Origin of the sequence: Escherichia sp. E2748 (genome assembly GCF_005781125.1) — a bacterium.
Lineage (GTDB): Bacteria > Pseudomonadota > Gammaproteobacteria > Enterobacterales > Enterobacteriaceae > Escherichia.
Genome location: NZ_VATP01000021.1, coordinates 57,672 through 173,014, shown reverse-complemented (window position 1 = coordinate 173,014; position 115,343 = coordinate 57,672). Strand labels below are relative to the sequence as shown.

108 protein-coding genes, 8 tRNA genes and 3 pseudogenes (1 of these 119 only partly in view) are annotated in these 115,343 nt (G+C 50.6%); 80 read left to right on the top strand and 39 right to left on the bottom strand.

The genetic code is table 11. From position 1 onward, the window contains the following. Positions 1-350, bottom strand: partial view of a hypothetical protein gene (locus FEK42_RS17330; RefSeq protein ID WP_135490950.1) — the 5' portion only. Its footprint begins 88 nt before the window's first position; the window shows 350 of its 438 coding nt (coding positions 1-350); the start codon lies at positions 348-350; its stop codon lies beyond the left edge, outside the window. A 330-nt stretch (positions 351-680) separates the two neighbouring features. Between FEK42_RS17330 and FEK42_RS17325 the strand changes: the two genes are divergently transcribed. From FEK42_RS17325 to FEK42_RS17295, 7 genes are all read left to right on the top strand, one after another. Then, positions 681-757 (top strand) — tRNA-Met (locus FEK42_RS17325). Between the two features lie 9 nt (positions 758-766). Then, positions 767-851, top strand: a tRNA-Leu gene (locus FEK42_RS17320). Between the two features lie 23 nt (positions 852-874). Further along, a tRNA-Gln gene (locus FEK42_RS17315) sits at positions 875-949 on the top strand. Between the two features lie 34 nt (positions 950-983). Next, positions 984-1,058, top strand: a tRNA-Gln gene (locus tag FEK42_RS17310). Between the two features lie 15 nt (positions 1,059-1,073). After that, positions 1,074-1,150 (top strand) — tRNA-Met (locus FEK42_RS17305). 48 nt (positions 1,151-1,198) lie between these two features. Further along, a tRNA-Gln gene (locus FEK42_RS17300) sits at positions 1,199-1,273 on the top strand. 37 nt (positions 1,274-1,310) lie between these two features. After that, a tRNA-Gln gene (locus FEK42_RS17295) sits at positions 1,311-1,385 on the top strand. Between the two features lie 153 nt (positions 1,386-1,538). Here FEK42_RS17295 and ubiF read toward each other — a convergent pair. Further along, entirely contained in the window at positions 1,539-2,714 is a 1,176-nt protein-coding gene (gene ubiF, locus FEK42_RS17290; RefSeq protein WP_135492617.1) for a 3-demethoxyubiquinol 3-hydroxylase, read from the bottom strand. 145 nt (positions 2,715-2,859) lie between these two features. Between ubiF and miaB the strand changes: the two genes are divergently transcribed. The 11 genes from miaB to hscC all read left to right on the top strand — a co-directional run bounded on the left by miaB (position 2,860) and on the right by hscC (position 15,067). Then, positions 2,860-4,284: a tRNA (N6-isopentenyl adenosine(37)-C2)-methylthiotransferase MiaB gene (gene miaB / locus FEK42_RS17285; RefSeq protein WP_000162740.1), complete on the top strand. Its 1,425-nt coding sequence runs from the start codon at positions 2,860-2,862 to the stop codon at positions 4,282-4,284. Positions 4,285-4,611: 327 nt separating this feature from the next. Further along, on the top strand, positions 4,612-5,652 hold the full coding sequence (locus FEK42_RS17280) for a PhoH family protein (RefSeq protein ID WP_001018040.1): 1,041 nt from the start codon (positions 4,612-4,614) through the stop codon (positions 5,650-5,652). Further along, a complete protein-coding gene (gene ybeY / locus FEK42_RS17275) occupies positions 5,649-6,116 on the top strand; it encodes an rRNA maturation RNase YbeY (RefSeq protein ID WP_130206518.1) in 468 nt (155 codons plus the stop codon). The genes FEK42_RS17280 and ybeY overlap by 4 nt, the downstream gene beginning before the upstream one ends. Before the next feature lie 89 nt (positions 6,117-6,205). Further along, positions 6,206-7,084 carry a CNNM family magnesium/cobalt transport protein CorC gene (gene corC, locus FEK42_RS17270; RefSeq protein ID WP_001278605.1) on the top strand — a complete coding sequence of 293 codons (879 nt, stop codon included), beginning with the start codon at positions 6,206-6,208 and terminating at the stop codon, positions 7,082-7,084. A 24-nt stretch (positions 7,085-7,108) separates the two neighbouring features. Then, the gene (gene lnt, locus FEK42_RS17265; RefSeq protein WP_135492616.1) at positions 7,109-8,647 is read left to right on the top strand and encodes an apolipoprotein N-acyltransferase; all 1,539 of its coding nucleotides are present in this window, start codon (positions 7,109-7,111) and stop codon (positions 8,645-8,647) included. A 395-nt stretch (positions 8,648-9,042) separates the two neighbouring features. Beyond that, on the top strand, positions 9,043-9,951 hold the full coding sequence (gene gltI, locus FEK42_RS17260) for a glutamate/aspartate ABC transporter substrate-binding protein GltI (RefSeq protein ID WP_001309342.1): 909 nt from the start codon (positions 9,043-9,045) through the stop codon (positions 9,949-9,951). Positions 9,952-10,120: 169 nt separating this feature from the next. Next, a complete protein-coding gene (gene gltJ, locus FEK42_RS17255) occupies positions 10,121-10,861 on the top strand; it encodes a glutamate/aspartate ABC transporter permease GltJ (RefSeq protein ID WP_000020950.1) in 741 nt (246 codons plus the stop codon). Further along, positions 10,861-11,535 (top strand): glutamate/aspartate ABC transporter permease GltK, encoded by a 675-nt coding sequence (gene gltK, locus FEK42_RS17250; protein ID WP_000272824.1) that lies wholly within the window; start codon positions 10,861-10,863, stop codon positions 11,533-11,535. Before gltJ ends, gltK begins: the two co-directional genes overlap by 1 nt. Further along, on the top strand, positions 11,535-12,260 hold the full coding sequence (gltL, locus tag FEK42_RS17245; RefSeq protein WP_000631384.1) for a glutamate/aspartate ABC transporter ATP-binding protein GltL: 726 nt from the start codon (positions 11,535-11,537) through the stop codon (positions 12,258-12,260). Before gltK ends, gltL begins: the two co-directional genes overlap by 1 nt. 117 nt (positions 12,261-12,377) lie before the next feature. Continuing rightward, positions 12,378-13,313 carry a pyrimidine-specific ribonucleoside hydrolase RihA gene (rihA, locus tag FEK42_RS17240; RefSeq protein WP_135492615.1) on the top strand — a complete coding sequence of 312 codons (936 nt, stop codon included), beginning with the start codon at positions 12,378-12,380 and terminating at the stop codon, positions 13,311-13,313. An 83-nt stretch (positions 13,314-13,396) separates the two neighbouring features. Then, a complete protein-coding gene (hscC, locus tag FEK42_RS17235; protein ID WP_130260231.1) occupies positions 13,397-15,067 on the top strand; it encodes a molecular chaperone HscC in 1,671 nt (556 codons plus the stop codon). A gap of 110 nt (positions 15,068-15,177) precedes the next feature. On the opposite strand, the gene FEK42_RS17230 is transcribed toward hscC, so the two are convergent. Both FEK42_RS17230 and FEK42_RS17225 read right to left on the bottom strand, forming a co-directional pair. After that, positions 15,178-16,629 carry a J domain-containing protein gene (locus tag FEK42_RS17230; RefSeq protein WP_135492614.1) on the bottom strand — a complete coding sequence of 484 codons (1,452 nt, stop codon included), beginning with the start codon at positions 16,627-16,629 and terminating at the stop codon, positions 15,178-15,180. Continuing rightward, positions 16,626-17,333: a DUF1266 domain-containing protein gene (locus FEK42_RS17225; RefSeq protein WP_135492613.1), complete on the bottom strand. Its 708-nt coding sequence runs from the start codon at positions 17,331-17,333 to the stop codon at positions 16,626-16,628. Before FEK42_RS17225 ends, FEK42_RS17230 begins: the two co-directional genes overlap by 4 nt. Positions 17,334-17,434: 101 nt before the next feature. Between FEK42_RS17225 and FEK42_RS17220 the strand changes: the two genes are divergently transcribed. Further along, positions 17,435-17,989: a tetratricopeptide repeat protein gene (locus FEK42_RS17220; RefSeq protein ID WP_135492612.1), complete on the top strand. Its 555-nt coding sequence runs from the start codon at positions 17,435-17,437 to the stop codon at positions 17,987-17,989. 9 nt (positions 17,990-17,998) lie between these two features. Here FEK42_RS17220 and FEK42_RS17215 read toward each other — a convergent pair whose 3' ends face one another. Next, positions 17,999-19,426, bottom strand: a complete 1,428-nt coding sequence (locus FEK42_RS17215) for a J domain-containing protein (RefSeq protein ID WP_135492611.1) — start codon at positions 19,424-19,426, stop codon at positions 17,999-18,001. Then, positions 19,423-20,130 (bottom strand): DUF1266 domain-containing protein, encoded by a 708-nt coding sequence (locus FEK42_RS17210; RefSeq protein WP_130206497.1) that lies wholly within the window; start codon positions 20,128-20,130, stop codon positions 19,423-19,425. Before FEK42_RS17210 ends, FEK42_RS17215 begins: the two co-directional genes overlap by 4 nt. Before the next feature lie 163 nt (positions 20,131-20,293). On the opposite strand from FEK42_RS17210, the gene FEK42_RS17205 reads away from it, so the two are divergent. Beyond that, complete coding sequence (locus FEK42_RS17205; protein ID WP_131161038.1) at positions 20,294-21,271, top strand: tetratricopeptide repeat protein; 978 nt, start codon at positions 20,294-20,296, stop codon at positions 21,269-21,271. Positions 21,272-21,340: 69 nt separating this feature from the next. On the opposite strand, the gene FEK42_RS17200 is transcribed toward FEK42_RS17205, so the two are convergent. Further along, positions 21,341-21,823, bottom strand: coding sequence for a zinc ribbon-containing protein (locus FEK42_RS17200; protein WP_001044880.1), 483 nt, complete (start codon positions 21,821-21,823; stop codon positions 21,341-21,343). A 235-nt stretch (positions 21,824-22,058) separates the two neighbouring features. On the opposite strand from FEK42_RS17200, the gene leuS reads away from it, so the two are divergent. From leuS to lipA, 14 genes are all read left to right on the top strand, one after another. Further along, a complete protein-coding gene (gene leuS, locus FEK42_RS17195) occupies positions 22,059-24,641 on the top strand; it encodes a leucine--tRNA ligase (RefSeq protein ID WP_135492610.1) in 2,583 nt (860 codons plus the stop codon). 14 nt (positions 24,642-24,655) lie between these two features. Then, entirely contained in the window at positions 24,656-25,234 is a 579-nt protein-coding gene (gene lptE / locus FEK42_RS17190; RefSeq protein WP_064528965.1) for an LPS assembly lipoprotein LptE, read from the top strand. Beyond that, complete coding sequence (gene holA, locus FEK42_RS17185; protein ID WP_135492609.1) at positions 25,234-26,265, top strand: DNA polymerase III subunit delta; 1,032 nt, start codon at positions 25,234-25,236, stop codon at positions 26,263-26,265. Before lptE ends, holA begins: the two co-directional genes overlap by 1 nt. A 1-nt stretch (position 26,266) precedes the next feature. After that, the gene (nadD, locus tag FEK42_RS17180) at positions 26,267-26,908 is read left to right on the top strand and encodes a nicotinate-nucleotide adenylyltransferase (RefSeq protein WP_064528967.1); all 642 of its coding nucleotides are present in this window, start codon (positions 26,267-26,269) and stop codon (positions 26,906-26,908) included. Positions 26,909-26,931: 23 nt separating this feature from the next. Further along, positions 26,932-27,543, top strand: coding sequence for an adenosylcobalamin/alpha-ribazole phosphatase (locus FEK42_RS17175; RefSeq protein WP_135492810.1), 612 nt, complete (start codon positions 26,932-26,934; stop codon positions 27,541-27,543). Between the two features lie 259 nt (positions 27,544-27,802). Beyond that, complete coding sequence (gene rsfS / locus FEK42_RS17170; protein WP_001161662.1) at positions 27,803-28,120, top strand: ribosome silencing factor; 318 nt, start codon at positions 27,803-27,805, stop codon at positions 28,118-28,120. 3 nt (positions 28,121-28,123) lie between these two features. Then, complete coding sequence (rlmH, locus tag FEK42_RS17165; protein WP_000776104.1) at positions 28,124-28,591, top strand: 23S rRNA (pseudouridine(1915)-N(3))-methyltransferase RlmH; 468 nt, start codon at positions 28,124-28,126, stop codon at positions 28,589-28,591. Positions 28,592-28,621: 30 nt separating this feature from the next. Then, a complete protein-coding gene (mrdA, locus tag FEK42_RS17160) occupies positions 28,622-30,523 on the top strand; it encodes a peptidoglycan DD-transpeptidase MrdA (protein WP_130219433.1) in 1,902 nt (633 codons plus the stop codon). 2 nt (positions 30,524-30,525) lie between these two features. Continuing rightward, entirely contained in the window at positions 30,526-31,638 is a 1,113-nt protein-coding gene (mrdB, locus tag FEK42_RS17155; protein WP_000131717.1) for a peptidoglycan glycosyltransferase MrdB, read from the top strand. A gap of 9 nt (positions 31,639-31,647) precedes the next feature. After that, positions 31,648-32,724: an endolytic peptidoglycan transglycosylase RlpA gene (rlpA, locus tag FEK42_RS17150; protein WP_135492608.1), complete on the top strand. Its 1,077-nt coding sequence runs from the start codon at positions 31,648-31,650 to the stop codon at positions 32,722-32,724. Between the two features lie 140 nt (positions 32,725-32,864). Beyond that, positions 32,865-34,076: a D-alanyl-D-alanine carboxypeptidase DacA gene (gene dacA, locus FEK42_RS17145; RefSeq protein ID WP_064528971.1), complete on the top strand. Its 1,212-nt coding sequence runs from the start codon at positions 32,865-32,867 to the stop codon at positions 34,074-34,076. A gap of 109 nt (positions 34,077-34,185) precedes the next feature. Next, a complete protein-coding gene (ybeD, locus tag FEK42_RS17140; RefSeq protein ID WP_130206481.1) occupies positions 34,186-34,449 on the top strand; it encodes a DUF493 family protein YbeD in 264 nt (87 codons plus the stop codon). A 99-nt stretch (positions 34,450-34,548) separates the two neighbouring features. Further along, on the top strand, positions 34,549-35,190 hold the full coding sequence (lipB, locus tag FEK42_RS17135) for a lipoyl(octanoyl) transferase LipB (RefSeq protein WP_130206479.1): 642 nt from the start codon (positions 34,549-34,551) through the stop codon (positions 35,188-35,190). A gap of 301 nt (positions 35,191-35,491) precedes the next feature. Continuing rightward, a complete protein-coding gene (gene lipA, locus FEK42_RS17130; protein ID WP_000042625.1) occupies positions 35,492-36,457 on the top strand; it encodes a lipoyl synthase in 966 nt (321 codons plus the stop codon). Between the two features lie 99 nt (positions 36,458-36,556). Here lipA and tatE read toward each other — a convergent pair whose 3' ends face one another. Next, entirely contained in the window at positions 36,557-36,760 is a 204-nt protein-coding gene (gene tatE / locus FEK42_RS17125) for a twin-arginine translocase subunit TatE (RefSeq protein ID WP_064528973.1), read from the bottom strand. Between the two features lie 128 nt (positions 36,761-36,888). After that, positions 36,889-37,677 (bottom strand): deaminated glutathione amidase, encoded by a 789-nt coding sequence (locus FEK42_RS17120; protein ID WP_138183850.1) that lies wholly within the window; start codon positions 37,675-37,677, stop codon positions 36,889-36,891. Between the two features lie 92 nt (positions 37,678-37,769). On the opposite strand from FEK42_RS17120, the gene crcB reads away from it, so the two are divergent. Next, entirely contained in the window at positions 37,770-38,153 is a 384-nt protein-coding gene (gene crcB / locus FEK42_RS17115; RefSeq protein WP_130206475.1) for a fluoride efflux transporter CrcB, read from the top strand. A 53-nt stretch (positions 38,154-38,206) separates the two neighbouring features. Here crcB and cspE read toward each other — a convergent pair whose 3' ends face one another. Next, positions 38,207-38,416, bottom strand: a complete 210-nt coding sequence (gene cspE / locus FEK42_RS17110) for a transcription antiterminator/RNA stability regulator CspE (RefSeq protein WP_000034825.1) — start codon at positions 38,414-38,416, stop codon at positions 38,207-38,209. Between the two features lie 174 nt (positions 38,417-38,590). Next, entirely contained in the window at positions 38,591-39,151 is a 561-nt protein-coding gene (gene pagP, locus FEK42_RS17105) for a lipid IV(A) palmitoyltransferase PagP (protein ID WP_135490938.1), read from the bottom strand. Between the two features lie 561 nt (positions 39,152-39,712). Here pagP and dcuC point away from each other — a divergent pair. Then, entirely contained in the window at positions 39,713-41,098 is a 1,386-nt protein-coding gene (dcuC, locus tag FEK42_RS17100; RefSeq protein WP_130260242.1) for an anaerobic C4-dicarboxylate transporter DcuC, read from the top strand. Positions 41,099-41,136: 38 nt separating this feature from the next. Here dcuC and dpiA read toward each other — a convergent pair whose 3' ends face one another. Both dpiA and dpiB read right to left on the bottom strand, forming a co-directional pair. Then, complete coding sequence (dpiA, locus tag FEK42_RS17095; protein WP_130206469.1) at positions 41,137-41,817, bottom strand: two-component response regulator DpiA; 681 nt, start codon at positions 41,815-41,817, stop codon at positions 41,137-41,139. Further along, on the bottom strand, positions 41,786-43,444 hold the full coding sequence (dpiB, locus tag FEK42_RS17090; protein ID WP_130206467.1) for a sensor histidine kinase DpiB: 1,659 nt from the start codon (positions 43,442-43,444) through the stop codon (positions 41,786-41,788). The genes dpiA and dpiB overlap by 32 nt, the downstream gene beginning before the upstream one ends. Before the next feature lie 378 nt (positions 43,445-43,822). Between dpiB and citC the strand changes: the two genes are divergently transcribed. The 10 genes from citC to uspG all read left to right on the top strand — a co-directional run bounded on the left by citC (position 43,823) and on the right by uspG (position 52,915). Continuing rightward, on the top strand, positions 43,823-44,881 hold the full coding sequence (gene citC, locus FEK42_RS17085) for a [citrate (pro-3S)-lyase] ligase (RefSeq protein WP_135490937.1): 1,059 nt from the start codon (positions 43,823-43,825) through the stop codon (positions 44,879-44,881). Positions 44,882-44,895: 14 nt separating this feature from the next. Next, the gene (gene citD, locus FEK42_RS17080; RefSeq protein WP_000700703.1) at positions 44,896-45,192 is read left to right on the top strand and encodes a citrate lyase acyl carrier protein; all 297 of its coding nucleotides are present in this window, start codon (positions 44,896-44,898) and stop codon (positions 45,190-45,192) included. Continuing rightward, positions 45,189-46,097 carry a citrate (pro-3S)-lyase subunit beta gene (gene citE, locus FEK42_RS17075; RefSeq protein WP_000622357.1) on the top strand — a complete coding sequence of 303 codons (909 nt, stop codon included), beginning with the start codon at positions 45,189-45,191 and terminating at the stop codon, positions 46,095-46,097. Before citD ends, citE begins: the two co-directional genes overlap by 4 nt. A gap of 10 nt (positions 46,098-46,107) precedes the next feature. After that, positions 46,108-47,640 carry a citrate lyase subunit alpha gene (citF, locus tag FEK42_RS17070; RefSeq protein ID WP_096987655.1) on the top strand — a complete coding sequence of 511 codons (1,533 nt, stop codon included), beginning with the start codon at positions 46,108-46,110 and terminating at the stop codon, positions 47,638-47,640. Positions 47,641-47,643: 3 nt separating this feature from the next. Next, entirely contained in the window at positions 47,644-48,195 is a 552-nt protein-coding gene (gene citX / locus FEK42_RS17065) for a citrate lyase holo-[acyl-carrier protein] synthase (protein ID WP_000550408.1), read from the top strand. Beyond that, positions 48,170-49,048 (top strand): triphosphoribosyl-dephospho-CoA synthase CitG, encoded by an 879-nt coding sequence (citG, locus tag FEK42_RS17060; RefSeq protein ID WP_131161033.1) that lies wholly within the window; start codon positions 48,170-48,172, stop codon positions 49,046-49,048. The genes citX and citG overlap by 26 nt, the downstream gene beginning before the upstream one ends. Before the next feature lie 50 nt (positions 49,049-49,098). Next, the gene (gene citT, locus FEK42_RS17055; RefSeq protein WP_135492607.1) at positions 49,099-50,562 is read left to right on the top strand and encodes a citrate/succinate antiporter CitT; all 1,464 of its coding nucleotides are present in this window, start codon (positions 49,099-49,101) and stop codon (positions 50,560-50,562) included. 113 nt (positions 50,563-50,675) lie between these two features. Next, positions 50,676-51,482 carry a ribonuclease I gene (gene rna / locus FEK42_RS17050; RefSeq protein WP_135492606.1) on the top strand — a complete coding sequence of 269 codons (807 nt, stop codon included), beginning with the start codon at positions 50,676-50,678 and terminating at the stop codon, positions 51,480-51,482. A gap of 239 nt (positions 51,483-51,721) precedes the next feature. Beyond that, the gene (gene rnk / locus FEK42_RS17045) at positions 51,722-52,132 is read left to right on the top strand and encodes a nucleoside diphosphate kinase regulator (protein WP_130206455.1); all 411 of its coding nucleotides are present in this window, start codon (positions 51,722-51,724) and stop codon (positions 52,130-52,132) included. 354 nt (positions 52,133-52,486) lie between these two features. After that, positions 52,487-52,915: a universal stress protein UspG gene (gene uspG / locus FEK42_RS17040; RefSeq protein WP_130206453.1), complete on the top strand. Its 429-nt coding sequence runs from the start codon at positions 52,487-52,489 to the stop codon at positions 52,913-52,915. Between the two features lie 118 nt (positions 52,916-53,033). Here the strand turns inward: uspG and ahpF are convergent, their stop codons facing one another. Beyond that, positions 53,034-54,599, bottom strand: coding sequence for an alkyl hydroperoxide reductase subunit F (gene ahpF / locus FEK42_RS17035; RefSeq protein ID WP_130206451.1), 1,566 nt, complete (start codon positions 54,597-54,599; stop codon positions 53,034-53,036). On the opposite strand from ahpF, the gene FEK42_RS22795 reads away from it, so the two are divergent. Next, positions 54,598-54,774: a hypothetical protein gene (locus FEK42_RS22795; RefSeq protein WP_165383272.1), complete on the top strand. Its 177-nt coding sequence runs from the start codon at positions 54,598-54,600 to the stop codon at positions 54,772-54,774. The genes ahpF and FEK42_RS22795 overlap by 2 nt on opposite strands. Here the strand turns inward: FEK42_RS22795 and ahpC are convergent. Further along, the gene (gene ahpC, locus FEK42_RS17030; protein WP_000052796.1) at positions 54,771-55,334 is read right to left on the bottom strand and encodes an alkyl hydroperoxide reductase subunit C; all 564 of its coding nucleotides are present in this window, start codon (positions 55,332-55,334) and stop codon (positions 54,771-54,773) included. The two genes, FEK42_RS22795 and ahpC, sit on opposite strands and share 4 nt — an antisense overlap. 372 nt (positions 55,335-55,706) lie before the next feature. Between ahpC and dsbG the strand changes: the two genes are divergently transcribed. The 4 genes from dsbG to FEK42_RS17010 all read left to right on the top strand — a co-directional run bounded on the left by dsbG (position 55,707) and on the right by FEK42_RS17010 (position 59,528). Then, positions 55,707-56,447, top strand: a complete 741-nt coding sequence (dsbG, locus tag FEK42_RS17025; protein WP_135490932.1) for a thiol:disulfide interchange protein DsbG — start codon at positions 55,707-55,709, stop codon at positions 56,445-56,447. Between the two features lie 209 nt (positions 56,448-56,656). After that, positions 56,657-57,559 carry a LysR family transcriptional regulator gene (locus tag FEK42_RS17020; protein WP_135492605.1) on the top strand — a complete coding sequence of 301 codons (903 nt, stop codon included), beginning with the start codon at positions 56,657-56,659 and terminating at the stop codon, positions 57,557-57,559. Positions 57,560-57,705: 146 nt separating this feature from the next. After that, positions 57,706-58,926, top strand: coding sequence for a phosphoadenosine phosphosulfate reductase (locus tag FEK42_RS17015; protein ID WP_135492604.1), 1,221 nt, complete (start codon positions 57,706-57,708; stop codon positions 58,924-58,926). Next, the gene (locus tag FEK42_RS17010; RefSeq protein WP_130258600.1) at positions 58,899-59,528 is read left to right on the top strand and encodes a ParB/RepB/Spo0J family partition protein; all 630 of its coding nucleotides are present in this window, start codon (positions 58,899-58,901) and stop codon (positions 59,526-59,528) included. The genes FEK42_RS17015 and FEK42_RS17010 overlap by 28 nt, the downstream gene beginning before the upstream one ends. Here FEK42_RS17010 and ybdL read toward each other — a convergent pair whose 3' ends face one another. Further along, on the bottom strand, positions 59,529-60,689 hold the full coding sequence (gene ybdL, locus FEK42_RS17005) for a methionine-oxo-acid transaminase (RefSeq protein ID WP_135492603.1): 1,161 nt from the start codon (positions 60,687-60,689) through the stop codon (positions 59,529-59,531). It abuts the gene before it with no gap. Positions 60,690-60,797: 108 nt separating this feature from the next. Between ybdL and hcxA the strand changes: the two genes are divergently transcribed. Beyond that, positions 60,798-61,886 carry a hydroxycarboxylate dehydrogenase HcxA gene (hcxA, locus tag FEK42_RS17000; protein ID WP_135492602.1) on the top strand — a complete coding sequence of 363 codons (1,089 nt, stop codon included), beginning with the start codon at positions 60,798-60,800 and terminating at the stop codon, positions 61,884-61,886. A 9-nt stretch (positions 61,887-61,895) separates the two neighbouring features. On the opposite strand, the gene FEK42_RS16995 is transcribed toward hcxA, so the two are convergent. From FEK42_RS16995 to entC, 7 genes are all read right to left on the bottom strand, one after another. Further along, positions 61,896-62,093 (bottom strand): YbdD/YjiX family protein, encoded by a 198-nt coding sequence (locus tag FEK42_RS16995; protein ID WP_000460431.1) that lies wholly within the window; start codon positions 62,091-62,093, stop codon positions 61,896-61,898. A 112-nt stretch (positions 62,094-62,205) separates the two neighbouring features. Beyond that, the gene (gene cstA / locus FEK42_RS16990; RefSeq protein ID WP_001043146.1) at positions 62,206-64,311 is read right to left on the bottom strand and encodes a pyruvate/proton symporter CstA; all 2,106 of its coding nucleotides are present in this window, start codon (positions 64,309-64,311) and stop codon (positions 62,206-62,208) included. Positions 64,312-64,491: 180 nt separating this feature from the next. Next, positions 64,492-64,905, bottom strand: coding sequence for a proofreading thioesterase EntH (gene entH, locus FEK42_RS16985; protein ID WP_135492601.1), 414 nt, complete (start codon positions 64,903-64,905; stop codon positions 64,492-64,494). A 2-nt stretch (positions 64,906-64,907) separates the two neighbouring features. Then, positions 64,908-65,654: a 2,3-dihydro-2,3-dihydroxybenzoate dehydrogenase EntA gene (gene entA / locus FEK42_RS16980; RefSeq protein WP_135406181.1), complete on the bottom strand. Its 747-nt coding sequence runs from the start codon at positions 65,652-65,654 to the stop codon at positions 64,908-64,910. Beyond that, positions 65,654-66,511: an enterobactin biosynthesis bifunctional isochorismatase/aryl carrier protein EntB gene (gene entB / locus FEK42_RS16975; RefSeq protein ID WP_135492599.1), complete on the bottom strand. Its 858-nt coding sequence runs from the start codon at positions 66,509-66,511 to the stop codon at positions 65,654-65,656. Before entB ends, entA begins: the two co-directional genes overlap by 1 nt. Before the next feature lie 13 nt (positions 66,512-66,524). Further along, a complete protein-coding gene (entE, locus tag FEK42_RS16970) occupies positions 66,525-68,135 on the bottom strand; it encodes a (2,3-dihydroxybenzoyl)adenylate synthase EntE (protein WP_138211901.1) in 1,611 nt (536 codons plus the stop codon). A gap of 9 nt (positions 68,136-68,144) precedes the next feature. Beyond that, positions 68,145-69,320: an isochorismate synthase EntC gene (gene entC, locus FEK42_RS16965; protein WP_130206433.1), complete on the bottom strand. Its 1,176-nt coding sequence runs from the start codon at positions 69,318-69,320 to the stop codon at positions 68,145-68,147. Positions 69,321-69,508: 188 nt separating this feature from the next. Between entC and fepB the strand changes: the two genes are divergently transcribed. Next, entirely contained in the window at positions 69,509-70,465 is a 957-nt protein-coding gene (gene fepB / locus FEK42_RS16960; RefSeq protein WP_130206431.1) for a Fe2+-enterobactin ABC transporter substrate-binding protein, read from the top strand. Between the two features lie 3 nt (positions 70,466-70,468). On the opposite strand, the gene entS is transcribed toward fepB, so the two are convergent. Beyond that, complete coding sequence (gene entS, locus FEK42_RS16955) at positions 70,469-71,719, bottom strand: enterobactin transporter EntS (protein WP_138211900.1); 1,251 nt, start codon at positions 71,717-71,719, stop codon at positions 70,469-70,471. Between the two features lie 110 nt (positions 71,720-71,829). Here entS and fepD point away from each other — a divergent pair, with 110 nt between their 5' ends. From fepD to fepC, 3 genes are read left to right on the top strand one after another with little or no spacing between them, the layout of a single operon-like run. Further along, on the top strand, positions 71,830-72,834 hold the full coding sequence (fepD, locus tag FEK42_RS16950; RefSeq protein WP_130206427.1) for a Fe(3+)-siderophore ABC transporter permease: 1,005 nt from the start codon (positions 71,830-71,832) through the stop codon (positions 72,832-72,834). Next, positions 72,831-73,823, top strand: a complete 993-nt coding sequence (fepG, locus tag FEK42_RS16945; RefSeq protein WP_135492598.1) for an iron-enterobactin ABC transporter permease — start codon at positions 72,831-72,833, stop codon at positions 73,821-73,823. Before fepD ends, fepG begins: the two co-directional genes overlap by 4 nt. Further along, positions 73,820-74,635: an iron-enterobactin ABC transporter ATP-binding protein gene (gene fepC / locus FEK42_RS16940; RefSeq protein ID WP_000140646.1), complete on the top strand. Its 816-nt coding sequence runs from the start codon at positions 73,820-73,822 to the stop codon at positions 74,633-74,635. The genes fepG and fepC overlap by 4 nt, the downstream gene beginning before the upstream one ends. Here the strand turns inward: fepC and wzz(fepE) are convergent. The 4 genes from wzz(fepE) to fes all read right to left on the bottom strand — a co-directional run bounded on the left by wzz(fepE) (position 74,632) and on the right by fes (position 81,283). After that, a complete protein-coding gene (gene wzz(fepE) / locus FEK42_RS16935) occupies positions 74,632-75,765 on the bottom strand; it encodes an LPS O-antigen length regulator Wzz(fepE) (RefSeq protein WP_135492597.1) in 1,134 nt (377 codons plus the stop codon). The genes fepC and wzz(fepE) overlap by 4 nt on opposite strands. Positions 75,766-75,981: 216 nt before the next feature. Further along, positions 75,982-79,863 (bottom strand): enterobactin non-ribosomal peptide synthetase EntF, encoded by a 3,882-nt coding sequence (gene entF / locus FEK42_RS16930; RefSeq protein ID WP_138211899.1) that lies wholly within the window; start codon positions 79,861-79,863, stop codon positions 75,982-75,984. Then, positions 79,860-80,078 carry an enterobactin biosynthesis protein YbdZ gene (gene ybdZ, locus FEK42_RS16925; protein WP_000885787.1) on the bottom strand — a complete coding sequence of 73 codons (219 nt, stop codon included), beginning with the start codon at positions 80,076-80,078 and terminating at the stop codon, positions 79,860-79,862. The genes entF and ybdZ overlap by 4 nt, the downstream gene beginning before the upstream one ends. Before the next feature lie 2 nt (positions 80,079-80,080). Then, positions 80,081-81,283, bottom strand: coding sequence for an enterochelin esterase (gene fes, locus FEK42_RS16920; protein ID WP_135492596.1), 1,203 nt, complete (start codon positions 81,281-81,283; stop codon positions 80,081-80,083). Between the two features lie 242 nt (positions 81,284-81,525). Between fes and fepA the strand changes: the two genes are divergently transcribed. From fepA to entD, 3 genes and pseudogenes are all read left to right on the top strand, one after another. After that, complete coding sequence (gene fepA / locus FEK42_RS16915) at positions 81,526-83,766, top strand: siderophore enterobactin receptor FepA (protein WP_130260257.1); 2,241 nt, start codon at positions 81,526-81,528, stop codon at positions 83,764-83,766. A gap of 39 nt (positions 83,767-83,805) precedes the next feature. Next, positions 83,806-83,904: pseudogene (locus FEK42_RS23215) on the top strand (hypothetical protein); the annotation flags it as partial. Between the two features lie 36 nt (positions 83,905-83,940). Further along, positions 83,941-84,561, top strand: coding sequence for an enterobactin synthase subunit EntD (gene entD, locus FEK42_RS16910; RefSeq protein WP_135492595.1), 621 nt, complete (start codon positions 83,941-83,943; stop codon positions 84,559-84,561). Between the two features lie 121 nt (positions 84,562-84,682). On the opposite strand, the gene hokE is transcribed toward entD, so the two are convergent. Continuing rightward, a complete protein-coding gene (gene hokE, locus FEK42_RS16905) occupies positions 84,683-84,835 on the bottom strand; it encodes a type I toxin-antitoxin system toxin HokE (RefSeq protein ID WP_000956465.1) in 153 nt (50 codons plus the stop codon). Between the two features lie 224 nt (positions 84,836-85,059). Continuing rightward, positions 85,060-85,764, bottom strand: a complete 705-nt coding sequence (locus tag FEK42_RS16895; protein ID WP_131161018.1) for a GNAT family protein — start codon at positions 85,762-85,764, stop codon at positions 85,060-85,062. 141 nt (positions 85,765-85,905) lie between these two features. On the opposite strand from FEK42_RS16895, the gene FEK42_RS16890 reads away from it, so the two are divergent. From FEK42_RS16890 to ybdG, 5 genes are all read left to right on the top strand, one after another. Then, positions 85,906-87,024 (top strand): YbdK family carboxylate-amine ligase, encoded by a 1,119-nt coding sequence (locus FEK42_RS16890; RefSeq protein ID WP_135492594.1) that lies wholly within the window; start codon positions 85,906-85,908, stop codon positions 87,022-87,024. Between the two features lie 65 nt (positions 87,025-87,089). Further along, a complete protein-coding gene (locus FEK42_RS16885; RefSeq protein ID WP_130260260.1) occupies positions 87,090-87,338 on the top strand; it encodes a DUF1158 domain-containing protein in 249 nt (82 codons plus the stop codon). Positions 87,339-87,402: 64 nt separating this feature from the next. Then, positions 87,403-87,771 (top strand): MmcQ/YjbR family DNA-binding protein, encoded by a 369-nt coding sequence (locus tag FEK42_RS16880; protein ID WP_130206405.1) that lies wholly within the window; start codon positions 87,403-87,405, stop codon positions 87,769-87,771. Positions 87,772-87,864: 93 nt separating this feature from the next. Next, positions 87,865-88,518: an oxygen-insensitive NAD(P)H nitroreductase gene (gene nfsB / locus FEK42_RS16875; protein ID WP_105477963.1), complete on the top strand. Its 654-nt coding sequence runs from the start codon at positions 87,865-87,867 to the stop codon at positions 88,516-88,518. 107 nt (positions 88,519-88,625) lie between these two features. Next, entirely contained in the window at positions 88,626-89,873 is a 1,248-nt protein-coding gene (gene ybdG, locus FEK42_RS16870; RefSeq protein ID WP_135492593.1) for a mechanosensitive ion channel YbdG, read from the top strand. Between the two features lie 95 nt (positions 89,874-89,968). On the opposite strand, the gene pheP is transcribed toward ybdG, so the two are convergent. The 5 genes from pheP to cusC all read right to left on the bottom strand — a co-directional run bounded on the left by pheP (position 89,969) and on the right by cusC (position 97,721). Next, entirely contained in the window at positions 89,969-91,351 is a 1,383-nt protein-coding gene (gene pheP / locus FEK42_RS16865) for a phenylalanine transporter (protein WP_135492592.1), read from the bottom strand. A 112-nt stretch (positions 91,352-91,463) separates the two neighbouring features. After that, on the bottom strand, positions 91,464-94,607 hold the full coding sequence (cusA, locus tag FEK42_RS16860; RefSeq protein WP_135492591.1) for a Cu(+)/Ag(+) efflux RND transporter permease subunit CusA: 3,144 nt from the start codon (positions 94,605-94,607) through the stop codon (positions 91,464-91,466). Between the two features lie 11 nt (positions 94,608-94,618). Continuing rightward, positions 94,619-95,842 carry a Cu(+)/Ag(+) efflux RND transporter periplasmic adaptor subunit CusB gene (gene cusB, locus FEK42_RS16855; protein WP_135492590.1) on the bottom strand — a complete coding sequence of 408 codons (1,224 nt, stop codon included), beginning with the start codon at positions 95,840-95,842 and terminating at the stop codon, positions 94,619-94,621. Between the two features lie 15 nt (positions 95,843-95,857). Then, a complete protein-coding gene (gene cusF / locus FEK42_RS16850) occupies positions 95,858-96,190 on the bottom strand; it encodes a Cu(+)/Ag(+) efflux RND transporter periplasmic metallochaperone CusF (RefSeq protein ID WP_000709870.1) in 333 nt (110 codons plus the stop codon). A gap of 157 nt (positions 96,191-96,347) precedes the next feature. Continuing rightward, the gene (gene cusC / locus FEK42_RS16845; RefSeq protein ID WP_138211898.1) at positions 96,348-97,721 is read right to left on the bottom strand and encodes a Cu(+)/Ag(+) efflux RND transporter outer membrane channel CusC; all 1,374 of its coding nucleotides are present in this window, start codon (positions 97,719-97,721) and stop codon (positions 96,348-96,350) included. Between the two features lie 156 nt (positions 97,722-97,877). Here cusC and cusR point away from each other — a divergent pair, with 156 nt between their 5' ends. From cusR to FEK42_RS16810, 7 genes are all read left to right on the top strand, one after another. Continuing rightward, positions 97,878-98,561, top strand: coding sequence for a copper response regulator transcription factor CusR (gene cusR, locus FEK42_RS16840; RefSeq protein WP_113976066.1), 684 nt, complete (start codon positions 97,878-97,880; stop codon positions 98,559-98,561). Continuing rightward, positions 98,551-99,999 (top strand): Cu(+)/Ag(+) sensor histidine kinase CusS, encoded by a 1,449-nt coding sequence (gene cusS / locus FEK42_RS16835; protein ID WP_135492589.1) that lies wholly within the window; start codon positions 98,551-98,553, stop codon positions 99,997-99,999. Before cusR ends, cusS begins: the two co-directional genes overlap by 11 nt. A 228-nt stretch (positions 100,000-100,227) precedes the next feature. Further along, complete coding sequence (locus FEK42_RS16830; protein WP_130206391.1) at positions 100,228-100,704, top strand: hypothetical protein; 477 nt, start codon at positions 100,228-100,230, stop codon at positions 100,702-100,704. A gap of 155 nt (positions 100,705-100,859) precedes the next feature. Next, entirely contained in the window at positions 100,860-101,315 is a 456-nt protein-coding gene (locus tag FEK42_RS23075) for a hypothetical protein (RefSeq protein ID WP_240731122.1), read from the top strand. Positions 101,316-101,409: 94 nt separating this feature from the next. After that, positions 101,410-101,955, top strand: a complete 546-nt coding sequence (locus tag FEK42_RS23070) for a hypothetical protein (RefSeq protein ID WP_240783109.1) — start codon at positions 101,410-101,412, stop codon at positions 101,953-101,955. A 27-nt stretch (positions 101,956-101,982) separates the two neighbouring features. Beyond that, complete coding sequence (locus FEK42_RS16815) at positions 101,983-102,429, top strand: hypothetical protein (RefSeq protein WP_135492587.1); 447 nt, start codon at positions 101,983-101,985, stop codon at positions 102,427-102,429. Positions 102,430-102,456: 27 nt separating this feature from the next. Then, positions 102,457-102,885, top strand: coding sequence for a hypothetical protein (locus FEK42_RS16810; RefSeq protein WP_130206387.1), 429 nt, complete (start codon positions 102,457-102,459; stop codon positions 102,883-102,885). Between the two features lie 219 nt (positions 102,886-103,104). Here FEK42_RS16810 and FEK42_RS22790 read toward each other — a convergent pair whose 3' ends face one another. After that, entirely contained in the window at positions 103,105-103,275 is a 171-nt protein-coding gene (locus tag FEK42_RS22790) for a hypothetical protein (protein WP_165488979.1), read from the bottom strand. 541 nt (positions 103,276-103,816) lie between these two features. Between FEK42_RS22790 and nrfB the strand changes: the two genes are divergently transcribed. From nrfB to FEK42_RS16785, 4 genes are all read left to right on the top strand, one after another. Then, positions 103,817-106,054 (top strand): cyclic di-3',5'-guanylate-activated glycosyltransferase NrfB, encoded by a 2,238-nt coding sequence (nrfB, locus tag FEK42_RS16800; protein ID WP_130206385.1) that lies wholly within the window; start codon positions 103,817-103,819, stop codon positions 106,052-106,054. Further along, positions 106,041-109,013, top strand: coding sequence for a bacteriophage adsorption protein NfrA (nfrA, locus tag FEK42_RS16795; RefSeq protein ID WP_135492585.1), 2,973 nt, complete (start codon positions 106,041-106,043; stop codon positions 109,011-109,013). The genes nrfB and nfrA overlap by 14 nt, the downstream gene beginning before the upstream one ends. Further along, a complete protein-coding gene (locus FEK42_RS16790; protein ID WP_135492584.1) occupies positions 109,014-109,904 on the top strand; it encodes a DUF4434 family protein in 891 nt (296 codons plus the stop codon). A 437-nt stretch (positions 109,905-110,341) separates the two neighbouring features. Next, a complete protein-coding gene (locus FEK42_RS16785; RefSeq protein WP_135492582.1) occupies positions 110,342-111,622 on the top strand; it encodes a FliC/FljB family flagellin in 1,281 nt (426 codons plus the stop codon). 61 nt (positions 111,623-111,683) lie between these two features. On the opposite strand, the pseudogene FEK42_RS16780 reads toward FEK42_RS16785, so the two are convergent. After that, positions 111,684-111,892 (bottom strand): annotated as a pseudogene (locus tag FEK42_RS16780) (hypothetical protein). A gap of 236 nt (positions 111,893-112,128) precedes the next feature. On the opposite strand from FEK42_RS16780, the gene FEK42_RS16775 reads away from it, so the two are divergent. Next, the gene (locus tag FEK42_RS16775; RefSeq protein ID WP_135492580.1) at positions 112,129-112,806 is read left to right on the top strand and encodes a hypothetical protein; all 678 of its coding nucleotides are present in this window, start codon (positions 112,129-112,131) and stop codon (positions 112,804-112,806) included. A 354-nt stretch (positions 112,807-113,160) separates the two neighbouring features. On the opposite strand, the gene emrE is transcribed toward FEK42_RS16775, so the two are convergent. Continuing rightward, positions 113,161-113,493, bottom strand: a complete 333-nt coding sequence (gene emrE, locus FEK42_RS16770) for a multidrug efflux SMR transporter EmrE (RefSeq protein ID WP_001070440.1) — start codon at positions 113,491-113,493, stop codon at positions 113,161-113,163. Between the two features lie 94 nt (positions 113,494-113,587). On the opposite strand from emrE, the pseudogene FEK42_RS16765 reads away from it, so the two are divergent. Next, positions 113,588-113,731, top strand: a pseudogene (locus tag FEK42_RS16765) (integrase); the annotation flags it as partial. A gap of 42 nt (positions 113,732-113,773) precedes the next feature. On the opposite strand, the gene FEK42_RS16760 reads toward FEK42_RS16765, so the two are convergent. Then, positions 113,774-113,850 (bottom strand) — tRNA-Arg (locus FEK42_RS16760). Positions 113,851-113,907: 57 nt separating this feature from the next. Between FEK42_RS16760 and FEK42_RS16755 the strand changes: the two genes are divergently transcribed. From FEK42_RS16755 to ybcJ, 3 genes are all read left to right on the top strand, one after another. Further along, a complete protein-coding gene (locus tag FEK42_RS16755) occupies positions 113,908-114,150 on the top strand; it encodes a hypothetical protein (RefSeq protein WP_135492578.1) in 243 nt (80 codons plus the stop codon). A 71-nt stretch (positions 114,151-114,221) separates the two neighbouring features. Next, complete coding sequence (gene folD, locus FEK42_RS16750) at positions 114,222-115,088, top strand: bifunctional methylenetetrahydrofolate dehydrogenase/methenyltetrahydrofolate cyclohydrolase FolD (RefSeq protein ID WP_130206375.1); 867 nt, start codon at positions 114,222-114,224, stop codon at positions 115,086-115,088. 1 nt (position 115,089) lies between these two features. Continuing rightward, on the top strand, positions 115,090-115,302 hold the full coding sequence (gene ybcJ, locus FEK42_RS16745) for a ribosome-associated protein YbcJ (protein WP_130206373.1): 213 nt from the start codon (positions 115,090-115,092) through the stop codon (positions 115,300-115,302). Positions 115,303-115,343 lie beyond the last annotated feature (41 nt).

Sequence of the window (115,343 nt, the reverse complement as noted above, 5' to 3'; positions counted from 1 at the left end):
ACTGACCAGGTTGCCGATTCCTCCGGGATATGCAGGCTTCCATTTCCCTCTTTCAGGCGTAATAACTCAAAAGATTCACCCTTGATTACAGCGGTATAAGATTTCTCACCTTCCTGTAATACTTTTACTTTGCAGCGAAAAATCTGACCATCGATGTCATTATCAACATGCGATACCTGAACGAGTGCCTCATTAGACGCTTTCGGCCCGATTCGCATCATCCACACCACAGCGCCTTCCTGCCCACGATAGCCAAAAACATATTTACCGATTTCCGGTTTGACCGTATCGGCAAACGCGGATTGCATAAGTAATAAGACACCCATCAACATCGTCATAAAACGCAGCATAGTATTCCCTCAATAAATCGCCTGAAGTGATAGCAGAGATGCAGGCGTAGCGATCCCTGCCCTGTCCTGTTGCAACGGGCCAGTATTTCATAGATTAATTTCCCACCACTATTGTTGAATTCCGAATTTCATCCTGTATGACAAAAGAATGGCTGTAGGGTGGGAAAAAACACAAAGTAAACAATAATTGACGAATATAGCGCCACGCTGTTCGCAACCTAACCAAACAGTCACTTTCGAGCAATTTTCCTTGAAAAAGAGGTTGACGCTGCAAGGCTCTATACGCATAATGCGCCCCGCAACGCCGATAAGGTATCGCGAAAAAAAGATGGCTACGTAGCTCAGTTGGTTAGAGCACATCACTCATAATGATGGGGTCACAGGTTCGAATCCCGTCGTAGCCACCATCTTTTTTTGCGGGAGTGGCGAAATTGGTAGACGCACCAGATTTAGGTTCTGGCGCCGCAAGGTGTGCGAGTTCAAGTCTCGCCTCCCGCACCATTCACCAGAAAGCGTTGTACGGATGGGGTATCGCCAAGCGGTAAGGCACCGGTTTTTGATACCGGCATTCCCTGGTTCGAATCCAGGTACCCCAGCCATCTTCTTCGAGTAAGCGGTTCACCGCCCGGTTATTGGGGTATCGCCAAGCGGTAAGGCACCGGTTTTTGATACCGGCATTCCCTGGTTCGAATCCAGGTACCCCAGCCATCGAAGAAATAATCTGGCTACGTAGCTCAGTTGGTTAGAGCACATCACTCATAATGATGGGGTCACAGGTTCGAATCCCGTCGTAGCCACCAAATTCTGAATCTGTCGAATAGATTCGGCAAATTCAAAAACAAATTTGTTGGGGTATCGCCAAGCGGTAAGGCACCGGATTCTGATTCCGGCATTCCGAGGTTCGAATCCTCGTACCCCAGCCAATTTATTCAAGACGCTTACTTTGTAAGTGCACCCAGTTGGGGTATCGCCAAGCGGTAAGGCACCGGATTCTGATTCCGGCATTCCGAGGTTCGAATCCTCGTACCCCAGCCACATTAAAAAAGCTCGCTTCGGCGAGCTTTTTGCTTTTCTGCGTATATTCAATGCCGAATGTGATGCTGACACGTCTTATCCTTCAATGTCGGATGCGACGCTGCCGCGTCTTATCCGACCTACGGTTGGCATGCATCCGGCAATGTTATAAGGCTACAACCCTAACGCATATTTCAGCGCCTGACGTTTCAACACGCCAGCACGCTCCGCAGCCATCAAACCAAGATTACGCACAAAACGCAGCGGCGGCAGATTATTGCTGAATCCGGCATAAAACAGATCCATACCACTTTGCATAATGAAGTTATCCGCCATGCGCCGCATCTGGTAACGCTTGAGGACAGGATAACTGGCCCACGCTTCGCCGTAGCTGCGGGCGTTCACCAGAACGTCAATCAGGGCATCGACATCACGATAACCAAGATTCACCCCCTGCCCCGCCAGCGGATGGATGGTATGCGCGGCATCGCCCACCAGCGCCAGCCCCGGCTGCACATACTGCAACGCATGGCGACGTGTAAGTGGAAACGCACCTGCGGCAAGCGGTGTCACGTAACCCAGACGCGACGGGAAATGCTTCGCGATTTCCGCCTGTAACTGCGCCATATTCATATTCTGCAACTGGCGAATGCGCGCCGGAGAGTCATACCACACCAGCGATGCCCAGTTATCAAACAGCGGCAGAAACGCACGCGGTCCGTCCGGGATAAATTGCTGCCAGGTGCTGTCGCCGGGATCGTTCTCGCACTGTACGCTAATCAACATACACGACTGCGCATACTGCCAGGCATGAACGCCAATTCCCGCCATCTGCCGCACCTGCGAATTTGCGCCGTCGGCACCAATCACCAGCTTCGCGCGGATCACTTCGCCGCCCTTCAGTTCCAGCTCCTGAAGATCATTATGGCGATGCAGCGCAATCAGCGAGGTTGGCACACGTAACGTCACGTTCGGATGCGCTTCCAGCGCCTGCCACAACGCCTGTTGCAGGACAGTGTTTTCTACCATATAGCCCAGCAACGGTAACTTAAGTTCAGCGGCGTCAAACGCCACATGCGCCGTTTCCCACTCCCAGGTTTCCAGTCTGCGGTAAGGATGGCAACGCATAGCCTGTACTGCATCCCAGACGCCTAAACCTTTAAGCAATGATACCGAAGCCGCACTAATCGCCGAGATCCGCACATCCGGCTGGCTATCAGCGACAAACGGCGCAGGTTCTGCGTGCTCGATTACCGTTACCGAAAATCCGTGCTGTGCCAGTCCCAGCGCCAGTGCACCGCCGACCATTCCTCCGCCGACAATGGCAATTTCCGTTGGTTGATTTGTCATGGTCAATCATCCTGTTAGCAATATGCTTTAAGTTTACAGGATTTTTACCCCCAAGGGCTGATAACGCTCATACTGGTCACAACGGCAGCAAAGCATTACACTATGCGCCCTGCATTCCTGGCTACTATTTCGCAAGAGCAAGTCGATGACCAAAAAACTCCATATTAAAACCTGGGGCTGTCAGATGAACGAGTACGATTCATCGAAGATGGCCGATCTGCTGGATGCCACCCACGGCTATCAACTGACCGACGTGGCGGAAGAAGCGGATGTGCTGCTGCTGAACACCTGCTCAATCCGCGAGAAGGCTCAGGAAAAAGTCTTCCATCAGTTGGGTCGCTGGAAACTGTTAAAAGAGAAGAATCCGGACCTGATTATCGGCGTCGGCGGCTGCGTGGCATCGCAAGAAGGCGAGCACATTCGCCAGCGCGCCCACTATGTCGATATTATTTTTGGGCCGCAAACGCTGCACCGTCTGCCAGAGATGATCAACTCCGTGCGCGGCGACCGCAGCCCCGTTGTAGATATCAGCTTCCCGGAAATCGAGAAGTTCGACCGTCTGCCGGAACCGCGCGCCGAAGGGCCGACTGCGTTTGTCTCCATCATGGAAGGCTGCAATAAATATTGCACCTACTGCGTGGTGCCTTACACCCGTGGTGAAGAGGTAAGCCGTCCGTCCGACGATATTCTATTTGAGATTGCCCAGCTTGCTGCTCAGGGCGTGCGTGAAGTCAACCTGCTCGGTCAGAACGTGAACGCCTGGCGCGGTGAGAACTACGACGGTACCACCGGATCGTTTGCCGATCTGCTGCGTCTGGTTGCTGCGATCGACGGGATCGATCGTATTCGCTTTACCACCAGCCATCCGATCGAATTCACCGACGATATCATCGAAGTGTACCGCGACACGCCGGAGCTGGTGAGCTTCCTGCACCTGCCGGTACAGAGCGGTTCCGATCGTATTCTGAACCTGATGGGACGTACCCATACGGCGCTGGAGTACAAAGCGATCATCCGTAAATTGCGTGCGGCGCGTCCGGATATTCAGATCAGTTCTGACTTCATCGTTGGCTTCCCTGGCGAAACCACCGAAGACTTCGAGAAAACGATGAAGCTGATTGCCGACGTCAATTTCGACATGAGCTACAGCTTTATCTTCTCCGCACGTCCGGGTACGCCAGCCGCCGATATGGTTGATGATGTTCCAGAAGAAGAGAAGAAGCAGCGTCTGTATATTCTGCAAGAGCGTATCAATCAGCAAGCGATGGCATGGAGCCGCCGGATGCTCGGCACCACCCAGCGTATTCTGGTAGAAGGTACATCGCGTAAGAGCATCATGGAACTTTCCGGGCGTACCGAAAATAACCGCGTGGTCAACTTCGAGGGCACACCGGATATGATCGGTAAATTCGTCGATGTAGAAATTACCGACGTCTACCCGAACTCTCTGCGCGGTAAAGTGGTGCGTACTGAAGATGAAATGGGTCTGCGCGTGGCAGAAACACCGGAATCGGTGATTGCCCGTACCCGCAAAGAAAACGACCTGGGCGTGGGTTATTATCAGCCGTAATTCTCAGGCCCGCCGGTCTGGTAAGTTTTGAGACTGACGACAAACGCAAATTGCCTGATGCGCTACGCTTATCATGCCTACATGATTCCAGCAATATATTGAATTTGCATGAATTTGTAGGCCGGATAAGGCGTTTACGCCGCATCCGGCATGAACAACATGCACTTCGTCAATAATCACTGGCCCGCCGTTCCGGTGGGCCTTGTTTTTTCTCTCTTTATCCCCATCTTTATCGCAATGCTTGCGCCTTTTTCCTGTGGCGTGAATAATTTCGTTATAGGCCGGTGAATGTTCAGCTTCCGGCGGCATACAGATAAGAGGAACAGTTTGAACATAGACACTCGCGAAATCACCCTGGAGCCAGCAGACAACGCGCGTCTGTTGAGCCTGTGCGGCCCGTTTGATGACAACATCAAACAACTCGAACGCCGTCTCGGCATCGAAATCAATCGCCGTGATAACCACTTTAAACTGACCGGCCGCCCGATTTGCGTCACCGCCGCGGCAGACATTCTGCGCAGCCTGTATGTCGATACCGCCCCAATGCGCGGTCAGATTCAGGATATCGAACCAGAACAGATCCACCTTGCGATTAAAGAAGCGCGCGTGCTGGAGCAAAGCGCGGAGAGCGTGCCGGAGTACGGCAAAGCGGTCAATATCAAAACCAAACGCGGCGTAATTAAGCCACGCACGCCAAACCAGGCGCAGTACATCGCCAATATTCTCGACCATGACATCACCTTCGGCGTTGGCCCGGCAGGTACGGGTAAAACCTACCTGGCAGTAGCTGCGGCAGTTGATGCCCTGGAGCGTCAGGAAATCCGCCGTATTCTGCTGACTCGTCCGGCGGTAGAAGCCGGTGAGAAACTGGGCTTCCTGCCGGGTGATTTAAGCCAGAAAGTAGACCCGTATCTGCGCCCGCTGTACGACGCGCTGTTTGAAATGCTGGGTTTTGAGAAAGTCGAGAAACTGATTGAGCGCAACGTTATTGAAGTCGCGCCGCTGGCCTATATGCGTGGTCGTACGCTGAACGACGCATTTATCATTCTCGATGAGAGCCAGAACACTACCATCGAACAGATGAAGATGTTCCTGACCCGTATCGGTTTTAACTCAAAAGCGGTTATCACCGGTGACGTCACGCAAATCGACCTACCGCGTAATACTAAATCAGGCTTACGTCATGCCATCGAAGTGCTGGCTGATGTCGAAGAGATCAGCTTTAACTTCTTCCACAGCGAAGACGTGGTTCGTCACCCGGTGGTGGCGCGTATCGTTAACGCCTATGAAGCCTGGGAAGAAGCCGAACAAAAACGTAAAGCGGCGCTGGCGGCAGAACGCAAGCGCGAAGAACAGGAACAAAAATGAGTCAGGTGATCCTCGATTTACAACTGGCATGTGAAGATAATTCCGGGTTACCGGAAGAGAGCCAGTTTCAGACATGGCTGAATGCGGTGATCCCGCAGTTTCAGGAAGAGTCGGAAGTGACTATTCGCGTGGTCGACACCGCCGAAAGCCACAGTCTGAATATGACCTATCGCGGTAAGGATAAGCCAACCAACGTGCTCTCCTTCCCGTTTGAAGTGCCGCCTGGCATGGAAATGTCGCTACTGGGCGATCTGGTTATCTGCCGTCAGGTGGTTGAGAAGGAAGCACAGGAGCAAGGCAAACCACTGGAGGCGCACTGGGCACATATGGTGGTGCACGGCAGTCTGCATTTGTTAGGTTACGATCACATCGAAGATGACGAAGCAGAAGAAATGGAAGCCCTCGAAACAGAGATTATGCTTGCTCTGGGCTATGAGGATCCGTACATTGCCGAGAAAGAATAATTTGCCAGGCATTTGACTGGCAGATGTCCCCGCCGTTGGTGATTAACGACGGCGTTTTGATTAACTAACATGAGAACCCATACGACGCCATGAGCGACGACAATTCACACAGTAGTGACACGATAAGCAACAAGAAGGGATTTTTCTCCCTGTTACTCAGCCAACTTTTCCACGGTGAACCGAAAAACCGTGACGAACTGCTGGCGCTGATCCGTGATTCCGGGCAGAACGACCTTATCGACGAAGATACGCGCGATATGCTCGAAGGGGTAATGGACATCGCAGACCAACGCGTTCGCGACATCATGATCCCCCGCTCCCAGATGATTACCCTGAAACGCAACCAGACGCTGGACGAATGCCTTGATGTCATCATCGAGTCCGCCCACTCACGTTTCCCGGTGATTAGCGAAGACAAAGATCACATTGAAGGGATTCTGATGGCGAAAGACTTGCTGCCGTTTATGCGCAGCGATGCTGAAGCCTTCAGCATGGACAAAGTGTTACGTCAGGCGGTTGTCGTTCCTGAAAGTAAGCGCGTAGACCGGATGCTGAAAGAGTTTCGCTCTCAGCGTTACCACATGGCGATCGTCATTGACGAATTCGGTGGGGTTTCCGGTCTGGTGACCATTGAAGACATCCTGGAACTGATTGTTGGTGAGATTGAAGACGAGTATGACGAAGAAGATGATATCGACTTCCGTCAGCTGAGTCGTCATACCTGGACCGTGCGCGCGCTGGCTTCCATTGAAGACTTCAACGAAGCGTTCGGCACTCACTTTAGCGATGAAGAAGTCGACACTATCGGTGGTCTGGTGATGCAGGCATTTGGGCATCTTCCGGCGCGTGGCGAAACCATCGACATCGACGGTTACCAGTTCAAAGTGGCGATGGCTGACAGTCGGCGTATTATTCAGGTTCATGTCAAAATCCCGGATGACTCACCCCAGCCGAAGCTGGATGAATAAAACCGAAACTGGATAGATAACTACATGGCTTTTGCCTCATTAATTGAACGCCAGCGCATTCGCCTGCTGCTGGCGTTATTATTCGGTGCCTGCGGAACGCTGGCCTTCTCTCCTTACGACGTCTGGCCTGCGGCGATTATTTCGCTGATGGGGCTTCAGGCGTTGACCTTTAACCGCCGTCCACTCCAGTCTGCCGCTATTGGCTTTTGCTGGGGATTTGGCCTCTTTGGCAGCGGTATTAACTGGGTCTATGTCAGCATCGCGACCTTTGGCGGAATGCCTGGCCCGGTTAACATCTTCCTGGTGGTACTGCTGGCGGCGTATCTGTCGCTGTATACCGGACTGTTTGCTGGCGTGTTGTCGCGTCTGTGGCCGAAAACCACCTGGCTACGCGTGGCGATTGCCGCCCCTGCTCTCTGGCAGGTGACCGAGTTTCTGCGCGGTTGGGTACTGACAGGCTTCCCGTGGTTGCAGTTCGGCTATAGCCAGATTGACGGCCCGTTAAAAGGGCTGGCACCGATAATGGGCGTGGAAGCCATTAACTTTCTGCTGATGATGGTTAGCGGCCTGCTGGCACTGGCGTTGGTCAAACGCAACTGGCGTCCGCTGGTGGTGGCTGTCGTACTGTTTGCCCTTCCCTTCCCGCTGCATTACATCCAGTGGTATACCCCGCAACCGGAGAAAACCATTCAGGTTTCGATGGTTCAGGGCGATATTCCGCAATCGCTGAAGTGGGACGAAGGCCAGCTTCTTAATACGCTGAAGGTTTACTACAACGCAACGGCACCACTGATGGGTAAATCGTCGCTGATCATCTGGCCGGAGTCGGCAATTACCGATCTGGAAATGAATCAGCAACCATTCCTCAAAGAGCTGGATGGCGTTCTGCGTGAGAAAGGGAGTTCGTTGATAACCGGGATTGTCGATGCGCGCCTCAATAAGCAGAACCGCTACGATACCTACAACGCCATCATTACGCTGGGTAAAGGTGCACCGTACAGCTACGAATCAGCCGATCGCTATAACAAAAACCATCTGGTGCCGTTTGGCGAGTTTGTCCCGCTGGAGTCGATTCTGCGTCCATTAGCGCCGTTCTTTGATCTGCCGATGTCGTCATTCAGCCGTGGGCCATATATCCAGCCACCGCTGTCGGTGAACGGCATTCAGCTCACTGCGGCCATTTGCTACGAGATCATTCTCGGCGAGCAGGTGCGCGATAATTTCCGCCCGGATACCGACTATCTGCTGACTATCTCCAACGATGCGTGGTTTGGTAAGTCTATTGGTCCATGGCAGCACTTCCAGATGGCGCGAATGCGTGCGCTGGAGCTGGCGCGCCCACTGCTGCGCAGCACCAACAACGGCATTACGGCGGTGATTGGTCCTCAAGGTGAGATTCAGGCGATGATCCCGCAATTCACCCGCGAGGTGTTAACCACTAACGTGACGCCGACTACCGGACTCACGCCATACGCACGAACCGGCAACTGGCCGCTGTGGGTGCTGACGGCGCTGTTTGGTTTTGCCGCTGTGTTGATGAGTCTGCGTCAGCGACGTAAATAATCCCTTCTTATCGTGCCGGAATACATCCCGTATTTCGGCACGCTCGCCGGATGCGGCATGCACACCTTTTCCGCCTTCACCATTCTTCTGTCCATTTCTGGCACATCTATTGCTTTGTTATACAAGGCAAACCTTGAACCTGCATTAGCGCAACCCGGTTGCACCACCACAAATCAGCGGTAGCACCAAAAAGGTGCATTTTAAGAATTTTGCTTCGGAATGGTGCGGTGCATCTCGCAAAAACAAACAATAAAACAGCAATATCTTTACATTTAGCCAAACTAAATGTTACCTAACAAGCACAACACTGCACAATAAAGTTGCAGATGATAACAACACAAACACTCACAACGGGTATCCATGCGTTTTTAACGCAGAAGATAAAGGAGTTGGATATGCAATTACGTAAACCTGCCACAGCAATCCTGGCCCTGGCGCTTTCCGCAGGACTGGCACAGGCAGATGACGCCGCCCCGGCAGCGGGCAGTACACTAGACAAAATCGCCAAAAATGGTGTGATTGTCGTCGGTCACCGTGAATCTTCAGTACCTTTTTCTTATTACGACAATCAGCAAAAAGTGGTGGGTTACTCGCAGGATTACTCCAACGCCATTGTTGAAGCAGTGAAAAAGAAACTCAACAAACCGGACTTGCAGGTAAAACTGATTCCGATTACCTCACAAAACCGTATTCCACTGCTGCAAAACGGCACTTTTGATTTTGAATGTGGTTCTACCACTAACAACGTCGAGCGCCAAAAACAGGCGGCTTTCTCCGACACTATTTTCGTGGTCGGTACGCGCCTGCTGACCAAAAAAGGCGGCGATATTAAAGATTTTGCCGACCTGAAAGACAAAGCCGTCGTAGTCACTTCCGGCACCACCTCTGAAGTTCTGCTCAACAAACTGAATGAAGAGCAAAAAATGAACATGCGCATTATCAGCGCCAAAGACCACGGTGACTCTTTCCGCACCCTGGAAAGCGGTCGTGCCGTTGCCTTTATGATGGATGATGCCCTGCTGGCCGGTGAACGTGCAAAGGCGAAGAAACCAGACAACTGGGAAATCGTCGGCAAGCCGCAGTCTCAGGAAGCTTACGGTTGCATGTTGCGTAAAGACGATCCGCAGTTCAAAAAGCTGATGGATGACACCATCGCTCAGGTCCAGACCTCCGGTGAAGCGGAAAAATGGTTTGATAAATGGTTCAAAAATCCAATTCCGCCGAAAAACCTGAACATGAATTTCGAACTGTCGGACGAAATGAAAGCACTGTTCAAAGAACCGAATGACAAAGCACTGAACTAATTACAAGAACCAGGGGCGGAAATTCCAGCCCTCTCGATTGTTACGTAGCACGGACAGACTATACGCCTGATGGTCGTTCCCCATCGGGCCTGAAAACCGCAATACGCTGGGTAACAATCTTCGAGGGTAGCAGTTAACGCTGCTACCCTCTTTTTTCTGGAGTAGATTTATGTCTATAGACTGGAACTGGGGTATTTTTTTACAACAAGCCCCGTTCGGCAACACCACCTATCTTGGTTGGATCTGGAGTGGTTTTCAGGTGACGATCGCTTTGTCGATCTGCGCCTGGATTATCGCTTTCCTCGTCGGCTCGTTATTCGGCATTTTGCGCACCGTTCCTAACCGTTTTCTCTCCGGTCTGGGTACGTTGTATGTCGAACTGTTCCGCAACGTGCCATTGATTGTGCAGTTCTTTACCTGGTATCTGGTGATCCCAGAGCTGCTGCCGGAAAAAATCGGCATGTGGTTTAAGGCGGAACTGGACCCAAATATTCAGTTTTTCCTCTCCTCCATGCTCTGCCTGGGGCTGTTTACCGCGGCTCGCGTTTGCGAACAAGTACGCGCCGCGATCCAGTCACTGCCGCGCGGGCAAAAGAATGCCGCGCTGGCAATGGGACTAACGCTGCCGCAGGCTTACCGCTACGTACTGCTGCCTAACGCTTATCGCGTTATCGTCCCGCCAATGACCTCCGAGATGATGAACCTGGTGAAAAACTCCGCCATCGCCTCGACTATCGGTCTGGTGGATATGGCGGCGCAGGCGGGTAAATTGCTCGATTACTCGGCCCACGCCTGGGAGTCGTTTACCGCCATTACGCTGGCGTATGTGTTGATTAACGCGGTTATCATGCTGGTAATGACGCTGGTTGAACGTAAAGTTCGCCTGCCTGGCAACATGGGGGGCAAATAATGTACGAGTTTGACTGGAGTTCCATTGTCCCTTCCCTGCCATATCTGCTGGACGGGCTGGTGATCACCCTGAAAATCACCGTCACGGCAGTCGTGATTGGTATTTTGTGGGGCACCATGCTGGCGGTGATGCGCTTGTCCAGTTTTGCGCCCGTGGCGTGGTTTGCCAAAGCCTACGTTAACGTTTTCCGCTCAATTCCTTTAGTCATGGTTCTGCTGTGGTTTTACCTGATTGTGCCGGGTTTTCTGCAAAACGTGCTGGGATTATCGCCAAAAAATGATATCCGTTTAATTTCGGCGATGGTGGCGTTTTCGATGTTTGAAGCGGCCTACTATTCAGAGATTATCCGCGCCGGTATTCAAAGTATTTCTCGTGGTCAGTCGAGCGCCGCGCTGGCGTTGGGAATGACTCACTGGCAGTCGATGAAACTGATTATTCTGCCGCAGGCGTTCCGCGCGATGGTGCCGCTGCTGCTCACTCAGGGTATCGTACTGTTCCAGGATACCTCACTGGTGTATGTGTTATCTCTGGCCGATTTCTTCCGTACCGCCTCAACCATTGGTGAGCGTGATGGTACGCAGGTTGAGATGATCCTGTTTGCCGGATTTGTTTATTTCGTTATTAGCCTTAGCGCGTCGTTGTTGGTCAGCTACTTGAAAAGAAGGACAGCATAATGATTACCCTGAAAAATGTTTCAAAATGGTATGGTCACTTTCAGGTGCTGACCGACTGCTCAACCGAAGTGAAAAAAGGCGAAGTGGTGGTGGTTTGCGGCCCGTCTGGTTCTGGCAAATCAACGCTGATTAAAACCGTCAACGGCCTCGAACCGGTGCAGCAAGGTGAAATCACCGTCGATGGTATCGTGGTTAACGACAAGAAAACCGATCTGGCAAAGCTGCGTTCCCGCGTCGGGATGGTGTTCCAGCATTTCGAGCTGTTCCCTCATCTGTCGATTATCGAAAACCTGACCCTGGCGCAGGTGAAAGTGCTTAAACGCGATAAAGCGCCCGCTCGTGAAAAAGCATTGAAATTGCTGGAGCGCGTGGGACTTTCCGCACATGCCAATAAATTTCCGGCGCAGCTTTCCGGCGGTCAGCAGCAGCGTGTGGCGATCGCTCGCGCGTTGTGTATGGATCCTATTGCGATGCTGTTCGACGAACCGACATCGGCGCTGGATCCGGAGATGATCAACGAAGTGCTGGACGTGATGGTGGAACTGGCGAACGAAGGAATGACCATGATGGTGGTGACCCACGAAATGGGCTTTGCCCGTAAAGTGGCGAATCGGGTGATCTTTATGGACGAGGGTAAAATTGTCGAAGACTCGCCGAAAGACGCTTTCTTCGATGATCCGAAATCGGACCGCGCAAAAGACTTCCTCGCGAAAATCCTGCATTAATCACTCTGGCGCGCATACCCAATTGCGCGCCATCTCACGCTTTATCGTTTCGCCCCTCGTATCTGTTACATCCTGGCGTTACCCTTGTCGCAAAGAAGCACACAACAAGGAGCAACAATGGCACTGCCAATTCTGTTAGATTGCGACCCAGGTCATGACGACGCTATCGCAATAGTTCTCGCCCTCGCCTCACCAGAGCTTGATGTCAAAGCCATCACATCTTCCGCCGGAAACCAGACACCCGATAAAACATTACGCAATGTTCTGCGTATGCTGACCTTGCTTAATCGCACCGATATTCCGGTAGCAGGCGGTGCGGTGAAACCGTTAATGCGTGAGTTGATTATCGCGGACAACGTACACGGCGAAAGCGGTCTGGATGGTCCGGCATTACCGGAACCGACGTTTGCACCGCAAAACTGTACGGCGGTAGAGCTGATGGCGAAAACGCTGCGTGAAAGTGCGGAACCTGTCACCATTGTTTCTACCGGACCGCAAACTAACGTCGCCTTGCTGCTCAATAGCCATCCGGAACTGCACAGCAAAATCGCCCGTATCGTGATTATGGGCGGTGCAATGGGGCTTGGTAACTGGACGCCAGCCGCCGAGTTTAATATTTACGTTGACCCGGAAGCAGCGGAGATTGTCTTCCAGTCAGGGATTCCGGTGGTGATGGCCGGTCTGGATGTCACTCACAAAGCACAAATCCACGTTGAAGACACCGAGCGTTTCCGCGCGATTGGTAACCCGATTTCAACCATTGTTGCCGAACTGCTGGATTTCTTCCTCGAATATCATAAAGCCGAAAAATGGGGCTTTGTCGGCGCGCCGCTGCACGATCCGTGCACCATTGCCTGGCTATTGAAACCCGAGTTGTTTACCACCGTAGAGCGCTGGGTCGGCGTTGAAACACAGGGGAAATATACCCAGGGGATGACAGTTGTTGATTATTACTATCTGACCGGTAACAAACCGAATGCCACTGTAATGGTCGATGTTGATCGTCAGGGCTTTGTTGATTTACTGGCTGAACGTCTGAAATTTTACGCTTAATACTCCTTATTGATTAAGATCACCACGTTTTACCAGGGTGGTCTTAATCTGGTTATCTCTTTTTCTTTCAAGATATAAATGCAATGGATAATGCAGAACTCGCCATTGGTATCGATCTCGGTACTACCAATAGTTTAATTGCTGTCTGGAAAGACGGTGCCGCACAATTAATTCCAAATAAATTCGGTGAATATTTAACACCATCCATAATTAGCATGGATGAAAATAACCATATTCTGGTCGGTAAACCGGCAGTGTCCAGGCGCACATCGCATCCTGATAAAACCGCAGCGTTATTTAAACGCGCGATGGGCAGTAATACCAACTGGCGTTTAGGCGGTGACACATTTAATGCACCGGAATTGTCCTCTTTGGTATTGCGTTCATTAAAAGAAGATGCCGAAGAATTCCTGCAACAACCGATTAAAGATGTGGTGATCTCTGTTCCTGCTTATTTCAGTGATGAACAACGCAAGCATACCCGTTTAGCAGCAGAGTTAGCCGGGCTAAATGCAGTGCGCCTGATTAATGAGCCAACGGCAGCCGCGATGGCGTATGGCCTGCATACGCAGCAAAATACCCGCTCGCTGGTTTTTGATCTCGGTGGCGGCACGTTTGACGTCACGGTGCTTGAATACGCTACGCCGGTGATTGAAGTGCACGCCTCCGCGGGTGATAACTTTCTTGGTGGCGAAGATTTTACTCATATGCTGGTCGATGAAGTTTTAAGACGCGCGGAAGTTGCCAAAACCACGCTTAACGAGAGCGAACTGGCAGCCTTATACGCCTGCGTGGAAGCGGCAAAATGTAGCAATCAATCGCCAATGCACATTCGCTGGCAGTACCAGGATGAAACGCGGGAGTGCGAATTTTACGAGAACGAACTGGAAGATTTGTGGTTACCGCTACTCAACCGCTTGCGTGTGCCGATTGAACAGGCGTTGCGCGATGCACGTCTGAAACCGAGTCAAATCGACAGCCTGGTACTGGTCGGCGGTGCGTCGCAAATGCCACTGGTGCAGCGAATCGCCGTGCGTCTGTTTGGCAAACTACCGTATCAAAGTTACGACCCGAGCACCATTGTCGCGCTGGGCGCAGCGATCCAGGCCGCCTGCCGCTTACGCAGCGAAGATATTGAAGAAGTGATCCTCACCGATATTTGCCCCTACTCGTTGGGCGTTGAAGTTAACCGCCAGGGCGTTTCCGGCATTTTCTCGCCAATTATTGAACGAAACACCACTGTGCCTGTATCGCGTGTAGAAACTTACTCAACCATGCACCCGGAACAGGATTCAATTACGGTTAACGTCTATCAGGGAGAAAACCACAAAGTTAAAAATAACATTCTGGTGGAATCATTCGATGTGCCGTTGAAGAAAACCGGGGCTTATCAGTCGATTGATATTCGCTTTAGTTATGATATCAACGGGTTGCTTGAAGTTGACGTGCTTCTGGAAGACGGCAGCGTTAAGTCCAGAGTCATTAATCACAGTCCGGTAACATTGAGCGCTCAGCAGATTGAAGAGAGTCGGGCGCGGTTATCCGCATTGAAAATTTATCCGCGCGATATGCTCATCAACCGTACCTTTAAAGCCAAACTGGAAGAGTTGTGGGCGCGTGCGCTGGGTGATGAGCGAGAAGAGATTGGCCGGGTGATCACCGATTTTGATGAGGCGTTGCAGTCAAACGATATGGCCCGCGTCGATGAAGTTCGTCGACGGGCGAGCGATTATTTGGCCATTGAGATCCCATAAACACGGCTGCCGGATGCGGCGTAAACGCTGCATCTGGCCTACTCGTAGATCGGATAAGATGCATTAGCATCGCATCCGACATTGAAAGATAAGATGCGTCAGCATCACATCTAACTGAGCAACATCGCGATTTTGCCGAGAGCATAACCTATCACCAGCACCGTTAAGCTGATTTTAATAATGCTGGTAATGCTCTGTGGTTTTTCATCCTCATCATTTTTTTCTTCATGGTTTTCAGGTGTTGGCTCATCGACATCTTCATCCTCCGGCTCGAGTTTCACTTTTGTCAACAGCATCCGGGTGATAATGGCCTCTAATGGATGAGCGTCTCCGCCTTCCAGCCTTGTATTAAGACGGGCCAGCATCTCTTGTTTCGGAAACGCTTCCAGTACTACCTGTTCCGCTACCCGATACAGATCCAGTAACGGTGAATCTTGCCCTGTCTCGCTACCGACTCTCGATTTCCACCACGCCCATGCTTTACGTTTGAAGAATAACGACTCGATAAACGATTGACCTAACGGCGATAATTTTCCGCTATGTAAAATTTCCGCCCATAACAGCCGCGTCCAGGCGCTCTCGCCAGGAACATATTTCAGCGACTTACCTTGTGCATCAATCATGCTTCGCGCTTCGATAACCATCACTAATAACGCGAAATAATCCGGGCAATGACGCTTGCTCCACTGCAACAACAAATAATCCGCTTGTGTAGATGGGTAACTCTCCAAGTATGCGCAGAGATCGGCAAGCAGACTTTCCCCCTCACCGCAGTACAACCGTTGTGCACACGAGTAATATCGGGCATCTTCGCTTTCTGGTTCTTCCGTTTGCCACTGTTGGGCAACAGGAATGAGTTCCGCCATACCTGTTTGTACCGAGCTATACCAGCGCAACAATTTGCGATGCAACTTCTCATCATCAGGAATTAACCACGGACCTGCCATCGCCAAAAATGCAGTGACATAGTCAGGATGGTAACGACCGCAACGTTCCAGCGCGAAGTAATAATCAACAGTCTGGTTCTGTAACGCGACGGGATATTCCAGAAGGCTAAGGAAATCGAAACAATCCCCAGCCTGAATGGCCTCAAGAAAAGTCTCCCGCTCTTCTTCATCCATTCCTTCGCTGTCACTAAACGAATGCCAGTTCAAACGCTCTGCCAACAAAGATGCACAATTCAATGAAAGATATCGCGCCTTCATAGCGATTGCACACAGCGGCCAGCGTAATTGTTCGACATCCTCCATGTTCCAGGTATTTAATTGCTGGATAAATTTCTGCCAGGCGGAGGGCTGAAAACGATCACTTTCCGAAGCCAGTAAGGTTCTGAACGCTTTCAGTGCTTCATGCTCTTCTGCAAGATCTTTCTCGTCATCAGCATTTTTTTCGTCTGGATTGACCGCAAGTCGCAGCGCCTCTTCATAGGCCTGGCGTAATGCTTTAAATCCCTGCGGATCGGTTTCTGGGTGGTACAACGGTAAACGAGCAAGATAAGCCTGACGGATAATATCAACTTGTGTTGTGCTTTCGATTTCGAGGATTTGCCAACATGTTTTCATAGGTCGCTCACATCCTTAAGCGTTGCCGGGCATTCAGGCTGGGCAGTTAATGGCTGCCAGGGAAGCGTGGCATAGAAACGATCGCTTCCCGCTGCCAGCTCTTCGAACATCCGACTCCCGGCGCTATCGTATTTGTACAAGGTCAGCGCCTCGCGTAGCGAAGCGTTGTCTTCGCACTGAGCGGATTGCCAGTAGAGACGTCCTAACGAATAGGCGGAAAAATAGTGCATCCAACTGTGATAGTAATGGTGTGCTCGTTCATAGACACGCGATTGCAGCCATAAACTCTCGTCTTCCGTCAGCCACTTGTTGAGCACACCGACCCGTGACAGAAACCCCATTCGAACATAATCCCAGGCTTTGATTCCCCCTTCCCCGCAGCACATAGCGGTTTGTGCAACAAATTGGGTATAAATCAGCCCTCTGTCAGAGCCACCAGCTATTAATGCTTTCCACTCTTCAGGTGAAGAGCGATGCCATGCCAGATATAACCCGGCTAAATCATTTGCGTGACCATCATCGGTCATTTGGTAAATAGTCTGAATTAAATCATCACGATTATTTATTCCCCAGGATGATGACAGATCAAATTCTTTTACTCCGGTATACATTTTTGGCGAGTCATGTGCAGGCTTGCATCCCTTATTAAGAATCTCCATTGGCGTAGAAAGCGCAAATAGAAGGCGTTGTTCTTCCTTATCCATATATTAACAATCCTTTAAGTACATTAACTGACTACTTTTTTATTAATGATGAGTATAAACTTGACGCTTTCAAAATAAAAAGAAAATCGAAGTATTGATAAATGAACAAAAAAATATATTTTATATTCGCAATATTTATAGTTGCGGCTATCACTTGTATTAGCCAACCTAAGAAAACGACCTTGCGCGATAAAGCTATGGCGAATTATGTCTTTGACTATTTAAGATCACCAGGCAGTCTTCCGTTTACCACGGCAGCAACGGAGCTTTCCGCGATTCATGGTCACTCAACGTCGCAATATCGCCTTGGCGAATTTTATCTTCATGGTAGCGACGGTAAACCACTGGATTATACACAGGCGAGATACTGGTATGAGCAATCAGCAGAACAGGAAAATCCGCGCGCACAAAGCAAACTGGGGTGGATCTACCTGAAAGGTCTGGGAGTCAAACCAGATACCCGTAAAGCAATTCTCTGGTATAAGGAAGCAGCTGAACAAGGGTATGCTCATGCTCAATATACTTTGGGTTTGATCTACAGAAATGGCTCAGGTGTTAATGTTAACCATTATGAATCTCAAAAATGGTTAAAACTGGCCGCCAAACAACATTACAAAAATGCGGAAAGATTGCTTGCCGGGCTTCCCGCACGTTAACGTCGACTGTCACCCGAAGAGATGGAGTATTTTCCCTATCAAACCAGCAAAAATAAAAATATAGAAAATAATTTTAATGATGCCCAGACAGCCCGGCCTACCATCATCAACAGGCATTGGCTGCGGTTGCGGCTCCGGTTCGACGGTTTGCTTCTCGGTAAAATTCGCCGACTGAATTAATAATCGACGAATAATTAATGCTTCCAGTGGGCAACGATCTTCTGCATCAAGACGAGCGACGATCGGCATTAATGATTCTTCTGTAGGCTGGTTCGCCAGCACTAATTGTTTAGCAACTAAATATAATGGCCATAAGGGATGCTCTGTATCACGCGTGAGTGAGATTCGCGGCTTACGCCCTTTGTGCAAAACCATCTCGACCAGAGAACGCCCCAGCGCAGAGAGTTTTTCATGACTGAGTATTTCGTATAATTGAAAGCGCGTACTGGCGCTGTCGCCAGGAACATAAAGTAGCAGTTTTCCCTGATCGTTAACCAGTTCACGTGCTTCAATCATCATCACCACTAACGGGTAATAATCGACCCGATGCTGACGGCACCATTGCAACATTAATGCATCCGTCTGGGTGGAGGGATACTCGCGCCAGTAGTCACAAAGTTCTACCAGAAGGCTTTCACCTTCTCCACAATAGACGCGTTGCGCGTATTCATAATAACGCGCATCTTCATTATCAGGTTCAGCTTCCCGCCACGACCGAACATAATCCAGGAGTTCGGGTATTCCCACGCGGCTTGAGGTATACCAGCACAGTAAATTTCTGTGCAGTTTTGCATCATCGGGGATAATCACTGCGCGATGTTGCGCTAAATACAGTGTCAGCCATTCTGGATGCGATGACCAAATCCGAGCGAACATTTGGTAAAAATCAATGGTTTCATTTTGCACGGCAACGGACAAATGCAGGATGGTCTGGAAGTTAAAAATATCCCCCTTCGCAATGGCATATAAAAAAGATTCCAGTTCTTCTTCGTCTATTTCCCCAGTGTTTTCCTCCTGCAACCACCGCAATCTTTCAGCTAATAACGCCACGCACTCGAAGGATAAATGGGCAGTGTTCATAGCTATCGCGCACAACAACCAGCGTAATTCATCAATCTCTTCCATCGAGCAATAATTTAATTGCTGAATGAATCGCTGCCAGGCTGAGGGCAGAAAACGTTCGCTATCAGAGGCAAGTAACGCACGAAAGGCGAGCAGAATTTCATGTTCTGCAACTTCATGTTCTTCTGCTTGCCAAACAGATTTAGCAGGCGACTGAGCAATCCGTAGCGCGTCTTCATACGCCTGACGCAGTTGTTTAAACCCCTGTGGATCGGTTTCTGGATGAAAGGACGGTAACAGCGCCAGATAAGCGCGACGGATAATATCGACGTCAGTCGTTTCCTCTATTTCAAGGATCTTCCAGCAATTTTTCATAGGTCGCTCATATCCTTAAGCGTTTCCGGGCATGAAGGGTAGTCAGCCAGATGTTGCCAGGGTAAGGTCGCGTAATATGCATCGTCACTGGCAACTAATTGATAAAACATATCATTGCCGGAATCGTCGTATTCTTTACGCGCTAAGAATTCACGTAATAAAGGCAGATTATCATCCTCGGGAGACTGCCAATAATGTCGACCAAAGGTATAACCGGCAAAGTATTGCCGCCAGTTACTATAATAACGTAGCGCCCGTAAATGAATGCGCGACTGGATCCATAGACTTTCTTCTTCACTCAACCAGTTATTAAGTACGCCCATCCGGCTTAAAAAACCCATCCGGACATAATCCCAGGCTTTGATTCCCCCTTCGCCACAGCATTCGGCGGTGCTGGCGACAAATTGCGCATAAGCCTGACCTTGCTCATTTAATTCAGCAAGATAGCCACGCCATTCACATGGCGAATAACGAAACCAGCGGTGATAAAATCCAGCCAACCGTGCAGCATGACCGTTATCGATCATTCGGTGAATTGTGCGCAGCAGGTCATCACGGCCATCAATTCCCCAGGAAGAAGAAAGGTCAAAAAAGCGTGTACCTAAATACATTTTGGGAGATGAATGCGAAGGTAAACAGCATTCATTGCGTATTTCCATCGGAGTGGAAAGTGCAAACAATATTTTTTGCGACTCCATGTCCATATAATTTGTCCTTAAATATTCATCTAATGAATGTCAACTACATTGCGAGGCTCATTTATTTATACTTTTCTGACGCAGCATAATACGCATAAAATAAGGCTTACGCAAAAATGGAACATATAAAAATATAATATGCTTTATCTGCAACCATAAGGAAATGATAATGATTTTTACGTCAAGTTGCTGCGATAATTTATCAATAGATGAGATTATCGAACGTGCTGAACAAGGCGATAGTGAGGCTCAATATATTGTTGGATTTTATTACAATCGCGATAGTGCAATTGACTCTCCGGACGACGAAAAGGCCTTTTACTGGCTCAAACTTGCCGCTGAACAAGGGCATTGTGAAGCGCAATATTCTTTAGGTCGAAAATATAACGAGAATAAAAGCCGCTATAAAGATAATGCGCAAGCTATCTTCTGGTTGAAGAAAGCCGCCTTGCAAGAACAGGCATTAGCAGCCAATTTGCTGGGTTGCATACTCGACGAAGCGGCACCGCCTAACTATGAAGATGCGGTTGAGTGGTATCGGAAGGCAGCAGAGCAGGGGTTGAAATATGCACAAAATAATCTGGGGTTAATGTACCAAAATGGCACTGGGGTGACGCAAGACTATGAACAGGCTTTCTATTGGTACAAACAAGCCGCGCTCCAGGGGCATAATCCCGCACAGGATAACCTTGCTGACCTTTATGAAAAAGGTACAGGTGTTCCCCAAAACAAGACTCTCGCCGCATTCTGGTATTTGAAAAGCGCCCTGCAAGGTAATCAGCACGCCCAATTTCAAATAGCGTGGGATTATGATTTGGGCGAAGGAGTGGACCAGGACTATAAACAAGCGATGTACTGGTATCTGAAGGCTGCCGCTCAGGGAAGCATCGGCGCTTACGTTAACATCGGCTATATGTATAAACATGGGCAAGGCGTTGAGAAAGATTATAACGCTGCCTTTGAATGGTTTACGAAAGCCGCTGAATGCAATGACGCCACTGCCTGGTATAACCTGGCCATTATGTATCACTACGGAGAAGGAGGACCTGTCGATCTCCTACAGGCTCTCGACCTGTATCGTAAAGTTCAGTCATCCGGTACCAGAGATGTCAGTCAAGAAATCCGTGAGATTGAAGATTTACTGTAGAGATAAAAACAAGGGCCGGGGAATTTCATTCGGCCCAAATTCTCTTTATTGGTGTGCGAAATCAAACTATTACGGCTCGAACGGGCGTCTCTGGAACTGATCATGACCACATTTCGGGCATAGCGTCAGCACTTCCGGCGTGTAGATCGGGAGATGGAAGTGACATTTCTCGCAGACCAGATTCCCAAGCCCTACCACTTCTCCGCTGTGATAAACCCCGTGATGATTGAGATCCTGGAAAACTTCACGCCATTCAAGCTGCGTTTTATCGGTGATGTCCGCCAGTTCCTGCCAGAGGCTTTCTTTAATCACCCGCATAAAAACGCTGTCGGATTCTTCCTTCAGGCTCTCTTCATAACTCATGGCGAACTCTTCCAGGTCACGTCTGACGGCCCGAGTCAGTTCATCGACCTCGGTCCGCGTTAACTCCCCTGTTTTTATTACACGCTCACGCGCCTGTTCTACCAGTGCATCGATATCGCGTTCGCCATTACGCAGTCGCTCGCTTAATGACGCCACCAGTTCACGGTAATATTGAGCAACCTTGTTCATCATTTCATCTCCCGTGTCGTTAACTGGCTATAATAATAGACGTTATTTACGCTCAACTTTGCAAGACTGCCCACAGAGTGTGTAAATTCGTGCAAGGATTACCGCTGTGCGATTTCAACGTCGAGTGCGCGAAAGGCTGTTTTGACGCGGACGTTTGGGCTATGCTATGCGGATCTGAAAAACCACCTCTAACGCTACTTTTGTAGCCGTAATGAAAACAGGACCACTGGCTGCCATGCAAGAGCAATACCGCCCGGAAGAGATAGAATCCAAAGTACAGCTTCATTGGGATGAGAAGCGCACATTTGAAGTAACCGAAGACGAGAGCAAAGAGAAGTATTACTGCCTGTCTATGCTTCCCTATCCTTCTGGTCGACTACACATGGGCCACGTACGTAACTACACCATCGGTGACGTGATCGCCCGTTACCAGCGCATGCTGGGCAAAAACGTTCTGCAGCCGATCGGCTGGGACGCGTTTGGTCTGCCTGCGGAAGGCGCGGCGGTAAAAAACAACACCGCGCCAGCACCGTGGACGTACGACAACATCGCGTACATGAAAAACCAGCTCAAAATGCTGGGCTTTGGTTATGACTGGAGCCGCGAGCTGGCAACCTGTACGCCAGAATACTACCGTTGGGAACAGAAATTCTTCACCGAGCTGTATAAAAAAGGCCTGGTGTATAAGAAGACCTCTGCGGTCAACTGGTGCCCGAACGACCAGACCGTACTGGCGAACGAACAGGTTATCGACGGCTGCTGCTGGCGCTGCGATACCAAAGTTGAGCGTAAAGAGATCCCGCAGTGGTTTATCAAAATCACCGCTTACGCTGACGAGCTGCTCAACGATCTGGATAAACTCGATCACTGGCCAGACACCGTTAAAACTATGCAGCGTAACTGGATCGGTCGTTCCGAAGGCGTAGAAATCACCTTCAACGTTAACGACTATGACAACACGCTGACTGTTTATACTACTCGCCCGGACACCTTTATGGGTTGTACCTATCTGGCGGTAGCGGCAGGTCATCCGCTGGCGCAGAAAGCGGCGGAAAATAATCCAGAACTGGCGGCCTTTATTGACGAATGCCGTAACACCAAAGTTGCCGAAGCTGAAATGGCGACAATGGAGAAAAAAGGCGTCGATACTGGCTTTAAAGCTGTTCACCCATTAACGGGCGAAGAAATTCCTGTTTGGGCAGCAAACTTCGTATTGATGGAATACGGCACGGGCGCAGTCATGGCGGTTCCGGGTCACGACCAGCGCGACTACGAGTTTGCCTCTAAATACGGCCTGAACATCAAGCCGGTTATCCTGGCGGCTGACGGTTCTGAACCAGACCTTTCTCAGCAGGCTCTGACTGAAAAAGGCGTGCTGTTCAACTCTGGCGAGTTTAATGGTCTTGACCATGAAGCAGCCTTTAACGCTATTGCCGACAAACTGACTGAAATGGGCGTTGGCGAGCGTAAAGTGAACTATCGCCTGCGCGACTGGGGTGTTTCCCGTCAGCGTTACTGGGGCGCACCGATTCCGATGGTGACGCTGGAAGACGGCACTGTGATGCCGACCCCGGACGACCAACTGCCGGTGATCCTGCCGGAAGATGTGGTGATGGACGGCATTACCAGCCCGATTAAAGCAGATCCTGAGTGGGCGAAAACCACCGTTAACGGTATGCCAGCGCTGCGTGAAACCGACACTTTCGACACCTTTATGGAGTCCTCCTGGTACTATGCGCGCTACACTTGCCCGGAGTACAAAGAAGGTATGCTGGATTCCGAAGCGGCTAACTACTGGCTGCCGGTGGATATCTACATTGGTGGTATCGAACACGCCATCATGCACCTGCTCTACTTCCGCTTCTTCCACAAACTGATGCGTGATGCAGGCATGGTGAACTCTGACGAACCAGCGAAACAGTTGCTGTGTCAGGGTATGGTGCTGGCAGATGCCTTCTACTATGTTGGCGAAAACGGCGAACGTAACTGGGTCTCCCCGGTTGATGCTATCGTTGAACGTGACGAGAAAGGCCGTATCGTGAAAGCGAAAGACGCGGCAGGCCATGATCTGGTTTATACCGGCATGAGCAAAATGTCCAAGTCGAAGAACAACGGTATCGACCCGCAGGTGATGGTTGAACGTTACGGCGCGGACACCGTTCGTCTGTTTATGATGTTCGCTTCTCCGGCGGATATGACTCTTGAATGGCAGGAGTCCGGCGTGGAAGGGGCTAACCGCTTCCTGAAACGTGTCTGGAAACTGGTGTACGAGCATACTACGAAAGGCGATGTTGCGGCACTGAACGTCGATGCACTGACTGAAGATCAGAAAGCGCTGCGTCGCGATGTGCATAAAACAATCGCTAAAGTGACCGATGATATCGGCCGTCGTCAGACCTTCAACACCGCAATTGCGGCGATTATGGAGCTGATGAACAAACTGGCGAAAGCACCGACCGATGGCGAGCAGGATCGCGCCCTGATGCAGGAAGCGCTGCTGGCGGTAGTTCGTATGCTTAACCCGTTCACCCCACACATCTGTTTCACGCTGTGGCAGGAACTGAAAGGCGAAGGCGATATCGACAACGCGCCGTGGCCGGTTGCTGATGAAAAAGCGATGGTGGAAGACTCCACGCTGGTCGTTGTTCAGGTTAACGGTAAAGTCCGTGCCAAAATCACCGTTCCGGTGGATGCAACGGAAGAACAGGTTCGCGAACGTGCTGGCCAGGAACATCTGGTAGCAAAATATCTTGATGGCGTTACCGTGCGTAAAGTGATTTACGTACCGGGTAAACTCCTCAATCTGGTCGTTGGCTAAGCGCGGGAGGAAGCGTGCGATATCTGGCAACATTGTTGTTATCTCTGGCGGTGTTAATCACCGCCGGGTGTGGCTGGCATCTGCGTGATACCACGCAGGTCCCTTCAACTATGAAGGTTATGATCCTGGACTCCGGTGACCCGAACGGGCCGTTAAGCCGTGCAGTGCGTAACCAGTTACGTCTGAACGGTGTCGAGTTGCTCGATAAAGAAACCACGCGTAAGGATGTTCCATCCCTGCGTCTGGGCGCTGTATCAATCTCACAGGATACCGCGTCGGTTTTCCGTAATGGTCAAACTGCGGAATATCAGATGGTGATGACTGTTAGCGCGTCGGTATTGATTCCTGGGCGAGATATCTACCCGATTAGCGCCAAAGTCTTCCGTTCGTTCTTCGATAACCCGCAAATGGCGTTAGCGAAAGATAACGAGCAGGACATGATCATTAAAGAGATGTACGACCGTGCCGCCGAACAGCTTATTCGTAAGCTGCCAAGCATTCGCGCTGCGGACGTCCGTTCCGACGAAGAAACGTCGACAACAACGGATACCACAGCAACGCCTGCACGCGTCTCCACCACGCTGGGTAACTGATGATTCGGTTGTACCCGGAACAGCTCCGCGCGCAGCTCACTGAAGGGCTGCGCGCGGCCTATCTTTTACTTGGTAACGATCCCCTGTTGTTGCAAGAAAGCCAGGACGCCATTCGTCAGGTAGCTGCGGCACAAGGATTCGAAGAACACCACACTTTTTCCATTGATCCCAACACGGACTGGAACGCAATATTTTCGCTATGCCAGGCAATGAGCCTGTTTGCCAGTCGACAAACGCTATTGCTGTTGTTACCAGAAAACGGACCGAATGCGGCGATCAATGAACAACTCCTCACGCTCACCGGATTGCTGCATGACGATCTGCTGTTGATCGTCCGCGGTAATAAATTGAGCAAAGCGCAGGAAAATGCCGCCTGGTTTACCGCGCTTGCAAACCGTAGCGTGCAGGTTACTTGCCAGACCCCAGAACAGGCCCAGCTTCCTCGCTGGGTTGCCGCGCGAGCAAAACAGCTCAATTTAGAACTGGATGACGCGGCGAATCAGGTGCTCTGCTACTGTTATGAAGGAAACCTGCTGGCGCTGGCACAGGCACTGGAGCGTTTATCGCTACTCTGGCCCGACGGCAAACTGACACTGCCGCGCGTTGAGCAAGCGGTGAATAATGCCGCACATTTCACCCCTTTTCATTGGGTTGACGCTTTGTTGAGCGGCAAAAGCAAGCGCGCATTGCATATTCTGCAGCAGCTGCGCCTGGAAGGCAGTGAACCGGTGATTTTATTGCGTACTTTGCAACGTGAGCTATTGCTACTGGTTAATCTGAAGCGTCAGTCTGCTCATACTCCGCTGCGTACGCTGTTTGACAAGCATCGGGTATGGCAGAACCGTCGTAACATGATTAGCGAAGCGTTAAATCGCCTGAGTCAGCCACAGTTACGTCAGGCTGTACAACTCCTGACACGAACGGAACTTACTCTCAAACAAGATTACGGTCAGTCAGTGTGGGCAGAACTGGAGGGATTATCTCTTCTTTTGTGCCATAAACCACTGGCAGACGTATTTATCGACGGTTGATATGAAATCTTTACAAGCTCTGTTTGGCGGCACCTTCGACCCGGTGCATTATGGCCATCTAAAACCTGTGGAAACGCTGGCGAATCTGATTGGCCTGACGCGGGTAACGATTATCCCTAACAACGTTCCTCCGCATCGCCCCCAGCCTGAAGCGAACAGCGTGCAGCGAAAACACATGCTTGAACTGGCGATTGCCGACAAGTCGCTGTTTACCCTTGATGAACGCGAGTTAAAGCGTAATGCCCCCTCTTACACATCGCAGACGTTAAAAGAGTGGCGACAGGAGCAAGGCCCAGATGTGCCGCTGGCGTTTATTATCGGTCAGGACTCGCTGCTGAACTTTCCGACCTGGTATGAATACGAAACGATTCTCGACAATGCACATTTGATAGTCTGTCGACGTCCAGGTTATCCGCTGGAAATGGCACAACCGCAGTACCAGCAGTGGCTGGAAGATCATTTGACGCATAATCCGGAAGATCTGCATCTTCAGCCTGCTGGTAAAATTTATCTCGCCGAAACGCCGTGGTTCAACATCTCGGCGACAATCATCCGCGAACGTTTGCAAAACGGCGAATCTTGTGAGGAATTGTTACCAGAATCGGTACTGACTTACATTAACCAACAAGGCTTGTATCGCTGATATCTGCCGTCACGGAGGGAATGATGCGACTGTGGTTAATTCGTCACGGTGAAACGCAAGCGAATATCGACGGGTTATACAGCGGTCATGCGCCTACACCACTTACGGAGCGCGGTATCGCGCAGGCGAAAAGCTTGCATACACTGCTACGTGATGTTCCCTTCGATAAGGTTTTATGCAGTGAACTGGAACGGGCGCAGCACACCGCGCGCCTGGTTCTTGATGCCCGTCAACTCCCCATGCAAATCATCCCTGAACTCAACGAAATGTTTTTTGGTGACTGGGAAATGCGGCATCATCGCGAGCTGATGCAAGAAGATGCCGAAAACTATAGTGCCTGGTGCAATGACTGGCAGCATACCGTCCCTACTCGCGGTGAAGGCTTTCAGGCATTTTCACAGCGGATAGAAAGGTTTATTGCCGGACTTGGTGACTATCAGCAGCACAAAAACATATTAATCGTTAGCCACCAGGGTGTGTTGAGCCTGTTGATTGCACGCTTAATCGGCATGCCTCCCGAGGCAATGTGGCATTTTCGTGTAGACCAGGGCTGCTGGAGCGCCATTGATATCAATGACGAGTTCGTAACACTACGCGTCCTCAATAGCCGCGCCATCTGGTGCGAAGATGCATGACTTTTCTGTTTTTTTACAGGTAAGCCGCAACGGACATTGACAGGCCCGGGCAGGCTGATATTCTCCGCAACCTGACTTTTCCGCCATACACGACTTTGTAGAAATTGTTTTACAAAAATGGCGATGCAATCTGTGACGCGGGGTGGGATGATAGCCCACTTTCAAGAGCCGATTTGCTGACATTTGTCCCGAAATCGCCTCTGCTTCAGGTATACTGACAGACCATTTTTATCTTTTTTATTTCACCCAGGGGGAAAACTTGCAGGGTAAAGCACTCCAGGATTTTGTTATCGACAAAATTGATGACCTCAAAGGTCAGGACATCATCGCCTTAGACGTTCAAGGCAAATCCAGTATCACCGACTGTATGATCATCTGTACGGGTACATCCAGCCGCCATGTTATGTCCATTGCTGACCACGTGGTTCAGGAATCTCGCGCTGCGGGTTTATTGCCTCTCGGCGTTGAAGGTGAAAACGGCGCGGACTGGATTGTGGTCGATCTAGGTGATGTGATTGTCCATGTTATGCAGGAAGAGAGCCGTCGCCTGTATGAGCTGGAAAAACTCTGGAGTTAATGCGTGAAGCTGCAACTTGTCGCCGTGGGAACGAAAATGCCGGACTGGGTACAAACCGGTTTTACCGAGTACCTGCGTCGTTTTCCGAAAGATATGCCTTTTGAACTGATTGAAATTCCGGCGGGAAAACGCGGCAAGAACGCGGATATCAAGCGCATACTCGACAAAGAGGGTGAGCAAATGCTGGCTGCCGCAGGTAAAAACCGCATTGTCACCCTTGATATCCCAGGCAAGCCCTGGGACACGCCGCAGTTAGCCGCTGAACTGGAACGCTGGAAGCTGGATGGCCGCGATGTCAGCTTGCTGATTGGCGGGCCGGAAGGGTTATCGCCTGCCTGTAAAGCGGCGGCAGAACAAAGCTGGTCACTTTCGGCGCTTACCCTCCCCCATCCGCTGGTTCGCGTACTGGTCGCAGAGAGTCTGTACCGGGCGTGGAGCATTACCACCAACCATCCTTATCACCGTGAGTGATATGGTAGCCTTAAGTAGAAAACGCAGCGGATGAAATTACAGAACTCTTTTCGCGACTATTCGGCAGAGTCCGCGCTGTTTGTGCGCCGGGCGCTGGTCGCCTTTTTGGGGATTTTGCTGCTAACCGGCGTGCTCATCGCCAACTTGTATAATCTACAAATTGTTCGCTTTACCGATTACCAGACCCGTTCTAATGAAAACCGCATTAAGCTGGTGCCTATCGCCCCCAGCCGCGGCATTATCTACGACCGTAACGGTATCCCTCTGGCGCTCAACCGAACTATCTATCAGATAGAGATGATGCCGGAGAAAGTCGATAACGTGCAGCAGACTCTGGACGCCCTGCGCAGCGTGGTTGACCTGACCGATGACGATATCGCCGCGTTTCGAAAGGAGCGTGCACGTTCGCACCGTTTTACCTCTATTCCGGTGAAAACCAACCTGACTGAAGTTCAGGTGGCGCGTTTCGCCGTTAACCAGTACCGTTTTCCTGGTGTGGAAGTTAAAGGCTATAAACGTCGTTACTATCCCTATGGCTCAGCGCTGACCCACGTTATCGGTTATGTCTCGAAAATTAACGATAAAGACGTCGAGCGACTGAATAATGACGGCAAACTGGCCAACTATGCCGCAACACATGATATCGGCAAGCTGGGGATTGAACGTTACTACGAAGATGTTCTACACGGCCAGACGGGTTATGAAGAAGTTGAAGTTAACAACCGCGGTCGCGTCATCCGCCAGTTAAAAGAAGTATCGCCGCAGGCCGGGCATGATATTTACCTGACAATTGATCTCAAGCTCCAGCAGTACATTGAAACACTGCTGGCGGGCAGTCGTGCCGCTGTTGTGGTCACCGATCCGCGTACAGGTGGCGTGCTGGCGCTGGTTTCCACGCCAAGTTACGACCCTAACCTGTTTGTTGACGGTATCTCCAGCAAAGATTATTCCGCGTTGCTGAACGACCCGAACACACCACTGGTGAACCGTGCCACGCAGGGGGTTTATCCGCCAGCGTCGACGGTTAAACCTTATGTGGCGGTTTCGGCATTAAGTGCAGGGGTAATCACCCGTAATACCAGCCTGTTTGATCCTGGATGGTGGCAATTGCCGGGGTCTGAAAAGCGTTATCGTGACTGGAAAAAATGGGGCCACGGTCGCCTGAATGTCACTAAATCGCTGGAAGAGTCAGCAGATACCTTCTTCTATCAGGTTGCCTACGATATGGGCATCGACCGCCTTTCTGAATGGATGGGTAAATTTGGCTACGGTCATTACACCGGTATCGACCTGTCGGAAGAACGTTCCGGTAATATGCCGACCCGCGAATGGAAACAGAAACGCTTTAAAAAACCGTGGTATCAGGGTGACACCATTCCGGTCGGTATCGGTCAGGGGTACTGGACAGCGACCCCTATCCAGATGAACAAAGCACTGATGATCCTGATTAACGACGGCATTGTGAAGGTTCCGCATTTGCTGATGAGCACCGCCGAAAATGGCAAACAAGTGCCATGGGTACAGCCGCATGAACCGCCGGTAGGCGATATTCATTCTGGTTACTGGGAACTGGCGAAAGACGGCATGTTTGGTGTTGCTAACCGTCCTAACGGTACGGCACATAAATACTTTGCCAGCGCGCCCTACAAAATTGCGGCGAAATCCGGTACCGCGCAGGTCTTTGGCCTGAAGGCGAACGAAACCTATAATGCGCACAAAATTGCCGAGCGTCTGCGCGACCACAAACTGATGACCGCGTTTGCGCCGTATAACAATCCGCAAGTCGCTGTCGCTATGATTCTGGAAAACGGCGGGGCTGGCCCGGCGGTCGGTACGCTGATGCGCCAGATCCTCGACCATATTATGCTTGGTGACAACAACACCGATCTGCCTGCAGAAAACCCGGCGGTTACTGCTGCGGAGGACCATTAATCATGACGGATAATCCGAATAAAAAAACATTCTGGGATAAAGTCCATCTTGATCCCACAATGCTACTGATCTTACTGGCATTACTGGTCTACAGCGCCCTGGTAATCTGGAGCGCCAGCGGCCAGGACATCGGCATGATGGAGCGTAAAATCGGCCAGATCGCGATGGGGCTGGTCATTATGGTGGTGATGGCTCAAATTCCGCCGCGCGTTTATGAAGGCTGGGCGCCCTATCTCTATATCATCTGTATTATTTTGCTGGTAGCGGTAGATGCCTTTGGGGCCATATCCAAAGGCGCTCAACGTTGGCTGGATCTCGGTATCGTTCGTTTCCAGCCCTCGGAAATCGCCAAAATAGCTGTGCCGCTCATGGTGGCTCGCTTTATCAACCGTGACGTTTGCCCGCCGTCGTTAAAAAATACCGCCATCGCGCTGGTGCTGATTTTTATGCCCACGTTGCTGGTGGCAGCGCAGCCTGACCTAGGAACGTCAATCCTCGTTGCGCTTTCCGGTCTGTTTGTACTGTTTCTCTCCGGACTTAGCTGGCGCCTGATTGGCGTTGCAGTGGTACTGGTGGCAGCATTTATCCCAATCTTGTGGTTCTTCCTGATGCATGATTACCAGCGCCAGCGCGTAATGATGCTACTCGACCCGGAATCAGACCCACTTGGCGCGGGCTATCACATTATTCAGTCTAAAATTGCTATTGGCTCCGGCGGATTACGCGGTAAAGGCTGGCTGCACGGTACCCAGTCACAGCTTGAATTTCTGCCCGAACGCCATACCGATTTTATCTTCGCGGTACTGGCGGAAGAGTTGGGATTAGTGGGTATTTTGATTCTGCTTGCTCTCTATATTCTGCTCATCATGCGCGGACTGTGGATTGCAGCCAGAGCACAAACTACCTTTGGTCGCGTCATGGCTGGCGGCTTAATGCTGATATTATTCGTTTATGTCTTCGTAAATATTGGTATGGTAAGCGGTATTCTGCCGGTTGTAGGGGTTCCACTCCCGCTGGTCAGTTATGGAGGATCGGCGCTCATAGTGCTGATGGCTGGGTTTGGGATTGTGATGTCAATCCACACCCACAGGAAAATGTTGTCGAAAAGCGTGTAAGAGGTGCGAATGCGTAAGCAGTGGCTCGGGATCTGCATCGCGGCAGGAATGCTCGCGGCATGTACTAGCGATGATGGTCAGCAACAGACGGTAAGTGTGCCGCAGCCTGCGGTATGTAACGGCCCTATAGTTGAAATTAGCGGGGCGGAACCACGTTTCGAACCACTGAACGCGACGGCAAATCAGGATTATCAGCGCGACGGCAGAAGCTACAAAATCGTGCAGGACCCTTCACGCTTTAGTCAGGCGGGCCTTGCAGCCATTTATGATGCCGAACCTGGCAGCAATCTGACAGCATCTGGCGAAGCATTTGATCCAACGCAGCTGACGGCGGCGCATCCAACGCTCCCCATCCCCAGCTACGCCAGAATCACCAACCTGGCTAATGGGCGGATGATCGTGGTGCGCATTAACGATCGCGGTCCCTACGGCAACGACCGTGTGATTTCACTTTCACGCGCGGCAGCTGACCGTCTTAACACCTCGAACAATACAAAAGTTCGTATCGATCCTATTATCGTCGCCCAGGATGGTTCATTTTCTGGCCCAGGCATGGCTTGTACTACCATTGCCAAACAGACTTACGCCCTGCCTGCGCCGCCCGATTTAAACGGCGGCAGCGGAACAAACTCTATGTCTGTCCCGCAGGGTGATATTCTCCCGGTCAGCAACTCAACGCTGAAAAGCGAAGATCCGACCGGCGCGCCGGTAACCAGCAGCGGCTTCCTCGGCGCGCCGACTACCCTGGCGCCCGGCGTACTGGAAGGCAGCGAACCGACGCCTGCACCACAGCCCGTTGTCTCAGCACCTGCAACAACATCTGCAATGGTGACACCGCAAGCCGCTTCGCAAAGCGCCAGCGGTAACTTTATGGTGCAAGTGGGGGCCGTTAGCGATCAGGCACGCGCGCAACAGTATCAACAGCAACTGGGACAAAAGTTCGGCGTACCCGGTCGCGTGACCCAAAACGGCGCGGTCTGGCGTATTCAGCTTGGTCCATTCGCCAACAAAGCTGAAGCCAGTGCCTTGCAGCAACGTTTACAAACCGAAGCCCAATTACAGTCATTTATTACCACCGCGCAATAACGTAAAGCAGGCATCTGAAATGTCAATTTCTGTAAATGACGTTAACAAAGTCACGCGGAAAGTCGGATGCCTGGCGGTAGTGCATTTGCTATAGTAGGGCACTTATTTTAAATTCCATCACGGATGTCGTAGTTCAGACCATGAATACCATTTTTTCCGCTCGTATCATGAAGCGCCTGGCGCTCACCACGGCTCTTTGCACAGCCTTTATCTCTGCTGCACATGCCGATGACCTGAATATCAAAACCATGATCCCGGGTGTACCGCAGATCGACGCGGAGTCTTACATCCTGATCGACTATAACTCCGGCAAAGTACTCGCCGAGCAAAATGCGGATGTCCGTCGCGACCCTGCAAGTCTGACCAAAATGATGACCAGCTACGTTATCGGTCAGGCAATGAAAGCAGGTAAATTCAAAGAATCTGATTTAGTGACCATCGGCAATGACGCCTGGGCCACCGGTAACCCGGTGTTCAGAGGTTCTTCGCTGATGTTCCTCAAACCTGGCATGCAGGTACCGGTTTCTCAGCTTATCCGTGGTATCAACCTGCAATCTGGTAACGATGCTTGTGTTGCCATGGCTGACTTCGCCGCCGGTAGCCAGGATGCTTTCGTTGGTCTGATGAACAGTTACGTTAACGCCCTGGGCCTGAAAAATACCCACTTCCAGACTGTACACGGTCTGGACGCTGACGGTCAGTACAGCTCCGCGCGTGATATGGCGCTGATCGGTCAGGCCCTGATTCGTGATGTCCCTAACGAATACGCCATCTATAAAGAGAAAGAGTTTACCTTTAACGGTATTCGCCAGCTCAACCGTAACGGCCTGCTATGGGATAACAGCCTGAATGTCGACGGAATCAAAACTGGCCATACTGACAAGGCGGGCTACAACCTTGTCGCCTCCGCAACGGAAGGTCAGATGCGTCTGATCTCCGCAGTCATGGGCGGGCGCACGTTCAAAGGCCGTGAAACCGAAAGTAAAAAACTGCTGACCTGGGGCTTCCGTTTCTTCGAAACGGTTAACCCGCTGAAAGTTGGCAAAGAATTCGCCTCTGAACCGGTATGGTTTGGTAATACTGACCGCGCTTCGTTAGGGGTTGATAAAGACGTTTACCTGACCATTCCGCGTGGCCGCATGAAAGACCTGAAAGCCAGCTACGTGCTGAACAGCAGTGAACTGCATGCGCCGCTGCAAAAGAACCAGGTCGTTGGCACCATCAACTTCCAGCTTGATGGCAAAACTATCGAACAACGCCCGCTGGTGGTGTTACAGGAAATTCCGGAAGGTAACTTCTTCGGCAAAATCATTGATTACATTAAATTAATGTTCCATCACTGGTTTGGCTAAAAATTGAACACTTGAAAGTGTAATTTCCGCCCCCATATACTAAGCATCAGTAAAAAACTCCCGCCCTCTGGCGGGAGTTGCTATTTAATTACGTTACGCCGGAGCTGACATGAAAACCAAACTTAACGAACTGCTTGAATTCCCTACTCCTTTTACCTACAAAGTAATGGGGCAGGCGTTACCTGAGCTGGTTGATCAGGTGGTTGAAGTGGTACAGCGCCATGCGCCAGGTGACTACAACCCAACGGTAAAACCAAGCAGCAAAGGCAACTACCACTCGGTATCTATCACTATCAACGCCACTCATATCGAGCAGGTTGAAACTCTGTACGAAGAACTGGGCAAAATCGATATCGTCCGTATGGTTCTGTAATTTGCTTCTCCGTTACCTGGCCTCTGGTCGGGTAACTCCTCTCCCCTCGCTGTGATATAATTTTCCCCACTTTTACTCATTCTCCACGGAGATGCCGTTTTGTATCAGGATAAAATTCTTGTCCGCCAGCTCGGCCTTCAGCCTTACGAGCCTATTTCTCAGGCTATGCATGAATTCACCGATACCCGTGATGAAAATACCCTTGATGAAATCTGGTTGGTTGAACACCATCCTGTATTTACCCAGGGACAAGCAGGTAAAGCAGAACATATTTTAATGCCGGGTGATATTCCGGTGATCCAGAGCGATCGCGGCGGCCAGGTAACTTATCACGGGCCGGGGCAACAGGTGATGTATGTATTGCTTAACCTCAAACGCAGGAAGTTGGGCGTGCGTGAACTGGTGACCTTGCTCGAACAAACGGTAGTGAATACTCTGGCCGAGCTGGATATTGAAGCGCACCCTCGGGCTGATGCTCCAGGTGTCTACGTTGGGGAAAAAAAAATTTGTTCGCTCGGATTGCGTATTCGCCGCGGCTGTTCATTCCACGGTCTGGCATTAAACGTCAATATGGATCTTTCGCCATTTTTACGTATCAACCCTTGTGGTTATGCCGGGATGGAAATGGCAAAAATATCGCAATGGAAACCTGATGCGACCACCGATAATATTGCACCACGCTTACTGGCAAATATTTTAGCGCTACTCAAAAATCCTGACGTAGAATATATCCCTGCTTAATTCCCCCTCATAAATGACCCAAATCATATTGGGTCATTGTAGTCAGCGTGTTCCAATACTTCGCGGGAACTGATGCTATCGAATGTGTTTTGAAAAAGTATCGTTACATAGAGTTCACAGCGCCGAACGATAAAATGGCACAAACCAACAACAATTTTACATTTTCGCGACCGCTTTGGCTGCTTTCTGGGCCGTTTCAATGATATACTGCCAGTCGTTAATTCAAAAATAGTTGATAATTACAACAATCTATTGAATTGAAACGCTTTCCTTCGTAATTCGCAACTGGAACACGCACGCTATGAGTAAACCCATTGTGATGGAACGCGGTGTTAAATACCGCGATGCCGATAAGATGGCCCTTATCCCGGTTAAAAACGTGGCAACAGAGCGCGAAGCCCTGCTGCGCAAGCCGGAATGGATGAAAATCAAGCTTCCCGCGGACTCTACACGTATCCAGGGCATCAAAGCCGCAATGCGCAAAAATGGCCTGCATTCTGTCTGTGAGGAAGCCTCCTGCCCTAACCTGGCAGAATGCTTCAACCACGGCACAGCAACGTTTATGATCCTCGGCGCCATTTGTACGCGCCGTTGTCCGTTCTGTGACGTTGCCCACGGTCGCCCGGTCGCCCCGGATGCCAACGAGCCGGTAAAACTGGCGCAGACCATTGCTGATATGGCGCTGCGTTATGTGGTTATCACCTCCGTTGACCGCGATGACCTGCGCGATGGCGGAGCCCAGCACTTTGCGGATTGCATTACTGCCATCCGGGAAAAAAGCCCGGAAATCAAAATTGAAACTCTGGTGCCGGATTTCCGTGGTCGTATGGATCGCGCGCTGGATATTCTGACCGCCACGCCGCCAGATGTATTCAACCACAACCTGGAAAACGTACCGCGTATTTACCGTCAGGTACGCCCGGGCGCAGATTACAACTGGTCGCTAAAACTATTGGAACGCTTTAAAGAAGCGCATCCGGAGATCCCGACCAAATCCGGTTTGATGGTGGGACTGGGTGAAACCAATGAAGAGATTATTGAAGTCATGCGCGATCTGCGCCGCCATGGTGTAACCATGTTGACGCTGGGGCAATATCTGCAGCCAAGCCGCCATCACCTGCCGGTACAACGCTACGTTAGCCCGGATGAGTTTGATGAAATGAAGGCCGAAGCGCTGGCGATGGGCTTTACCCATGCTGCATGCGGTCCGTTTGTCCGCTCTTCGTATCACGCCGACTTGCAGGCGAAAGGGATGGAAGTTAAGTAATCGTGTAATAATTGCTTACATCTGTCTGATAAAAAACCCGCTATCTGAAGCGGGTTTTTTTATCGAACAAGATATTGAGGGAGCGTCCTGCTCGCCACGTCACTCTTTATGAGAGAGCTTTTCAGCCTGAATATCAACGTCTGCGCCTTTTTTAGCCGCAGCGTCATCATCATTCATCGCTTTCTTGAACCCTTTAATGGCCGCTCCCAGGTCTCCGCCCAGCGTACGTAACTTCTTAGTCCCAAACAGCAGAACGACCAGCGCCGCAACTACCAGCAGTTTGGTAATACTAATCTCACCCATAGATACCTTCTTGACATAAAACTGGCAACAGAACGCGCCTTAAAAACCAGAGAATATTAACGGTCATTCGACGCGCGCACACAATAGCAATCTGTAACAAGGTGAATCAAGCACCGAGTAAAAAAACATCATAATAATTGCGGCGGCGCAAAGCGACGGTTGTTTAAGACGGGAAGTTGCGCGCGCACCTGACGCACACGTTCGGGCGTCACTTCCGCCATAATGAGCGCTGGCATTTCTGCCGCTGCCGCAATGGTGATGCCAAAGGGATCTATAATCCGGCTTTGCCCGATATTTTTGTTCCCGCACTCCCCCGCAGCCACCATATAACAGGTGGTATCCAGAGCACGAGCGGCTAGCAAGGTTGACCAGTGGTGCTCTTTGAGTGGCCCGCGAACCCAGGCCGCTGGCAGGATCAGGATTTCCGCGCCCTGTAATGCCAGGGCTAATGCCAACTCTGGAAAGCGTAAATCATAGCAGGTCATCAGCCCCACTTTCATGCCTTCAACCTCCAGTAAAGGGGCTATTTCATCACCTGCATCCACATGGCGCGATTCCTGAATGGCAAACGCATCATAGAGATGCAATTTGGCATAATGGGCGACAATTTTCCCCGCCTGCAGCGCCACCAGCATATTCCGCGCGCGCCCAGGGGTTGAGGGAACATGAATCGTCAGAATCGTCGTCATCATGTTACGTTTACTTTCCCGCAGTAAACGTCCGAGGAATTCCCCTTCCAGCAACTGTGCCGATTTAACTGACAAATTCGGGTCAAGATCGTCGCGCGCCAGAAGCGCTTCCGGCAGGACAAACAGCGATACGTCGTTTTCCGCCGCCTGTGCCATTAACGAGGCGCAAATCTCAGCGTTCTTTTCCCATATTGATGTAACAGCAAATTGTCCTGCGGCAACCAGCATTGCCACCTCCTGTCAGAGTTGTAAAATTCGCCAACGACGAATATTCGGCGTTAAACTTATCACTCATACAAATCAAATAGCAGGATTTAGCTGTGTTACAACTCCTTTTAGCAGTTTTTATTGGTGGTGGTACGGGAAGCGTGGCGAGATGGATGTTAAGTATGCGGTTTAACCCACTGCACCAGGCTATTCCACTCGGAACTCTGGCAGCAAACCTGATTGGGGCATTTATCATAGGAATGGGGTTTGCCTGGTTTAGCCGCATGACTAATATCGATCCGGTGTGGAAAGTATTAATCACCACTGGTTTTTGTGGCGGGCTAACGACCTTCTCAACATTTTCGGCAGAAGTGGTGTTTTTATTGCAGGAGGGGCGTTTTGGCTGGGCGCTACTGAACGTCTTCGTTAACCTGTTAGGTTCCTTTGCCATGACCGCACTGGCTTTTTGGCTATTTTCAGCATCAACCGCACACTGAAGACCAAAAAAAACCCGCTGAATAAGCGGGTTTTGAATTCTTGCTGACGTATCTTACAGAGCGATTACGTTTGCAGCAGAAGGGCCTTTGGCACCGTTAGTGATTTCGAACTCTACGCGCTGACCTTCAGCAAGAGTTTTAAAACCATTAGTCTGGATTGCAGAGAAGTGTACGAACACATCTTTGCTGCCGTCTTCCGGAGTAATGAAACCGAATCCTTTGGACTCATTAAACCACTTAACGTTACCTTTAATCTTAGACATCAAAATTACCTTTACATGAAAAATAGACACAAATGCTGTGTCGGTTACCAGTACACCAATTGTGGTACGCTTTGTCCAGTGCAACTTTACTAAAAAGTGATAAAAGTCGCGTTATTTTTGATGTTAATTTCATTACATGCTGATTTTTAAGGCTTTTATTAAAACGTGACTTGTCTAAAACTGAAACCGTATCCAGGCAAAGTAAACATTGCCATTGTTGTAAGTGCCAGGGATATAGGTCATCTGAAAAGTCGCAGGGCCATAGCCCACAGAAGCCAATGGCAGTATCAGCGGAACAGGTATGTAGTTCCAGTTATCACGCGCCGTCACACCAGCGGTGAATCCCAGACCGACATGAAAGTTTTCATCGGCAAGCGGTCGCCAGGTACTTTCCCAACCGTATCCGGCAATGGGCTCCCATTTATTCCACGAATCCTTAAACGCCATCGCGTACAAACCGTGCCAGTTGCCTTTCTCATCCCAACGTGACTGACCAAAACCGCCACCCCACGGTCTTTCGTTATAGCGATCGGTCTTTTCTTTGTCATAAGCGAAACGTGCATGCCAGGTAATGGCGGGAATATACAGATCATAATGTTCTGGCCGCTGCCAGGTTTCTGAGACATTATCTTTAAATGTCGCAATCCATTGCTCTGCACTAGCAGAAACTTCTTCAATGCTGATTAACTGAATAAAAGTAAAGGAAAATACGGTAACACATTTACTAGCGCCCATTAGCAACCACAGAAAACTTATCAAAAATATATTACCAGCATAGCCAAAGAAAAATAAATACAACCTTAACAAGGCAAACATAAAGAATAATCCGAGCGCCTGAAAAATTTATTTCATGAAATTTGCTAATAAAACCATCGGATTATTCCGGAGACTAAGAAATATTTTCAGCTAAAGAACAACTCATGCAAATAAAAGCCACACCCATAAAAACATTTATCATTCACTTATTTTTCAATTAGATACAATAAAACCATCAATAAAATCATTGTTTGCATTGCCACATGATACGCATACAAGATTATTTTTTGGACGGACAAAACACCATAAAATAATTAACAAAATCGCATCAATTACTCATCAGTTTATAAACATCGCTATGTTGTAATTACTCCCCCTAAAATAAATTTTGTTATCCAGGTATAAAAACAACAACATCAATGTCTTAATGACAGCTTTCTTGATTTCAATCAGCATCCGATGTCAATTTATTCGGCATATTTTTTTCTTATTTTAGGACTTTTTTATTATTTATTGTAGATTCTGGAGACAGGAAAGAATATGCAGACATTTATTGAACTCCTTATTGGGGTTGTCGTTATTGTGGGTGTAGCTCGCTACATCATTAAAGGGTATTCCGCCACTGGGGTGCTATTTGTTGGCGGCCTGCTACTGCTGATCATCAGCGCTATAATGGGACACAAAGTTTTACCTTCCAGCCAGACTTCCACTGGCTACAGCGCCACAGATATCGTTGAATACATTAAAATATTACTGATGAGCCGTGGCGGCGATCTCGGCATGATGATCATGATGCTGTGTGGCTTTGCCGCTTATATGACCCACATTGGCGCGAACGATATGGTTGTCAAACTGGCATCAAAACCGCTGCAGTACATTAACTCCCCTTACCTGCTGATGATTGCCGCCTACTTTGTCGCCTGTCTGATGTCACTGGCAGTCTCTTCCGCAACCGGTCTTGGCGTTTTACTGATGGCAACGTTGTTCCCGGTGATGGTGAACGTTGGCATCAGTCGCGGCGCGGCAGCTGCCATTTGTGCCTCACCTGCAGCAATTATTCTCGCACCAACATCTGGTGATGTGGTGCTGGCAGCACAGGCTTCTGAAATGCCGCTGATTGATTTCGCCTTCAAAACAACACTTCCTATCTCAATTGCCGCGATTATCGGCATGGCGATTGCCCACTTTTTCTGGCAGCGTTATCTGGACAAAAAAGAGCACATCTCTCATGAAATGTTAGATGTCAGCGAAATCACAACCACCGCGCCTGCGTTTTACGCCATTCTGCCGTTTACACCGATCATTGGCGTGCTATTTTTTGACGGCAAATGGGGTCCGCAATTGCACATCATCACCATTCTGGTGATCTGTATGCTGGTTGCCTCTGTTCTGGAATTTCTTCGCGGCTTTAATACGCAAAAAGTCTTTTCGGGCCTCGAGGTGGCTTACCGCGGCATGGCTGATGCCTTCGCTAACGTAGTAATGTTATTAGTTGCCGCAGGGGTTTTCGCTCAGGGCCTTAGCACCATCGGCTTTATCCAGAGCCTGATCTCAATCGCCACCTCGTTCGGTTCGGCGAGCATAATCCTGATGCTGGTGCTGGTTATTCTGACAATGCTGGCAGCAGTCACCACGGGTTCCGGCAATGCGCCTTTCTATGCCTTTGTTGAGATGATCCCGAAACTGGCACACTCTTCCGGCATTAACCCGGCGTACCTGACAATCCCGATGCTGCAGGCGTCAAACCTGGGGCGCACGCTTTCGCCAGTCTCTGGCGTGGTGGTTGCCGTTGCCGGGATGGCTAAAATATCACCTTTTGAAGTGGTTAAACGCACCTCGGTGCCGGTGCTTGTTGGGCTGGTGATTGTCATTGTGGCTACAGAGTTGATGGTGCCCGGTACTACCGCCGCGGTTGCTGGTAAGTAATTTCCCAGGCCGGAGGAGCGCGTCCTCCGGCACTCTCTTCATCCGCTGTGGTAAATGCGCTGCGGCCGACCGACTTTGCCGTGAACAATCTCGGCGATGATCAGATGTCGGCTGGCGCAATATTCAAGATAACGTCTCGCGGTGGTGCGGCTTATGGTCAAAGCCTGCGCTACTGTCTCAGCCGTATGTTGCACACCAGGCTCCTTGAACAGTTTTCTCACTGCGTTTAGCGTCAACGCGTCAATGCCAGTTGGCAGCTCATCCTTTGGTTCACCGCGAGCGTAAGCGTTGAACATCTCATCAATTTGCTTCTGACTGGCGCTATCAATACTTTCCAGCATGTGTCTACGCTGGCGATAACGAGTTAATGTCTGCCCCAGACGCTCATAAGCGATTGGCTTGATTAAATAATCAAACACACCGCAGCGCACAGCCTCAGATACCGTTTCCATATCGCTGGCGGCAGTGGTAAACACCACATCGCCGGGGTAATGCGTCTGCACCAACTCATGCAACAAATTAATGCCTCTACCATCAGGGAGATAGTTATCCAGCAAGATAAGCCCCGGCTTAAAACGCTCGATCATCATTCGAGCCTGCGCCAGGTTTCCCGCCAGCAATATCTGACTGAAGCCGGGAATGTGACGAATATATTCCGCATGCATTTCTGCCAACGGTGTTTCGTCCTCAACGATCAATAGGGTTAATGGAGCTGTCATCAGGTTTCACTTTCGGAATATAGATTGAAAATAAAGTACCGCAGGGATCATTCTCTTCGAGAGTAATAACTCCACCGCAGCGCGTTACATAGCTGGCAATAAGATACAACCCAATGCCATGCTCACCGGGTTCATCAGCACGCGTACTGACGCCCTGCTCAAATATTTTGTCGCGAAGAGACTCTGGAATGCCGCAGCCCTGATCGGCCACTTCAATTACCACGTCGTCGCCTTCATCGCTCAGGTATAATTCGACTGTCTTATTCCCTTTATCACTATGCAGACTGGCTTCGAAGGCATTATCGAGTAAGTTGCCCACTATCGCCGCAAATTCAGTGCTGTCCAGCCCTTGCGGCAGTTGTGAAAGTTGGCTGCCTGGAACAATCGTCATTTTTAGCCCCAGCTCCCGGGCGCGCTGCACTTTACCAAAAAGAAGCCCCGCCACCTGGCGGTCGGCAAATGCTTCACGCAGACTATCAATAAGTTGCTGCTGAGCCCGGGACTCCCCCTGAACCATCGCCAGCACACGATCATACTCTTTCATCTGCAACAGACCATTGAGCGTAGACATCCAATTGAGATGTTCATGACGTAGTGTGCGCAGGCTTTCGACATATTGTTTAATTTGCGTCAGTTGCGCATTAAGGGTAGATATTTCGTCTTTACTACGAAAACTAATAATTGCACCTAGCAAATCATCACCAGAACGAATAGCTTCGCGGTTAGCAATAACGCTCAGACCATTAAAATTCGCCACCACATCCTGACGTTTTTCATCAATTTGTTCGGTAAAAAAATCAGCCGGTCTGACAACCTCTGCAATAGGTCTGCCCAGCCACTGCCGTCCGGGGGAACTCAGCCCCAACATTTTTCTTGCGTTGCGGTTGATGGCAGTAATATGCCCATACGGGTCCACCGCAATCAGCCCTTCATAAACCGAACTAAAAAGCGCCTCTTGCTGGCGGACCACGCGCGCAATCTGCTTTGGTTCCATCCCCATCATCTGGCGGCGGATATGCGCAGCCAAGAACCACGACAGCAGCATCAGAATGCCTAACAGCACGACAAACACGCCCACCATCGGTAATAAAAACTCTGCCCGCCAGCTATCGATTTTACTCACCAGATACCCCACCGACACCACGCCAATGACTTTGCCATCGTCATCAAAGATCGGCGTTTTGGCGCGCATTGCCATACCTATCGACCCTTTGCCGGTGATGAAGTAACTCTCCCCTCTTTCCAGCGCTCCCGGTTTGGTAAACTGCATGGGGTAACCAATCTTTTCCGGATTAGGATGGTAAAGGCGGATCGAATCCCGGTCACCAATCACCACATAATCGAAGTCGGTGTCTCTTTGCAATTTGTTGGCGATAGTCGCCAGCCGTTTGTAGTCACGCATTTTCACTGCGGTGATGATACTGTCATTGGAGGCAATAATTTTCGCCTGATTCATTGCCATGTCACGAACATGAAGCGTTAAATAGTCCTCAAAGCTGGCCGTAAAATATTGCGCCAACGCAGCGATGACAAATATCGAGAACACCAAAATCAGCAAAAAAATACGCAACGGGAACGCCAGTCGTTGGAAAAAAGCAAACTGTTTATTCTCATTAAACTGCAACATTGTTTTCCTTGCGGGGTAAGCCCTGTTTTTTGGCGGATGTAATTAAAATGTTGAATCTCGATTTATAAATATCAAATATGATCGTGACAAATTTCATTCATTAAATCAATTAAATCAATTAAACCTACGGGTCAATTCGTAATTACATTAATTAAAAAACTTAAAACCATTAAATAAATAAAAAACCACTAACTCTATGTGAAATAAATCAAAATTTCACGATGCAATACTCCTTAGGATGTATGGCGAAAGGAGAAACAGAAATACCTCACTCACAACCCTTTCTCTCAACTGAAAATAAAAGGTTATCAATTTGCTACATCGAACAACATTTGTTGCAAATCGATAACAACATGCACCTTCAGGATACTATTTATTATGTTCGGCAATGATATTTTCACCCGGGTAAAACGTTCAGAAAATAAAAAGATGGCGGAAATTACCCACTTTCTGCATGAAAATGATTTGAGTGTTGACACCACGGTCGAAGTATTTATTACCGTAACCCGTAACGACCGCCTTATTGCCTGCGGCGGAATTGCCGGAAATATCATTAAGTGCGTCGCTATCAGTGAATCAGTTCGTGGTGAAGGACTGGCGCTGACATTAGCCACCGAACTGATAAACCTCGCCTATGAACGGCACAGCACGCATCTGTTTATTTATACCAAAACCGAATACGAGACGCTGTTCCGTCAGTGCGGTTTCTATACGTTAACCAGCGTACCTGGCGTGATGGTGTTGATGGAAAATAGCGCCACACGTCTGAAACGCTATGCCGAATCGCTGAAGAAATTCCGTCATGAAGGGAAGAAGATTGGCTGTATCGTCATGAACGCCAATCCCTTTACTAACGGCCACCGTTATCTGATTCAACAAGCTGCGGCACAGTGCGACTGGCTGCATCTGTTTTTAGTCAAAGAAGACTCTTCACGCTTTCCCTATGACGACCGGTTAGATCTGGTGTTAAAAGGCACCGCCGATATTCCGCGCCTGACCGTGCATCGCGGCTCCGAGTACATCATCTCCCGTGCCACGTTCCCCTGCTACTTCATTAAAGAACAGAGCGTCATCAACCATTGTTACACCGAAATTGACCTGAAAATTTTCCGTCAGTACCTCGCGCCCGCGCTGGGCGTTACTCACCGCTTTGTTGGTACTGAACCCATTTGTCGCGTGACCGCTCAGTACAACCAGGATATGCGCTACTGGCTGGAAACACCGACCATCTCCGCACCGCCCATCGAACTGGTTGAAATTGAGCGACTGCGTTACCAGGAACTGCCGATATCCGCTTCCCGGGTACGTCAACTGCTGGTGAAAAACGATCTCACGGCTATCGCGCCACTGGTCCCGGCACCCACTCTGCATTACTTGCAGAATCTGCTTGAACACGCCCGCCAGGACGCGGCAGTTCGTCAAAAGACCCCCGCATAAGAAACAGGTGAAAAATGAAAATAAACCAGCCCGCCGTTGCAGGCACCCTTGAGTCTGGGGATGTGATGATACGCATCGCCCCACTCGATACGCAGGATATCGACCTGCAAATCAACAGCAGCGTTGAGAAACAGTTTGGCGATGCGATTCGCACCACCATTCTGGACGTTCTAGCCCGCTATAACGTGCGCGGCGTACAGCTGAATGTCGATGACAAAGGCGCACTGGACTGCATTTTACGTGCACGACTGGAAGCCTTGCTGGCACGCGCCAGCGGTATCCCGGCGCTGCCATGGGAGGATTGCCAATGATTTCCGCTTCGCTGCAACAACGTAAAACTCGCACCCGCCGCAGCATGCTGTTTGTGCCTGGCGCCAATGCCGCGATGGTCAGCAACTCCTTCATCTACCCAGCTGATGCTCTGATGTTCGACCTCGAAGACTCCGTGGCGTTGCGTGAAAAAGACACCGCACGTCGCATGGTCTACCACGCGCTGCAACATCCGCTGTATCGCGATATTGAAACCATCGTACGTGTTAACGCACTGGATTCTGAATGGGGCGTTAACGACCTGGAAGCCGTCGTTCGCGGCGGCGCAGACGTTGTGCGTCTGCCGAAAACCGATACCGCTCAGGACGTTCTGGATATCGAAAAAGAGATCCTGCGTATCGAAAAAGCCTGTGGTCGCGAACCAGGCAGCACTGGGCTGCTGGCGGCGATTGAATCTCCGCTGGGCATTACCCGCGCGGTGGAAATCGCTCACGCTTCCGAGCGTTTAATTGGTATCGCCCTTGGCGCAGAAGACTACGTGCGCAACCTGCGTACAGAACGCTCTCCGGAAGGAACTGAACTGCTGTTCGCTCGCTGCTCTATTTTGCAGGCCGCACGTTCTGCGGGTATTCAGGCGTTCGATACCGTCTATTCCGACGCCAACAACGAAGCTGGATTCCTGCAAGAAGCCGCCCACATCAAACAACTGGGCTTTGACGGCAAATCGCTGATCAACCCGCGTCAGATTGATCTGCTGCACAACCTCTACGCTCCAACCCAGAAAGAAGTGGATCACGCACGCCGCGTCGTAGAAGCCGCTGAAGCCGCCGCTCGCGAAGGCCTTGGCGTCGTTTCCCTGAACGGCAAGATGGTTGACGGTCCGGTTATCGATCGCGCCCGTCTGGTGCTCTCCCGTGCAGAACTTTCCGGCATCCGCGAAGAATAAGGCAATCAAAATGACGCAGAAAATTGAACAATCTCAACGACAAGAACGGGTAGCAGCCTGGAATCGTCACGCTGAATGCGATCTTGCCGCTTTCCAGAACTCGCCGAAACAAACCTATCAGGCTGAAAAAGCGCGCGATCGCAAACTGTGCGCCAACCTGGAAGAAGCCATTCGTCGTTCTGGTTTGCAAGATGGTATGACCGTCTCCTTCCACCATGCTTTTCGTGGTGGTGACCTGACCGTCAATATGGTGATGGACGTCATCGCGAAGATGGGCTTTAAAAACCTGACCCTGGCGTCCAGTTCCCTGAGTGATTGCCATGCGCCGCTGGTAGAACACATTCGCCAGGGCGTGGTTACCCGCATTTATACCTCCGGTTTACGCGGCCCACTGGCAGAAGAAATCTCCCGTGGCCTGCTGGCTGAACCGGTGCAAATCCACTCCCACGGCGGTCGCGTGCATCTGGTACAGAGCGGCGAACTGAACATCGACGTCGCTTTCCTCGGCGTCCCGTCCTGTGATGAATTCGGTAATGCCAACGGCTACACCGGTAAAGCCTGCTGCGGCTCCCTCGGCTATGCAATGGTTGATGCCGACAACGCAAAACAGGTCGTGATGCTCACCGAAGAACTGCTGCCTTATCCGCATAATCCGGCAAGCATTGAGCAAGATCAGGTTGATTTGATCGTCAAAGTTGATCGCGTTGGCGATGCCGCGAAAATCGGTGCTGGCGCAACCCGTATGACCACTAACCCGCGCGAACTGCTGATTGCCCGCAGCGCTGCGGATGTGATTGTCAACTCTGGCTACTTCAAAGAAGGTTTCTCCATGCAGACCGGCACCGGCGGCGCTTCGCTTGCGGTAACCCGTTTCCTGGAAGACAAAATGCGTAGCCGCGATATTCGCGCCGACTTCGCCCTCGGTGGCATTACCGCAACGATGGTTGATCTGCACGAAAAAGGTCTGATCCGCAAACTGCTGGATGTGCAGAGCTTTGACAGCCACGCTGCGCAATCGCTGGCCCGTAACCCGAATCACATCGAAATCAGTGCCAACCAGTACGCTAACTGGGGCTCTAAAGGCGCATCGGTTGATCGTCTCGACGTGGTGGTACTGAGCGCGCTGGAAATTGATACCCAGTTCAACGTTAACGTGCTGACCGGCTCTGACGGTGTGCTGCGTGGCGCTTCCGGCGGTCACTGCGATACCGCAATTGCCTCTGCGCTTTCCATCATTGTTGCGCCGCTGGTGCGCGGTCGTATCCCTACTCTGGTGGATAACGTGCTGACCTGCATTACCCCAGGGTCCAGCGTCGATATTCTGGTCACCGACCACGGCATCGCTGTTAACCCGGCACGTCCGGAACTGGCAGAACGTCTGCAGGAAGCAGGCATAAAAGTGGTTTCCATTGAGTGGCTGCGCGAACGTGCGCGTCTGCTGACCGGTGAACCACAGCCGATTGAATTCACCGACCGCGTCGTTGCCGTCGTGCGCTACCGCGATGGCTCGGTGATTGACGTTGTGCATCAGGTGAAGGAATAAGCCATGCACCTGCTCCCTGAACTCGCCAGCCACCATGCGGTTTCAATTCCCGAGTTGCTCGTCAGCCGGGATGAAAGGCAAGCACGGCAACACGCCTGGCTCAAGCGCCATCCTGTTCCACTGGTCTCCTTTACCGTGGTTGCGCCGGGTCCGATTAAAGACAGCGAGGTCACACGCCGAATTTTTAATCATGGCGTGACAGCCTTGCGCGCTTTAGCCGCAAAGCAGGGCTGGCAAATTCAGGAGCAGGCTGCACTGGTTTCCGCCAGCGGGCCGGAGGGCATGTTGAGCATTGCCGCTCCAGCTCGCGACCTCAAGCTCGCCACGATTGAGCTTGAACATAGTCATCCTCTCGGGCGTTTATGGGATATCGATGTCCTGACGCCCGAAGGCGAAATTCTCTCCCGCCGCGATTATTCGCTGCCGCCTCGCCGCTGCCTGCTATGCGAGCAAAGCGCAGCCGTCTGCGCGCGCGGGAAAACCCACCAACTGACCGATTTACTCAACCGCATGGAGGCGCTGCTGAACGATGTCGATGCCTGCAACGTCAACTAAAACCACAAAGCTTGCTGCGTCATTAATCAATGAATACGCCCTGCTGGGCTGGCGCGCCATGCTGACTGAAGTCAATCTGTCACCGAAACCAGGCCTGGTAGATCGCATTAACTGCGGTGCGCACAAAGATATGGCGCTGGAAGATTTCCACCGTAGCGCACTGGCGATCCAGGGCTGGTTACCCTGTTTCATTGAATTTGGTGCCTGTAGTGCAGAAATGGCACCGGAAGCGGTACTCCACGGATTACGCCCAATTGGTATGGCCTGTGAAGGCGATATGTTCCGCGCCACTGCGGGCGTAAACACCCATAAAGGCAGTATTTTTTCTTTAGGGCTACTGTGCGCGGCGATTGGCCGTTTGCTTCAGCTCAACCAGCCGGTAACGCCCACAACCGTTTGTTCGACGGCGGCAAGTTTCTGCCGTGGTCTGACCGAGCGCGAACTGCGTACCAATAATCAACAACTGACCGCAGGTCAACGGTTGTACCAGCAACTTGGCCTTACCGGCGCGCGCGGTGAAGCCGAAGCAGGTTATCCACTGGTGATCAACCACGCCCTACCGCATTACCTCACTCTGCTGGATCAGGGGCTAGATCCTGAACTGGCATTGCTCGATACCTTGCTCCTACTGATGGCTACCAACGGCGATACCAACGTTGCATCGCGCGGTGGTGAGGGGGGCCTGCGCTGGCTACAGCGCGAGGCGCAAACACTATTGCAAAAAGGGGGCATTCGAACCCCCGCCGATCTCGATTATCTCCGGCAGTTCGACAGGGAGTGTATCGAACGAAATCTCAGTCCAGGCGGCAGTGCCGACCTGCTGATCCTTACCTGGTTTTTAGCACAGATTTAATAATTTAAGCACTTGATAAATTTGGAAATATTAATTTTCGGAGAACCCGTATGTCTTTAGCAAAAGATAATATATGGAAACTATTGGCCCCACTGGTGGTGATGGGCGTCATGTTTCTTATCCCTGTCCCCGACGGTATGCCGCCGCAGGCATGGCATTACTTCGCTGTGTTTGTGGCAATGATTGTCGGAATGATCCTCGAGCCAATCCCGGCAACAGCGATCAGTTTTATTGCAGTAACCATTTGCGTGATTGGCAGTAATTACCTGCTCTTTGACGCCAAAGAATTAGCTGACCCAGCGTTTAATGCGCAAAAACAGGCGCTGAAATGGGGGCTGGCTGGTTTTTCCAGTACCACAGTCTGGCTGGTATTTGGCGCATTTATCTTTGCATTAGGATATGAAGTTTCTGGATTAGGCCGTCGTATTGCCCTTTTCCTGGTGAAATTCATGGGGAAACGCACGCTGACGTTAGGTTATGCGATTGTCATTATCGACATTCTGCTGGCACCGTTTACACCGTCCAACACCGCGCGTACCGGGGGTACGGTTTTCCCGGTCATTAAAAACCTGCCGCCGCTATTTAAATCATTCCCGAACGATCCGTCCGCGCGTCGTATTGGCGGCTATTTGATGTGGATGATGGTCATTAGTACCAGTCTGAGTTCTTCCATGTTTGTCACTGGTGCAGCACCAAACGTGCTGGGTCTGGAGTTCGTCAGCAAAATTGCCGGTATCCAGATTAGCTGGTTACAGTGGTTCCTCTGCTTCCTGCCGGTTGGGGTTATCTTGCTTATCATTGCGCCGTGGCTTTCCTACGTGCTATACAAACCGGAAGTTACCCATAGTGAAGAAGTGGCAACCTGGGCGGGTGATGAACTAAAAACCATGGGGCGTCTGACACGCAGAGAATGGACGCTGATTGGCCTTGTGTTGCTCAGCTTAGGTTTATGGGTATTTGGCAGCGAAGTGATTAATGCCACTGCGGTTGGCCTGCTGGCTGTTTCGCTGATGCTGGCGCTGCACGTTGTGCCGTGGAAAGACATTACCCGTTATAACAGCGCATGGAACACGCTGGTCAACCTGGCAACGCTGGTCGTCATGGCTAATGGCCTGACTCGTTCCGGATTTATCGACTGGTTCGCCAGCACCATGAGTACGCATCTGGAAGGTTTTTCGCCAAATGCGACGGTTATCGTCCTCGTGCTGGTGTTCTATTTTGCTCATTACCTGTTTGCCAGCCTGTCAGCGCACACCGCAACCATGCTGCCGGTCATTCTGGCGGTCGGTAAAGGTATTCCGGGCGTACCGATGGAACAACTGTGTATTCTGCTGGTGCTGTCTATCGGTATCATGGGCTGTCTGACCCCATATGCTACTGGCCCAGGTGTGATTATTTACGGCTGCGGCTATGTGAAATCAAAAGATTACTGGCGTCTTGGGGCTATCTTCGGGGTGATTTATATTGCCATGCTGCTTCTGGTAGGCTGGCCGATTCTCGCCATGTGGAACTAATACGTTCGCCAAACACTGAATAAATCACCGCGCCCGCCAGGTTAGCCAACCTGGCGGGCTTTTTTATGATTTAATAGATAGTATTCAGTGCATGTATGAGTTCCACACCCACTATGAAAATATTCTGGCATAACGCCGCTTTACTGGCGGCTTCTCTGCTCCCCTTATCTTCTGTCAACGCCGCTGCATTACAGGCAAAACAGTATGGCGATTTTGATCGTTACGTTTTAGCTCTTTCCTGGCAAACCGGGTTTTGCCAGAGCCAGCACGACCGAAATCGTAACGAACGCGATGAGTGTCGACTGCAAACCGAAACGAGCAACAAGGCCGATTTTCTGACCGTACATGGTCTGTGGCCAGGATTACCTAAATCGGTTGCTGCGCGTGGCGTTGATGAACGCCGCTGGATGCGCTTCGGCTGCGCCACTCGCCCAGTCCCAAACCTGCCGGAAGCGCGCGCCAGCCGGATGTGTTCTTCACCGGAAACAGGGTTATCGCTGGAAACAGCAGCTAAATTGAGTGAAGTTATGCCGGGCGCAGGTGGTCGTTCCTGTCTGGAACGTTATGAATACGCGAAACACGGCGCCTGCTTTGGTTTTGATCCGGACGCTTACTTCGGGACGATGGTACGTCTGAATCAAGAGATCAAAGAGAGCGCAGCCGGAAAATTCCTCGCTGATAACTACGGTAAAACCGTGAGCCGCAGTGACTTTGACGACGCCTTTGCCAAAAACTGGGGGAAAGAGAACGTCAAAGCGGTCAAGTTAACCTGCCAGGGTAATCCGGCGTATTTGACTGAAATCCAGATTTCAATCAAAGCTGATGCCATCAATGCGCCGCTCTCGGCAAGCTCATTCTTGCCACAACCTCACCCAGGCAACTGTGGCAAAGCCTTTGTGATTGATAAAGCAGGTTATTGAGATCCAGCGCAGCGGACGTTGATCCATCACGAAAATTTATCCCTTACGCTGTTTTTCGATTGAGATTTATACAAATCGCTCAGCATTAAGGAATTACCTGAATGTGATGTAAATCACTTCAAAGAGTGAGCAACAGTCAGTATCATCATATGAGCTAAACCCTCGCCGCCTGACGGTGAGGGTTTTCTTTTGGGTATGTTTATCTGCGACAATCGCAGTACCGACGACATGGAGTAAAAATGTCCAGACCAACAATCATCATTAACGACCTGGATGCCGAACGCATCGATATTCTGCTGGAGCAACCTGCCTATGCCGGTTTGCCAATCGCCGACGCGTTAAACGCAGAGTTGGATCGCGCCCAAATGTGTTCGCCAGAAGAGATGCCGCACGATGTGGTGACGATGAACAGCCGGGTTAAATTCCGCAATCTTAGCGATGGCGAAGTCCGTGTGCGTACACTGGTGTATCCGGCAAAAATGACCGACAGCAATACTCAACTTTCCGTTATGGCTCCGGTTGGTGCCGCACTGCTGGGGTTGCGCGTTGGCGATACCATCCACTGGGAACTTCCGGGCGGCGTTGCTACCCACCTTGAAGTGCTGGAACTCGAATACCAGCCTGAAGCCGCTGGCGACTACCTGCTTTAATCCCATCTGCACAAGCGTTATTCGCTTTGCCCGGAGGATGCTTCTGCATCCTCTTTCCGCTCAAATATCAACCAGATTTATCATTTTGCTCTTCACCGCTGCGTTCTAATCTGAACAAGTTATCCACCAGCGGATCCCCCTATGAGCGAAGCTCTCGGTATTACTGCGTTTTATATATTCATTGCAGCAATTCTTGTTGTGGCAGTGCTATATCTTGAGCAACGCTGGTAGTAGCTGACTTAATCCATTTTCCAGATCAATTGCTATCCCAGATCAAATCAACTTCGCAAATCATAGAATCATAATCAATAATATGCTGTTATATGTTCATGCAATAGCAAGGAGGGAATGCTTATGTACAAAACAATCATTATGCCAGTAGACGTATTTGAAATGGAATTGAGCGACAAAGCCGTTCGTCACGCTGAATTTCTCGCCCAGGATGATGGCGTAATTCATTTACTCCATGTATTACCGGGCGCCGCAAGCCTTAGTCTGCACCGTTTTGCTGCTGATGTGCGTCGTTTCGAAGAACATTTGCAACATGAAGCCGAAGAACGCTTACAGACAATGGTCGGCCATTTCAATATTGATCCATCCCGTATCAAACCACATGTCCGTTTTGGTAACGTGCGAGATGAAGTGAACGAGTTAGCTAAAGAACTGGATGCGGATGTTGTGGTTATCGGTTCGCGAAATCCATCGATTTCAACCCATCTGTTAGGTTCTAACGCTTCCAACGTGATCCGCCACGCCAATCTGCCGGTATTAGTCGTTCGTTAACAAATTAACGCATTTATGACGCCCTGCCCTGAGCAATCCCGGCAGGGCGTTTTTTATAAAAAAAGCCGCCAGGTTTGACCCCGGCGGCTAAGCAATTGCAGGTGAATCTTACTTCTTCTTATGCAGTTTTGGTGCGAATCAGGTAGTCAAAAGCGCTCAGAGAGGCTTTAGCACCTTCGCCAGTAGCGATGATGATCTGCTTGTACGGAACCGTCGTACAGTCACCGGCAGCGAACACGCCTTTGACGTTGGTTTCGCATTTCGCATCAATGATTATCTCACCCATACGATTACGTTCTACTGCGCCTTCCAGCCAGTTGGTGTTCGGCAGCAGACCAATCTGGACGAAAATACCAGCCAGTTCGATGTTGTGAATATCGCCACTGACACGATCACGATATTCCAGACCTACGACTTTGCTACCGTCGCCTTTCACTTCCGTGGTTTGCGCATTCAGAATGATGTCGACGTTTTTCAGGCTGCGCAGTTTGTCCTGCAGAACCTGGTCGGCTTTCATTTCTGGGGCAAATTCCAGCAGCGTTACGTGTTCAACAATCCCTGCCAGGTCGATTGCCGCTTCCACACCGGAGTTACCGCCGCCGATAACCGCTACGCGTTTGCCTTTAAACAGTGGGCCGTCGCAGTGCGGGCAGTAGGTCACGCCTTTGGTGCGATACTGATCTTCGCCCGGAACGTTCATGTTGCGCCATTTTGCACCGGTCGCCACGATAATGCTGCGAGCTTTCAGTACCGCGCCGGAAGCCGTTTCAATCTGATGCAAGCCGCCTTCAACCGCTGCCGGGATCAGTTTGCTCGCGCTCTGGCTATCAATCACATCAACATCGTATTCATCAACGTGAACCTTCAGCGCGCCTGCCAGTTTTTGGCCTTCGGTTTTCGGCACAGAGATGTAGTTTTCGATATCAACAGTATCGAGGATCTGACCGCCAAAACGTTCGCCCATCAGACCAGTACGGATGCCTTTACGTGCGGAGTAAATTGCTGCCGCAGCCCCTGCCGGGCCAGAACCGACAATCAGCACATCGTAAGCGTCACGCTTGTTCAGCTCTTCTGCTGCACGTTTTTCAGCGCCAGTATCGATTTTGGCGACGATTTCGGAAATAGTCATACGGCCCTGGCCAAACTCTTTCCCGTTTACGAACACTGCCGGAACGCCCATCACGTTGCGATCGGTGATTTCGTTCTGGAAGGTGCCGCCGTCAATTGCAGTGTGCTTGATGCGCGGGTTCAGTACGCTCATCAGGTTCAGCGCCTGCACCACGTCCGGGCAGTTGTGGCAAGAGAGCGAATAATAAGTTTCGAATTCAAAATCACCGTCAATGTTGCGGATCTGCTCCAGTAGAGACTGCGCTTCTTTCGACGGATGACCACCGGTCCACAGCAGCGCCAGTACCAGCGAGGTGAACTCATGACCCAGCGGGGAGCCTGCAAAACGCGGCCCCTGGTTGGAACCTGGGTTGGTGATCAGGAAAGACGGCTTACGCACCGGCAAGCTGTTATCTTCTTTAAAGGTGACTTTGTCTGACAGTTCTGCGATTTCAGCCAACAGTTCCTTGATTTCTGCCGATTTAGCGCTGTCATCCAGCGTGGCAATCAACTCAACAGGCTTGGTCAATTTCTCAAGGTAAGCCTTGAGTTGAGTTTTCATATTTGTGTCGAGCATGTTTATCTCCTGGGCTTTAAACATCATCATGCAAGCGGCCTTCATCGGCTACCTGGATGCAGCTTGCATCATGATGCGGGGAAGAAAATCGGGTGCCGCAGCACCCGAAGAATTAGGTGAATTTCCGAAGTATTTCGCGCCGGAGTTGGTAGCGCGAAAGACGAAGGAAATTTAGATTTTACCAACCAGGTCCAGAGACGGAGCCAGAGTTGCTTCACCTTCTTTCCATTTAGCCGGGCAAACTTCACCTGGGTGAGAAGCTACATACTGAGCAGCTTTGATTTTACGCAGCAGGTCAGACGCGTCACGGCCAATGCCTTCAGCGGTAACTTCGATTGCCTGGATGATACCCTGCGGGTCAACAACGAAGGTCGCACGGTCAGCCAGACCTTCATCTTCACGCATGTTGTCGAAGTTACGGGTCAGGGCGCCAGTCGGGTCGCCGATCATCGCGTATTTGATTTTCGCGATGGTTTCAGAGCTGCTGTGCCATGCTTTGTGGGTGAAGTGAGTATCGGTAGATACTGCGTATACGTCTACGCCCAGTTTCTGCAGTTCTTCGTAATGGTCTGCAACGTCGCCCAGTTCGGTCGGGCATACGAAAGTAAAGTCAGCCGGGTAGAAGAAGAAGACGCTCCAGCGGCCTTCGGTATCTTTCTCGGTGATTTCGATGAATTCGCCGTTTTTGAATGCCTGGTTTTTAAAAGGTTTAATTTTGGTGTTAATCAAGGACATCTATACTTCCTCCGTGTTTTCGATGAGATGTAAGGTAACCAATTTTTGCCGATTCGGCTAATGCGTTTCCATTATCAAATCGATAAGTTTTACCTTACAACCTTCGTAAGACAACTTTGTGAACTTTGCACCGCCAGCGGCGATAAAAGTAAAATGGGCCTCCTTTCCAGGTGGCCGCGTAACCTGAACTACCCTTTGGTATCTTCAGCGCCTGTTCAGCAGGCTGCGGTGTTGCAATGACGACCGCAATGCCGAGAGGGATTACAACACCCTCATAAACAAAGGGCAATCACCTGTTCTAAGCTCTTACCTATGACAGTGATAGGTTATGCCTTTTACTCAAATTTTGCACTGACTGAAAAGGACAAATTAATGTTAAAAAAGATACTTTTATTGGCTCTGCTTCCTGCAGTCGCCTTCGCAGAGGAACTTCCAGCCCCAGTAAAAGCCATTGAAAAACAGGGTATTACTATCCTCAAATCTTTTGATGCCCCCGGGGGAATGAAAGGTTATCTCGGAAAGTATCAGGATATGGGAGTTACTATCTACCTGACACCAGACGGCAAGCACGCCATCTCAGGTTATATGTACAACGAAAAAGGTGAAAACCTGAGTAACACGCTTATTGAAAAAGAGATTTATGCGCCAGTCGGTCGTGAAATGTGGCAACGGATGGAGCAATCCCACTGGATCCTCGACGGCAAAAAAGATGCGCCTGTTGTGGTTTATGTCTTTGCCGATCCATTTTGTCCGTATTGTAAACAGTTCTGGCAGCAGACGCGCCCGTGGGTTGAGACTGGCAAAGTTCAGCTTCGCACACTACTGGTTGGCGTAATCAAACCGGAAAGCCCAGCGACTGCTGCGGCGATCCTCGCGGCTAAAGATCCGGCTAAAGCATGGCAAGAGTATGAAGCATCAGACAAGAAGCTAAACATTCCGGCCACCGTTGGTGCAGAGCAAATGAAAATCTTAAGTGCAAATGAAAAACTGATGGATGAACTTGGCGCAAACGTCACGCCTGCTATCTACTACATGAGTCCGGAGAATACATTGCAACAGGCGGTCGGATTACCGGATCAAAAGACCTTAAATATCATCATGGGAAATAAATAATATTAAATCATGGATAACTGGAATATATACAGCTTTTCAGTTATCCTGAAAACCGCAAGAATTGATCACAAACAATAAATCGACTATGCTATTTTAGAAAAACTTAATCATGAATTAAGTAAAAGAACATAATAAATACAAATATATTAATTCATATTATAGATTTAATGAATATCATGATGAGTGCAATGATATGAATGGAGTACATCATGGCCAATCTTTACGACTTAAAAAAATTTGACTTGAATTTACTGGTAATCTTCGAGTGCATTTACCAACATCTCAGCATTAGTAAGGCTGCAGAATCGCTATATATAACGCCCTCTGCGGTTAGTCAGTCCCTGCAGCGCTTACGTACACAGTTTAATGATCCTTTGTTTACTCGTGCCGGAAAAGGTATTACGCCAACGACTACTGGGTTAAATCTTCATCATCATCTTGAGAAAAACCTTAGAAACCTGGAACAAACAATAAATATCGTCAATAAATCTGAATTAAAGAAAAAATTTATAATCTATGGTCCACAATTCATCTCTGCGACAAACGGCAGCCTTTTGATCAATAGTCTGCGCCAGGATGCGATTATCGACATTGAACATCATGACATTATGATGGCCGTAGAAAGCGCCGAAGATTTACTGGCTTACCGCAAAGCGGATCTCGTAGTGACATTGGCACCGGTTATCAGTCGTTCTGTAAGCTGTGTCCCATTTCAGTCAATTCGTAATACACTCATCTGTAGTACTACCCATCCGAGAATAAATGAACGGAGTACCCATGCACAAATTCTTGATGAAGAATTTACCTTTCTGATATCTAAAATCCCTGGATTAGAAGATTTCCAGATGGAAATAGAGGCACTCATGGCAGACCGTAAAATATCGTTTCGCAGTTCCTCTCTGTTTACCATTATTAATACAATTGCAGTTACCGATTTAATTGGTATTGTGCCTTACGAATTATATCGCAGTTACCATAAAACACTTCAGCTAAAGCAAATAAAACTTGAACACCCGCTGCCCTCAAACACGCTTTATATGTCCTATAATAAATCATCATTAAATAATCTTGCATTCTCACGATTCATTGATCGTTTGAATGACAATTTATAATAAACATCTATCCATTGGTAAAATGTTTTTCAATGAAAAATTCATAATGTAAATACATAAAATAATATATCTTATTTGAATTTATTTATTTTATAATTAAAAAACTATCACATTATCTACCTGTCTGGTTCAGAGAGCATCTTTAGATGTCTATTTATAAAATTCCTCTTCCGCTCAATATTCTGGAAGCGGCACAAGAGCGTATTACCTGGACACTCAACACCCTACCCCGCGTTTGTGTCTCATTTTCTGGCGGTAAAGATTCAGGCTTAATGCTTCATCTAACCGCGAATCTGGCCAGAAAAATGGGAAAAAAAATATACGTTCTGTTTATCGACTGGGAAGCACAGTTTTCTTTAACTATTCACTATATTCAGTCCCTACGAGAGCAGTATGCAGATGTCATTGAAGAATTTTATTGGGTAGCGCTGCCTCTTACGACGCAAAACTCTCTTTCTCAGTATCAACCCGAATGGCAATGCTGGGAACCTGATGTTGAATGGGTACGCCAGCCCCCGGAAGATGCGATAACCGATCCGACATTTTTCTCGTTTTATCAACCGAGTATGACGTTTGAACATTTCGTGCGTGAATTTGCCGAATGGTTTTCGCAAAAACGTCCGGCGGCCATGATGATCGGCATCCGGGCTGACGAGTCCTATAACCGTTTCGTTGCTATCGCCAGTTCGAATAAACAGCGTTTTGCCGACGATAAACCCTGGACTACGGCCGCACCAGGCGGTCATAGCTGGTACATTTACCCCATCTACGACTGGAAAGTGGCTGATATCTGGACCTGGTATGCAAATCATCAAAGTCTCTGCAACCCACTGTATAACCTAATGTATCAGGCAGGCGTCCCTCTGCGTCACATGCGAATTTGCGAACCTTTTGGCCCGGAGCAACGGCAGGGATTATGGCTCTATCACGTTATCGAACCGGATCGCTGGGCTGCTATGTGCGCACGAGTCAGCGGTGTAAAAAGCGGCGGAATTTACGCCGGACATGACAATCATTTCTATGGGCATCGGAAAATCCTCAAGCCAGAGCATTTAGACTGGCAAGAGTATGCATTATTGCTGCTCGATAGCATGCCGGAGAAAACAGCTGAGCATTACCGCAATAAAATCGCCATTTATTTGCACTGGTATCAGAAAAAAGGCATCGAGGTTCCACAAACCCAGCAAGGGGACATTGGCACGAAAGATATCCCCTCTTGGCGGCGAATATGCAAAGTTTTACTCAATAACGATTACTGGTGCCGGGCATTATCATTTAGTCCTACGAAAGCGAAGAACTATCAGCGTTATAACGAACGGATAAAAGGAAAACGTCAGGAATGGGGGATACTATGCAACAACGATTAACGCAGGATTTAACCCAATTTCTCGCCAGCTTGCCGGAAGACGATCGCATCAAAGCGATTAATGAAATCCGCATGGCGATCCATCAGGTTAGCCCCTTTCGTGAAGAGCCCGTGGATTGCGTTCTGTGGGTTAAAAATAGCCAACTCGTGCCGAATGATTACAACCCCAATAATGTGGCACCGCCAGAGAAGAAGCTGCTAAAAAAATCCATTGAAATTGATGGTTTTACCCAACCTATCGTGGTGACTAACACTCAATCTGACACAATGGAGATTGTTGATGGCTTTCACCGTCATGAAATTGGTAAAGGATCTAACACGTTAAAAACGCGCTTAAAAGGGTATTTACCGGTTACCTGTCTGGGAGGGGATCGTAACGAGCGCATCGCAGCAACAATTCGCCACAACCGCGCTCGTGGACGCCATCAAATCACTGCAATGTCGGAAATCGTCCGTGAACTCAGCCAGTTGGGATGGGACGATAATAAAATTGGCAAAGAACTGGGAATGGACAGCGACGAAGTGCTGCGCCTGAAGCAAATTAACGGCCTGCAAGAACTGTTTGCCGACCGTCAATATTCCCGCGCCTGGACTGTCAAATAACTAAAGCTGGCGCAGGCGTTCAGCTGCTGCCAGCAACGTCGATTCCTTCTTGGCAAAACAGAGACGAATCAGTTTATGGGGGAAGGGATCGGCGCAAAATACCGACAGCGGGATCGCCGCCACGCCATGCTCCCGCGTCAGCCACTGGCAAAACTCAACATCATCCAGCGTAGACACGGCGCTGTATTCCACCAGCAAAAAGTAAGTACCTTCGCAGGGTAGTATCTCCAGCCGACTTTCACTTAAGGCGTTCACCAGAATATCGCGTTTCTGCCTATAAAAGTCCGGTAACGCAAGATAATGCTCAGGTTCTGCTCGCAGCATATCGGCAAGCGCCAGTTGAGCCGGGGTATTGACCGAAAAGGTCAGATACTGATGCACTTTACGGATCTCGGCGCTGATGGGCGCAGGCGCAACGCAATAGCCCACTTTCCAGCCTGTCATATGATAGGTCTTGCCAAATGAAGAAACTGCCACCGCCCGCTCACGCAACTGCGGATGCGCCAGCACGCTGGCATGGCCCTGCTGTGAAAAGTTGATGTGCTCGTACACTTCATCACTAATAACAAAAATCTCGCGCCCGGCAATCGCCTGCCACAAAGCAGCGAAATCAGCCTGTTGCCAGACGGTGGCGCTGGGGTTATGCGGGGTGTTGAGGATCACCAGTCGGGTGCGCTCGCTTAACAATGCTGCAAATTCCTGCCAGTCAACGCGAAAATGCGGAGGTTGCAGTGCAATACGTTTCACTATTCCCCCAGAAAGCGCGATGGCGGGGGCGTAACTGTCATAGCTGGGATCAAAACAAATCACTTCATCACCATTGCGCACCAATGCGGTAATCGCTGCATATAACGCTTCCGTCGCCCCTGCCGTTACGGTGATATCGCTATCGGCACCTGGTTGATAGCCATACAGACGTTCCGTTTTCTGAGCAATCGCCTCGCGCAATGCCTGCACGCCGGCCATGGGCGCGTATTGGTTTGCCCCCTGGGCAACGTGGTACGCCAGCCGCTCCTGTAAATAGCGCGGACCATCAAAATCAGGAAAGCCTTGCGACAGGTTAATCGCCTGGTGTTGCTGCGCCAGTGCGCTCATCTGGGTGAAAATAGTGGTGCCAAGTTGTGGAAGTTTGCTTTGTGGAATCAGAGGGTTATTTGTCATTTTTATTGTACCTGACGAAGTTGCGTGTTGAAGGCACTATAACACGATGCTAGTATTTGGCAATCAAGACGTTTAGATGTCTAAATAAAACGATAAGGACAACACAACATGCCTCACAATCCCATCCGCGTCGTCGTCGGCCCGGCTAACTACTTTTCACATCCAGGAAGTCTCAATCACCTGCACGATTTTTTCACTGATGAACAGCTTTCTCGCGCGGTGTGGATCTACGGCGAACGCGCCATTGCTGCGGCGCAAACCAAACTTCCGCCAGCGTTTGGGCTGCCAGGGGCAAAGCATATTTTGTTTCGCGGTCATTGCAGCGAAAGCGATGTACAACAACTGGCGGCTGAGTCCGGTGACGATCGCAGCGTGGTGATTGGCGTCGGCGGCGGCGCACTGCTCGACACCGCGAAAGCCCTCGCCCGCCGTCTCGGTCTGCCGTTTGTTGCCGTTCCGACGATCGCCGCCACCTGCGCTGCCTGGACACCGCTCTCTGTCTGGTATAACGATGCCGGACAGGCGCTGCATTATGAGATTTTCGACGACGCCAATTTTATGGTGCTGGTGGAACCGGAGATTATCCTCAATGCGCCGCAACAATATCTGCTGGCGGGGATCGGTGACACGCTGGCGAAATGGTATGAAGCGGTAGTACTGGCCCCGCAACCAGAAACGTTGCCGCTAACCGTGCGTCTGGGGATTAATAACGCGCAGGCCATTCGCGACGTCTTGTTAAACGGTAGCGAACAGGCGCTTGCCGATCAGCAAAATCAGCAGGTAACGCAATCATTTTGCGATGTGGTGGATGCCATTATTGCTGGTGGTGGGATGGTCGGTGGTCTGGGCGATCGTTTTACGCGTGTGGCGGCGGCCCATGCCGTGCATAACGGTCTGACTGTACTGCCGCAAACCGAGAAGTTTCTCCACGGCACCAAAGTTGCCTACGGTATTCTGGTGCAAAGCGCCTTGCTGGGCCAGGATGATGTGCTGGCGCAATTAACCGGGGCGTATCAGCGTTTTCATCTGCCGACTACACTGGCGGAGCTGGAAGTGGATATCAATAATCAGGCGGAGATCGACAAAGTGATTGCCCACACCTTACGTCCGGTGGAATCCATTCACTACCTGCCAGTCACGCTGACACCAGATACGTTGCGTGCAGCGTTCGAAAAAGTGGAATCGTTTAAAGCCTGACGTACAAATTCAGCAGCAGCGCGCGCCGCCTTTTCCACCGTAGCGCGCGTCCTGCCGCTCGCGGAAAAACTCTTCGTAGGTCATCGGCGTTTGATCAGGATGGTTAACCCGCATATGTTCGACATAGTTGTCGTAATCAGGCATACCGATCATCAGCTTCGCCGCCTGACCTAAATATTTTCCGGCTTTTGCCAGTGAATCAAACATCTAAACCTCCGGTAATACAAATGCCCTCCTGAATTATGAGGGCTTAATTGCTATCAACACGCTCGGGCTGAGAGTAAGGGGAACGCTCGGCACATTCCCCCACACTCTGACTTTAGTGCGCGCCTTTCGCCTGCGCCACGATCTCCTCGACATTTTCCGGCATTGGCTCATACGGCGTTTCTTTCGCCGTTGGCTTCGGCTCTTTCAATGCCGCCAGTGCCGTCTTAATCGAGAACAGTGCCAGAACCACCACGACCACCATAAAGAAGATGGTTAACCCAGCATCCAGACGGTTGTTAAACACCAGTTGCGCCAGTTGTGACTCAGTATACTGCGACGGAATATTGCCGCTGTCGATCATTGCCTGGAACTTGTTAGCAATCGCCAGGAAGCCGACTTTCGCATCCGGGCTAAACGCTTTCTGCCAGCCTGCGGTCAGGGTACAAATCAGCAACCAGGCCGTTGGTACCAGCGCCACCCAGGCGTAACGTTGACGTTTCATTTTGAACAGCACTACGGCACAGAGCATCAGCGCCATCCCTGCCAGCATCTGGTTGGCTATACCAAACAGCGGCCACAGAGTGTTAATACCGCCCAGCGGATCGACCACCCCCTGATGGAGGAAGTAGCCCCACGCCAGTACGCACAGCGCCGTTGCCAGCAGGTTAGCAGGCAGTGAATCGGTCCGTTTCAGGCCCGGAGACACCACGCCCAGCAGATCCTGCAACATAAAGCGCGCAGCACGCGTACCTGCATCCACCGCCGTCAGAATAAACAGTGCTTCAAACAGAATGGCGAAGTGATACCAGAACGCCACATCCATCATGCCGCCCAGCGCGCCGTGCAGAATGTAGGCCATCCCCACCGCCAACGTCGGCGCACCGCCCGCACGGGAAATGATCGACTGTTCACCCACTTCGCTGGCAATCTGGTTGAGCGTATCCGGAGTAATCGCAAAACCCCAGCTACTCACTACCTGCGCGGCAGAAGCGACCACATCCGCCGTTCCTGCCGGAGCCAGCACCGCCATCGGGCTGTTCATGGCGAAGTACACACCTGGATCGATGATACAGGCAGAAACTAGCGCCATAATCGCCACGAAGGATTCCATTAACATTCCGCCGTAGCCGATAAAACACGCCTGCCCTTCGTTCGCCAGCATCTTCGGCGTGGTACCGGAAGAGATCAGCGCATGGAAGCCAGACACCGCGCCACAGGCGATGGTGATAAACAGGAACGGGAACAGGTTACCAGTCCATACCGGGCCAGTACCATCAACAAATTTAGTCAACGCAGGCATGGTCAGCGTCGGGCGCATAATCAAAATGCCCACCGCCAGACCGACGATAGTCCCGATTTTCAGGAAGGTAGAGAGGTAGTCACGCGGAGCCAGCAGCAACCACACCGGCAGCACCGCCGCCACAAAACCGTAACCCACCAGCATCCAGGTCAACTGCACGCCGGTAAAGTCAAAGTACGGCGCCCAGGTCGGGCTTTCTGCCACCCAGCCGCCAGAGATAATGGCGAAAATCAGGAACACCAGGCCAATCACCGACACTTCACCAATGCGACCGGGACGCAGATAGCGCAGGTAGATCCCCATAAACAGCGCCAGCGGAATGGTGAACGCAACGGTATACGTTCCCCACGGGCTATGGGTCAGGGCTTTCACCACGATCATCGCCAGCACCGCCAGGATAATGACCATGATCATAAAGCAGGCGACCAGCGCAATCACCCCAGCAGTTGGTCCCATCTCTTCTTTGACCAGTTCACCCAGCGAGCGACCGTCGCGGCGCGTGGAAACAAACAGCACCATAAAGTCCTGCACTGCACCGGCGAGAACCACCCCGGCAAGCAGCCAGATCATCCCTGGCAGGTAACCCATTTGCGCCGCCAGTACCGGCCCCACCAGCGGGCCAGCTCCGGCAATGGCCGCAAAATGGTGACCGAACAGCACTTTTTTATCTGTCGGTACATAGTCCAGCCCGTCGTTATGGCGCACCGCTGGCGTCATACGCGTCGGGTCAACCGCCAGCACATTTTTGGCGATATACAGGCCATAAAAACGGTAAGCGATCAGATAGATACAGACCGACGCCACCACAATCCATAGCGCGTTGATCTGTTCCCCACGATTTAAAGCAATGTATCCCAGAGCAAATGCTCCCATTACAGAGAGCACTGTCCAGACGAGGTATTTCCCTGATTTGTTCATAGTTGTTATCCGTGTGCGTGTCCATAGAGATGTTACATTTTGTTTCTATAACATCTCTGCGGAATTTAACAACACGATAACCAAACAAATAAGAGTTAAAACCAATAATTAACTTCACAATGTTAACTCGATCACTCCGTTAACCGAGTTTTCCAACAATCTCATTTAATTCTGTCGGGCTCATCCCAAAACTGCCGTACCCAGCCGACAAGTGCAGCAACGCCGCTCCTGTTCATCGAAAACGACGATTTCCCAACTCTGATTTTGCCGCCCAAGATGCAACGGCTGGCAGACGCCGCGTACCTTGCCTTCAGACACCGGGCGATGATGGGTGGCGTTAAGTTCCGTGCCCACCACACACTGTCCGTCGCGGGTCATCATAAATCCTGCCATCGATCCCAGCGTTTCCGCCAGCGCTGCCGACGCGCCGCCATGCAGCAGGCCAAACGGCTGATGAGTACGGGTATCAACCGGCATTTCGGCTTCCAGCACATCATCGCCCAGATGGGTATACACAATTCCCAGATGCGCCACCATTGTGTTATCGCTGGTGGCGTTCAGTTCGTCGAGCGTTAAATGGCGTTTCCAGATCATGCTTATGCCCCCAGCGTTGAGCCGCCATCTACCACGATATCCTGTAGGGTGATATGGCTGGCGAGATCGGAAGCGAGGAACAAAATCGTGTTGGCGATCTCTTGTGGACGGGCGATTTTCCCCAGCGGAATGCCGAGTTTAAACTGCTCGCCAAAGCCGCGAATACGCTGCTCTTCGGCGTCATCGCTCACCCACAGCGTGCGTTGCATATCGGTGTCGGTTGAACCCGGCGAAACCACATTACAGCGCACACCGCTACCCGCCAGTTCCAGTCCGACGCTCAACGCCAGGCTTTTCAGCGCCGCTTTCGACGCGCCATAAGCACTCATGCCAATACGCGGCGTGTGCGCAGCGTCGGACGCCACAGTGACAATCGCCCCGCCCCGTTGGCGACGAAACTGATTCATGGTCTGCTGGAACAGGTTAAACGCACCGCCGACATTGACCGCAAAAGTCTGCTGCCAGTCTTCCTTACTGAGCTGATCGGTCGCGCCCATGCGCAAAATTCCCGCCGCATTGACCAGCACGTCCAGTCGCTCCGTTTCAGCTAACAGTCGCTGACATACCTGCGCCACCTGCGCAGCATCGGCAACATCCATTACTTCGGTCGCAAAGGGATATTGCTCCTGAGCGAACGCTTGATCAAAACCTGTAACTTCCGCTCCCGCCTCAACAAATGCCAGCGCCGTGGCGTAGCCGATACCTTTCCCCGCGCCAGTTACCCAGACATTTTTACCGCTGAAATCCATTATTTCACCTCGCGGGAGAGTAGCTTCCACCAGGCGTCGATGGTCGGGTTTTTCGCCAGCATGACAAAGTCGATATCGCCATGCACTTTGCGCCAGCGCGCCGCCAGCGCCATCATCCGCACCGAATCCAGACCGTAGTCGATCAGGTTGTCGTCATCGAACGGCTCATCGGACTCGTCCAGCAACGGCAGGATCACCTCACGCAGCGCCGCTTTGCTGGCGGGGATAGGTGCTGGCAGTAATTCTTCGGTCATCACCACCCGGCCAGAACGTCCGGCCACATATTTCAGCGACATCAAATGCTCGTCACGGCTGAAATCGGCCAGTGCATCCGCCACCATAAACGGTTTAATATCGCGCATAAATGCGTCGGTTGCGGTGGTCATACAGCCAATGTGGGCATATACCCCGGTAATAATCAGCTGGTTACGCCCACTCTCTTTGAGCATTTGCTCCAGCGGAGAACGATGAAACGCGCTGTAGCGCCACTTCACCAGCACCGTGTCGTCGGCATCTGGCGTCAGGCGATCCACCACCTTTTGCTGTTCCGGCGAGCGGGTCAGGCCCGGCCCCCACATATCATTCAACAGCGCCCGATCTTCATCGCTCTGATCTTTCGGCTGGGCAGTGTAATAAACCGGAATATTGTGCTGTTTGCAGTAGTCGCGCAGCGCCGCAATATTGGCGATCACCTGCTCCATCATCGGGCAGTTCTCACCCCAGAAGCTGACAAAATAATCCTGCATATCATGGATTAACAACGCGGCACGTTGTGGTTCAAAGGCCCAGTCGACTTTATTCTGCGGAATATCGTGAGACTCCGGCAGCGCGTAAGCCTGTAATTTTGGAATAGCCATCGTGTTCTCTCCTTCAGGCTGAAGCGCGTGACGCCAGCCACTGACGTAATTGTTTTTTATCGACTTTCCCGACCGCCGTCAGCGGAAGTGAATCCACACACTCCACGCGATCCGGTAATTTAAATTCGGCAATACCCTGTTCGCGCAGGAAACGACGCACCTGCACCGCGCGCAGCGGCTCTTTTACCACCAGGTAAGCACAGCTTTTTTCGCCCATCAGCTCATCTTCCATACTGACCAGTGCGGCGTAGATCACCGCCGGATGGCGCAGTAACAGGTTTTCGATCTCTTCGGCAGCGATCTTCTCGCCGCCACGGTTGATCTGATCTTTCTCGCGCCCCTGCACGGTGATGTAACCCTCTGGATCAATAGAGATCAGATCGCCGGAACAGTAAAAACCGTTGGCATCAAAGGCGCTGGCATTGTGCTGTGGACTTTTGTAATAACCGCGGAAGGTATACGGCCCGCGCGTCATCAGGCGTCCAACTTCCCCTTGCGGCAGTGGATTTCCGTCAGCATCTGCAACCCACACTTCGTCATCCGGACACATTGGGTAACCCTGGGTATGGATAATTTTCTCCGCGCTATCATCAAGACGGGTGTAGTTCACCAGCCCTTCCGCCATGCCGAATACCTGCTGTAACTGGCAGCCAATCTCTGCGGGAATACGCGCCGCAAGCGTGGCAGAAAGACGTGCGCCACCAACCTGTAACAGTTTCAGCGAGGCAAGCTGCGCCCGGCTTTCGCCTTCAGCCAGTGCCTGCAACCACAGGCTGACTGCTGGCGGCACCAGCGCGGTGACGTTCACCTGATGTTTTTCAATCAATGGGAAGCAGAGCGTAGCGCTGGGGTCGGCCGCCAGAACGACAGTGCCGCCAGCGAGAAATACCCCCAGCGATCCTGGCGAACTCATGGCGTAGTTATGAGCCGCCGGGATCGCGCACAGGTAGCGCGTCTGTTGTGTGAACTGACAAATCTCGACGCTACGGCGCACGCTGTAGTAATAGTCGTTATGGGTACGCGGGATCAGTTTCGGTGTGCCGGTAGTGCCGCCGGAAAGCTGGAAATAGGCCACTTCATCAGCAGGTGATGGCGTGGCAGTAAAATCTTCTGCCGGATGGTTAATCGCATCCTGCAAGTTATGCTCACCGCTGTCGTTGTGCAGTTGCACCACGCGAATGGAGGAATGTTCTGTGACGAAAGTATTGAGGAAATCATCCCCGCTAAACAGCGCATGTTGGCGATCGGCAATCAGCAATGTGGGTTCAATCTGGCTGGCATAGGCGTTCAGTTCACTACGCTGATGGCTGAACAGCGCCAGCACCGGCGCAACGCCCAGTTTCAGCAGCGCGAAAAAGGTCATGTAAAGTTCAGCGACGTTACCCAGTTGTACCAGCGCGGTTTCACCAGGTTTAATGCCCTGACGGCGCAAACTACAGGCGAGGTTATCCGCCGCCTGATTCAGCTCCCGGTAACTCAACTGCCGCTCGCCGTCGATAACCGCGATGCTATCACTCGCGGCGTGGCGGGTCAGAATGTCGGTCAGCGGCAAATCCTGCCAGTAACCTTTTTCCCGATAGCGACGGGCAAACTCTTCCGGCCAGCGGGTGAATGGAATGCTCATCCTCGCTCCTTAATGCAATCCAAAAACGTTCAACATGGTAGAAAGTTTGACGCCTGTTTCGCGCCACTCACCCAACGGTGACGACGCAGGCACAATCCCCGCTCCGGCAAACAGACGCACCTGATTTTCCCGCAGCTTCGCGCAGCGGATAGTCACCACCCACTCGCCGTTACCTTCGCTGTCACACCAACCCACAATGCCGCCAAACAGCTCGCGGTCGAACGGCTCCAGATCAGCAATAACCTGGGTCGCGGCCTGATGCGGGAAACCACTCAGCGCGGGGGTCGGATGCAGCAGGCAGGCCAGAGTCAGTGCGTTTTCTTGCGAATTCGCTTTACCTTCAAAGGGAGTTGCGAGATGCCACAGCGTCGGCGTGGTGATCAATTGTGGAGAGGAGGGAACGTGTAACTCACTACTGCGTTCGCGCAGTACCTCTTTCATCGCCTGAGTCACTAGTTCATGTTCATGGCGATCTTTTTCTGACGCCAGCAGACGATTACCCGCTTCGCGATCGAGCACTTCATCCGGCTGACGACGCGCGGAACCGGCTAACGGAATAGAGCTAAAACGCTCGCCGTCTTTGCGCAGCAGCAGTTCCGGGCTGGCCCCGAGCAGAACGCCACCATCAGCCAACGGCACATGGAAGTTGTAACTAACCGGGTTTTGCGCAATCAACCGTTCCAGCAATACGCCGCTATCAATGGAGGCGTCGGTGGTGATATCAATCAACCGTGACAACACCACTTTGTCGACCTGCGGCGTGGCGGTAAGTGCGGCGGCGCGGGCAACCATTTGTTCAAACGTGGCTTGTTCCGGAATTGTCTGGCGTTCCACCACATTCAGCGACTGGCTGCGGGTGAAACGGCGTGCGGAAGCTTGTTTTTCCTGACGGGAGAACGACTGCCAGGATTCGGGAATATACAGCGATGAAGGCTGACGTGGATCGAAGGGAATCGCCCCGACCATTACCGGATTTTTGATGCCCTGCGCTTTGGCATCGGCAAACAGCGCGGCGAGTTTTTGCTGGAAGGGACTGTCGGGCGAATCCCCGTTCACAGCCGGTTCATCGAAGCGGGCGAAACATCCTGACGTCGTAAAACTGCGGTACGGCGACATAAAGAAAAAGCGATTGGGCGCAAGTGTTGCCATGGTCTGCTGTACTTCCTCAGCCAGTGACGTATCCATATCATCCTCCACAAAATGATAAAGGCTTTAATAATGATTATCATTTATATTTTCGGTCGCTAACCTAAAAGCAAACGCGCACTATGTCAACTCTTGAGGTAACGCAATCTGCAACTCGGGGTTGCATCTGGTTGTGGTTACAATGAAAATGAGAAGCATTAACTTCATTAATAACAGGACGCTGATTTGTGAGACTCGCCCCGCTCTACCGCACCGCTCTTCTACTAACAGGCTTTTTACTTTCAGGAATATCCGCAGTGCAGGCCGCCGACTGGCCGCGTCAGGTGACTGACAGCCGCGGCACTCATATGCTGGAAAGCCAGCCACAGCGCATCGTCTCAACCAGCGTCACGCTGACGGGTTCGTTGCTGGCGATTGATGCCCCAGTGATTGCCAGTGGTGCAACTACGCCAAATAACCGCGTCGCGGATGACCAGGGATTCTTGCGCCAGTGGAGCGAGGTGGCGAAAGAACGCAAACTGCAGCGCCTCTATATCGGGGAACCGAACGCCGAAGCCGTTGCCGCGCAAATGCCAGATCTGATTTTAATTAGCGCCACCGGCGGTGATTCGGCGCTGGCGCTGTACGATCAGCTTTCCACCATCGCGCCGACGTTAATCATCAATTACGACGACAAAAGCTGGCAGTCGCTGTTAACGCAGTTAGGCGAAATTACCGGGCATGAGAGACAAGCGGCAGAGCGGATTGCACAGTTTGATAAGCAACTGGCGGCGGCGAAAGCGCAGATCAAACTGCCGCCGCAGCCGGTTACCGCCATTGTTTATACTGCTGCCGCGCACAGTGCCAATCTCTGGACGCCGGAATCAGCACAAGGGCAGATGCTGGAACAACTCGGCTTTACGCTGGCGAAATTGCCCGCAGGGTTAAACGCCAGCCAAAGCCAGGGCAAACGCCATGACATCATTCAGCTTGGTGGGGAAAATCTGGCGGCAGGGTTAAATGGCGAGTCACTATTCCTGTTCGCTGGTGATCAGAAAGACGCCGATGCAATTTATGCCAATCCGCTGCTCGCGCACCTGCCTGCAGTACAAAACAAGCAGGTTTATGCGCTGGGAACCGAGACGTTCCGACTGGATTACTACAGCGCCATGCAAGTGCTGGAACGACTTAAGGCGCTGTTTTAAGTATTAGCTGTCAGACGCTGTCACCTGCGGCGGCGTCTGGCGAAAACGCCGCAACTTTACCAGCACCAGCAACAACAACACACCGATAATCAACAAAGCAAAACCGCTCGCGCTTGCGGAAGCCACCGGTGTCATCATCGCCCCCAGACCGCCCAGCAGCGCAGCGCCTATGGCATCGCCCGTCACGTTCTGTGCCGTCCACAAACCGTTAATCCGCCCTAACATCGCTTCCGGCGTCTGTGTTTGCAGCATTGTATATTGCAGCAACGAACTGACCGCGCTCAGCCAGCCGAACAGCGCCAGACAAACCACGCCTAAAATCCACATCGGCATCAGGCCAAACAGACCAATGGCGAGGAACGATCCCAGCGTGGAGAGCAGCATCAATAACCCTGGTCGCGCACTATGTGCCAGCTTCCCGCTGGTTAACGCACCAATAGCCGCGCCGAACGGGATCGCCGCATAGAGAAAACCAATCTGTGCCGCCGACATCTGCCAGTTGGTAGCCAGCGCCGGATACAGTACTCGCACCGCGCTCGCCATCGTCAATAAACCACCCAGCAGCGCAATGCCGCCCACCAGCGGGCTGGCGAGCAGAAAACGAAATCCTGCCAGTAATGATTTCAACGGATGCTCACGCGGCTGCGGTGGCGGTGGCAACGCCGGAAGGCTTAACAACGGTAGCAAGGTAATAAACGTGCCCGCCGCCGCCAGCCCATAGTTCCAGGCTACACCGCCAGTCGCCAGCAGTAAGCCGCCAATCATAGGCGAAATCACCGATCCCAGCCGCACGGTCAACATGGTGATCGCCCCGGCCTGCATTAAATTTTCACGCCCTACCAGTGCAGGTGTCGCCGCCAGTAGCGCCGTAACGCCAAGTGACGCGAAAAAGCCATCCCATAATCCGAGTAAATAGATTGCCAGCAAAGACGGCTCCGGCAGCAGCGCGTTCAGGCACAGTCCAATGAAGCCAATGCCACAGGTGCCGCGCGCCAGCAGAATCACTTTTTTGCGCTCATAGCGATCCGCCAGCACGCCGCCGACCATCAAACCGACAAACATCGCGCCGCCGGTCAGCGTCACCGAAAGCCCCACCTGCCAGGTAGAATGCGTCATCATCTGGATCTGCACCGGCACCGCGACGCCGAGCAAACCCAGAGAAACAATAGAGATAAAACGAGCGAGGAATACTGCGCGAAACGCCGGGTGCGTTTTCAACAGGCTGAGGTTAAGCAGCCAGGATTGTTTATTCATTACAATGCCTTGCCATCAAATATTTTAAATACCTATTCTTAGGCTGCACATGCTAACATATCCAAATAAGATCGATAACGATAATTAATTTCATTATCATGGAAGTTCGTATGTCTGGTTCTGTTGCCGTGACACGCGCCATTGCCGTGCCCGGATTGCTGTTATTACTGATTATCGCGACGGCATTAAGCCTGCTCATTGGGGCAAAATCACTCCCCGCTTCCGTCGTGCTGGAGGCCCTCTCCGGCACCTGTCAGAGCGCCGACTGCACCATCGTCCTCGACGCGCGACTGCCGCGTACCCTTGCCGGTTTACTGGCAGGCAGTGCGCTTGGGCTTGCCGGGGCGTTAATGCAAACCCTCACCCGAAATCCACTTGCCGATCCTGGTTTACTTGGCGTGAATGCCGGAGCCAGCTTTGCCATTGTGCTGGGTGCGGCGCTGTTTGGTTACTCATCCGCGCAGGAACAACTGGCGATGGCTTTCGCCGGGGCGCTGGTGGCCTCGTTGATTGTAGCCTTTACCGGCAGCCAGGGCGGCGGGCAGTTAAGTCCGGTGCGTTTAACCCTGGCGGGCGTGGCGCTGGCGGCGGTGCTGGAAGGGCTGACCAGCGGCATCGCCCTGCTTAATCCTGACGTCTACGATCAACTGCGTTTCTGGCAAGCCGGTTCGCTGGATATTCGTAATCTACACACTTTAAAAGTGGTGCTGATCCCGGTGCTGATCGCCGGAGCAACTGCGCTATTACTGAGTCGCGCGCTGAACAGTTTAAGCCTTGGCAGTGACACCGCGACGGCGCTGGGCAGTCGCGTGGCGCGCACACAGTTGATTGGTCTGCTGGCGATTACCGTGCTTTGTGGTAGTGCGACGGCGGTAGTTGGCCCGATTGCCTTTATTGGCCTGATGATGCCGCATATGGCGCGTTGGCTGGTAGGTGCCGATCATCGCTGGTCGCTGCCCGTCACGCTACTCGCTACCCCTGCCCTGCTGCTGTTTGCCGATATCATCGGGCGTGTGATTGTGCCCGGCGAGCTGCGCGTTTCCGTGGTCAGTGCCTTTATTGGCGCGCCAGTGCTGATCTTCCTCGTGCGACGTAAAACACGAGGTGGCGCATGATTTACGTCTCTCGCCGATTAATCATCACCTGCTTACTGCTGATTACCGCCTGCGTGGTGGCGAGTGTCTGGGGATTACGCAGCGGTGCCATCACGCTGGAAACCTCGCAGGTATTCGCCGCGCTGATGGGTGATGCGCCGCGCAGTATGACGATGGTGGTCACCGAATGGCGTTTACCACGCGTGCTGATGGCGTTGTTAATTGGCGCGGCGCTGGGCGTCAGCGGCGCGATTTTTCAGTCGTTGATGCGTAACCCACTCGGCAGCCCTGACGTAATGGGCTTTAACACCGGAGCGTGGAGCGGCGTGCTGGTGGCGATGGTGCTGTTTGGTCAGGACCTGACGGCTATCGCGCTGGCAGCAATGGCAGGGGGTATTGTCACGTCACTGCTGGTCTGGCTGCTTGCCTGGCGTAACGGCATCGACACCTTTCGGTTGATTATTATCGGCATCGGCGTCCGCGCCATGTTGGTGGCCTTTAATACCTGGCTGCTGCTGAAAGCGTCTTTAGAAACGGCGCTAACCGCAGGATTATGGAATGCCGGATCGCTCAACGGCCTGACGTGGGCAAAAACCTCGCCTTCCGCGCCCATCATTATATTGATGCTCATTGCCGCCGCCTTACTGGTACGGCGAATGCGCTTGCTGGAGATGGGCGATGACACCGCCTGCGCGCTGGGCGTCAGTGTCGAACGTTCGCGTCTGTTAATGATGCTGGTGGCGGTGGTGCTTACCGCTGCGGCAACGGCGCTTGCCGGGCCGATTTCCTTTATTGCTCTAGTCGCGCCGCACATTGCCCGACGCATTAGCGGCACCGCTCGCTGGGGGCTGACCCAGGCGGCGCTGTGCGGAGCGCTGTTACTGCTGGCGGCCGATCTCTGCGCTCAGCAACTGTTTATGCCGTATCAACTTCCGGTTGGTGTCGTTACCGTCAGCCTCGGCGGTATTTACCTTATCGTCTTGTTAATTCAGGAGTCTCGCAAAAAATGACCGAATCAGTAGCCCGTTTGCGCGGCGAACAGTTAACCCTCGGATATGGCAAATATACCGTTGCGGAAAATTTGACTGTAGAAATTCCTGATGGTCACTTCACGGCAATTATCGGGCCAAATGGCTGCGGTAAATCCACGTTACTGCGTACCCTAAGCCGCCTGATGACACCTGCTCACGGGCATGTCTGGCTGGATGGCGAGCACATTCAACATTACGCCAGTAAAGAAGTTGCACGCCGGATTGGTCTACTGGCGCAAAATGCTACCACGCCGGGAGATATCACCGTGCAGGAGCTGGTAGCACGCGGGCGTTACCCGCATCAACCGCTGTTTACTCGCTGGCGGAAAGAAGATGAAGAAGCGGTAACAAAAGCGATGCAGGCCACGGGAATTACCCATCTGGCGGATCAAAGCGTGGACACCCTCTCCGGCGGACAACGCCAGCGAGCGTGGATCGCGATGGTGCTGGCCCAGGAAACGGCGATTATGCTGCTTGATGAACCAACGACCTGGCTGGATATCAGTCATCAAATTGATTTGTTGGAACTGCTAAGCGAACTGAACCGTGAGAAAGGCTATACCCTGGCGGCAGTGCTGCACGATCTTAATCAGGCCTGTCGTTACGCCAGCCATTTGATTGCATTGCGGGAAGGGAAAATTGTTGCTCAGGGAGCGCCGAAGGAGATTGTCACTGCTGAATTGATCGAGCGCATTTATGGTCTGCGCTGCATGATTATTGACGATCCAGTTGCCGGAACGCCGCTTGTGGTGCCGCTCGGACGAACGGCACCTTCAACCGCGAAGATTTAAACTAAGTGGTCTGCCATCATGGCATCCTGTTTTCTGGATGCCATCGCATGGCGCAACAGCACGCCACCACAAGCCACCATACCGCCGATCAACGCGGAAAGGATCACAATAATCGCTTTGCCCGGACCGTCTTTTTTCACCGGCAACGTCGGACGCAACTGATATTTAAACGGCGTAAAATCAACATCGTTGACATTTGCTTTTGTTAATTGTTCTACAAGATACTGACGATTACGTAATTCACCATTCAGTTCCGCAACATCGGTGACCGCTTTTTCAATTTCCAGTTTGCGTTCAATACCGTCTGCGCCGAGAGAAATAGAAAAATCAGGGTCATCTTTTACTGCCTGACCATTACTGTAAACAGGTTTTTTAATGCCTGCTGCATTAGCAATATCGAGTGAATAATTGAGCCGCTGAATGTTTGCATCAAGTTGGTTTTTCGTTTTAATGCGATCCTGCGCCAGCTTTTCTTTTTCAAACTGGGTTTTGATTTCCAGTTTATTACGGACGTTTTCTATCGACTCTTTCACCACCAACGCAGAGATATAATCGATATACCCGGCCAACACTTTCTGTGCCTCTTCACTGGTTGGCGCGGTAAAACTTAGCGTCCAAGAGGTATACAATGACGGTTCATCTTTTTTCTTACTGGCATTGTCATCCACCGCTTTCATTTTTTCGCTCAATGCGACAATTGCGCGATGCAAATCTAGTTCGTCGATTTTCGCCTCTTTCAATTGGTTCATCACATAAGGTGATGAACGCAAGTACTCTTCCAGCAAGCTAACAGACTGAAACTTTTTGATAAACAGGTTAAATGCTTCTGTACGATCAATTTTGATATCCAGATCCAGTACCCGAAGGTTAGTAAATGTTTTCTCCAGATCTTGCCATTGCACAGGTTCTGCCGGCGTTATAACCGCCGCACTGGTCCATTTTTGCGGTAGGATAAATGACACCAGCAACCCGATACAGGCAAAGGCAAAAACGACAGCCATGATCTGTTTTTTTGCGTGCCATAAAACTTCGATAAGATTAAGTAAATCAATTTCATTATTACCGGCTGGCGCCAGATGATAATCGGGAAAATGCGAGTCGCTTTCCTGCTTAATATTCAGTGTTGACATACGGTATAACCTGAAAATGAGTCCAATGAGGGTAAATTTCCACGGCGCACACTTTACCAGTTGGTGAGAATTATCCGAAGCTGAACTTTGTAAATTCCACGCAGCAAACGCAATGTTTGGCGCATTTTCAGACAAACCACTCAGTAAATATTAATACGATAAATAACAAAATCCATAATTATTTATCGTAATTATGGATTTGCATTTAAGATAAAGTTATTTATTTAGCGCGGCACGAATAATTGGTCCAATTTTTTCAAATGCGATTGGAGAAATAATATCCACATGCGCGCAATCCTGGCGATAAATATCCAGCTCAGCTATCCACGGCGACCAGGCGTGTTCGGGACTCATACCTTCCTGAAGTGTACGCTCCGCAACAAACAGCGTAGCTTTGCCATCAAACGGTTCACTATGGGCGGTGGTTAATAGCCGCACTGCATCGGCATAATTGCCTTCAATGGTGGTAAACAACTCTGTCGACGCCGTTCCCTGCTGGGCTGCCAGAAAGGCCTCGCGCTCGCGGTTAATCTCCGCCAGCACTTCCGAGTCCAGACCATTGGCTTCTTTTTCCTGCCAGTTTTGCGTTTCTGGCGGCCAGGTATCCAGCAAGCCAAGAAATGCCACCTGTTCGCCACGGGCACGCAGCCGCGCCGCAATGCCCTGCGCCAGCGTACCGCCCAGCGAATACCCCAGCAGGTAATAAGGACCGTGCGGTTGTTGCTCAAGTAACGTTGCCAGATGCGCTTCGCAGACTTCATCCAGATTTGCCGCCGTCTGCATGGGGCCATAAGGGCGCGGCGACTGAATACCGATAATCGACCACTGTGGATCGAGATAACGCGAGAGCACGCTAAACTGCCAGGCAAAACCGGACGCCGGATGGAAACAAAACAGCGTCGGGCCATTACCTTCACGCAACGGCAGAATGGTTTCGAATCCCATACGCCAGGAGCTGTCTTCTTCACCATCAATAATCGTTGCGAGTTTGGCGACGGTTGACGCGACCATCACCTGCCCCGGCGTCACCTGGCGAGCAAACTGCCGACTTAACTGCGCTGCCAGTTTCATTGCCAGTAGTGAATGACCGCCAAGCGCAAAGAAATCAGCATCGGCATCCTGCACGTCACAACCCAGCAACGACGCGAATGCCGCGGCGATAATCGTTTCACTGCCCGCTTTCGGCGCACGCCCCGGCGCTTGTGCCTTCAGTTCAGGCAACGGTAAGGCTTTGCGATCCAGTTTGCCATTGGCGCTAAGTGGTAACTGTGGAAGTTGCAGCAGAACCACGGGCACCATATGCGGTGGCAATGTTTCGCGAAGCTGCGCCTGCAATGCGCTGGTATCCAGCGGCAGGCCCGATTGCGACACCAGATACCCCACCAACTGCCGCGCATCACCACCAGTAGCTGCCGCCTGGTTAATTACACAGGCATGAGTAACAGCCTGTTCGACATCCGGCAGCGCCTGCATCACGCGATCGATTTCGCCCAGTTCGATACGCTGACCGCGAATTTTTAGCTGATCGTCACTGCGCCCGAGGTACTCCACCGCGCCGTTATCCAGCCAGCGGGCAACGTCTCCAGTACGGTACATCCGTTCACCAGGGGCAAAAGGATCGGCAATAAAGCGGCTAGCGGTCAGATCGGGTCGTCCAAGATACCCCTGCGCCAGTTGAATGCCGGTGAGATAGAGATCTCCCGCCACACCCGGCGGCACCGGATGCATCATCGCATCGAGAATGCGCAGGCCCGTGTTCCACACCGGATAACCAATCGGCACGCTGCTGCCGCGCACCTGTGCCAGTTCTTCGCCAAAAGCCGGATACCAGCTGACATCTACCGCCGCTTCCGTCGGGCCATATAGATTATGCAACGGCGCGCCGGTTAACTGTTGCCATTCGCGGCATAAATCAGCCGGTAAGGCCTCACCACTACAGAAAACCTGTTTCAACGTCGCGCAATTCTGGCGAGCGGTTTGCGGAGTCAGCGATGCAACAAATGCCGCCAGCATCGACGGCACAAAGTGCGTGGTCGTTACGCCATATTCGGCAAAGAATTGCTGCATAGCGAGCGGGTCGCGGTGCGCTTCCGGTTCAGCCATCACCAGTTTCGCCCCGGCAATAAACGGCCAGAAAAACTCCCACACCGAGACATCAAAACTGCACGGCGTTTTTTGGGCAACGACATCTTCGCCTGTAAGCGGGTAGTGGTTTTGCATCCAAAGCAGACGGTTAACGATAGCCGTCTGCCCGACCATTACCCCTTTTGGCCTGCCAGTGGAACCGGAGGTGAAGATGATATAAGCCGTGTGGTGCGGTTGTGAAAGTTGCAGCGGCGCACTGCTCTGTGCGGTAAGCGGGGCGTTATAGCAAAGGCTGGTTAAATCTGGAACATCAGCAAAGCGCGGCAGTTGAGCGTCGGTGGTGATTAACAGCGACGGACGCGCATCTTCCAGCATCATTTTCAGGCGATCGTCCGGATAGCCGGTATCCAGCGGTAACCAGGCCGCACCTGCTTCAACAATCGCATGTAGCGCCAGGGTCAAAAAGACCGAGCGCGGTAATGCCACCGCCACGCTGTCGCCTGGTTTAACGCCGCGCTTACGCAGCAGATTCGCCAGCGCCACCACCTGCTCGCGCATTTCCCGATAGCTAAACTGGTAACGCGCATCAACCAGCGCCGGAGCATCCGGTGTTTTTGCCGCTTGTTCTGCCACCAGCGCGCTCAGCGTGGTTTCTGGAATCTCAACCTGAGTGGCGTTGATCTGCGCCAGCTGCGCATACTCACCTTGCAGCATAATATCGACATCGCCGCACAACAGCGCTGGATCCGCGGCGAACTGGGCGATCAGCATTTTTAGGCGTTCAGCATGCTGGATTAACGTTGGCTCATCGTAACGCTGTTTATTGGCGAGGATCTCAATACTCAAATCACCGTGTTCATCCGGGAACAGCGCCAGTTCAAGGTCATTAACCGGACCGGTTGCCAGGGTATGGGTTTGCGCCTGAACACCAGGAATATCCAGTTGATAATCAAATACCTTGATATTGAGTACCGGACCGAACAACGGTTCCTCTCCTGCCGCTCGCCCGCTGTCACGGACAATTTGTTCGGCATCGTAACGTTGATGGCGACGCATTTTTTTCAGTTGAGCCGCCAGTCGGGTTGCCAGTTGCGGCAATGTTTCTTGCGCCGTAATGTGAATACCCAACGGCAAAACGTTGAGCACGGGTCCGGTAGCCGTCAGCGCCGCCGACCCCAGTCGACGCATAAAGATAAATCCGGCGGCGTAGTCCATGCGGTTGCACAATCGCCCCAGCCACAAAGCCGCCAGCGCAAGAGCTAAATCGGTACGCTGCACACCTGAAAGTTGCGTAGCCAGCTGGCGGAATTCCCCGTCGGTAAATACCAGTTTCAGGCGTAAAATATCTGCCGAAGCGCTGCGCCCCGGTAAAGGTGCCGGAGAAAGTGACGCGGGCGGCGGCACTTGACGACGCTGTTCCGCCCAGAATGCCGCATCACGCTGCCAGGCCTCGCTTTCACGGTATTGCTGGTACTCTTCCACCACATCAGCGAAAGGCGTAAACGGCGAAGCAGGCGTTGGTTCGCCACGCAGCCATGCGCGGTAAATGTTGGCGATCTGGCGGGTAATGGCCGGGAAACTGAAGCCATCGACCAGCAAATGGTGATAACGCTGATACCAGTACCAGCGGTTATCCGCCACCTGTATCAGCTGATGAAAGACCAGTGGTTTACCGCTATCGACGCGCAGATTTTGTTGCAAATCTGCCTGCATTAATGCCTGCGCAGTACCGTGCGGATCAATGTTGGTTCTCAGGTCGATAATTTCTGGCAGTTCGAATGTCAGCGCATCATCGACCCACTGCCAGACTTCGCCGTTATCTTCCGTAAAACGCATCCGCAGCGTATCAGCTTGCGCTAATCCGGCAACCACCGCGCGGGCCAGTAATGGCGCATCAACCTCTCCGGTTAACTCAACGTAATGCGCCACGCTCCAGGCGGAGGGTAAATCCGACAGTTTTTCTGCCATCCAGATGCCGGGCTGTGCGGCGACCAAAGGTAAATGCTGGCTCATTGCGCCTCCTGCAACTGGGTGAAATTCGCCGGTGTCAGAGTACGCCAGTGGGCTTCCAGCCACTGCTGGCAGGACGCCTGTGACTGCGGCTGACACACAACGTCCCAGCCTGCTGGTAACGCGCATTGTTGCGGCCACAGACTGAATTGCCCCTGCGCATTGCGCAAAATGTAAAACGCTCCCTGTGGATCATCGAAGGGATTACTGAATGCCATATTCAACTCCTGTCATGGAAAAGCGGTTGCCAGAGGTCGATTAGCCCCTGCATCAAGCCGCCGCGCCAACAAAGCGCATCATGTCCGCCGTCAACCTGACGCCAGAAAATGGATTCTTTTATGGGGTGTAATTGCGCATACAGCGCCTGATTGGCCCGCATGATCATCGGCTCGCGAATACCCGCTTCCAGCACAATGCGCAGACCTTCGGCGCTAACTTCACCAGCTTTTAGCTGTTCAAGTAACACGCCCTCTTGCTGCCCGCCCCGATGCGGCCACCAGAACGATCCTGACTGGCTTAATACACAACCAAAGCGTTCAGGCCAGTGCAGTCCGGCATACAGCGCGGAAAGCCCACCAAAACTCTGTCCGGCGACCACGGTGCAATCGGCACGATCGCTAAAAGGGGCAATAGCTTTCACCAGGGGTAATAACTCTTGCTGTACTGCCAGCCAGAAATCAGCATTACACGGCAGTTCGTGGGCGCGGTGCGTGGTGTCGATAGCGTCGATCAACACATACACGGCGGGAGGAAGTTGCTGACGATGGGTCAGCGAAGTCAGCGCAGGCCAGACGGGCATACTCTGCGCCCAAAATTCGCCATCAAGCAAAACTGCCAGCGGGCGTTCTCCTGCTGTGACATCTCCGGTGGTAAAAATCCATACACGGCGTGAATTTTTCAACCGTTCACTTTTCCAGATAATTTCTTTAGCAGGCGTTTCTGGCGCTTGCGGACAATCCCAACCTGGTTGCAGGGGCGCTTGCGGCATTTCGAGTGCAGAAACAGTGTGCCCTCGCCCGCCTTTCCAGCTTTGTGGATTCAGCGGATCGGCTATCGCCAGGGGGAGTAATTTTTGCCATCCCTCGCGTAACTCGAGGCGATCAGGGGATGGTGCAGAAAAAATGTCATCGCGTTCGCTGGGAATAAAACAGTAGCTGCCGCGCCAGTTGGCATTGAGTTGTGTCGTCCACTGCCAGACATCGGTACCTGCAATTCGCTGCATCGACTGGGGGCGGCTATTTTGATGGTGATCGGTGACGCCAGTGATGTAGACCCATACGCGCTTTATTGTCGAGTAGTCTTCAGAACCTTGTGGATCACGCCACCAGAAAGTGACCTCAAACATTTCGTCATTAAGACGCTGCCATTCAGGGCCATGTTTCGATTGCCACCAGCTATCACTTCCCACCTTTAACGCCGCCACATCATAACCTTATGTTTATTGTTAATTTTTTCATTGATCGCAGAAATATATTGATAATATTATTGATAACTATTTGCATTTGCAATAGCGTAATGGCGCGCCGTGGGAAGCGCGGACATTTATTAACCAACTGCACTGCGTGTCTTTCAGGATCAAAGGTTTTCGCGGTAGCGGGATACGTCGTGTTGATGACGACCATGCCCGACAGTTGCAATTCGTGGCAAAAATGCAGGAATAAAACAATGAACAAGAAGATTCATTCCCTGGCCTTGTTGGTCAATCTGGGGATTTATGGGGTAGCACAGGCACAAGAGCCAACCGATACTCCTGTTTCACATGACGATACCATTGTCGTTACCGCCGCCGAGCAGAACTTGCAGGCGCCTGGCGTTTCTACCATCACCGCAGATGAAATCCGCAAAAACCCCGTTGCCCGCGATGTGTCGGAAATCATCCGTACCATGCCAGGCGTTAACCTGACCGGCAACTCCACCAGTGGTCAGCGTGGTAATAACCGCCAGATTGATATTCGCGGCATGGGGCCGGAAAACACGCTGATTTTGATTGACGGCAAGCCGGTCAGCAGCCGCAACTCGGTGCGTCAGGGCTGGCGTGGCGAGCGCGATACCCGTGGTGATACTTCCTGGGTGCCGCCTGAAATGATTGAACGTATTGAAGTTCTGCGTGGTCCGGCAGCTGCGCGTTATGGCAACGGCGCGGCGGGCGGCGTAGTTAACATCATTACCAAAAAAGGCAGCGGCGAGTGGCACGGCTCATGGGATGCTTATTTCAACGCCCCAGAACATAAAGAGGAAGGTGCCACCAAACGAACCAACTTCAGCCTGACCGGTCCGCTGGGAGATGAATTCAGCTTCCGTCTATATGGCAACCTCGACAAAACCCAGGCCGACGCGTGGGATATTAACCAGGGGCATCAGTCCGCGCGTGCCGGTACATATGCGGATACGCTGCCCGCCGGGCGCGAAGGGGTGATCAACAAGGATATTAATGGCGTAGTTCGCTGGGACTTCGCGCCTCTGCAATCACTCGAACTGGAAGCAGGCTACAGCCGCCAGGGCAACCTGTATGCGGGCGACACCCAGAACACCAACTCCGATTCCTATACCCGCTCGAAATATGGTGATGAAACCAACCGCTTGTATCGCCAGAACTACTCACTGACCTGGAACGGCGGCTGGGATAACGGCGTGACCACCAGCAACTGGGTACAGTACGAACACACGCGTAACTCGCGTATCCCGGAAGGTCTGGCGGGCGGCACCGAAGGGAAATTTAACGAAAAAGCGACACAGGATTTCGTCGATATCGATCTTGATGACGTGATGCTGCACAGCGAAGTTAACCTGCCGATTGATTTCCTTGTTAACCAGACGCTGACGCTGGGTACGGAGTGGAATCAGCAGCGGATGAAGGACTTGAGTTCCAACACCCAGGCGCTGACCGGAACGAATACCGGTGGTGCTATTGATGGCGTGAGCGCCACCGACCGTAGCCCATATTCAAAAGCAGAAATTTTCTCGTTGTTTGCCGAAAACAACATGGAGCTGACTGACAGCACCATCGTAACGCCAGGGCTGCGTTTCGATCATCACAGCATTGTTGGCGATAACTGGAGTCCGGCGCTGAACATATCGCAAGGTTTAGGCGATGACTTCACGCTGAAAATGGGCATTGCCCGCGCCTATAAAGCGCCGAGCCTGTACCAGACCAACCCGAACTACATTCTCTACAGTAAAGGTCAGGGCTGTTACGCCAGCGCGGGCGGCTGCTATCTGCAGGGGAACGATGACCTGAAAGCGGAAACCAGTATCAACAAAGAGATTGGTCTGGAGTTCAAACGCGACGGCTGGCTGGCGGGCGTCACCTGGTTCCGTAACGATTATCGCAATAAGATTGAAGCGGGCTATGTGGCTGTAGGGCAAAATGCGGCTGGCACCGATCTCTACCAGTGGGATAACGTGCCGAAAGCGGTGGTTGAAGGTCTGGAAGGATCGTTAAACGTACCGGTTAGCGAAACGGTGATGTGGACCAATAACATCACTTATATGCTGAAGAGTGAAAACAAAACCACGGGCGACCGTTTGTCGATCATCCCGGAATATACGTTGAACTCAACGCTGAGCTGGCAGGCACGGGAAGATTTGTCGATGCAAACGACCTTCACCTGGTACGGCAAGCAGCAACCGAAGAAGTACAACTATAAAGGTCAGCCAGCGGTTGGCCCGGAAACCAAAGAAATCAGTCCGTACAGCATTGTTGGCTTGAGCGCGACCTGGGATGTGACGAAGAATGTCAGTCTGACCGGCGGCGTGGACAACCTGTTCGACAAGCGTTTGTGGCGTGCGGGTAATGCCCAGACCACAGGCGATCTGGCAGGCGCCAACTATATCGCAGGTGCCGGGGCGTATACCTATAACGAGCCGGGACGTACGTGGTACATGAGCGTTAATACTCACTTCTGATGCTAACGTCAGATTGTTGACAAAGTGCGCGTCGTTCATGCCGGATGCGGCGTGAACGCCTTATCCGGCCTACAAAAATCTTGTCAATTCAATATATTGCAGGACCACGTAGGCCTGATAAGCGTAGCGCATCAGGCAGTTTAGCGTTTGTCATCAGTCTCTAATATGGTCGACATGAAAACTACGCATACCACCCTCCCCTTTGCCGGACATACGCTGCATTTTGTTGAGTTTGATCCGGCGAGTTTTCACGAGCAGGATTTACTCTGGCTGCCGCACTACGCGCAACTGCAAAACGCTGGACGGAAACGCAAAGCCGAACATTTGGCCGGGCGGATCGCTGCTGTTTATGCGTTGCGGGAATATGGCTATAAAGGTGTACCAGCAATCGGCGAGCTACGCCAACCTGTGTGGCCTGCGGGGTTAAATGGCAGTATTAGCCACTGCGGGACTACGGCATTAGCCGTGGTATCTCGTCAACCGATTGGCATTGATATCGAAGAAATTTTTTCTGCGCAAACAGCGGCAGAATTGACAGACAACATTATTACGCCAGCGGAACACGAGCGACTCGCAGACTGCGGTTTAGCCTTTTCTCTGGCGCTGACACTGGCATTTTCCGCCAAAGAGAGTGCATTTAAGGCAAACAAGATACAGGCTGCTCCAGGTTTTCTGGATTATCAGATAATTAGCTGGAATAAACAGCGGATCATCATTCGACGAGAGGATGAGCAGTTTGCTGTGCACTGGCAGCTTAAACAAAAGATAGTCATAACGCTGTGCCAACACGATTAATTGACAACATCTGGTACGGTTCGCCCGCAGCCATCACTGACCGCGGGCGAAAGTGTAAAGCAGGTGCCTTACCATCCTGACCTGACAACCGGATATGCGGGGATTGCTCCCCGCACAACGGCTACTTCTTCGGTTCGTAAGCGAGAACAGCCTTAAACTCAATATTACGTTCCTTTACCGTGAACTCACACAGCGAGTCTCCGACCAGAAGCGTAAATCCCAGCACCGTTAAACACAGCACTATGACTGCCACAAGGGCATATTTCGTCAGCATGTTTATATTGCCTCCATGCGAAGAAGGGACTACCATCCGAGTTGTTGAGGTTCGGAGTGGCAGCCCCAGGGTTGATAGAAATATCTCCTGGGGCTTCATCTTTCCAGACCTCAGAGTAAACCTGAAACCGGAAAGCTTCAGGCACCCGCAGTTATCTTACCCTTCCTTAGCAAAATTACTGTTTATTTATACAGTAAGTTCTGTTTCGGACTTTCCGTCATTCATTATCCGATCCTCAACTGGGCCAGGCTTTTTTTCTGCCCTCCCAGCTCGTCAAAATTCTCCTCCGCCAGCCAGCTCTGCAGCACCTTGCCACATTGCGGCCATTCGCTATCAATAATCGATAACCAGTCGCTGTCACGGTTACGCCCTTTGCGCACGATTTTCTGCCGGAAACGACCTTCAAAAACAAAACCTAAACGTTCAGCAGCGCGGCGTGATGCCAGATTAAGCGAATCACATTTCCACTCCACGCGCCGATAATTATGAGCAAACGCGCATTGCAAAAGTAACCAGATCGCTTCTGTACCGAGCACGCTATTTTTCATTCGCGGAGACCAGGTAACATGGCCGATTTCAACCGAACCATGTTCGCGTTCGATTGCCATAAAACAGACCAGCCCAACGGCCCGCGCAGAACGATTATCAACCACGGCAAAGGGCACCAGTGAAAGATCATTCACTTTGCCAGCAATCCATGACTCGGTAGCAGCAACACTTGCCGGACGACTGCTGGCAAGCCACGTCCAGTCACGCTCGTCTGGCGCCTGAGCATATGCATCAAACAGATCGCCTGCGTGACGTTGCGCGTCTAGTGGCTCCAGTCGACACCATTGTCCTTCCAATAAATGACGCGGTAAAACCGCTGCACCTTGCCAGTCCGGCAGCGCATCGCCGACCGTCTGTCCATATTGATTAATTTCCGGCACGACCTTCCCCTTTTGCTGATGTTTTAAACTGTTATATCAGTTCGCAATCACAACAAGAAAGAAACATTCCAGAACTTCCGCATCTCGCCCAGCCGCTCCCACTTCTATACTGAATAGAAAACGCCAACATAAGAGAAACCTATGCCATTACCCGATTTTCATGTTTCTGAACCTTTTACCCTCGGTATTGAACTGGAAATGCAGGTGGTTAATCCGCCGGGCTATGACTTAAGCCAGGACTCTTCAACGCTGATTGACGCGGTTAAAAATGAGATCACTGCCGGAGAAGTAAAGCACGATATCACCGAAAGTATGCTGGAGCTGGCGACGGATGTTTGCCGTGATATCAACCAGGCTGCCGGGCAATTTTCAGCGATGCAGAAAGTCGTATTGCAGGCAGCCGCAGACTATCATCTGGAAATTTGTGGCGGTGGCACGCACCCGTTTCAGAAATGGCAGCGTCAGGAGGTATGCGATAACGAACGCTATCAACGAACGCTGGAAAACTTTGGCTATCTCATCCAGCAAGCGACCGTTTTTGGTCAGCATGTCCATGTTGGCTGCGCCAGTGGCGATGACGCTATTTATTTGCTGCACGGCTTGTCACGGTTTGTGCCGCACTTTATCGCCCTTTCCGCCGCGTCGCCATATATGCAAGGAACGGATACACGCTTTGCCTCCTCACGACCCAATATTTTTTCCGCCTTTCCCGATAATGGCCCGATGCCGTGGGTCAGTAACTGGCAACAATTTGAAGCCCTGTTTCGCTGTCTGAGTTACACCACGATGATCGACAGCATTAAAGATCTGCACTGGGATATTCGCCCCAGCCCCCATTTTGGTACGGTAGAAGTTCGGGTGATGGATACCCCGTTAACTCTTAGCCATGCGGTAAATATGGCAGGATTGATTCAGGCTACCGCCCACTGGTTACTGACGGAACGCCCACTCAAACATCAGGAGAAAGATTACCTGCTGTATAAATTCAACCGTTTCCAGGCCTGCCGTTATGGTCTGGAAGGCGTCATTACCGATCCGCACACCGGCGATCGTCGGCCTCTAACGGAAGACACCTTGCGTTTACTGGAAAAAATCGCCCCTTCCGCACATAAAATTGGCGCGTCGAGTGCGATTGAGGCCCTGTATCGCCAAGTTGCCAGCGGCCTGAATGAAGCACAATTGATGCGCGATTTCGTCGCCGATGGCGGCTCGCTGATTGGGTTGGTGAAAAAGCATTGTGAGATCTGGGCCGGTGACTAAGCCGGGAATTGCCTTACAGAAGAATATCCCTGACAATGGTGTTTTAACTTACATTTAACAATGTTATGAAACACCCTTTAGAAACCTTGACCACCGCAGCAGGCATTTTGCTGATGGCTTTTCTCTCCTGCCTGCTGCTGCCCGCCCCCGCACTAGGGTTGACGCTGGCACAAAAACTGGTGACCTCGTTCCATTTGATGGATCTTAGCCAGCTTTACACTTTATTGTTTTGCCTGTGGTTTTTAGTGCTGGGCGCTATTGAGTATTTTGTTCTGCGCTTTATCTGGCGACGCTGGTTCTCGCTGGCGGATTAAACGTCGATTATCGTCGTGCTTCGCGGCATACTTTGCTTATTCTCCTTCGCCTAAAGGAACGTTTATGGATAAGCAATCACTGCACGAAACGGCGAAACGCCTAGCCCTTGAGTTACCCTTTGTCGAGCTTTGCTGGCCGTTTGGCCCGGAGTTTGATGTGTTTAAAATTGGCGGCAAGATTTTTATGTTGTCGTCAGAACTGCGCGGCGTTCCCTTTATCAATTTGAAGTCCGATCCACAAAAATCCCTGTTAAATCAGCAGATATATCCAAGCATTAAGCCTGGGTATCACATGAATAAAAAGCACTGGATTTCGGTCTATCCCGGCGAAGAAATCTCCGAAGCGTTACTTCGCGATCTGATCAACGATTCATGGAATTTAGTGGTTGATGGCTTAGCTAAACGCGATCAAAAAAGGCTGCGCCCTGGCTAAAACGTAAATCTATAGCGCATTTTTCTCGCTTACCATTTCTCGTTGAACCTTGTAATCTGCTGGCACGCAAAATTACTTTCACATGGAGTCTTTATGGATATCATTTCTGTCGCCTTAAAGCGTCATTCCACTAAGGCATTTGATGCCAGCAAAAAACTTACCCCGGAACAGACCGAGCAGATCAAAACTCTACTGCAATACAGCCCATCCAGCACCAACTCCCAGCCGTGGCATTTTATTGTTGCCAGCACGGAAGAAGGTAAAGCGCGTGTTGCCAAATCCGCTGCCGGTAATTATGTGTTCAACGAACGTAAAATACTTGATGCCTCGCACGTTGTGGTGTTCTGTGCAAAAACCGCGATGGACGATGCCTGGCTGAAGCTGGTTGTTGACCAGGAAGATGCTGATGGCCGCTTTGCCACGCCGGAAGCGAAAGCCGCGAACGATAAAGGTCGCAAGTTCTTCGCCGATATGCACCGTAAAGATCTGCATGATGATGCAGAGTGGATGGCAAAACAGGTTTATCTCAACGTCGGTAATTTCCTGCTGGGCGTGGCGGCTCTGGGTCTGGACGCGGTACCCATCGAAGGTTTTGACGCCGCCATCCTCGATGCAGAATTTGGTCTGAAAGAGAAAGGCTACACCAGTCTGGTGGTTGTTCCGGTGGGTCATCACAGCGTTGAAGATTTTAACGCTACGCTGCCGAAATCTCGTCTGCCGCAAAACATTACCTTAACCGAAGTGTAATTCTCCCTTGCCGGGCATCTGCCCGGCTATTTCCCCTCAGATTCTCCTGATTTGCATAACCCTGTTTCAGCCGTCATCATAGGCTGCTGTTGTATAAAGGAGACGTTATGCAGGATTTAATATCCCAGGTTGAAGATTTAGCGGGTATTGAGATCGATCACACCACCTCGATGGTGATGATTTTCGGTATTATTTTTCTGACTGCCGTTGTAGTGCATATTATTTTGCACTGGGTGGTACTACGTACTTTCGAAAAACGTGCCATTGCCAGTTCACGGCTGTGGCTGCAAATCATTACCCAAAATAAACTCTTCCACCGTTTAGCTTTTACCCTCCAGGGGATTATCGTCAATATTCAGGCGGTATTCTGGCTGCAAAAAGGCACCGAAGCAGCTGATATTCTGACCACCTGCGCGCAGTTGTGGATCATGATGTATGCGCTGCTTTCAGTCTTCTCGTTGCTGGATGTTATTTTGAATCTGGCACAGAAATTCCCGGCGGCAAAACAGTTGCCGTTAAAAGGGATATTTCAGGGGATTAAACTGATCGGCGCGATTCTGGTCGGCATTTTGATGATCTCACTGCTGATTGGTCAGTCACCGGCAATTCTGATCAGTGGTCTTGGCGCGATGGCCGCCGTGCTGATGTTGGTGTTTAAAGATCCGATCCTCGGTCTGGTGGCCGGCATTCAGCTTTCCGCGAACGATATGCTGAAACTGGGCGACTGGCTGGAAATGCCAAAATACGGCGCGGATGGCGCAGTAATTGATATCGGCTTAACCACCGTCAAAGTGCGCAACTGGGACAATACTATTACCACTATTCCCACCTGGTCGTTGGTATCTGACTCCTTTAAAAACTGGAGCGGGATGTCGGCATCCGGTGGGCGGCGTATTAAGCGCAGTATCAGTATTGATGTCACCAGTATTCGTTTTCTTGATGAAACTGAAATGCAGCGGCTGAATAAAGCGCATTTGTTAAAGCCTTATTTAACCAGCCGCCATCAGGAAATTAATGAGTGGAATCGCCAGCAAGGTTCTACGGAGTCGGTATTAAACCTGCGCCGAATGACCAATATTGGAACCTTTCGTGCCTATCTGAACGAATATCTGCGTAACCATCCGCGGATTCGTAAAGATATGACCTTAATGGTGCGCCAGTTAGCTCCGGACGATAACGGTTTACCGCTTGAGATCTACGCGTTTACTAATACCGTGGTGTGGCTGGAATATGAAAGCATTCAGGCTGATATATTCGACCATATATTTGCGATCGTCGAAGAGTTTGGTCTGCGACTTCATCAGTCGCCAACCAGCAATGATATTCGCTCCCTGGCGGACGCATTTAAGCAGTAATTAAAAGCCGCTCTCATCGAATGGATGAGAGCGGCTTCAGATTGTTGTCATCGTTTTGTCGGATGCAGCGTGAATGCCTTATCCAATCGGCACTATTATTTCGCTTTCCGACGCAGCGTTTTAAACGCCACAAACAGGAATACAATCCACACCGGCAGCAGAATTGCCGACAAGCGCATATCATCCATCGTGCACATCAGCAGCAAAATCATGCCGAGAAAGGCAATGCAGAGATAGTTGCCGAACGGATAAAGCAGCGCCTTAAACTGTGTTTCACGCCCCTGACGTCGCATCGCTGCACGAAAACGCAGATGTGCCAGGCAGATCATAATCCAGTTCAACAGCAGCGTTGCCACCACCAGCGCCATCAGCAGACCAAACGCTTTTTGCGGCAGCAGATAGTTGATTAACACCACCAGCGAAGTGATCGCTCCGGAAAGCATCAGCGAGTTGATCGGCACGCCGCGACGGCTAACGCGAGTCAAAAACTTCGGCGCATTACCCTGCACAGAAAGACCAAATAGCATCCGGCTGTTAGAGTAAACCCCGCTGTTGTACACCGATAATGATGCTACCAGAATAACGAAGTTCAGCGCAGAAGCCACCACGTTACTGTCGAGATTATGGAAAATCATCACAAACGGGCTACTGTTGGATTTCACTTCCACCCACGGATAGAGTGCCAGTAAAACCACCAGTGAACCGATATAAAACAGCAGGATGCGATACACCACCTGATTCACTGCTTTAGGGATGCTTTTTTCCGGATCGCGTGCTTCAGCGGCAGTAATACCAATCAGTTCCAGCCCTCCGAAGGAGAACATAATCACCGCCAGCGACAAAATAAGCCCCTTCCAACCCGTGGCAAAGAAACCACCGTAGCGCCAGAGGTTGTCGATACTGGCTTTCTCGCCGCCGTGACCAGAAAACAGCAGCCACAGGCCAAATCCGATCATGCCGATAATCGCCAGCACTTTAATCAGCGCAAACCAGAACTCGGTTTCGCCATATAAGCGCACGTTCACCAGGTTAACGGCGTTGATGATAATAAAGAAGGCGGCAGCCCAAATCCACGTTGGAACATCCGGGAACCAGTACTGCATATAGATGCCCGCAGCGGTCAGCTCTGCCATTCCCACCAGCACGAACATCACCCAGTAGTTCCAGCCAGAAAGGAAGCCCGCAAACGGTCCCCAGTATTTATAGGCAAAGTGGGCAAATGAACCGGATACCGGCTCTTCGACCACCATCTCGCCAAGCTGGCGCATAATCAGGAAAGCAATGATCCCGGCGACGCCGTAGCCCAGCAATACAGCCGGACCCGCCATCTGAATCGCCGGGCCAATGCCAAGAAACAGACCAGTACCAATAGCGCCGCCCAGCGCAATCAGTTGAATATGACGGTTATGTAATCCGCGATGAAGCGTCGGCTCTTGATTCGACGCAGTATCTTCCGATACGGTTGACGCGTTTTTCACGCCTTTCCCCTGTGTGTCTTTTTTGTTGAGGGGCACCTTTTAACATTTAGTGCCCATCGTCGCAAGACACAATCCACACAGTTAAACCGGGTATCCTTCCCCGGCTCTACCCTTATTTCCAAACCCGATGCCGATGCAGCCACATCAGCTTATACGCCGCCGGGATAATAAACAGCGATAGCAGAGGTGCGGTGATCATGCCGCCAATCATCGGCGCGGCGATGCGGCTCATCACCTCTGAACCTGCTCCCGTTCCCCACAGAATCGGCAGCAGACCGGCGATAATCACCGCCACTGTCATTGCTTTCGGGCGCACGCGCAGTACCGCGCCGTGATATAACGCCTCATCCAGCTTCTGCTCGCTGAATGTTTGCGGATTATTCAGCGACGGCTCGGCCTCTATGGCGTGACGTAAATACATCAGCATCACCACGCCAAATTCGGCGGCGACCCCGGCAAGGGCAATAAAACCGGTACCCGTCGCCACGGAAAGATGAAAGCCCATCCACCACAGCAACCAGATACCGCCCACCAGCGCAAACGGTACGCTGCTGATAATCAGCAACGCTTCGCCCACCCGACGGAACGCCAGATACAACAGCACGAAGATGATCATCAACGTCATCGGCACCATGAGTTTCAGCTTATGGTTGGCGCGCTCCAGCAACTCGAACTGCCCGGAGAATGCCACGCTGGTGCCCGGTTTTAACTGCACTTTCTCGGCAATCGCTTTTTGCAGATCGTGAACCACCGACACCATGTCACGATCGCGGGCATCGATATAAATCCAGCTCGTCGGGCGCGCATTCTCGGTTTTCAGCATCGACGGTCCGGTAGAGACTTTAACGTCGGCCACGTCTGCGAGGGTAATTTGCTGCTTCATCGGCGTCAGGATCGGCAGCTGACGCAGCGCCTGCGGACTATCGCGCCAGCTTTGCGGATAACGCAGATTAATTGGATAACGGGCAATCCCTTCCACCGTTTCGCCAACCATCGCCCCGCCCACTGCAGAAGTCACAAACAACTGCACATCCGCCACCGTCATACCGTAACGCGCGGCTTTTTCACGGTTAATCTCAACGTTGATATAGCGCCCACCTTCCAGACGCTCGGCAAGAGCAGAAGCCACGCCTGGTACCGTTCGCGCCACTTCTTCAATTTGCTCCGCCATCGCATCGATATCCGCCAGCACAGTGCCGGAAACTTTAATGCCGATGGGGCTTTTAATGCCGGTTGAGAGCATATCGATACGGTTACGAATTGGCGGCACCCACAGATTCGCCAGCCCCGGCAGACGCACGGTGTTATCCAGTTCCTCAATGATTTTGTCCATCGTCATGCCGGGTCGCCACTGATCCTGCGGCTTAAGCTGGATGGTCGTTTCGACCATCTCCAGCGGAGCAGAATCGGTGGCGGTTTCTGCTTTCCCAGTTTTGCCAAATACCCGCGCCACTTCAGGTACGCTCATAATCAGCTTGTCGGTTTTTTGCAGCATGCTCGCCGCCTCCGCTGCGGAAATCCCTGGCAGCGTCGATGGCATATACAACAAGTCGCCTTCATTGATCTGCGGTAAAAATTCCCCGCCAACTTTATTGAGCGGCCAGAGAACCGTCAGCACCGAAAGTGCCGCCACCAGCAGCGTGGTTTTTGGCCAGTGCAATACTTTCAGCAACAGCGGATGATAAATACGAATCAAAAAGCGATTGAGCGGGTTACTGCTTTCTGGCGGAATTTTGCCACGGATCCAGTACCCCATCAGGATAGGGATCACTACGATCGCCAGCAGCGCAGCCCCCGCCATCGCATAAGTTTTGGTGAACGCCAGCGGGCCAAATAGACGCCCTTCCTGCCCTTCCAGGGTGAAGATCGGGATAAACGACAGCGTGATAATCAGCAGACTGATAAACAGCGCCGGACCTACTTCAACAGATGCATCGGTGATCACCTGCCAGCGCGTTTTATTATCCAGCGTGGCGTCAGGATGCTGGTGCTGCCACTCTTCGAGCCGTTTATGCGCATTCTCGATCATGACGATGGCGGCATCGACCATCGCCCCGACGGCAATCGCAATACCGCCCAGCGACATAATATTGGCGTTCAGTCCCTGGAAGTGCATGACAATAAAAGCAATACACAACCCCAGCGGCAACGAAATAATCGCCACCAGCGCCGAGCGCACATGCCAGAGAAACAGCGCACAGACTACCGCCACCACAATAAACTCTTCCAACAGCTTGCCGCTGAGGTTATCGATGGCCCGGTCAATGAGCTGGCTGCGATCGTATGTTGTAACTATCTCCACGCCTTCCGGCAGACTACTTTTCAGCGTTTCCAGTTTGTCCTTCACGGCGGCGATCACTTCACGGGCGTTTTTGCCGGAGCGCAGGATCACCACCCCGCCAGCCACTTCGCCTTCGCCGTTCAGTTCGGCAATACCCCGGCGCATTTCCGGGCCAATCTGGACCTTGCCAACATCACGCAGATAAACAGGCACGCCATTTTCACTGGCTTTTAAAACGATATGATTAAAGTCGTCGAGCGTTTGCAGATAGCCGCTGGCGCGCACCATATATTCCGCTTCCGCCAGTTCGATCGACGAACCGCCCGCTTCCTGGTTTGAAGCATCCAGCGCGCTTTTCACTTCGGCGAGACTGATGCCATACTGCGCCAGGCGCTGGGGATCGATAACCACCTGATACTCTTTCACCACACCGCCCACCGACGCCACTTCCGCAACGTCAGGGATGGTTTTTAGCTCATATTTGAGAAACCAGTCCTGCAATGAGCGTAAATCGGCCAGATCGTGCTTACCGCTGCGATCCACCAGCGCATATTCATAGATCCATCCAACACCCGTGGCATCTGGCCCCAGCTCGGCGCTGACTCCCGTAGGCAGCTTACCCTGTACCTGGTTGAGGTACTCCAGCACCCGCGAGCGCGCCCAGTACGGATCGGTGCCATCTTCGAAAATGACATACACATAAGAGTCGCCAAACTGCGAGAAACCGCGCACAGTCTTCGCGCCAGGCACCGACAACATGGTGGTAGTTAGCGGATAAGTCACCTGATTTTCAACGATTTGCGGTGCCTGACCGGGATAGCTGGTTTTAATAATCACCTGCACATCGGAGAGATCCGGCAACGCATCCACTGGCGTGTTAATGATGGTCCAGGTACCCCAGATACTTAGAAACAACGCGCCCATCAGCACCAGAAAACGGTTTGCCACCGAGCGACGAATAATCCATTCAATCATTGGTTATTCCCTCAATGCGCATGGGTAGCACTTTCAGAGCGCATCCGCTCCAGTGCGCCAGAAATATTGGCTTCGGAATCAATCAGGAACAGGCCGCTGGAAACCACCTTTTCACCTTCTGCCAGACCAGAGCGTAACGCGGTGACGCCTTGCGATGCCTGGAAAACGGCAACGCGTTTCGGTACAAAGCGCCCGTCGGCATCAATGGTAATCACCCGCTGTTCGTTGCCGGTATCAATCAGCGCCTGTGACGGAATGAGCAGCATCGGTTCGCTGGCGGTATTGAGTTGCAACCAGGCGTTCATTCCCGGTTTTAGCGCCTCGTCGGCGTTGTCGACTTCCAGACGCAGCTGCAGCGTGCGGGTCGCAGCATCCACGCCGGGTAGCAGCGTCCATTTGCGGATGGTGAGTGTTTTATCGGGTCGCGCCGGAACGGTGAGCGTAAACTGCGAGGCATCTTTCACCAGCCAGGCGATGGATTCCGGGATCGCAGCAGTGACCCATACCGGGTCCATACCCTGAATTTTCGCGACCACGTTATCTTTGGCGATATTCATACCCGCACGCAGATCAAACGCGGTGATCACGCCATCAATGGGCGCTTTGAGCGTAAAGCGAGTCTGGATTTTTTGCGTGGCAATCAGGCGGCGAATATCCGCCTCCGGCATTCCCGCCAGTCTCAGCCGCTCAAGAATGCCTTCAGTCTGGGTCGCCGTACCGCCGGTTTCGCGCAGCAGTAAATACTCACTCTGCGCTTCCACCCAGTCGGGAATGGTCAGGTCGAGAAGCGGTGTGCCCTTTTGCACTTTATCGCCCACGGTAAGCGGATAAACCTTATTGATAAACCCGGCGGCGCGGGCCTGCACAATGGCATACTGATACTCGTTGTAACTGACATTGGCAGGGAAACTCTGGGCAAAAGTCAGCGGCCCGCGCGTGACGGTAGCCGTTTTCACTCCCAGATTCTGCGTCTGAGTCGGGTCAATGCGCACACCAGACGCAGAACTCTCTTCATCGGCATATTTCGGCACCAGATCCATATCCATAAACGGCGATTTACCTGGTTTATCGAACCGCGTATTGGGATACATCGGGTCGTACCAGAATAAGACTTTACGTTCTGCGGTCGACGTTTTTTCTGCGGGCGGTTCAGCTTGGGCAAACCAGGTAAAACCTGCCGCAGAAATAATACCGCCCGCGATCATGCTGCCGATAATAAGCGCGATTTTTTTCATCTCATTAAACCTGGGTTACTGGCTGACTTTAATATCCTGTAATAAAGAAAGGTTGCCCTGCTGGACAAAATTAAACGCCACTTTGTCGCCGGTTTTAATTTCACTCATTTTCGTCTGCGGGGTGATGGTAAAGCGCATGGTCATCTCCGGCCAGTTCACGGCAGCAATCGGATCGTGATGGATGGTGATTTTTTTGCTTTCCAGATCAATACCTTTTACCACGCCAGTGGCGCTAATAACCTGTGGTTGTGCTTCGCTCATGGTTTCATGATGATGTTCGTTAGCCTGGGCATTAAAGCCAATAACGGTAAACAGACTGAACATTGCGACTTGCAGTGCTTTTTTCATTTATTCTCTCCTGGAGTTAAAAGTCATACTCTAAATAATTCGAGTTGCAGGAAGGCGACAAGCGAGTGAATCCCCAGGAGCTTACATAAGTAAGTGACTGGGGTGAGCGAACGCAGACGCAGCACATGCAACTTGAAGTATGACGAGTATATTGGTGTCAACCGCCACCAAGTGCGGTATATAAAGAAATTTCGTTAACCTGACGGGCATAATTCAGGTCAAGTAAAGTTTGTCGGGTTGCAAATAAAGAACGCTCGGCATCCAGCACTTCCAGATAGCTTACTGCGCCGTGCTGATATAATGCCCGCGCCCGTTGCAAAGTAATTTGCAGCGATGCCAGATAACGCTGCTGGGCGCTGATTTGATCGTTCAGGCTTTGACGTAATGCCAGCGCATCTGCCACTTCTTTAAAAGCATTCTGGATTTTCTGTTCATAATTCACCACCGACTGCTGTTGGCGAATTTCGGCGATATCCAGATTTGCCTGGTTGCGTCCGGCATTAAAAATAGGGATCTCAATTTTGGGTATAAAATTCCACATCCCGCTGCTGGCGTTAAATAATGACGACAGATCGCTGCTGGCGGTCGATATTCCGCTGGTCAGGCTTATAGACGGGAAAAATGCCGCACGCGCAGCGCCAATATTGGCATTAGCCGCCATTAACGCGTGTTCAGCTTCCATAATATCCGGGCGCTGCAATAAGATTTGCGACGACAAGCCCGCCGGTAATTTAACGCTTTGCAGGCTGTCGCTGTTTACTGTCTGCGCTTGCGGTAGCGTGCCGTAGCTTCCCAATAACAGTTGCAATGCATTATTTGCCTGCGCCAGTTCCCCCTGACGTTTAGCGATGTCGCTACGGGTACTTTCTATCACTCCGCGAGCCTGTTCCAGCGCCAGAACATTGCTGCTACCGGTCAACAATTGTTTTTCGACAAACGCATAGGACTGCTGATAATTACGCAGCGTTTCTTCGGCTATTTGCAATTGCGCATAAGCCAGCTGCTGATTGAAATAGCTTTGCGCGACATTAGAAACCAGCAGAATATGCACCGCGCGTCGGGCTTCCTCAGTGGCTAAATAATTCTGTCGCTCGGCTTCACTCATGTTCTTTAAACGACCGAAAAAATCGAGGTCAAAGCTGGCGTTAAGGCCAGTCGAGAACTCCCGCGTCGTGGCGGAATCGCCTTTAAGATTGCCGCTCCAGCTGCCGCTGCCCTCGCCATTGAGCTGTGGGTAGCGGTCGGCATCGGTCAGACGATATTGCGCCCGCGCCTCCTGAACTTTCAGCGTCGCCATGCGCAAATCCCGGTTATTCACCAGCGCCTCGCTAATCAGCGTCTTCACCTGATTATCAACAAAAAAGGTGCGCCAGCCCGCGTTCTGGTAGTTATCCGCTGCGTTAACCAGGCCGTTCTGGCTGAGTGAGAACTGCTGCGGCACGGGCATTGCCGGACGCTGATAATCCGGTGCCAGTGAGCAACCGCTTAGCGCAAGGGCCACACAAAGTGTCAGGAATTTACAATGAGACATAGGCGCATAATTTCTGGTGATTTTATGCCGCCAACTTTACTCGCCAGGCTCTGATTTTCCGGTGACAGGAAAATGACAAAATTGTCATTTTGCCAATAAGCGATTGCCATCTGATCCCGCTACTCTAGAATTGCCCGGGCAACATGTGGAGGAAATATGAAACTGTTGATTGTCGAAGATGAAAAGAAAACCGGAGAATACTTGACCAAAGGGTTAACCGAAGCCGGTTTTGTGGTCGATTTGGCCGACAACGGGCTGAATGGCTACCATCTGGCGATGACCGGTGATTATGACCTGATAATCCTCGATATTATGCTACCGGACGTGAACGGCTGGGATATCGTGCGCATGTTGCGTTCCGCCAATAAAGGGATGCCGATTCTGTTGCTTACCGCGCTTGGCACCATTGAACATCGCGTCAAAGGGCTGGAGCTGGGAGCGGATGACTATCTGGTGAAGCCGTTCGCTTTTGCTGAACTGCTGGCGCGGGTGCGCACTCTCCTGCGGCGCGGGGCGGCGGTGATTATCGAAAGTCAGTTTCAGGTTGCCGATTTGATGGTCGATCTCGTCAGCCGCAAAGTCACCCGCAACGGCACGCGCATCACTTTGACCAGTAAAGAATTTACTCTGCTGGAGTTTTTCCTTCGTCATCAGGGCGAAGTGCTGCCCCGCTCGCTTATCGCCTCGCAGGTGTGGGACATGAATTTCGACAGCGACACCAACGCCATTGATGTGGCGGTTAAGCGGCTGCGCGGCAAAATCGACAACGACTTTGAACCAAAGCTGATTCAAACCGTGCGCGGCGTAGGCTATATGCTTGAGGTGCCGGATGGCCAGTAAGCCGTTTCAGCGCCCATTTTCACTGGCAACCCGCCTGACCTTTTTTATCAGCCTTGCCACCATCGCGGCGTTTTTCGCCTTTGCCTGGATCATGATCCACTCGGTAAAAGTGCATTTTGCCGAGCAGGATATTAATGATTTAAAAGAGATTAGCGCTACCCTTGAACGGGTACTTAATCACCCTGACGAAACGCAAGCCCGACGCTTAATGACGCTGGAAGATATCGTCAGTGGTTATTCCAACGTGTTGATTTCCCTGGCAGATAGCCACGGTAAAACGGTGTATCACTCCCCCGGTGCGCCGGATATCCGCGAATTTGCTCGTGACGCAATACCCGATACAGATGCCCAAGGTGGCGAAGTGTTTCTCCTCTCCGGCCCGACGATTATGATGCCGGGCCACGGTCACGGGCATATGGAACACAGCAACTGGCGGATGATTAGCTTGCCGGTTGGCCCGCTGGTGGACGGCAAACCGATTTATACGCTCTACATCGCGCTTTCGATCGATTTTCATCTTCATTACATAAATGATTTGATGAATAAACTTATTATGACCGCATCGATCATCAGCATCCTGATCGTCTTTATCGTGCTGTTGGCGGTACATAAAGGTCACGCGCCGATCCGTAGCGTCAGCCGTCAAATCCAGAATATCACCTCGAAAGATCTCGACGTTCGCCTTGACCCGCAGACCGTGCCCATTGAGTTGGAACAGCTGGTACTGTCGTTCAACCATATGATCGAGCGTATTGAGGATGTCTTTACCCGCCAGTCCAATTTCTCAGCGGATATCGCTCACGAAATTCGCACGCCGATTACCAATCTCATCACGCAAACCGAAATCGCCCTCAGCCAGTCTCGCAGCCAGAAGGAGCTGGAAGATGTGCTCTACTCTAATCTCGAAGAGCTGACGCGAATGGCGAAAATGGTCAGCGATATGCTGTTTCTCGCCCAGGCCGATAACAACCAGTTAATCCCCGAAAAGAAAATGCTCAACCTGGCGGATGAAGTCGGCAAAGTGTTCGATTTTTTTGAGGCGTTAGCAGAAGATCGCGGCGTGGAGTTGCGGTTTGTTGGCGACAAGTGTCAGGTTGCGGGCGATCCGCTGATGCTGCGTCGGGCGTTAAGCAACCTGCTTTCTAACGCCCTGCGTTATACGCCAACCGGAAAGGCAATTGTAGTGCGCTGCCAGACGGTCGATCACCAGGTGCAAGTTTCCGTCGAAAACCCCGGAACGCCCATTGCGCCCGAGCACTTACCACGATTGTTTGACCGTTTCTATCGCGTTGACCCTTCCCGTCAGCGAAAAGGCGAAGGTAGCGGCATTGGTCTGGCGATAGTGAAATCAATTGTTGTGGCGCATAAAGGCACGGTTGCGGTAACGTCGGATGCGCGGGGGACAAGGTTTGTGATTGTGCTGCCGGAGAGGGAGTGACTGGTCGGATAACGCAATGGATATTATTTGAATTGAGAAATTTATATTTCGTCGACAGAAAAAGCGTAAAATCCGTTTCGTGCAGATGGTGAGTTTTATCAGGGTATGGCGGTAGCGCAACTGCCTTTGGATAATATATATAACATGAATGTATTATCCGGATAACTTCACCAGCCAAATATATTATTTTTATAAAAACAACTTATATTATTTTTAATGGATAAACTCTTGTTAATAATTCGTATTACACTCGATTTATATGGTGATAATTTATCTCCGCATAAATTATTATCACAACTTAAAGAATCATTCAAATTTATTGATTCAAACAAAAAGACCGATGTTGATAAAATACGGCACCGCCAATACGACTTTGGCGCACTATCACTTCAACATCCAGATTGTATTGGCATTGAATATAAATTAACCGAGTACCAAAAATGGTATATCGATTTTATTTTAAAAAATCATATAGCATTTACCACGAACGGTGTCGACCGTGTAGATTTATTTTACAATGTATATTATTCACATCAATGCAATTTTGAAATTTTAGATAAAGAACTACTAAGTTCAATTTCAGGACTTGGCATATCATTTCCTATTAGTGTTTATCAACTAACAAAGGAAGAGCTTATTGATTTATTGGAAACCGAAGGATATTCAACTTTTGAAATTCGAGAAATATTTAGACATGAGCCGTAGGTAAAAATATATAACCAGTGGTTCTTTAGAGTAAAGGTATAACTATTCCCATGATTACAAAATTGATTAAAAATAACATGCAAAAAAAAATCAAAATAATGAATTTCTCATTTAATGCTTTCGTAATCTCATCCATTTATCTTGAGTAAAAAGATATGGAAAAAGTTAATTATATATCGCTATCACTCATTCAAAAAATAGATGATCGCTCTCGTTTTGGCTCTAAATCTGAAGTCTGTACACATGGTAAAAATACAGGAATTACAATTCCTGCAGATTATCTTGAAACTGCAATTTTATTAGATGATGGGCGTTATTTACTATTTGTGACTGAAGACGTACCTTTTGAAGAATCTCTTGAATTGCTATTGATAGATATAAAACAGGATATTCAGGAACACGTTACTATTGCGATCCCCTATGGTAGCGGAACCTTACGTGAAATGAGATTATATGAAAACCATATCGAATTTAGTTATTTTTCAGATGAAATATGGAGAGTGGAAGTTTCGTCATCTCGTTTTTTCAGGCTTCCTTTTCAGGATGGTTTTTTAGTAACACGTCATCCATTTCGCTTTAGCTATTTTATTCATATCAAGTTATTTCGGTGATGTTCATACAATCACAATTAAAAATCATTTCAACCAATGATGTAAGCAAGTTTATAAGATGCGGATAAAAATCTTTATATAAAAAGGATTAAGAATGGCAACTGCCAGGATAAATGTTTTTTGCACGAATGAAGAGTTGTCTGATTGGCTCGCTATTATAGCCTCAAAGTATCAATTACATACAATTTGGTTTGCACTACAAGATGAATACTCTAAGCAATTAGATATCTTAACAGAAAAAATCCCTGCTGTAGCACATCGAATTTATCTTATTCCCAGAATTAGACCTAACAATAGAAGAATAAAGTTTAGTAGCATTGATCGTTGTTGCGGTTGGATTGAAATAAAGCCGGGGCATTTAATTGAGTATAATGGGGAAAAAATTTTACAACTTACAGAAATTAATACAACTGATTCTGCGGATAAATTAATATGCTTATGTAAAGTCATTCACTGGCTTAAACGACAGATTAAAACCAATGAATTCTCCGGTGTAACGGGAAAGAACATGATTTATGGTGGAGAAACTATTTATCCTCATATTATTTATACGCATCAAGCCAAATCTCTTTTTCATGATAAAGTTATCTGGAAACAAGACTTCCTATTTAATTCTGTCTATGAACCATTTTTACCTTAATTCTTCCAGCAAGCAATATTAACCATTATGAATATGACTAAAAAAGAAGCATTAGCATTCCTTGCTCTAAACCAACCTATGCCAAATGATTATGACATCACTCAGGAACTTATCAATAAATATAACAATGTAAGGCTTTATTTTGGTGCAAATCACGCAGAAGAAGCCATACCGTTATTTTTACAATCGTTTGGGGAAGGTGATGGCTTCGGTGTATATCAGTTGGTCGAAGATTTTTTGTACAAGTGTGATAAAAACATTGTAGCTTCAAATATAGCCAACATACTGGAAAATCCTCTGACAATAAAAAGTGTCCGATATTGGTGTTCATTATTAGCAATGGCTTTTCCCGATAACACCTTAATTAAAGGATTAAATATTTCTCTACAATCTGATGATGAAGATACCCGAGACATGGCTATGTTAAGTTTAAAGATGATTACAGAGGAATATAAAACATTTGAATTCCAATAATTCCCCCTTGCATAAAAGATCACCATCATGACAAAAACACAAGCAAAGTTGCTTATTTATAAAGCAAACAAATTTATGCAAAAGCTTGATGGAATTGACTCGTTTAGTATAACCCTGCTATATGATAACTCGTCATTAATGAGAAAAGAGTTTCATCAAACACATAATATTGATTGCCTCAACGACAGACTTTTTTTACCTCATCCGGTCAATATAAATCTTCTAATCAGTCAGATAGTGACATTATCTGGTACAGCTGAATGCTTCCGTTGCTGGCTTATCTATGAAGGTAAAGTAAAAATAGTTATAAATGGGAATAATTTCACCTCATTTGTGCAGAGTATTTTCAGAGAACAGGGAACCTATGATTTAACGTTATTTTTTGACATAACTCGTAGAGTAATAGTAGTCTGTGATAATGAGCATGACATTGATATTTACACCACCACCTATTAAAAGCATTGTTTTAGTCAACCAGGAAATGTTCCAATAAAATACACAACTTAAGAGCATAATAACCATGCAATCTACCAATAGCGAATCCCCTTATAAATTTGCAAACAAACTACTGATTGGCCTGTTAGCATGCATGCTATACAGAATAATTTCCATCATAATTACAATCATTTATACCTATTTTACTGTTCCTCATAAAGTACATATATCAACGAATATTTATATATTTTTTTCTTTCTTATTTATATCATTGATATTTTTTGTCGTCACCTTCACATCTAGTAAAAAAGTGGCAATTATAATTGCAACGCTATCGATAATATTATTAGGAGTCGAAACCTTTAATTCAGGATTGCCATATCGCGCTTTATCAATGATGTTTTCAGCCATGCTTTCATATTTCTTTATATTTTTATGTAATTTTAAAGATAAAGAAAATTCTAAACATAAAAACGTCCTGAAAGTTGCGTGCGCAATTTTGTACGTTTTTTATCTTTTTTATGAGCACGAATTTTTCAGGAATGTCTCTTTGATTATTTTTTCCTTTGTTATTTTAATGTTCTTTATTTCCTGGTTGAATATTAAACTTTAATAGTCGAAAGAGAAATGAAGTTAACCTTCCTGTACCCACAGCAACGCCGTCTTTTTGTTCAGCACGGGGAAAATGATCTCCCCTGCTCACCTCCTCCAGGCACTTCCACTACATGATGACCTGATCGGTGCCACCGCTCCTCTTCACTATGACGTTAACCTCCCCTCCTTGACACCACGCTTTTGTCTACATTCTACGCAATCGGCAGCTTTTATAACCAGTGTAAAAATAACGTGCCGCAATAGTCATACCTATTAACGGTAAAAAGCTGTCACAATTCATAAAAAACCTTAATATACGCCACCCTAAACATAACCAGCGTTAATGTAAGGTTTTTGTGTGGACTGGCTTCTTGATGTTTTTGCTACCTGGCTCTACGGCTTAAAAGTAATCGCGATAACGTTAGCGGTCATAATGTTCATCAGCGGGCTGGACGATTTTTTCATTGATGTCGTCTACTGGGTACGCCGCATTAAGCGCAAGTTGAGTGTTTATCGCCGCTACCCGCGAATGAGTTACCGCGAACTGTATAAGCCGGATGAAAAACCATTAGCGATTATGGTTCCGGCGTGGAACGAAACAGGCGTCATCGGCAATATGGCCGAGCTGGCAGCGACCACGCTCGACTACGAAAACTATCATATCTTTGTTGGCACTTATCCCAACGACCCTGACACTCAGCGTGATGTTGACGAAGTGTGCGCTCGCTTCCCGAACGTGCACAAGGTGGTCTGCGCGCGTCCTGGCCCCACCAGTAAAGCAGACTGTCTGAACAATGTGCTGGATGCCATTACCCAGTTTGAACGTAGCGCCAATTTCGCCTTTGCTGGTTTTATCCTGCATGATGCTGAAGACGTGATTTCGCCAATGGAATTGCGTCTGTTCAACTATCTGGTCGAGCGTAAAGATCTGATTCAGATCCCGGTGTATCCGTTCGAACGCGAATGGACGCACTTCACCAGCATGACCTATATCGATGAGTTTTCAGAACTGCATGGCAAAGATGTTCCGGTGCGTGAAGCTCTCGCCGGACAGGTGCCTAGCGCAGGCGTCGGTACCTGCTTCAGCCGCCGCGCCGTGACCGCGCTGTTAGCCGACGGTGACGGTATCGCTTTCGACGTGCAGAGTCTTACTGAAGATTACGACATTGGTTTCCGCCTGAAAGAGAAAGGTATGACGGAAATTTTTGTCCGTTTTCCGGTGGTGGACGAAGCCAAAGAACGCGAGCAGCGTAAATTTTTACAGCACGCACGGACATCAAACATGATCTGCGTGCGCGAATATTTCCCCGATACCTTTTCGACTGCGGTTCGGCAAAAGTCTCGCTGGATCATCGGCATTGTTTTCCAGGGTTTTAAAACTCACAAATGGACCTCCAGCCTGACGCTGAACTACTTTCTCTGGCGCGACCGCAAAGGGGCAATCAGTAACTTTGTCAGCTTCCTCGCGATGCTGGTAATGATCCAGCTTTTGCTGTTGCTGGCGTATGAAAGCTTGTGGCCTGATGCCTGGCATTTCCTTTCTATCTTCAGCGGCAGTGCATGGTTTATGACCCTGCTGTGGCTAAACTTTGGCTTGATGGTTAACCGCATTGTGCAGCGGGTGATTTTTGTCACCGGCTACTACGGTTTGACACAGGGCCTGCTTTCCATCCTGCGTCTGTTCTGGGGCAACCTGATTAACTTTATGGCTAACTGGCGCGCGCTGAAACAGGTTCTTCAGCACGGCGATCCGCGTCGCGTGGCGTGGGATAAAACGACGCACGATTTCCCCAGCGTGACTGGCGATACCCGTTCGTTGCGCCCATTAGGTCAAATTCTGCTGGAAAATCAGGTCATCACCGAAGAGCAACTCGATACAGCACTGCGTAATCGTGTCGAAGGTTTACGTCTCGGCGGTTCGATGCTAATGCAAGGATTGATCAGCGCCGAACAACTGGCGCAAGCGCTGGCTGAACAAAACGGCGTGGCGTGGGAATCCATCGATGCCTGGCAGATCCCTTCTTCGCTGATTGCCGAAATGCCGGCCTCTGTGGCGCTACATTATGCGGTGCTGCCGCTGCGTCTGGAAAATGATGAGTTAATTGTCGGCAGTGAAGACGGTATTGACCCGGTTTCTCTGGCAGCGCTGGCGCGTAAGGTCGGACGGAAAGTACGTTACGTCATTGTTCTGCGTGGACAAATTGTCACTGGATTACGTCACTGGTATGCACGTCGGCGCGGCCACGATCCACGGGCAATGTTGTACAATGCGGTTCAGCATCAGTGGCTCACGGAACAGCAGGCCGGTGAAATCTGGCGGCAATATGTGCCGCATCAGTTCCTGTTCGCCGAAATACTGACCACGCTCGGTCATATTAATCGTTCAGCCATTAACGTGTTGTTATTGCGCCATGAACGCAGTTCTCTGCCGCTCGGCAAGTTTTTGGTCACCGAAGGCGTTATCAGCCAGGAAACGTTGGATCGCGTACTGTCAATTCAACGCGAATTACAAGTTTCGATGCAATCATTATTACTCAAAGCAGGTTTAAACACAGAACAGGTTGCGCAACTGGAGTCCGAAAATGAAGGAGAATAACCTTAATCGCGTCATCGGATGGTCTGGTTTACTGCTGACGTCTTTATTGAGTACCAGCGCACTCGCAGACAATATCGGCACCAGCGCAAAAGAGCTGGGGCTGAGCGACTATCGCCATTTTGTTATTTATCCCCGTCTCGATAAGGCGCTGAAGGCACAGAAAAATAACGACGAAGCAACCGCCATCCGCGAATTTGAATATATACACCAGCAGGTGCCGGATAATATTCCGCTGACGTTATACCTTGCGGAAGCCTATCGCCATTTTGGTCATGATGACCGCGCGCGGCTGTTGCTTGAGGATCAACTGAAACGTCACCCAGGGGATGCCCGGCTTGAGCGAAATCTGGCGGCAATTCCAGTGGAAGTGAAAAGCGTCACTACTGTTGAAGAGTTGCTCGCCCAGCAAAAAGCGTGCGATGCTGCACCGACCCTGCGTTGTCGCAGTGAAGTCGGGCAGAATGCCCTGCGGCTGGCGCAGTTGCCTGTCGCCAGAGCGCAACTGAACGATGCAACGTTTGCCGCATCGCCGGAAGGAAAAACGCTGCGAACCGATCTGCTACAACGGGCAATCTATCTGAAACAATGGTCGCAGGCAGATACGCTATACAATGAAGCACGCCAGCAGAATACATTAAACGCGGCAGAGCGCCGTCAGTGGTTTGACGTGCTTCTTGCCGGGCAGCTGGACGATCGGATCCTTGCTCTGCAATCAGTGGGAATCTTCACCGATCCACAGTCATACATTACTTACGCGACCGCGCTGGCTTATCGTGGCGAAAAAACACGTCTCCAGCGTTATCTCGCTGAAAATACGCCGCTATTTACCACGGATGCTCAAGAGAAAAGCTGGCTCTATCTGTTATCGAAATACAGCGCCAATCCCGTGCAGACATTAGCGAATCATCAGGTACAGTTTGCCGATAACCGCCAGTATGTTGTTGGCGCAACGTTACCGGTGCTGTTAAAAGAAGGTCAGTACGACGCGGCGCAAAGACTGCTCGCTACCCTCCCCGCCGATGAAATGCTTGAAGAGCGTTATACCATCAGCGTGGCGACCCATAATAAAGCAGAAGCGCTGCGTCTGGCACGATTGTTGTATCAGCGAGAACCGGCAAATCTTACGCGACTGGATCAACTCACCTGGCAACTGATGCAGGCCGGGCAGTCACGCGAAGCTGCCGATTTATTATTGCAACGCTATCCCTTCCAGGGCGATGCGCGTGTCAGCCAGACTTTAATGACACGGCTGGCTTCTCTGCTGGAAAGTCATCCTTACCTGGCGACGCCTGCAAAAGTGGCGATTTTATCGAAACCCTTGCCGCTGGCGGCGCAACGTCAGTGGCAAAGCCAGTTACCGGGTATTGCGGATAATTGCCCGGCAATCGTTAGTTTGCTTGGGGATATGTCACCTTCTTACGATGCTGCCGCCTGGAACCGCCTGGCGAAGTGTTATCGGGAAACACTCCCCGGCGTGGCGTTATATGCATGGCTTCAGGCGGAAAAAAGGCAGCCGAACGCCTGGCAACACCGCGCAGTGGCTTATCAGGCATACCAGGTGGAAGACTACAACACCGCCCTGGCAGCCTGGGAGAAAATCAGCCTTCACGATATGAGCAATGAGGATCTGCTCGCCGCCGCCAATACCGCTCAGGCGGCGGGAAATGGCGCGGCTCGCGATCGCTGGCTTCAACAGGCAGAACAACGCGGGCTGGGAAACAATGCCCAATACTGGTGGCTGCATGCGCAACGTTATATCCCAGCTCAGCCAGAACTTGCACTGAACGATCTCACTCGCTCAATTAACATTGCGCCTTCTGCCAATGCTTACGTCGCGCGGGCAACGATTTATCGGCAACGTCATAATGTCTCAGCGGCAGTGAGCGATCTGCGCGCCGCGCTTGAACTGGAGCCCAATAACAGCAACACCCAGGCGGCGCTCGGCTACGCCCTGTGGGATAGTGGTGATATCGCGCAGTCGCGGGAGATGCTGGAACAGGCGCATAAAGGACTACCGGACGATCCGGCACTGATCCGACAACTGGCCTACGTGAACCAGCGTTTGGATGACATGCCTGCGACGCAGCACTACGCACGGCAGGTGATTGATGACATTGATAATCAGGCGCTGATTACACCGCTAACGCCGGAACAAAATCAACAACGCTTTAATTTCCGTCGTTTGCATGAGGATACCGGTCGCCGCTGGAGTTTTAATTTTGATTCCTCTATCGGGTTACGCTCAGGGGCAATAAGCTCGGCAAGCAATAATGTCGGCGGTTCGGCGCCAGGTAAAAGCTATCGCAGTTACGGGCAGCTGGAAGCGGAGTACCGCATCGGGCGCAATATGCTGCTGGAAGGCGACCTGCTCTCGGTTTATAGCCGCGTCTTTGCCGATACCGGAGAAAACGGAGTGATGATGCCGGTGAAAAATCCGATGTCCGGCACCGGATTGCGCTGGAAGCCGCTGCGCGATCAGATCTTTTTCCTCGCCGTTGAACAGCAGTTCCCACTAAACGGGCAAAATGGCGCCTCCGACACCATGCTGCGTGCCAGCGCCTCGTTCTTTAACGGCGGAAAATACAGCGATGAGTGGCACCCGAACGGTTCTGGCTGGTTTGCGCAAAACCTGTATCTCGATGCGGCGCAATATTTTCGTCAGGATATTCAGGCGTGGACGGCAGATTATCGAGTTAGCTGGCACCAGAAGGTAGCGAACGGGCAGACTATTGAACCTTACGCTCACGTACAAGGTAACGGCTATCGGGATAAAGGTACTCAGGGCGCGCAGGTGGGCGGCGTCGGCGTTCGCTGGAACATCTGGACCGGCGAGACGCACTACGACGCCTGGCCGCACAAAGTCAGTCTCGGCGTCGAATATCAACATACCTTTAAGGCGATTAATCAACGTACAGGGGAGCGCAACAACGCGTTTCTCACCATTGGAGTGCACTGGTAAATGCGTAAGTTAATTTTCGTATTGCTGACACTTTTGTTGGTCAGTCCTTTTTCCTTTGCGATGAAAGGTATTATCTGGCAGCCACAAAATCGCGATAGTCAGGTCACCGACGCCCAGTGGCGTGGGCTGATGAGTCAGTTGCATTTGCAAGGATTCGACACCCTGATTCTGCAATGGACCCGTTACGGCGATGCGTTCACCCAGCCAGAACAGCGGACATTATTGTTCAGACGTGCCGCAGCAGCGCAACAAGCTGGCCTGAAGCTGATTGTCGGTTTGCATGCCGATCCGGAATTTTTTCTGCATCAGAAGCAGTCGTCCGCGGCGCTGGAGAGCTATCTTAATCGCTTGCTGGTCGCCGATCTCCAGCAGGCCAGATTATGGAGCGCCGCACCCGGCGTTACGCCGGATGGCTGGTATATCAGCGCAGAAATTGACGACCTGAACTGGCGCAGCGAAGCCGCTCGTCAGCCATTGCTGAAATGGTTAAACAACTCACAACGGCTGATCAGTGATGTTTCGGCAAAACCGGTTTATATCAGTAGCTTTTTCGCCGGAAACATGTCACCCGATGGCTATCGGCAACTGCTTGAACAAGTGAAATCTACTGGCATCCACGTCTGGGTTCAGGATGGTAGCGGCGTCGATAAACTTACTGCCGAACAGCGTGAGCGTTATCTGCAGGCCAGTGCCGATTGCCAAACTTTCTCCCCCGCCAGCGGCGTTGTTTATGAACTGTTTGTCGCCGGTAAAGGTAAAACCTTTGAAGCAAAACCAAAACCGGATGCAGAAATTGCTTCGCTGTTAGCGAAACGTTCCTCCTGTGGTAAAGACGTGCTCTATTTCTCCCTGCGCTATTTGCCTGTCGCTCACGGCATTCTTGAGTATTAATGATTTAAGGGAGCAACTTTGCTTGCTCCTTTCCTTTTCACTTTCCTGGTCAGAATCCTGTCTGTATTAATTGTTTAGCAAAACCGCGACAAAAAAGTGATGGTTTAATTTGCGAAAAGGATTCAAACATATGGAGAGGAAATGGCGCACCCTGCAGGATTTGAATCTGCGGCCCACGACTTAGAAGTTCCTGGGACGTCATTTTAAGTCAATAAGTTACCCAGTCGCAGCGCGTTCTTGTACGACACTCCTGCATTTTTCATTCCATATCTCCATTTTCGTCCCTTTAGTCATTTCACTTAGCTGCCGATATTTGACATACGGCAGCAACATTGCATGTGTTTTTTTAAATAGTTCATGCTGCCAAACACTTTTTCATATTTGGTTTTAATTAGATGTCAGCGGCTTCTCCCGCCCAACGCATAGGAATCACATAGATGTCACAAGTAATCAATACTAATGCTCTGAGCCTTGTTGCACAGAATAACCTGAACAAATCTCAGTCCACTCTGGGAACGGCAATTCAGCGCCTGTCTTCGGGTCTGCGTATTAACAGCGCAAAAGATGATGCTGCAGGCCAGGCTATCAGCAACCGTTTCACCGCCAGTATCTCAGGCCTCACTCAGGCTTCCCGTAACGCCAACGATGGTATTTCTATCGCGCAGACCACTGAAGGTGCGCTGAACGAAGTTAACGATAACCTGCAGAATATCCGTCGTTTGACGGTGCAGGCGCAGAACGGTACTAACTCTGATTCAGACCGCCAGTCTATCCAGGATGAAATTAATGCCCGTCTGGCTGAAATTGATCGTATTTCCGATCAGACTGAATTTAACGGCGTGAAAGTTTTAAGCAAAGATCAAAATCTCTCTATACAAGTCGGAGCTAATGATAATGAGACCATTGATATTCAGTTAAACGAAATGAATGCTGATAATTTAAAAATGACTGGATTCAATGTTAGTGGAGTAACTGTAAGAAATTTGACCACTTTAAATGTCGGTGACACGTTCGAGTCAGAACGAACTTATGATATTGCCGATGTAGATGCAGTTTTTACCCAACCCGGCAAACCCCAAATTACCGATATTGTGAAGGATAGCTCGACAGGGATAATGTACGGAAAATGTGATGATAATAATTATTACCAGTTTGTTAATAAGGGTAATGGATATCTTGGTGTTAATAATACAATACCAATATCGGGTTTAGATGAAAATAATTTACACTCAGTCGTGGGTGAAAAATATTCTGCAGATATTACAATAGATGCAAATTCAGTGGCTGGATTAGGAGGTAAAACATTATCGAAAGATAACGAAGGAAATTATTACACTGATGATGGTAAAGGTAACCTGGCAAAAGTTGATTTGACCATAACCAATACAGCATATAATGCTGAAATAAAATTTACGGAAACGGCTATGGTAGCAACGCAATCCACTGCCGATCCGCTGAAAAAAATCGACGCGGCACTTGCTCAGGTTGACAAACTGCGCTCTGGCCTCGGTGCTGTACAGAACCGTTTCGATTCTGTTATCAGCAACCTGAACAACACCGTTAACAACCTGTCTGAGTCTCGTTCTCGTATCCTCGACGCTGACTTCGCATCTGAAGTGTCTGAAATGAGCCGCGCTAACATCCTGCAGTCTGCAGGTACTTCTGTGCTGGCCCAGGCTAATCAGGTTCCGCAGAACGTTCTGCAACTTTTGCGTTAATATGTCCCCACTGGCAGAATCATTCTGCCAGTACCCCATATTATCCTGCGTTGTACGATATTCATCGAAACAACAGCCAGACCAGCAGCCATGCCACCACCGGTACGGCAAAATCCATCAGGCTTCCAGCATCCCACGCACGTGGTTCAAAACCGTCCCACCACACGCAATGAAGAACGTACAACCGGCTATCGCTCCGTAAGCCTTGTATCCGGTAAGAATACCAACCAGATCATTGGCTCTTGTCGTTGCGCTGACGCCTGAAATAATAAATGATTTTCGGATGACTTCTGCTCAGGCTTACACTTGCGGCGATTTGGCACTTTCTAGATATTCCCGTACAAGACACGAATAATCGGCGTAGCCACTACTCAGAGGGGGTATATAATAATATTCATACCACTATATAAATTTTAAATAAGAACACTTATTCATTGACTGCATTAATATCAGCATATTCCTTTACACAGGAATATAACCTTTTATTTAATAAACAAAGAGAGTCAATGATGAGTAAAATTACAGGTGTTTTAGTTGATAACCATATCTATGATATTAACAATGATATGAAGTATGGTTACAATTTTCCTAACAGCTTGTTCCCTGGAGCCACCTTCAAGATGGTCATTGATAATGACCCTGTTAATAATGATAAGGTAACATGGAGCTGTGTCACTGATGCAGACAATAATGTTCTGGCGGTGAGTCAGGATGGCACAGTGACTTTTCCGAACGTAGATGAAAAGTGTGTTTGGAAGTTATTTGGTATTTACGCCACTGATAAAATAACAAATCAATCTGCCGGTGTTTATTTATTTATCGTAAAGCGTTTTTTCAAATACAGCATTGAAAATTATAAATCGGTTAAAGATGTTTTACCGTGGATTAAAAAAATGAACGGGGAATTTCCTGAAGCGCAGGATATCGATAGTTACGATTATGATGATCATTATGCAACACATATTATCAAGCGAGAAGTTAACGCAGGACTTTACCAGGAATGGGGTAATGTAGCTAATAGCGGATGGAACACAATTAATGAGGACTCCGGTTTGTGTGGCATTTACGCCTTTAATAAAGATAATAATTCTTATTATTATCTTAGCAATGATGGGTTCAGACAGCAATTTGGGGCAGGTTACCATGCTCAGGCAGTTGCATCCTACAGTGACCCCATTGACTGATTGTGTTTTTTGTCCACTATCATTTGCATTATTGTAGCGTAAAAAAATCACTGAAATTATAAAATTAAACTTACGTAAAACCACCCGTTCAGCGGGTGGTTCTGATTTTTATCCACGATGAGTATGAATCTAAAAAAATAAACAGACTTAAGAGTTCCTTTTTATATTGCTATAAATCATTTAATCACAAATGCCGACAGCATTTCTCACCGAAAACTTTATTGCTACTGTTCAGAACGCAAATGTGGTAATCCCCAGCTCCACGTGCTTAAAAATATTTACCCGTAGTATAAAAAAGCAGCCCGAATAAACATACGGGCTGATGCATTTTATTAAACTCGAACGAAACTATTTTTAATGTGGTGCGCTTCGTGACAATAAGTTAATTACCAACACTCCGGCACAAATCAACATCATGCCGATAATGGCTGGCAGATCCAGTCGTTGGCCGAAAAATCCCCAGGACAGTAAACTAATCAGGACGATACCGACTCCTGACCAGATAGCATAAGCAATCCCTGTAGGAATATAAGCCAGCGTCTGAGCTAATAACCAGAATGATGCACAGTAACAAATAATTGTACCAACAGAGGGCCATAACCGTGTAAAACCCTCTGAAAACTTCATTAAGGTTGTACCAATTACCTCTGCAAGTATTGCACCACCAAGATAAATATAAGGGTTCATAGCATATTCTTTCCTGTTAATACCGAAGAGAATTGTACTACAGTTTGAACCTAACTCACTGGTTTCCTCCTGGTGCATTCATTGATGTTCTTCATCAGTGCTTCAGGAAATGGGCGGATGGGAATCCATAGAAATGGTGCGTAGATATGCTCACCTTGCGCCTAATCATTTGACGGAGCACGCGAGGAAAACTGACGACATTTTTGGTGATGATATCCCAAAGATGTGCCATTTCTGAAAATATGGGGAAATAAAGAAGGCGTAACTGATTGAATTGTAATGGCGCGCCCTGCAGGATTCGAACCTGCGGCCCACGACTTAGAAGGTCGTTGCTCTATCCAACTGAGCTAAGGGCGCATTACACCGCGAGATGCTGTAATCGCGTGAATTATACGGTCAACCCTTGCTGAGTCAATGGCTTTTGAACCGGTTGCTGAACAAGTGTACGGCGGTGTCTATTTATCTCACCATGAGAGCAAGGAAACACATATCCGCCCTCAGTCTGGGACAGGTAAACCTGTTTTCATTGATAAAGAGTACAATTTTCTTACGTTACGAATAATTGTGCGTTTATATGAGCCGGGTAACTATCAAACCAGCAACTCTCTGTTGCCAAAAAAACAGTGGATTACAGATAGTCCAGAAAACGAAACCTGACAGCGCGCCCCGCTTCTGACAAAATAGGCGCATCCCCTTCGACCTACGTAACAGATGGAATCCTCTCTCTGATGGCAGCAAAGATTATAGATGGTAAAACGATTGCGCAGCAGGTGCGCTCTGAGGTTGCTCAAAAAGTTCAGGCGCGTATTGCAGCCGGACTGCGGGCGCCGGGACTGGCCGTTGTGCTGGTGGGTAGCAACCCTGCATCGCAAATTTATGTCGCAAGCAAACGCAAAGCTTGCGAAGAGGTGGGATTCATCTCCCGCTCATACGACCTTCCGGAAACCACCAGCGAAGCAGAGCTGCTGGAGCTTATCGATGTACTGAATGCCGACAACACCATCGATGGCATTCTGGTACAACTGCCATTACCGGCAGGTATTGATAACGTCAAAGTGCTGGAACGTATTCACCCGGACAAAGACGTGGACGGTTTCCATCCTTACAACGTCGGTCGTCTGTGCCAGCGCGCGCCGCGTCTACGTCCCTGCACTCCGCGCGGTATCGTCACGCTGCTTGAGCGTTACAACATTGATACTTTCGGCCTCAACGCCGTGGTGATTGGCGCATCGAATATCGTTGGTCGCCCGATGAGCATGGAACTGCTGCTGGCAGGTTGCACCACCACCGTGACTCACCGCTTCACTAAAAATCTGCGTCATCATGTAGAAAACGCCGATCTGTTGATCGTTGCCGTCGGTAAGCCGGGCTTTATTCCAGGTGACTGGATCAAAGAAGGCGCAATTGTGATTGATGTCGGCATCAACCGTCTGGAAAATGGCAAAGTTGTGGGCGACGTAGTGTTTGAAGACGCGGCTAAACGCGCCTCCTGGATTACGCCTGTCCCCGGCGGCGTTGGCCCGATGACGGTTGCCACGCTGATTGAAAACACGCTACAGGCGTGCGTTGAATATCATGATCCACAGGGTGAGTAACATGGCGACATTTTCTTTAGGTAAACATCCGCACGTTGAGCTGTGCGACTTGCTGAAACTGGAAGGCTGGAGCGAAAGCGGCGCGCAGGCGAAAATCGCGATTGCAGAAGGCCAGGTAAAAGTCGACGGCGAAGTTGAAACGCGTAAACGTTGCAAAATCGTCGCCGGTCAGACTGTGAGTTTTGCGGGTCACAGCGTACAGGTTGTTGCCTGAGCCCACTTCGGCCTGCCTGTACGCAGGCCGATTCTCTTTTC

Bases quoted from the DNA above. Each gene is read 5' to 3' on its own strand.
- ubiF (WP_135492617.1), bottom strand. From the start codon at position 2,714: ATGACAAATCAACCAACGGAAATTGCCATTGTCGGCGGAGGAATGGTC.
- miaB (WP_000162740.1), top strand. From the start codon at position 2,860: ATGACCAAAAAACTCCATATTAAAACCTGGGGCTGTCAGATGAACGAG.
- ybeY (WP_130206518.1), top strand. From the start codon at position 5,649: ATGAGTCAGGTGATCCTCGATTTACAACTGGCATGTGAAGATAATTCC.
- corC (WP_001278605.1), top strand. From the start codon at position 6,206: ATGAGCGACGACAATTCACACAGTAGTGACACGATAAGCAACAAGAAG.
- lnt (WP_135492616.1), top strand. From the start codon at position 7,109: ATGGCTTTTGCCTCATTAATTGAACGCCAGCGCATTCGCCTGCTGCTG.
- gltI (WP_001309342.1), top strand. From the start codon at position 9,043: ATGCAATTACGTAAACCTGCCACAGCAATCCTGGCCCTGGCGCTTTCC.
- gltJ (WP_000020950.1), top strand. From the start codon at position 10,121: ATGTCTATAGACTGGAACTGGGGTATTTTTTTACAACAAGCCCCGTTC.
- gltK (WP_000272824.1), top strand. From the start codon at position 10,861: ATGTACGAGTTTGACTGGAGTTCCATTGTCCCTTCCCTGCCATATCTG.
- gltL (WP_000631384.1), top strand. From the start codon at position 11,535: ATGATTACCCTGAAAAATGTTTCAAAATGGTATGGTCACTTTCAGGTG.
- rihA (WP_135492615.1), top strand. From the start codon at position 12,378: ATGGCACTGCCAATTCTGTTAGATTGCGACCCAGGTCATGACGACGCT.
- hscC (WP_130260231.1), top strand. From the start codon at position 13,397: ATGGATAATGCAGAACTCGCCATTGGTATCGATCTCGGTACTACCAAT.
- FEK42_RS17230 (WP_135492614.1), bottom strand. From the start codon at position 16,629: ATGAAAACATGTTGGCAAATCCTCGAAATCGAAAGCACAACACAAGTT.
- FEK42_RS17225 (WP_135492613.1), bottom strand. From the start codon at position 17,333: ATGGATAAGGAAGAACAACGCCTTCTATTTGCGCTTTCTACGCCAATG.
- FEK42_RS17220 (WP_135492612.1), top strand. From the start codon at position 17,435: ATGAACAAAAAAATATATTTTATATTCGCAATATTTATAGTTGCGGCT.
- FEK42_RS17215 (WP_135492611.1), bottom strand. From the start codon at position 19,426: ATGAAAAATTGCTGGAAGATCCTTGAAATAGAGGAAACGACTGACGTC.
- FEK42_RS17210 (WP_130206497.1), bottom strand. From the start codon at position 20,130: ATGGACATGGAGTCGCAAAAAATATTGTTTGCACTTTCCACTCCGATG.
- FEK42_RS17205 (WP_131161038.1), top strand. From the start codon at position 20,294: ATGATTTTTACGTCAAGTTGCTGCGATAATTTATCAATAGATGAGATT.
- FEK42_RS17200 (WP_001044880.1), bottom strand. From the start codon at position 21,823: ATGAACAAGGTTGCTCAATATTACCGTGAACTGGTGGCGTCATTAAGC.
- leuS (WP_135492610.1), top strand. From the start codon at position 22,059: ATGCAAGAGCAATACCGCCCGGAAGAGATAGAATCCAAAGTACAGCTT.
- holA (WP_135492609.1), top strand. From the start codon at position 25,234: ATGATTCGGTTGTACCCGGAACAGCTCCGCGCGCAGCTCACTGAAGGG.
- nadD (WP_064528967.1), top strand. From the start codon at position 26,267: ATGAAATCTTTACAAGCTCTGTTTGGCGGCACCTTCGACCCGGTGCAT.
- FEK42_RS17175 (WP_135492810.1), top strand. From the start codon at position 26,932: ATGCGACTGTGGTTAATTCGTCACGGTGAAACGCAAGCGAATATCGAC.
- mrdA (WP_130219433.1), top strand. From the start codon at position 28,622: ATGAAATTACAGAACTCTTTTCGCGACTATTCGGCAGAGTCCGCGCTG.
- mrdB (WP_000131717.1), top strand. From the start codon at position 30,526: ATGACGGATAATCCGAATAAAAAAACATTCTGGGATAAAGTCCATCTT.
- rlpA (WP_135492608.1), top strand. From the start codon at position 31,648: ATGCGTAAGCAGTGGCTCGGGATCTGCATCGCGGCAGGAATGCTCGCG.
- dacA (WP_064528971.1), top strand. From the start codon at position 32,865: ATGAATACCATTTTTTCCGCTCGTATCATGAAGCGCCTGGCGCTCACC.
- ybeD (WP_130206481.1), top strand. From the start codon at position 34,186: ATGAAAACCAAACTTAACGAACTGCTTGAATTCCCTACTCCTTTTACC.
- lipA (WP_000042625.1), top strand. From the start codon at position 35,492: ATGAGTAAACCCATTGTGATGGAACGCGGTGTTAAATACCGCGATGCC.
- tatE (WP_064528973.1), bottom strand. From the start codon at position 36,760: ATGGGTGAGATTAGTATTACCAAACTGCTGGTAGTTGCGGCGCTGGTC.
- FEK42_RS17120 (WP_138183850.1), bottom strand. From the start codon at position 37,677: ATGCTGGTTGCCGCAGGACAATTTGCTGTTACATCAATATGGGAAAAG.
- cspE (WP_000034825.1), bottom strand. From the start codon at position 38,416: ATGTCTAAGATTAAAGGTAACGTTAAGTGGTTTAATGAGTCCAAAGGA.
- pagP (WP_135490938.1), bottom strand. From the start codon at position 39,151: ATGGGCGCTAGTAAATGTGTTACCGTATTTTCCTTTACTTTTATTCAG.
- dcuC (WP_130260242.1), top strand. From the start codon at position 39,713: ATGCAGACATTTATTGAACTCCTTATTGGGGTTGTCGTTATTGTGGGT.
- dpiA (WP_130206469.1), bottom strand. From the start codon at position 41,817: ATGACAGCTCCATTAACCCTATTGATCGTTGAGGACGAAACACCGTTG.
- dpiB (WP_130206467.1), bottom strand. From the start codon at position 43,444: ATGTTGCAGTTTAATGAGAATAAACAGTTTGCTTTTTTCCAACGACTG.
- citC (WP_135490937.1), top strand. From the start codon at position 43,823: ATGTTCGGCAATGATATTTTCACCCGGGTAAAACGTTCAGAAAATAAA.
- citD (WP_000700703.1), top strand. From the start codon at position 44,896: ATGAAAATAAACCAGCCCGCCGTTGCAGGCACCCTTGAGTCTGGGGAT.
- citE (WP_000622357.1), top strand. From the start codon at position 45,189: ATGATTTCCGCTTCGCTGCAACAACGTAAAACTCGCACCCGCCGCAGC.
- citF (WP_096987655.1), top strand. From the start codon at position 46,108: ATGACGCAGAAAATTGAACAATCTCAACGACAAGAACGGGTAGCAGCC.
- citX (WP_000550408.1), top strand. From the start codon at position 47,644: ATGCACCTGCTCCCTGAACTCGCCAGCCACCATGCGGTTTCAATTCCC.
- citG (WP_131161033.1), top strand. From the start codon at position 48,170: ATGTCGATGCCTGCAACGTCAACTAAAACCACAAAGCTTGCTGCGTCA.
- citT (WP_135492607.1), top strand. From the start codon at position 49,099: ATGTCTTTAGCAAAAGATAATATATGGAAACTATTGGCCCCACTGGTG.
- rna (WP_135492606.1), top strand. From the start codon at position 50,676: ATGAAAATATTCTGGCATAACGCCGCTTTACTGGCGGCTTCTCTGCTC.
- rnk (WP_130206455.1), top strand. From the start codon at position 51,722: ATGTCCAGACCAACAATCATCATTAACGACCTGGATGCCGAACGCATC.
- uspG (WP_130206453.1), top strand. From the start codon at position 52,487: ATGTACAAAACAATCATTATGCCAGTAGACGTATTTGAAATGGAATTG.
- FEK42_RS22795 (WP_165383272.1), top strand. From the start codon at position 54,598: ATGTTTATCTCCTGGGCTTTAAACATCATCATGCAAGCGGCCTTCATC.
- ahpF (WP_130206451.1), bottom strand. From the start codon at position 54,599: ATGCTCGACACAAATATGAAAACTCAACTCAAGGCTTACCTTGAGAAA.
- ahpC (WP_000052796.1), bottom strand. From the start codon at position 55,334: ATGTCCTTGATTAACACCAAAATTAAACCTTTTAAAAACCAGGCATTC.
- dsbG (WP_135490932.1), top strand. From the start codon at position 55,707: ATGTTAAAAAAGATACTTTTATTGGCTCTGCTTCCTGCAGTCGCCTTC.
- FEK42_RS17020 (WP_135492605.1), top strand. From the start codon at position 56,657: ATGGCCAATCTTTACGACTTAAAAAAATTTGACTTGAATTTACTGGTA.
- FEK42_RS17015 (WP_135492604.1), top strand. From the start codon at position 57,706: ATGTCTATTTATAAAATTCCTCTTCCGCTCAATATTCTGGAAGCGGCA.
- FEK42_RS17010 (WP_130258600.1), top strand. From the start codon at position 58,899: ATGGGGGATACTATGCAACAACGATTAACGCAGGATTTAACCCAATTT.
- ybdL (WP_135492603.1), bottom strand. From the start codon at position 60,689: ATGACAAATAACCCTCTGATTCCACAAAGCAAACTTCCACAACTTGGC.
- hcxA (WP_135492602.1), top strand. From the start codon at position 60,798: ATGCCTCACAATCCCATCCGCGTCGTCGTCGGCCCGGCTAACTACTTT.
- FEK42_RS16995 (WP_000460431.1), bottom strand. From the start codon at position 62,093: ATGTTTGATTCACTGGCAAAAGCCGGAAAATATTTAGGTCAGGCGGCG.
- cstA (WP_001043146.1), bottom strand. From the start codon at position 64,311: ATGAACAAATCAGGGAAATACCTCGTCTGGACAGTGCTCTCTGTAATG.
- entH (WP_135492601.1), bottom strand. From the start codon at position 64,905: ATGATCTGGAAACGCCATTTAACGCTCGACGAACTGAACGCCACCAGC.
- entA (WP_135406181.1), bottom strand. From the start codon at position 65,654: ATGGATTTCAGCGGTAAAAATGTCTGGGTAACTGGCGCGGGGAAAGGT.
- entB (WP_135492599.1), bottom strand. From the start codon at position 66,511: ATGGCTATTCCAAAATTACAGGCTTACGCGCTGCCGGAGTCTCACGAT.
- entE (WP_138211901.1), bottom strand. From the start codon at position 68,135: ATGAGCATTCCATTCACCCGCTGGCCGGAAGAGTTTGCCCGTCGCTAT.
- entC (WP_130206433.1), bottom strand. From the start codon at position 69,320: ATGGATACGTCACTGGCTGAGGAAGTACAGCAGACCATGGCAACACTT.
- entS (WP_138211900.1), bottom strand. From the start codon at position 71,719: ATGAATAAACAATCCTGGCTGCTTAACCTCAGCCTGTTGAAAACGCAC.
- fepD (WP_130206427.1), top strand. From the start codon at position 71,830: ATGTCTGGTTCTGTTGCCGTGACACGCGCCATTGCCGTGCCCGGATTG.
- fepG (WP_135492598.1), top strand. From the start codon at position 72,831: ATGATTTACGTCTCTCGCCGATTAATCATCACCTGCTTACTGCTGATT.
- fepC (WP_000140646.1), top strand. From the start codon at position 73,820: ATGACCGAATCAGTAGCCCGTTTGCGCGGCGAACAGTTAACCCTCGGA.
- entF (WP_138211899.1), bottom strand. From the start codon at position 79,863: ATGAGCCAGCATTTACCTTTGGTCGCCGCACAGCCCGGCATCTGGATG.
- ybdZ (WP_000885787.1), bottom strand. From the start codon at position 80,078: ATGGCATTCAGTAATCCCTTCGATGATCCACAGGGAGCGTTTTACATT.
- fepA (WP_130260257.1), top strand. From the start codon at position 81,526: ATGAACAAGAAGATTCATTCCCTGGCCTTGTTGGTCAATCTGGGGATT.
- entD (WP_135492595.1), top strand. From the start codon at position 83,941: ATGAAAACTACGCATACCACCCTCCCCTTTGCCGGACATACGCTGCAT.
- hokE (WP_000956465.1), bottom strand. From the start codon at position 84,835: ATGCTGACGAAATATGCCCTTGTGGCAGTCATAGTGCTGTGTTTAACG.
- FEK42_RS16890 (WP_135492594.1), top strand. From the start codon at position 85,906: ATGCCATTACCCGATTTTCATGTTTCTGAACCTTTTACCCTCGGTATT.
- FEK42_RS16885 (WP_130260260.1), top strand. From the start codon at position 87,090: ATGAAACACCCTTTAGAAACCTTGACCACCGCAGCAGGCATTTTGCTG.
- FEK42_RS16880 (WP_130206405.1), top strand. From the start codon at position 87,403: ATGGATAAGCAATCACTGCACGAAACGGCGAAACGCCTAGCCCTTGAG.
- nfsB (WP_105477963.1), top strand. From the start codon at position 87,865: ATGGATATCATTTCTGTCGCCTTAAAGCGTCATTCCACTAAGGCATTT.
- ybdG (WP_135492593.1), top strand. From the start codon at position 88,626: ATGCAGGATTTAATATCCCAGGTTGAAGATTTAGCGGGTATTGAGATC.
- cusA (WP_135492591.1), bottom strand. From the start codon at position 94,607: ATGATTGAATGGATTATTCGTCGCTCGGTGGCAAACCGTTTTCTGGTG.
- cusB (WP_135492590.1), bottom strand. From the start codon at position 95,842: ATGAAAAAAATCGCGCTTATTATCGGCAGCATGATCGCGGGCGGTATT.
- cusF (WP_000709870.1), bottom strand. From the start codon at position 96,190: ATGAAAAAAGCACTGCAAGTCGCAATGTTCAGTCTGTTTACCGTTATT.
- cusC (WP_138211898.1), bottom strand. From the start codon at position 97,721: ATGTCTCATTGTAAATTCCTGACACTTTGTGTGGCCCTTGCGCTAAGC.
- cusR (WP_113976066.1), top strand. From the start codon at position 97,878: ATGAAACTGTTGATTGTCGAAGATGAAAAGAAAACCGGAGAATACTTG.
- cusS (WP_135492589.1), top strand. From the start codon at position 98,551: ATGGCCAGTAAGCCGTTTCAGCGCCCATTTTCACTGGCAACCCGCCTG.
- FEK42_RS23075 (WP_240731122.1), top strand. From the start codon at position 100,860: ATGGAAAAAGTTAATTATATATCGCTATCACTCATTCAAAAAATAGAT.
- FEK42_RS23070 (WP_240783109.1), top strand. From the start codon at position 101,410: ATGGCAACTGCCAGGATAAATGTTTTTTGCACGAATGAAGAGTTGTCT.
- FEK42_RS16815 (WP_135492587.1), top strand. From the start codon at position 101,983: ATGAATATGACTAAAAAAGAAGCATTAGCATTCCTTGCTCTAAACCAA.
- FEK42_RS16810 (WP_130206387.1), top strand. From the start codon at position 102,457: ATGACAAAAACACAAGCAAAGTTGCTTATTTATAAAGCAAACAAATTT.
- FEK42_RS22790 (WP_165488979.1), bottom strand. From the start codon at position 103,275: ATGGCTGAAAACATCATTGATAAAGCGCGATATGGCAATCCTGAATTA.
- nfrA (WP_135492585.1), top strand. From the start codon at position 106,041: ATGAAGGAGAATAACCTTAATCGCGTCATCGGATGGTCTGGTTTACTG.
- FEK42_RS16790 (WP_135492584.1), top strand. From the start codon at position 109,014: ATGCGTAAGTTAATTTTCGTATTGCTGACACTTTTGTTGGTCAGTCCT.
- FEK42_RS16785 (WP_135492582.1), top strand. From the start codon at position 110,342: ATGTCACAAGTAATCAATACTAATGCTCTGAGCCTTGTTGCACAGAAT.
- FEK42_RS16775 (WP_135492580.1), top strand. From the start codon at position 112,129: ATGATGAGTAAAATTACAGGTGTTTTAGTTGATAACCATATCTATGAT.
- emrE (WP_001070440.1), bottom strand. From the start codon at position 113,493: ATGAACCCTTATATTTATCTTGGTGGTGCAATACTTGCAGAGGTAATT.
- FEK42_RS16755 (WP_135492578.1), top strand. From the start codon at position 113,908: ATGGCTTTTGAACCGGTTGCTGAACAAGTGTACGGCGGTGTCTATTTA.
- folD (WP_130206375.1), top strand. From the start codon at position 114,222: ATGGCAGCAAAGATTATAGATGGTAAAACGATTGCGCAGCAGGTGCGC.
- ybcJ (WP_130206373.1), top strand. From the start codon at position 115,090: ATGGCGACATTTTCTTTAGGTAAACATCCGCACGTTGAGCTGTGCGAC.